At 70.9% G+C, this 112,119-nt stretch carries 101 protein-coding genes, 5 tRNA genes and 3 pseudogenes (2 of these 109 cut by a window edge); 30 read left to right on the top strand and 79 right to left on the bottom strand.

Features of this window, described 5'->3' with window-relative positions; all coding sequences use genetic code 11:
• The 5 genes from ffh to nsdA form a co-directional block, all read right to left on the bottom strand.
• Positions 1–1,535: the 5' portion of a signal recognition particle protein gene (gene ffh / locus ACQP09_RS27185; protein ID WP_404058950.1), read on the bottom strand. Its footprint begins 19 nt before the window's first position; the window shows 1,535 of its 1,554 coding nt (coding positions 1–1,535); it begins with the start codon at positions 1,533–1,535; its stop codon lies off the left edge, out of view.
• Positions 1,536–1,666: 131 nt separating this feature from the next.
• Positions 1,667–4,129, bottom strand: coding sequence for a [protein-PII] uridylyltransferase (locus ACQP09_RS27180; RefSeq protein WP_433404153.1), 2,463 nt, complete (start codon positions 4,127–4,129; stop codon positions 1,667–1,669).
• Between the two features lie 119 nt (positions 4,130–4,248).
• A complete protein-coding gene (locus ACQP09_RS27175) occupies positions 4,249–4,587 on the bottom strand; it encodes a P-II family nitrogen regulator (protein ID WP_003965965.1) in 339 nt (112 codons plus the stop codon).
• Positions 4,584–5,936: an ammonium transporter gene (locus ACQP09_RS27170; RefSeq protein WP_433404149.1), complete on the bottom strand. Its 1,353-nt coding sequence runs from the start codon at positions 5,934–5,936 to the stop codon at positions 4,584–4,586. The genes ACQP09_RS27175 and ACQP09_RS27170 overlap by 4 nt, the downstream gene beginning before the upstream one ends.
• A gap of 402 nt (positions 5,937–6,338) precedes the next feature.
• Positions 6,339–7,814: a transcriptional repressor NsdA gene (gene nsdA, locus ACQP09_RS27165; protein ID WP_433404146.1), complete on the bottom strand. Its 1,476-nt coding sequence runs from the start codon at positions 7,812–7,814 to the stop codon at positions 6,339–6,341.
• A 442-nt stretch (positions 7,815–8,256) separates the two neighbouring features.
• Here nsdA and ACQP09_RS27160 point away from each other — a divergent pair, with 442 nt between their 5' ends.
• Complete coding sequence (locus tag ACQP09_RS27160; protein WP_433404143.1) at positions 8,257–8,904, top strand: bifunctional DNA primase/polymerase; 648 nt, start codon at positions 8,257–8,259, stop codon at positions 8,902–8,904.
• A 115-nt stretch (positions 8,905–9,019) separates the two neighbouring features.
• Here the strand turns inward: ACQP09_RS27160 and ftsY are convergent, their stop codons facing one another.
• Positions 9,020–10,231: a signal recognition particle-docking protein FtsY gene (gene ftsY, locus ACQP09_RS27155; protein ID WP_432151075.1), complete on the bottom strand. Its 1,212-nt coding sequence runs from the start codon at positions 10,229–10,231 to the stop codon at positions 9,020–9,022.
• 185 nt (positions 10,232–10,416) lie between these two features.
• On the opposite strand from ftsY, the gene ACQP09_RS27150 reads away from it, so the two are divergent.
• Positions 10,417–11,397 carry an LLM class flavin-dependent oxidoreductase gene (locus ACQP09_RS27150; protein ID WP_433404140.1) on the top strand — a complete coding sequence of 327 codons (981 nt, stop codon included), beginning with the start codon at positions 10,417–10,419 and terminating at the stop codon, positions 11,395–11,397.
• 38 nt (positions 11,398–11,435) lie between these two features.
• Here ACQP09_RS27150 and ACQP09_RS27145 read toward each other — a convergent pair whose 3' ends face one another.
• From ACQP09_RS27145 to ACQP09_RS27130, 4 genes are all read right to left on the bottom strand, one after another.
• A complete protein-coding gene (locus ACQP09_RS27145; protein WP_433404137.1) occupies positions 11,436–12,854 on the bottom strand; it encodes a sugar porter family MFS transporter in 1,419 nt (472 codons plus the stop codon).
• A 227-nt stretch (positions 12,855–13,081) separates the two neighbouring features.
• A complete protein-coding gene (locus ACQP09_RS27140) occupies positions 13,082–16,783 on the bottom strand; it encodes a chromosome segregation SMC family protein (RefSeq protein WP_433404134.1) in 3,702 nt (1,233 codons plus the stop codon).
• 397 nt (positions 16,784–17,180) lie between these two features.
• A complete protein-coding gene (locus ACQP09_RS27135) occupies positions 17,181–17,393 on the bottom strand; it encodes a hypothetical protein (RefSeq protein WP_003965973.1) in 213 nt (70 codons plus the stop codon).
• A gap of 438 nt (positions 17,394–17,831) precedes the next feature.
• Positions 17,832–18,113 carry an acylphosphatase gene (locus ACQP09_RS27130; protein WP_404058972.1) on the bottom strand — a complete coding sequence of 94 codons (282 nt, stop codon included), beginning with the start codon at positions 18,111–18,113 and terminating at the stop codon, positions 17,832–17,834.
• Positions 18,114–18,294: 181 nt separating this feature from the next.
• Here ACQP09_RS27130 and ACQP09_RS27125 point away from each other — a divergent pair, with 181 nt between their 5' ends.
• Both ACQP09_RS27125 and ACQP09_RS27120 read left to right on the top strand, forming a co-directional pair.
• A complete protein-coding gene (locus ACQP09_RS27125; RefSeq protein ID WP_433404129.1) occupies positions 18,295–19,281 on the top strand; it encodes a CAP domain-containing protein in 987 nt (328 codons plus the stop codon).
• Positions 19,282–19,365: 84 nt separating this feature from the next.
• Positions 19,366–19,752 (top strand): winged helix-turn-helix transcriptional regulator, encoded by a 387-nt coding sequence (locus ACQP09_RS27120; protein ID WP_018509646.1) that lies wholly within the window; start codon positions 19,366–19,368, stop codon positions 19,750–19,752.
• Here the strand turns inward: ACQP09_RS27120 and mutM are convergent.
• From mutM to ACQP09_RS27075, 9 genes are all read right to left on the bottom strand, one after another.
• Positions 19,725–20,585, bottom strand: coding sequence for a bifunctional DNA-formamidopyrimidine glycosylase/DNA-(apurinic or apyrimidinic site) lyase (mutM, locus tag ACQP09_RS27115; protein WP_433406777.1), 861 nt, complete (start codon positions 20,583–20,585; stop codon positions 19,725–19,727). The two genes, ACQP09_RS27120 and mutM, sit on opposite strands and share 28 nt — an antisense overlap.
• A 115-nt stretch (positions 20,586–20,700) precedes the next feature.
• Positions 20,701–21,528, bottom strand: a complete 828-nt coding sequence (gene rnc / locus ACQP09_RS27110) for a ribonuclease III (RefSeq protein ID WP_433404127.1) — start codon at positions 21,526–21,528, stop codon at positions 20,701–20,703.
• 19 nt (positions 21,529–21,547) lie between these two features.
• Positions 21,548–21,721 carry a 50S ribosomal protein L32 gene (gene rpmF / locus ACQP09_RS27105; protein ID WP_003965982.1) on the bottom strand — a complete coding sequence of 58 codons (174 nt, stop codon included), beginning with the start codon at positions 21,719–21,721 and terminating at the stop codon, positions 21,548–21,550.
• Positions 21,722–21,723: 2 nt separating this feature from the next.
• The gene (locus tag ACQP09_RS27100) at positions 21,724–22,332 is read right to left on the bottom strand and encodes a YceD family protein (protein WP_433406776.1); all 609 of its coding nucleotides are present in this window, start codon (positions 22,330–22,332) and stop codon (positions 21,724–21,726) included.
• 248 nt (positions 22,333–22,580) lie between these two features.
• A complete protein-coding gene (locus ACQP09_RS27095; RefSeq protein ID WP_433404125.1) occupies positions 22,581–23,705 on the bottom strand; it encodes a cell division initiation protein in 1,125 nt (374 codons plus the stop codon).
• 116 nt (positions 23,706–23,821) lie between these two features.
• Positions 23,822–24,301, bottom strand: a complete 480-nt coding sequence (coaD, locus tag ACQP09_RS27090; protein ID WP_433406775.1) for a pantetheine-phosphate adenylyltransferase — start codon at positions 24,299–24,301, stop codon at positions 23,822–23,824.
• 26 nt (positions 24,302–24,327) lie between these two features.
• Positions 24,328–24,912, bottom strand: coding sequence for a 16S rRNA (guanine(966)-N(2))-methyltransferase RsmD (rsmD, locus tag ACQP09_RS27085; RefSeq protein ID WP_433404122.1), 585 nt, complete (start codon positions 24,910–24,912; stop codon positions 24,328–24,330).
• Positions 24,913–25,101: 189 nt separating this feature from the next.
• Positions 25,102–27,312 (bottom strand): ATP-dependent DNA helicase RecG, encoded by a 2,211-nt coding sequence (recG, locus tag ACQP09_RS27080; RefSeq protein ID WP_433404120.1) that lies wholly within the window; start codon positions 27,310–27,312, stop codon positions 25,102–25,104.
• Between the two features lie 49 nt (positions 27,313–27,361).
• Positions 27,362–29,059 (bottom strand): DAK2 domain-containing protein, encoded by a 1,698-nt coding sequence (locus tag ACQP09_RS27075; protein ID WP_433404117.1) that lies wholly within the window; start codon positions 29,057–29,059, stop codon positions 27,362–27,364.
• A gap of 255 nt (positions 29,060–29,314) precedes the next feature.
• Between ACQP09_RS27075 and rpmB the strand changes: the two genes are divergently transcribed.
• The gene (gene rpmB / locus ACQP09_RS27070; RefSeq protein ID WP_003965989.1) at positions 29,315–29,500 is read left to right on the top strand and encodes a 50S ribosomal protein L28; all 186 of its coding nucleotides are present in this window, start codon (positions 29,315–29,317) and stop codon (positions 29,498–29,500) included.
• A gap of 88 nt (positions 29,501–29,588) precedes the next feature.
• Here rpmB and thiD read toward each other — a convergent pair whose 3' ends face one another.
• Both thiD and ACQP09_RS27060 read right to left on the bottom strand, forming a co-directional pair.
• A complete protein-coding gene (thiD, locus tag ACQP09_RS27065) occupies positions 29,589–30,398 on the bottom strand; it encodes a bifunctional hydroxymethylpyrimidine kinase/phosphomethylpyrimidine kinase (RefSeq protein WP_433404113.1) in 810 nt (269 codons plus the stop codon).
• A 58-nt stretch (positions 30,399–30,456) separates the two neighbouring features.
• Complete coding sequence (locus ACQP09_RS27060; RefSeq protein WP_093694863.1) at positions 30,457–31,428, bottom strand: thiamine-phosphate kinase; 972 nt, start codon at positions 31,426–31,428, stop codon at positions 30,457–30,459.
• A 228-nt stretch (positions 31,429–31,656) separates the two neighbouring features.
• Between ACQP09_RS27060 and ACQP09_RS27055 the strand changes: the two genes are divergently transcribed.
• On the top strand, positions 31,657–31,890 hold the full coding sequence (locus ACQP09_RS27055; RefSeq protein ID WP_018488685.1) for an Lrp/AsnC ligand binding domain-containing protein: 234 nt from the start codon (positions 31,657–31,659) through the stop codon (positions 31,888–31,890).
• A 186-nt stretch (positions 31,891–32,076) separates the two neighbouring features.
• Here ACQP09_RS27055 and ACQP09_RS27050 read toward each other — a convergent pair whose 3' ends face one another.
• From ACQP09_RS27050 to ACQP09_RS27040, 3 genes are read right to left on the bottom strand one after another with little or no spacing between them, the layout of a single operon-like run.
• Complete coding sequence (locus ACQP09_RS27050) at positions 32,077–33,252, bottom strand: D-alanine--D-alanine ligase family protein (RefSeq protein ID WP_433404109.1); 1,176 nt, start codon at positions 33,250–33,252, stop codon at positions 32,077–32,079.
• 34 nt (positions 33,253–33,286) lie between these two features.
• Positions 33,287–34,297: an NAD(P)H-dependent glycerol-3-phosphate dehydrogenase gene (locus tag ACQP09_RS27045; protein ID WP_433404106.1), complete on the bottom strand. Its 1,011-nt coding sequence runs from the start codon at positions 34,295–34,297 to the stop codon at positions 33,287–33,289.
• Positions 34,294–35,046, bottom strand: coding sequence for a lysophospholipid acyltransferase family protein (locus tag ACQP09_RS27040; RefSeq protein WP_433404103.1), 753 nt, complete (start codon positions 35,044–35,046; stop codon positions 34,294–34,296). The genes ACQP09_RS27045 and ACQP09_RS27040 overlap by 4 nt, the downstream gene beginning before the upstream one ends.
• A gap of 162 nt (positions 35,047–35,208) precedes the next feature.
• Here ACQP09_RS27040 and cofC point away from each other — a divergent pair, with 162 nt between their 5' ends.
• Positions 35,209–35,892: a 2-phospho-L-lactate guanylyltransferase gene (gene cofC / locus ACQP09_RS27035; protein WP_433404100.1), complete on the top strand. Its 684-nt coding sequence runs from the start codon at positions 35,209–35,211 to the stop codon at positions 35,890–35,892.
• 10 nt (positions 35,893–35,902) lie between these two features.
• Positions 35,903–36,106 (top strand): hypothetical protein, encoded by a 204-nt coding sequence (locus ACQP09_RS27030; RefSeq protein WP_018509660.1) that lies wholly within the window; start codon positions 35,903–35,905, stop codon positions 36,104–36,106.
• Positions 36,107–36,227: 121 nt separating this feature from the next.
• Here ACQP09_RS27030 and ACQP09_RS27025 read toward each other — a convergent pair whose 3' ends face one another.
• From ACQP09_RS27025 to leuC, 4 genes are all read right to left on the bottom strand, one after another.
• The gene (locus ACQP09_RS27025; RefSeq protein WP_432151092.1) at positions 36,228–36,872 is read right to left on the bottom strand and encodes an HU family DNA-binding protein; all 645 of its coding nucleotides are present in this window, start codon (positions 36,870–36,872) and stop codon (positions 36,228–36,230) included.
• 142 nt (positions 36,873–37,014) lie between these two features.
• Positions 37,015–37,242, bottom strand: coding sequence for a hypothetical protein (locus ACQP09_RS27020; RefSeq protein WP_026237629.1), 228 nt, complete (start codon positions 37,240–37,242; stop codon positions 37,015–37,017).
• Between the two features lie 104 nt (positions 37,243–37,346).
• Entirely contained in the window at positions 37,347–37,940 is a 594-nt protein-coding gene (gene leuD, locus ACQP09_RS27015) for a 3-isopropylmalate dehydratase small subunit (protein WP_433404097.1), read from the bottom strand.
• Positions 37,941–37,942: 2 nt separating this feature from the next.
• A complete protein-coding gene (gene leuC / locus ACQP09_RS27010) occupies positions 37,943–39,370 on the bottom strand; it encodes a 3-isopropylmalate dehydratase large subunit (RefSeq protein WP_433404095.1) in 1,428 nt (475 codons plus the stop codon).
• Between the two features lie 174 nt (positions 39,371–39,544).
• Here leuC and ndgR point away from each other — a divergent pair, with 174 nt between their 5' ends.
• On the top strand, positions 39,545–40,261 hold the full coding sequence (ndgR, locus tag ACQP09_RS27005) for an IclR family transcriptional regulator NdgR (RefSeq protein WP_003966003.1): 717 nt from the start codon (positions 39,545–39,547) through the stop codon (positions 40,259–40,261).
• Positions 40,262–40,441: 180 nt separating this feature from the next.
• Here the strand turns inward: ndgR and ACQP09_RS27000 are convergent.
• From ACQP09_RS27000 to ACQP09_RS26960, 9 genes are all read right to left on the bottom strand, one after another.
• A tRNA-Glu gene (locus tag ACQP09_RS27000) sits at positions 40,442–40,514 on the bottom strand.
• Between the two features lie 20 nt (positions 40,515–40,534).
• Positions 40,535–40,606: transfer RNA gene (locus ACQP09_RS26995), tRNA-Gln, on the bottom strand.
• A gap of 12 nt (positions 40,607–40,618) precedes the next feature.
• Positions 40,619–40,691 (bottom strand) — tRNA-Glu (locus tag ACQP09_RS26990).
• A 60-nt stretch (positions 40,692–40,751) separates the two neighbouring features.
• Positions 40,752–40,824 (bottom strand) — tRNA-Glu (locus ACQP09_RS26985).
• A 39-nt stretch (positions 40,825–40,863) separates the two neighbouring features.
• Positions 40,864–40,935, bottom strand: a tRNA-Gln gene (locus ACQP09_RS26980).
• An 88-nt stretch (positions 40,936–41,023) separates the two neighbouring features.
• Complete coding sequence (locus ACQP09_RS26975) at positions 41,024–41,743, bottom strand: HAD family hydrolase (RefSeq protein ID WP_433404093.1); 720 nt, start codon at positions 41,741–41,743, stop codon at positions 41,024–41,026.
• Between the two features lie 75 nt (positions 41,744–41,818).
• Positions 41,819–43,333 (bottom strand): glutamate--tRNA ligase, encoded by a 1,515-nt coding sequence (gltX, locus tag ACQP09_RS26970; RefSeq protein ID WP_433404091.1) that lies wholly within the window; start codon positions 43,331–43,333, stop codon positions 41,819–41,821.
• The gene (locus tag ACQP09_RS26965) at positions 43,326–44,111 is read right to left on the bottom strand and encodes a fumarylacetoacetate hydrolase family protein (protein ID WP_404059027.1); all 786 of its coding nucleotides are present in this window, start codon (positions 44,109–44,111) and stop codon (positions 43,326–43,328) included. The genes gltX and ACQP09_RS26965 overlap by 8 nt, the downstream gene beginning before the upstream one ends.
• A 96-nt stretch (positions 44,112–44,207) precedes the next feature.
• Positions 44,208–44,387, bottom strand: a complete 180-nt coding sequence (locus tag ACQP09_RS26960; RefSeq protein ID WP_433404088.1) for a hypothetical protein — start codon at positions 44,385–44,387, stop codon at positions 44,208–44,210.
• Between the two features lie 579 nt (positions 44,388–44,966).
• On the opposite strand from ACQP09_RS26960, the gene ACQP09_RS26955 reads away from it, so the two are divergent.
• From ACQP09_RS26955 to ACQP09_RS26920, 8 genes are all read left to right on the top strand, one after another.
• On the top strand, positions 44,967–48,680 hold the full coding sequence (locus ACQP09_RS26955) for a nitrate- and nitrite sensing domain-containing protein (protein WP_433404085.1): 3,714 nt from the start codon (positions 44,967–44,969) through the stop codon (positions 48,678–48,680).
• Positions 48,681–48,689: 9 nt separating this feature from the next.
• Complete coding sequence (locus tag ACQP09_RS26950) at positions 48,690–49,103, top strand: roadblock/LC7 domain-containing protein (RefSeq protein WP_006127850.1); 414 nt, start codon at positions 48,690–48,692, stop codon at positions 49,101–49,103.
• Between the two features lie 135 nt (positions 49,104–49,238).
• On the top strand, positions 49,239–49,646 hold the full coding sequence (locus ACQP09_RS26945; protein WP_015611637.1) for a DUF742 domain-containing protein: 408 nt from the start codon (positions 49,239–49,241) through the stop codon (positions 49,644–49,646).
• Entirely contained in the window at positions 49,627–50,208 is a 582-nt protein-coding gene (locus ACQP09_RS26940; protein ID WP_015611636.1) for a GTP-binding protein, read from the top strand. The genes ACQP09_RS26945 and ACQP09_RS26940 overlap by 20 nt, the downstream gene beginning before the upstream one ends.
• A 363-nt stretch (positions 50,209–50,571) precedes the next feature.
• Positions 50,572–53,856 carry a nitrate- and nitrite sensing domain-containing protein gene (locus ACQP09_RS26935; RefSeq protein WP_433404081.1) on the top strand — a complete coding sequence of 1,095 codons (3,285 nt, stop codon included), beginning with the start codon at positions 50,572–50,574 and terminating at the stop codon, positions 53,854–53,856.
• Between the two features lie 10 nt (positions 53,857–53,866).
• Positions 53,867–54,280, top strand: coding sequence for a roadblock/LC7 domain-containing protein (locus ACQP09_RS26930; RefSeq protein ID WP_030125847.1), 414 nt, complete (start codon positions 53,867–53,869; stop codon positions 54,278–54,280).
• Between the two features lie 90 nt (positions 54,281–54,370).
• On the top strand, positions 54,371–54,985 hold the full coding sequence (locus ACQP09_RS26925; RefSeq protein WP_433404078.1) for a DUF742 domain-containing protein: 615 nt from the start codon (positions 54,371–54,373) through the stop codon (positions 54,983–54,985).
• A complete protein-coding gene (locus ACQP09_RS26920; protein WP_014048542.1) occupies positions 54,966–55,547 on the top strand; it encodes a GTP-binding protein in 582 nt (193 codons plus the stop codon). The genes ACQP09_RS26925 and ACQP09_RS26920 overlap by 20 nt, the downstream gene beginning before the upstream one ends.
• A gap of 68 nt (positions 55,548–55,615) precedes the next feature.
• Here ACQP09_RS26920 and ACQP09_RS26915 read toward each other — a convergent pair whose 3' ends face one another.
• From ACQP09_RS26915 to ACQP09_RS26905, 3 genes are all read right to left on the bottom strand, one after another.
• The gene (locus ACQP09_RS26915) at positions 55,616–55,819 is read right to left on the bottom strand and encodes an acyl-CoA carboxylase subunit epsilon (protein WP_093692620.1); all 204 of its coding nucleotides are present in this window, start codon (positions 55,817–55,819) and stop codon (positions 55,616–55,618) included.
• A 71-nt stretch (positions 55,820–55,890) separates the two neighbouring features.
• Positions 55,891–57,477 (bottom strand): acyl-CoA carboxylase subunit beta, encoded by a 1,587-nt coding sequence (locus ACQP09_RS26910; RefSeq protein ID WP_026241027.1) that lies wholly within the window; start codon positions 57,475–57,477, stop codon positions 55,891–55,893.
• A 264-nt stretch (positions 57,478–57,741) separates the two neighbouring features.
• Complete coding sequence (locus ACQP09_RS26905) at positions 57,742–61,686, bottom strand: endo-alpha-N-acetylgalactosaminidase family protein (RefSeq protein ID WP_433404075.1); 3,945 nt, start codon at positions 61,684–61,686, stop codon at positions 57,742–57,744.
• 416 nt (positions 61,687–62,102) lie between these two features.
• Between ACQP09_RS26905 and ACQP09_RS26900 the strand changes: the two genes are divergently transcribed.
• Positions 62,103–63,314 (top strand): glycoside hydrolase family 64 protein, encoded by a 1,212-nt coding sequence (locus tag ACQP09_RS26900; RefSeq protein WP_433406773.1) that lies wholly within the window; start codon positions 62,103–62,105, stop codon positions 63,312–63,314.
• 462 nt (positions 63,315–63,776) lie between these two features.
• Here ACQP09_RS26900 and ACQP09_RS26895 read toward each other — a convergent pair.
• Positions 63,777–64,445: pseudogene (locus ACQP09_RS26895) on the bottom strand (eCIS core domain-containing protein); the annotation flags it as partial.
• Between the two features lie 198 nt (positions 64,446–64,643).
• Between ACQP09_RS26895 and ACQP09_RS26890 the strand changes: the two are divergent.
• A complete protein-coding gene (locus tag ACQP09_RS26890) occupies positions 64,644–65,303 on the top strand; it encodes a peptidoglycan-binding domain-containing protein (protein ID WP_433404073.1) in 660 nt (219 codons plus the stop codon).
• A gap of 53 nt (positions 65,304–65,356) precedes the next feature.
• Here the strand turns inward: ACQP09_RS26890 and ACQP09_RS26885 are convergent, their stop codons facing one another.
• Positions 65,357–65,881, bottom strand: a complete 525-nt coding sequence (locus ACQP09_RS26885; protein ID WP_433404070.1) for a hypothetical protein — start codon at positions 65,879–65,881, stop codon at positions 65,357–65,359.
• A gap of 247 nt (positions 65,882–66,128) precedes the next feature.
• Here ACQP09_RS26885 and ACQP09_RS26880 point away from each other — a divergent pair, with 247 nt between their 5' ends.
• Together ACQP09_RS26880 and ACQP09_RS26875 are read left to right on the top strand one after the other, a co-directional pair.
• Complete coding sequence (locus ACQP09_RS26880; protein ID WP_404059056.1) at positions 66,129–66,755, top strand: YceI family protein; 627 nt, start codon at positions 66,129–66,131, stop codon at positions 66,753–66,755.
• A 124-nt stretch (positions 66,756–66,879) separates the two neighbouring features.
• Positions 66,880–67,383 carry a hypothetical protein gene (locus tag ACQP09_RS26875; protein WP_433404067.1) on the top strand — a complete coding sequence of 168 codons (504 nt, stop codon included), beginning with the start codon at positions 66,880–66,882 and terminating at the stop codon, positions 67,381–67,383.
• A gap of 113 nt (positions 67,384–67,496) precedes the next feature.
• Here the strand turns inward: ACQP09_RS26875 and ACQP09_RS26870 are convergent, their stop codons facing one another.
• From ACQP09_RS26870 to ACQP09_RS26855, 4 genes are all read right to left on the bottom strand, one after another.
• Positions 67,497–68,519, bottom strand: a complete 1,023-nt coding sequence (locus ACQP09_RS26870; RefSeq protein ID WP_433404065.1) for an iron-siderophore ABC transporter substrate-binding protein — start codon at positions 68,517–68,519, stop codon at positions 67,497–67,499.
• Between the two features lie 79 nt (positions 68,520–68,598).
• Complete coding sequence (locus tag ACQP09_RS26865; protein WP_433404062.1) at positions 68,599–69,453, bottom strand: ABC transporter ATP-binding protein; 855 nt, start codon at positions 69,451–69,453, stop codon at positions 68,599–68,601.
• Between the two features lies 1 nt (position 69,454).
• Entirely contained in the window at positions 69,455–70,525 is a 1,071-nt protein-coding gene (locus ACQP09_RS26860; protein ID WP_433404059.1) for a FecCD family ABC transporter permease, read from the bottom strand.
• Positions 70,522–71,592, bottom strand: a complete 1,071-nt coding sequence (locus tag ACQP09_RS26855) for a FecCD family ABC transporter permease (protein ID WP_433404057.1) — start codon at positions 71,590–71,592, stop codon at positions 70,522–70,524. The genes ACQP09_RS26860 and ACQP09_RS26855 overlap by 4 nt, the downstream gene beginning before the upstream one ends.
• Before the next feature lie 215 nt (positions 71,593–71,807).
• Here ACQP09_RS26855 and ACQP09_RS26850 point away from each other — a divergent pair, with 215 nt between their 5' ends.
• Positions 71,808–72,410, top strand: coding sequence for an MSMEG_1061 family FMN-dependent PPOX-type flavoprotein (locus ACQP09_RS26850; protein WP_433404055.1), 603 nt, complete (start codon positions 71,808–71,810; stop codon positions 72,408–72,410).
• Between the two features lie 5 nt (positions 72,411–72,415).
• On the top strand, positions 72,416–72,646 hold the full coding sequence (locus ACQP09_RS26845) for a hypothetical protein (protein ID WP_433404053.1): 231 nt from the start codon (positions 72,416–72,418) through the stop codon (positions 72,644–72,646).
• Positions 72,647–72,745: 99 nt separating this feature from the next.
• On the opposite strand, the gene ACQP09_RS26840 is transcribed toward ACQP09_RS26845, so the two are convergent.
• The 3 genes from ACQP09_RS26840 to ACQP09_RS26830 all read right to left on the bottom strand — a co-directional run bounded on the left by ACQP09_RS26840 (position 72,746) and on the right by ACQP09_RS26830 (position 75,265).
• The gene (locus tag ACQP09_RS26840) at positions 72,746–74,269 is read right to left on the bottom strand and encodes a catalase (RefSeq protein WP_433404051.1); all 1,524 of its coding nucleotides are present in this window, start codon (positions 74,267–74,269) and stop codon (positions 72,746–72,748) included.
• A gap of 144 nt (positions 74,270–74,413) precedes the next feature.
• Positions 74,414–74,680: a GlsB/YeaQ/YmgE family stress response membrane protein gene (locus ACQP09_RS26835; protein WP_432150455.1), complete on the bottom strand. Its 267-nt coding sequence runs from the start codon at positions 74,678–74,680 to the stop codon at positions 74,414–74,416.
• 177 nt (positions 74,681–74,857) lie between these two features.
• The gene (locus tag ACQP09_RS26830) at positions 74,858–75,265 is read right to left on the bottom strand and encodes a RidA family protein (RefSeq protein WP_355881694.1); all 408 of its coding nucleotides are present in this window, start codon (positions 75,263–75,265) and stop codon (positions 74,858–74,860) included.
• 109 nt (positions 75,266–75,374) lie between these two features.
• On the opposite strand from ACQP09_RS26830, the gene ACQP09_RS26825 reads away from it, so the two are divergent.
• Together ACQP09_RS26825 and ACQP09_RS26820 are read left to right on the top strand one after the other, a co-directional pair.
• On the top strand, positions 75,375–75,755 hold the full coding sequence (locus tag ACQP09_RS26825) for a winged helix-turn-helix transcriptional regulator (protein WP_433404049.1): 381 nt from the start codon (positions 75,375–75,377) through the stop codon (positions 75,753–75,755).
• A 142-nt stretch (positions 75,756–75,897) separates the two neighbouring features.
• Positions 75,898–76,371 carry a hypothetical protein gene (locus tag ACQP09_RS26820; RefSeq protein ID WP_433404047.1) on the top strand — a complete coding sequence of 158 codons (474 nt, stop codon included), beginning with the start codon at positions 75,898–75,900 and terminating at the stop codon, positions 76,369–76,371.
• Between the two features lie 15 nt (positions 76,372–76,386).
• Here ACQP09_RS26820 and ACQP09_RS26815 read toward each other — a convergent pair whose 3' ends face one another.
• The gene (locus ACQP09_RS26815) at positions 76,387–76,881 is read right to left on the bottom strand and encodes an RICIN domain-containing protein (RefSeq protein WP_433404044.1); all 495 of its coding nucleotides are present in this window, start codon (positions 76,879–76,881) and stop codon (positions 76,387–76,389) included.
• 199 nt (positions 76,882–77,080) lie between these two features.
• Positions 77,081–77,179, bottom strand: a pseudogene (locus tag ACQP09_RS26810) (LD-carboxypeptidase); the annotation flags it as partial.
• Positions 77,180–77,320: 141 nt separating this feature from the next.
• Here ACQP09_RS26810 and ACQP09_RS26805 point away from each other — a divergent pair.
• Complete coding sequence (locus ACQP09_RS26805) at positions 77,321–77,926, top strand: hypothetical protein (protein WP_433404041.1); 606 nt, start codon at positions 77,321–77,323, stop codon at positions 77,924–77,926.
• Positions 77,927–77,967: 41 nt separating this feature from the next.
• Here ACQP09_RS26805 and ACQP09_RS26800 read toward each other — a convergent pair whose 3' ends face one another.
• A complete protein-coding gene (locus tag ACQP09_RS26800) occupies positions 77,968–78,930 on the bottom strand; it encodes an NAD(P)/FAD-dependent oxidoreductase (RefSeq protein WP_433406772.1) in 963 nt (320 codons plus the stop codon).
• A gap of 86 nt (positions 78,931–79,016) precedes the next feature.
• On the bottom strand, positions 79,017–79,427 hold the full coding sequence (locus ACQP09_RS26795; protein ID WP_433404039.1) for an ATP-binding protein: 411 nt from the start codon (positions 79,425–79,427) through the stop codon (positions 79,017–79,019).
• 115 nt (positions 79,428–79,542) lie between these two features.
• On the opposite strand from ACQP09_RS26795, the gene ACQP09_RS26790 reads away from it, so the two are divergent.
• Entirely contained in the window at positions 79,543–80,382 is an 840-nt protein-coding gene (locus ACQP09_RS26790) for a helix-turn-helix domain-containing protein (RefSeq protein ID WP_433404036.1), read from the top strand.
• Positions 80,379–80,648: a DUF397 domain-containing protein gene (locus ACQP09_RS26785; protein ID WP_433404034.1), complete on the top strand. Its 270-nt coding sequence runs from the start codon at positions 80,379–80,381 to the stop codon at positions 80,646–80,648. The genes ACQP09_RS26790 and ACQP09_RS26785 overlap by 4 nt, the downstream gene beginning before the upstream one ends.
• 85 nt (positions 80,649–80,733) lie before the next feature.
• Here ACQP09_RS26785 and ACQP09_RS26780 read toward each other — a convergent pair whose 3' ends face one another.
• The 3 genes from ACQP09_RS26780 to ACQP09_RS26770 form a co-directional block, all read right to left on the bottom strand.
• On the bottom strand, positions 80,734–80,976 hold the full coding sequence (locus tag ACQP09_RS26780; RefSeq protein ID WP_433404031.1) for a hypothetical protein: 243 nt from the start codon (positions 80,974–80,976) through the stop codon (positions 80,734–80,736).
• 176 nt (positions 80,977–81,152) lie between these two features.
• Complete coding sequence (locus ACQP09_RS26775) at positions 81,153–82,037, bottom strand: AraC family transcriptional regulator (protein ID WP_433404029.1); 885 nt, start codon at positions 82,035–82,037, stop codon at positions 81,153–81,155.
• 171 nt (positions 82,038–82,208) lie between these two features.
• Positions 82,209–82,442: a hypothetical protein gene (locus ACQP09_RS26770; protein WP_030574839.1), complete on the bottom strand. Its 234-nt coding sequence runs from the start codon at positions 82,440–82,442 to the stop codon at positions 82,209–82,211.
• A gap of 134 nt (positions 82,443–82,576) precedes the next feature.
• Between ACQP09_RS26770 and ACQP09_RS26765 the strand changes: the two genes are divergently transcribed.
• A complete protein-coding gene (locus ACQP09_RS26765) occupies positions 82,577–83,584 on the top strand; it encodes a YdcF family protein (protein WP_433404026.1) in 1,008 nt (335 codons plus the stop codon).
• 22 nt (positions 83,585–83,606) lie between these two features.
• Here ACQP09_RS26765 and ACQP09_RS26760 read toward each other — a convergent pair whose 3' ends face one another.
• The 20 genes and pseudogenes from ACQP09_RS26760 to ACQP09_RS26665 all read right to left on the bottom strand — a co-directional run bounded on the left by ACQP09_RS26760 (position 83,607) and on the right by ACQP09_RS26665 (position 108,413).
• Positions 83,607–84,983 (bottom strand): hypothetical protein, encoded by a 1,377-nt coding sequence (locus tag ACQP09_RS26760; RefSeq protein WP_433404024.1) that lies wholly within the window; start codon positions 84,981–84,983, stop codon positions 83,607–83,609.
• A 68-nt stretch (positions 84,984–85,051) separates the two neighbouring features.
• Positions 85,052–88,150 (bottom strand): glycoside hydrolase family 3 N-terminal domain-containing protein, encoded by a 3,099-nt coding sequence (locus ACQP09_RS26755; RefSeq protein ID WP_433404022.1) that lies wholly within the window; start codon positions 88,148–88,150, stop codon positions 85,052–85,054.
• A gap of 86 nt (positions 88,151–88,236) precedes the next feature.
• Positions 88,237–89,649 (bottom strand): GH1 family beta-glucosidase, encoded by a 1,413-nt coding sequence (locus ACQP09_RS26750; protein ID WP_433404019.1) that lies wholly within the window; start codon positions 89,647–89,649, stop codon positions 88,237–88,239.
• A gap of 66 nt (positions 89,650–89,715) precedes the next feature.
• Positions 89,716–90,711 (bottom strand): ABC transporter ATP-binding protein, encoded by a 996-nt coding sequence (locus tag ACQP09_RS26745; protein ID WP_433404016.1) that lies wholly within the window; start codon positions 90,709–90,711, stop codon positions 89,716–89,718.
• Positions 90,708–91,715, bottom strand: a complete 1,008-nt coding sequence (locus ACQP09_RS26740) for an ABC transporter permease (RefSeq protein ID WP_433404014.1) — start codon at positions 91,713–91,715, stop codon at positions 90,708–90,710. The genes ACQP09_RS26745 and ACQP09_RS26740 overlap by 4 nt, the downstream gene beginning before the upstream one ends.
• Positions 91,716–91,721: 6 nt before the next feature.
• On the bottom strand, positions 91,722–92,702 hold the full coding sequence (locus tag ACQP09_RS26735; RefSeq protein ID WP_398723713.1) for an ABC transporter permease: 981 nt from the start codon (positions 92,700–92,702) through the stop codon (positions 91,722–91,724).
• Positions 92,699–93,802: an ABC transporter ATP-binding protein gene (locus ACQP09_RS26730; protein WP_433404011.1), complete on the bottom strand. Its 1,104-nt coding sequence runs from the start codon at positions 93,800–93,802 to the stop codon at positions 92,699–92,701. Before ACQP09_RS26730 ends, ACQP09_RS26735 begins: the two co-directional genes overlap by 4 nt.
• Before the next feature lie 19 nt (positions 93,803–93,821).
• Positions 93,822–95,501, bottom strand: coding sequence for an ABC transporter substrate-binding protein (locus ACQP09_RS26725; RefSeq protein ID WP_433404009.1), 1,680 nt, complete (start codon positions 95,499–95,501; stop codon positions 93,822–93,824).
• An 88-nt stretch (positions 95,502–95,589) separates the two neighbouring features.
• Positions 95,590–96,564 carry a LacI family DNA-binding transcriptional regulator gene (locus ACQP09_RS26720; protein ID WP_433404007.1) on the bottom strand — a complete coding sequence of 325 codons (975 nt, stop codon included), beginning with the start codon at positions 96,562–96,564 and terminating at the stop codon, positions 95,590–95,592.
• Between the two features lie 315 nt (positions 96,565–96,879).
• Complete coding sequence (gene cimA, locus ACQP09_RS26715) at positions 96,880–98,487, bottom strand: citramalate synthase (RefSeq protein WP_433404005.1); 1,608 nt, start codon at positions 98,485–98,487, stop codon at positions 96,880–96,882.
• Between the two features lie 307 nt (positions 98,488–98,794).
• A complete protein-coding gene (locus ACQP09_RS26710; RefSeq protein WP_433404003.1) occupies positions 98,795–99,409 on the bottom strand; it encodes a TetR/AcrR family transcriptional regulator in 615 nt (204 codons plus the stop codon).
• Between the two features lie 48 nt (positions 99,410–99,457).
• Positions 99,458–100,492 carry an agmatine deiminase family protein gene (locus tag ACQP09_RS26705; RefSeq protein WP_433404001.1) on the bottom strand — a complete coding sequence of 345 codons (1,035 nt, stop codon included), beginning with the start codon at positions 100,490–100,492 and terminating at the stop codon, positions 99,458–99,460.
• Between the two features lie 164 nt (positions 100,493–100,656).
• Positions 100,657–101,760, bottom strand: a complete 1,104-nt coding sequence (locus tag ACQP09_RS26700; protein ID WP_433403998.1) for a branched-chain amino acid aminotransferase — start codon at positions 101,758–101,760, stop codon at positions 100,657–100,659.
• Positions 101,761–102,017: 257 nt separating this feature from the next.
• Positions 102,018–103,061, bottom strand: coding sequence for a 3-isopropylmalate dehydrogenase (locus tag ACQP09_RS26695; RefSeq protein ID WP_432150429.1), 1,044 nt, complete (start codon positions 103,059–103,061; stop codon positions 102,018–102,020).
• A gap of 123 nt (positions 103,062–103,184) precedes the next feature.
• Complete coding sequence (locus ACQP09_RS26690) at positions 103,185–103,313, bottom strand: hypothetical protein (RefSeq protein WP_015611586.1); 129 nt, start codon at positions 103,311–103,313, stop codon at positions 103,185–103,187.
• 209 nt (positions 103,314–103,522) lie between these two features.
• Positions 103,523–103,767, bottom strand: a pseudogene (locus ACQP09_RS26685) (LysR family transcriptional regulator); the annotation flags it as partial.
• Between the two features lie 60 nt (positions 103,768–103,827).
• The gene (locus tag ACQP09_RS26680; protein ID WP_433403994.1) at positions 103,828–104,379 is read right to left on the bottom strand and encodes a GNAT family N-acetyltransferase; all 552 of its coding nucleotides are present in this window, start codon (positions 104,377–104,379) and stop codon (positions 103,828–103,830) included.
• A gap of 110 nt (positions 104,380–104,489) precedes the next feature.
• Positions 104,490–105,563, bottom strand: a complete 1,074-nt coding sequence (locus ACQP09_RS26675; protein ID WP_433403992.1) for a S1 family peptidase — start codon at positions 105,561–105,563, stop codon at positions 104,490–104,492.
• Between the two features lie 237 nt (positions 105,564–105,800).
• Positions 105,801–107,432: an L-glutamate gamma-semialdehyde dehydrogenase gene (pruA, locus tag ACQP09_RS26670; protein WP_433403991.1), complete on the bottom strand. Its 1,632-nt coding sequence runs from the start codon at positions 107,430–107,432 to the stop codon at positions 105,801–105,803.
• A gap of 54 nt (positions 107,433–107,486) precedes the next feature.
• Positions 107,487–108,413, bottom strand: a complete 927-nt coding sequence (locus ACQP09_RS26665; RefSeq protein WP_433406771.1) for a proline dehydrogenase family protein — start codon at positions 108,411–108,413, stop codon at positions 107,487–107,489.
• 211 nt (positions 108,414–108,624) lie between these two features.
• Here ACQP09_RS26665 and ACQP09_RS26660 point away from each other — a divergent pair, with 211 nt between their 5' ends.
• A complete protein-coding gene (locus ACQP09_RS26660; RefSeq protein ID WP_433403988.1) occupies positions 108,625–109,791 on the top strand; it encodes a PucR family transcriptional regulator in 1,167 nt (388 codons plus the stop codon).
• Between the two features lie 201 nt (positions 109,792–109,992).
• Here ACQP09_RS26660 and ACQP09_RS26655 read toward each other — a convergent pair whose 3' ends face one another.
• The 3 genes in view from ACQP09_RS26655 to ACQP09_RS26645 are tightly spaced (at most 59 nt apart) and all read right to left on the bottom strand, a layout consistent with a single transcriptional unit that may run on beyond the window.
• Positions 109,993–110,547 carry a hypothetical protein gene (locus tag ACQP09_RS26655; RefSeq protein WP_433403985.1) on the bottom strand — a complete coding sequence of 185 codons (555 nt, stop codon included), beginning with the start codon at positions 110,545–110,547 and terminating at the stop codon, positions 109,993–109,995.
• Positions 110,544–111,242, bottom strand: coding sequence for a hypothetical protein (locus ACQP09_RS26650; RefSeq protein WP_433403982.1), 699 nt, complete (start codon positions 111,240–111,242; stop codon positions 110,544–110,546). Before ACQP09_RS26650 ends, ACQP09_RS26655 begins: the two co-directional genes overlap by 4 nt.
• A 59-nt stretch (positions 111,243–111,301) precedes the next feature.
• Positions 111,302–112,119, bottom strand: partial view of a Tox-REase-5 domain-containing protein gene (locus ACQP09_RS26645; RefSeq protein ID WP_433403980.1) — the 3' end only. Its footprint extends 1,747 nt past the window's final position; the window shows 818 of its 2,565 coding nt (coding positions 1,748–2,565); its start codon lies off the right edge, out of view — the gene reads right to left on this strand; its stop codon occupies positions 111,302–111,304.

The raw sequence follows: 112,119 nt of genomic DNA, 5'->3' as shown, positions 1-112,119 counted from the left end.
AACTCGTCCGGCAGCTCGAAGTTCTTGTCCTCCTGCGCCGGGAGCCCGAGCGCACCGCCCTGGGCGGCGGCCTGCTCGCGGCGCTCCGCGGCGGCGGCCTCCTCGGCCTTGCGCTTCATCGGGTTGCCGCTCTTGCGCTTGCCCTTGGCCTGCTTGACCTGCTTCTTCTGCCGGCCGGGGCCGCCGCCCATGCCGGGCATCCCCGGCATCCCGGGCATGCCGCCGCCCTGGGCCATCTTCGACATCATCTTGCGGGCCTCGAAGAAGCGCTCCACCAGGCTCTTGACGGCGGAGACCTCGACGCCCGAACCCTTGGCGATACGGGCCCGGCGCGAGCCGTTGATGATCGTCGGTTCGGCGCGCTCCTTGGGCGTCATCGACTTGATGATCGCGGCGGTGCGGTCGATGTCGCGCTCGTCGATGTTGTTGATCTGGTCCTTGATCTGCCCCATGCCGGGCAGCATCCCGAGCAGCTTGGAGATGGAGCCCATCTTGCGGACCTGCTCCATCTGGGCCAGGAAGTCGTCGAGGGTGAAGTCCTTCCCACCCTTGCTCGACTGGAGCTTCGAGGCCATTTTGGCGGCCTCTTCCTGGCTGAACGTCTTCTCCGCCTGCTCGATCAGGGTGAGCAGGTCACCCATGTCGAGGATGCGGGAGGCCATCCGGTCCGGGTGGAACGCGTCGAAGTCCTCCAGCTTCTCGCCGTTCGACGCGAACATGATCTGCTTGCCCGTGACATGGGCGATCGACAGGGCGGCGCCACCGCGGGCGTCACCGTCGAGCTTGGAGAGGACCACGCCGTCGAAGCCGACGCCGTCACGGAAGGCCTCGGCGGTGTTGACCGCGTCCTGACCGATCATCGCGTCGACGACGAAGAGGATCTCGTCGGGGCTGACGGCGTCGCGGATGTCCGCGGCCTGGCTCATCAGCTCCTGGTCGATACCGAGGCGGCCGGCGGTGTCGACGATGACGATGTCGTGGACCTTGGCCTTGGCGAACTCGATGGAGTCCTTGGCGACCTGGACCGGGTCGCCGACGCCGTTGCCCGGCTCGGGGGCGTACACCGCGACGCCGGCGCGCTCGGCGACGACGCTCAGCTGGTTCACGGCGTTGGGGCGCTGGAGGTCACAGGCGACGAGCAGCGGCGAGTGGCCCTGGCCCTTGAGCCAGAGGCCGAGCTTTCCGGCCAGCGTCGTCTTACCGGCACCCTGGAGACCGGCGAGCATGATCACGGTGGGCGCGGTCTTGGCGAACCGCAGCCGCCGGGTCTCGCCGCCGAGGATGGCGACGAGCTCCTCGTTGACGATCTTGACGACCTGCTGGGCGGGGTTCAGCGCCTGGGAGACCTCGGCGCCGCGCGCCCGCTCCTTCACGTTGGCGATGAAGGCCCGGACCACGGGCAGGGCGACGTCGGCTTCCAGCAGGGCGATACGGATCTCGCGTGCCGTGGCGTCGATGTCCGCCTCGGACAAGCGGCCCTTGCCCCTGAGGTTCTTGAAAGTCGCGCTAAGGCGGTCGGAGAGAGTATCGAACACGGCGCTCGTCGGTCCTCAGGGTCGGGGGCGGGGCAGGTCAATCGCCCTCCAGGGTATCCGGCCCCCGGAGAACACCAAGCCCTCGCCCGGATCCGGTGCCGGGCGAGGGCTGGACAAAAGCGTCCTACGCGTCAGCCGAGGGCCTTCTCGACCTCCCGGGCGACCTCGGCGGCCCGGATCTCCGGCAGCGGTTCGCCGTCGGTGCCGGTGACGTAGAAGGCGTCCACGGCGTTGGCGCCGAGGGTGGAGACATGGGCGCTCCGCACCCGTACGGCACTGCCTTCCAGGGCGTTGCCGATCCGGTGCAGCAGCCCCGGGGCGTCCTGGGCGCGGACCTCGATGACGGTGGCGCGGCGGGAGCCGGCCGCCGCGACGGTGACGCGCGGCGGCGGGGCCTTCACGCCTCGCCTGCGCGGGTAGGCGGCCTCCCGCTCCGCGAGCCGGGCCCGGATGTCCAGGGAGCCGTCCAGGGCGCGTACGAGGTCGGCGCGGAGCCGGGCGGCCTGCGGGAGGGACCCGTACTCGGCCGCCACCCGCCAGTTGAGCAGCAGCAGGTCCGCCCGCTCCCCCACCTCGTTGGGCAGCTCCACCGCGCGCAGGTCGGCGGCGCGCACGGTGAGGCGGTGCAGGGCGAGGACCCCGGCGGCGGCGGGCAGCACGCCGGGCCCGTCGGGCAGGACGATGAGCAGCTCGACGCCGACCGGCTCCACCTCGCCGTCCCCGGCGGGCTCCTCGGGCTGGGTGTGCAGGGTGAGGACGGGTTCGCCGGTGCGCAGGGCCTCGATCGCGAGGCGTTCGTGCTCGGCGCTGGGCGCGGCCTCCTCCGGCTCCTCGGGCGCCTCCCCGGCGAGGACGGCGGCGACGCGCTTGACCAGGTCCGCGACGAGCGAGGCGCGCCAGGCGGACCAGGCGGCGGGCCCGGTGGCGAGCGCGTCGGCCTCGGTGAGGGCGTGCAGCAGCTCCAGCGTGGAGGCGGTGGAGACGGCCTCGGCGACCGACCGCACGGTGGCGGGGTCGTCCAGGTCGCGCCGGGTGGCGGTCTCGACGAGCAGCAGGTGGTGGCGTACGAGGGTGGCGATGACGCCCACGTCGTGCTTGTCGAAGCCGATCCGGGTGGCCATGTCCCGGGCGATGACCTCGCCGGCCACCGAGTGGTCGCCGGGCCAGCCCTTGCCGATGTCGTGGAGGAGGGCGGCGACCAGGAGGAGGTCGGGGCGGTGGACGCGGCGGGTGAGGTTGGCGGCGCGGACGGCGGTCTCCACCAGGTGCCGGTCGACGGTCCAGGTGTGGACGGGGTTGCGCTGGGGCCGGCAGTGGACGCGTTCCCAGTCGGGCAGCAGCCGGGTGATGATCCCTTCCGCTTCGAGCGCCTCCCAGACACCGACGGTGGCCTCCCCCGCGCCGAGCAGGGTGACCAGCTCCTCGCGGGCCTCCGGCGGCCACGGGACCGGCAGCGGCCGGACGGTGGTGGCGAGATGGCGTACGAGGTGGCGGGAGAGCGGCAGTCCGGCCTCGGCGGCGGCCGCGGCGGCGCGCAGCGTGAGGACGGGGTCGCGGTCGGGGCGGGCGGCGCGGGCCAGGACCACTTCACCATCGGCCTCCACCACGCCGTCGGCGAGCGGTGCGCGCTCGGGGGCGGGTTTGGTCCCTCCGAGAGAGCCGCTGAGCATGGCACGGAGCCGGGGCCGGACCGAGCGGGCGCGGAGCACCCGGTTGACCTCGCGCCAGGTGACGTCGGTGGCGTACGAGACCGTCCGCGCGGCCTCGTACACCTGGCGCAGCAGTGCGTCGGCGTCGAGCAGGCCGAGCGCCTCGGCGACCTGGTCCTGTTCCTGGAGGGCGAGGCGGTCGGTGGCGCGGCCGGTGGTGAGGTGGAGGGCGTCGCGGGCGTCCAGGAGGGTGCGGCGGGCCTGGTCGAGCCCTTCGCGCGGGGCGTCCGCGACCCAGGAGGCGGCGACGGCGCGCAGGGCGGTGGCGTCGCGGAGGCCGCCGCGGGCCTCCTTGAGGTCGGGTTCCAGGAGGAACTGGAGCTCGCCCGTCCGCTCGGCCCGTTCCTGGCAGAGCTCATGGAGGGCGGGGAGGCGTTTGGGCGCCTGGTTGCGCCAGTCGGCGAGGATCGCGGTGCGCAGGGACGCGACCAGTCCGAGGTCTCCGGCGACCGGGCGGGCGTCCAGCAGGCCGAGCTGGACCTTGAGGTCCTCGCCGGCCGTCTTCCGGGCCTCGCCGGGCGTGCGTACGGAGTGGTCGAGGGCCAGGCCCAGGTCCCAGACCGGGTACCAGATGCCGTCCGCGAGGGCGGAGACGGCCGCCGGGTCGGCGTTGCCGTCGTGCAGGAGGAGCAGGTCGAGGTCGCTGCGCGGGGAGAGTTCGCCGCGGCCGTAGCCGCCGACGGCGACGAGGGCGGCGCCGCGGACGCCGGCGCGGTCGGCCGCCGCCGTGAACAGGCCGGTGAGCCAGTCGTCGGTGAGGCGGGCGAGGGCCGCACGGCGCGGCGGCCCGGACCGCGCCTCCTGCTGGAGGAGGCGCAGCCGGGCCGCCGCGTAGCCGCCGGGTCCCGAGTCTTCGCTTTCGGTGATCGCTTCGGTGCTCGTCACCCAGGTGCCTTCCGTTCGGTGGGGCCTCGGTCAGGGGCGCCCGTCCGGTGTGCGGGCCGTCCGCCGGGGGTGTCGGGCCGGGAGCCGGAGGGAGGTCCGGCGCCCGGCGGGAGCCTCCGTCAGAGGGCGTCCGGGCCGCGCTCGCCGGTCCGTACGCGGACGGCGGTCTCGACCGGGACGCTCCAGACCTTCCCGTCACCGATCTTGCCGGTACGGGCGGCCTTGACGACGACCTCGATGAGCTGTTCGGCGTCCTCGTCCTCGACGAGGACCTCGATGCGGATCTTGGGCACCAGGTCGACGGTGTACTCGGCGCCCCGGTAGACCTCGGTGTGGCCGCGCTGACGCCCGTAACCGCTGGCTTCGGTGACGGTCAGCCCCTGGACGCCGAAGGCCTGGAGGGCCTCCTTGATCTCGTCCAGCCGGTGGGGCTTCACGACCGCGGTGATGAGCTTCATGCGTCCACCTTCTTTGCCTTCGGTGCTGCCGTCGGGTCCGTCGCGGGGGCGGTGGTGCGGGAGACCGTGCCGCCGCCGGCGCCGCTGAAGTCGTATGCGGTCTCGGCGTGCTCGACCTGGTCGATGCCGGAGATCTCGTCGTCCTCGGAGACCCGCATCCCGATGGTCTTGTGGAGCACCAGCGCGATGAGGCCGGAGACGACCAGAGAGTACGCGAGGACCGCGACGACGCCGACGACCTGCTTGCCGAGCTGTTCGACACCGCCACCGTAGAAGAGGCCCTTGGCGTCGGACTGGACGCCGCCGGTGGCGAAGAAGCCGACCAGGATGGAGCCGATGATGCCGCCGACGAGGTGGACGCCGACGACGTCCAGGGAGTCGTCGTAGCCGAACTTGTACTTCAGGCCGACCGCCATGGCGCAGAGCACACCGGCGATGGCGCCGACCGCGATGGCGCCGAGCGGGGAGACGGAACCACCCGCGGGGGTGATGGCGACCAGGCCGGAGACCGCGCCGGAGGCGGCGCCGAGGGTGGTGAAGGAGCCGTGGCGCAGCTTCTCGTAGACGAGCCAGCCGAGGACGGCGGCGGCGGTGGCGACCTGGGTGTTGAGGAACATGACCGCGCCGACGCCGTCGTCGTTGCCGAGCCAGGATCCGGCGTTGAAGCCGAACCAGCCGAACCACAGGAGGGTCGCGCCGAGCATGACGAGCGGCAGGCTGTGCGGCCGCATCGGGTCCTTCTTGAAGCCGATGCGCTTGCCGATGACGAGGATCACTCCGAGGGCCGCGGCACCGGCGTTGATGTGGACCGCCGTACCGCCGGCGAAGTCGATGACGCCCATCTCGAAGAGCCAGCCGCCCGCGCCCCAGACCCAGTGGGCGACGGGGAAGTAGACGATGGTGACCCACAGGACGATGAACAGGGCCCACGCGGAGAACTTCACGCGGTCGGCCAGCGCACCGCTGATCAGGGCCGGGGTGAGGACGGCGAACATCAGCTGGAAGGCGGCGAAGACGTACACCGGGATGGTGTAGCCGTCCCAGAGTTCGGTGACACCGATGTTGCTGAAGCCGACGTAGTCGGAGCTCCAGCCGATGACCGAGCCGACGTCGGAGCCGAAGGCGAGGCTGAATCCGTAGAGCACCCAGAGGATCGTGACGATCCCGAGGCTGATGAAGCTCATCATCAGCATGTTGAGGGTGCTCTTGACGCGGACCATGCCTCCGTAGAAGAAGGCCAGGCCGGGGGTCATGAGCATCACCAGGGCCGAGCAGATGAGCATGAACCCGGTGTTGGCGGCAGACAGCTCAGGGGCGTCTGCGGCAAGCGTCGTGATGCCTGGGGGCATCGGCGTCTCCTCGTCGTCGGAGCGGCCGCGGCGTGCGGGGGAAAGCTGCGGGACCACTGGGAAGGTGCGGGCCGGTCAGGGGGTGTCCGGCGGATCATGGCCGGAGACCGCCTGTGCGCCATGAGATTGGCGGAGCGCCGTTTCCGGGGATGCCGCACGATGTTTCGCGAGCGTGACGAAGAGGTGGTGCGTGTTACGTCGGAATGAATCCCGGGTGGCGGGTCCGGTGCGCTGCCTACCATGCAGCCCACGCCGCATACGGTCCGGTTGAAACGCCGCCGGGCGGCCCGGAGCGACCCGGATACGCGAACCGGCCACGGCGCCTCTCCGGGAGACCAGGCGATGGGGGAGCCGAGTCGGGCTGTACGGAGGAGGTGCCGCGGCCGGGGCCGTGGTGCCGGGTCAGACCGTTTCGGCGGACTCCGGCAGCTGTTCGCTGAGCAGATCGGTGAGCCGGGCGACATCGGCGACATCGCCGAAGTCCCTGGCAGCGGTGTCGACGGTCTTGCGCAGCCGGGTGTTGACCCGTTCGGAGCGGACCTTCTTGGCGATCTTCAGGGCCTGTCCGGCGAGGACGGTGGACTGCTCGGGCTCGCGCTGGAGCAGGTGGACGGTGGCCATGCCGATGAGGTTGAGCGCGTAGGAGCGCTGGTGCTCGTCGTCCTCGCCGAACAGCTCGACGGCCTTCTCCATGACGGGCTCGGCGAGCGAGGCGTAGGTGGGGCTGCGGCCGGCGACATAGGCCAGGTCACGGTAGGAGTGGGCGTTCTCCCCGTTGAGCTCGGCCTCGGAGAAGAAGCGGATCCAGTCGGGCTCGGGCTCGCCGTCCAGTCCGGCGTCCTGGAAGGTGTCCTCGGCCATCCGGACGGCCCGCTTGCACTTGCTGGGCTGGCCCATGTTGGCGTACGCGCGGGCCTCCATCGCATACAGCATGGCCTGCGTACGGGGAGTGGCGCAGTCGCGGCTGCCGTACTGCGCGAGGTGGATCAGCTCCAGGGCGTCGTCGGGGCGGCCCAGGTGGATCATCTGGCGGCTCATGCTGGAGAGGATGTAGCTGCCGAGCGGCTTGTCCCCGGCCTCCTTGGCGGCGTGCAGCGCGAGCACGAAGTACTTCTGGGCGGTGGGCTGGAGGCCTACGTCGTAACTCATCCAGCCCGCCAGCTCGGCCAGTTCGGCGGCGCAGCGGAAGAGGCGCTTGGAGGTCGGGCCGGGCTGCGGTTCCTGCAACAGGTCGGTGACCTCGTGGAGTTGCCCGACGACGGCCTTGCGGCGCAGCCCGCCGCCGCACTGGGCGTCCCACTGCCGGAACATCGCGGTGGTGGACTCCAGCAGGTCCAGCTCGGGGCCGGAGAGCCGGGAGGGCTTGCGGGCGGCGGCCTCCGACTCCGGTTCGCCCGGCCCTCTGGCGGGGACGGGCACCAGCCAGCGCTGCATCGGCTCGATCAGGGAGGGCCCGGCGGCCAGCGCGAGCGAGCTGCCGAGGAAGCCCCGCCGGGCGAGCATCAGGTCGCTGCGGGAGAACTCGCTGAGCAGGGCGACGGTCTGCGGGCCGGCCCAGGGCAGGTCGACCCCGGCCACCGAGGGTGACTGGTGCGCGGTGCGCAGCCCTAGGTCCTCGACGGCGACCACCGCGCCGAACCGCTCGGAGAACAGTTCGGAGAGGATGCGCGGGATCGGCTCGCGCGGCTGCTCGCCGTCGAGCCAGCGCCGCACCCGGGAGGTGTCGGTGCTGATGTGGGAGGCGCCCATCTGGCGCGCCCGCCGGTTCACCTGGCGCGCCAGCTCGCCCTTCGACCAGCCACTGCGCACGAACCACGACCCCAGCTGGCCGTTGGGACGCTTGCCCGCATCCGTATCGCCTGCGCCGCTGCCACTCACCGGAACGCCCCCATCACGCTGAATCCTCCCCGTCGCATCCTCATCGCGCGAACCACTCCCAGAATGCCAAGCATCGGTGCTGTCCGTACGGGAGTTGCCCACGGCCGCACGGGAAACCGGGTTGCCCGAGGCATACCCGTGACCGCACATTCTCCCAGAGCCCGTGTACCGACGGTAATCCTACGATCACCCCTCTCGCGAGGGGGATTGCGGAAACGCCACCATTCGCCACCCCTTCGAATGAACCCGACTGCCTTGTGGCGCGCTTGACTTGGGGCACCACGACCGATGGCGGGCGTACGGAAGCGCTCAGGGGCGCACGCACAGGGCCGCACCACCTCGCGCACTACGGCGCACGCCACTCGATCGAGTTGCAGCGACGGAGGGTTACCCGAGCGTTCCGGGTCGTAACCACCGATGAGTCGGACCCGTTGGAGGGGGCATGGGCTTCACGATCGGCGGCATCCGCGAGAAACGTTCCGGCGTACGGCGGCGAGGCCGCGGCACCGAGGCCACCGCGGTGGCCGAGTACACCGGGCTCTGGGGCTGGGCCGTGGCGCCCGGCACCCGGGCCCGCGACGGCGCGTGCTCCTGCGGGCAGCGGGCCTGTCCCGCTCCCGGCGCGCATCCGCTGGGCTTCGCCCGGGAGGTCCCGGCGGGCACCGGCCTCGACGCGGCGGCGGACGCCTGGGCCGAGACGCCGGGCGCCTCGATGCTGCTGCCGGCGGGCCGGACCTTCGACGTCCTGGAGGTCGCGGAGCAGGCCGGGCGGCGGGCGCTGGTGCGGCTGGAGCGGATGGGGCTGCCGCTGGGGCCGGTGGCGGTGACGCCGACCGGCCGGGCGCAGTTCTTCGTCGCGCCCGGGGCCGCCGCCGAGCTGCCGGGCCTGCGCTACCGGATGGGCTGGGACGACGCGGACCTGGACCTGCGGGCGCTCGGGCCGGGCGCGCACATCACCGCACCGCCGTCCGACCTCGGCGGCCTCGGCCCGGTCCGTTGGCTGCGGCCACCGGTGCTGGACACCGCCGCCGCTCCCCCGCAGGCGCGGCTGCTGCTGGGCACGCTGGCGTACAGCTGCCATCGCTCCTAGGGGGTGTCCGGCGGATCAGGGCCGGGGCACACCCTAGGGAGCACGAAAAACGACGGACGGGCGGCGGGCCCTCTTGAAGGAGCCGCCGCCCGTCCGCCGTACGGAGTGGTGCGCGTCAGTCTCCGATCAGCGCGTCCACGAAGGCGCCCGGCTCGAACGGAGCCAGGTCGTCCGCTCCCTCGCCGAGCCCGATCAGCTTCACCGGTACGCCCAGCTCGCGCTGGACCGCGATGACGATGCCGCCCTTGGCGGTGCCGTCGAGCTTGGTGAGGACGATGCCGGAGATGTCCACGACCTCGGCGAAGACCCGTGCCTGGACGAGGCCGTTCTGTCCGGTGGTGGCGTCCAGGACGAGGAGGATCTCGTCCAGCGGACCGTGCTTCTCCACGACCCGCTTGACCTTGCCCAGCTCGTCCATGAGCCCGGTCTTGGTGTGCAGCCGGCCGGCGGTGTCGATGAGGACCACGTCGGCGCCCTCGGCGATGCCCTCCTTGACCGCGTCGTACGCGATCGAGGCCGGGTCGCCGCCCTCGGGCCCGCGGACCGTACGGGCTCCGACGCGCTCGCCCCAGGTCTGGAGCTGGTCGGCGGCGGCGGCGCGGAAGGTGTCGGCCGCGCCGAGGACCACGCTGCGGCCGTCGGCGACGAGCACCCGGGCCAGCTTGCCGGTGGTGGTGGTCTTGCCGGTGCCGTTGACGCCGACGACCATGACGACGCCGGGGGTCTCGGCGCCGCCCTCGGTCTTGACCTCGCGGTCGAAGTCCGGGCCGAGCAGGGTGATCAGCTCTTCGCGCAGCAGGGCGCGGAGTTCTTCGGGCGTGCGGGTGCCGAGCACGCGGACGCGCTCGCGGAGCCGCTCGACCAGTTCCTGGGTGGGGGCGACGCCGACGTCGGCGGTGAGGAGGGTGTCCTCGATCTCCTCCCAGGTGTCCTCGTCCAGGTTGTCCCGGGACAGCAGCGTGAGCAGCCCCTTGCCGAGCGAGTTCTGCGAGCGGGCGAGCCGGGCCCGGAGCCGGACGAGCCGGCCCTCGGTGGGCTCGGGGATCTCCAGCGCGGGCGGCGCCGGAGCCTCGACGACCGGGGCCTCCTCGACCGGCGCGGTGGCGTCCGGGAGGCCGACTTCGTCGATGGTGCGCCGCGCTTCGTCGCGCGGCGTCTCGGCCTCCTCGCCGACCTTCGGCTCGGCGGGAGGAGTGATGGTCGGCGTGGACGGCGGCGGGGGCGGCAGCTTCCGCTTCTTGCGGCTGCCGACCACGAGCCCGCCGACCAGGCCGACGGCGGCCAGGGCGATGACTACAGCGAGGATGACGATTTCGACGAGTTCCATAACCCGTCCAGTATCGGCCACGGCCGCCGTACGGGCACGGCCCCGCACGCCACCCGGCGATCCACCGGATCCGGATGCACCTTTTGGCGGTAATGCCCGACCCCCGCCTCTACCTTTCTGACGGCACGTCAGTTACGGTGCACCCCGCCCCGCCCTTGAGGCATCCGGCGAAAGGGAGACCCGTCATGGCCTTCACCGTGGTCCGGTTCAATCTCGTCGACCCCGAAGCCACCCCCGTGACCCTCTCGGCCCGCTACCGCGCCGCCCTGGAGATGGCGGCGTACGCGGACGGGCACGGCGTCGACACGGTGCAGACCGAGGAGCACCACGGGGTGGCGAACTCCTGGCTGCCCTCGCCGTTCACCTTCGCCGGCGCGGTCTTCGGCGCCACGCGGCGGATCGCGGTGACGGTGTCGGCGATCATCGGCCCGCTGCACGATCCGCTGCGGCTGGCGGAGGACATCGCGGTGCTGGACCTGCTGAGCGCGGGGCGGCTGGTGACGGTCGCGGGGATCGGCTACCGGCCCGAGGAGTACGAGCGGGCGGGCGTGGAGTGGGGGCGGCGCGGAAAGCTCCAGGACGAGCTGCTGGAGACGCTGCTGGCGGCGTGGACCGGCGAGCCGTTCCCGTACCGGGGCCGTACGGTACGCGTCACGCCGCGTCCGTACACGCGGCCGCACCCCATGCTCCTGGTCGGCGGCAGCTCACGGGCGGCGGCGCGGCGGGCGGCACGGCTGGGGCTGCCGCTCTTCCCGAGCGCGCATCTGCCAGAGCTGGAGGCGTATTACCACCAGCAGCGGGAGGCGTACGGGACGGAGGGGTTCTGCATGATGCCCGCGGCCCGGACGCCGCTCCTCCAGGTCTCCGAGGACCCGGAGCGGACGTGGGCGCTGTACGGGGAGCACCTGCTGCACGAGGCGCGGACGTACGCCTCCTGGCAGTCCAAGGACATCCGCTCGGCGGTACGCTCGGCGGCCACGACGGTGGCCGAGCTGCGCGAGGAGGGCGTCTACCGGATCGTCACGCCGCAGGAGCTCACGGCGCTGGACGCGGACTCGCTGGTGCTGCATCCGCTCTGCGGCGGGATGCCCGTGGAGGAGGGGTGGCGGAGCCTGCGGCTGTTCTGCGAGGCGCTGGAAACGCCGGCTGCCCCGGCTGGGCCATGACGGCCATGAACCAGGGCAGCGCGTGAACATAAAAGGGACTAGCCCATCTCCTCCAGCGTCTTGCCCTTCGTCTCCTTCACGAACTTGAGCACGAAGGGGATGGAGAGCACCGCGAAGCAGGTGTAGATGATGTACGTCCCCGAGAGGTTCCAGTCGGAGAGGCTCGGGAAGCTGGCGGTGATCGCCCAGTTGGCGATCCACTGCGCGAAGACGGCGACGCCGAGCGCGGCGGCGCGCAGGCGGTTCGGGAACATCTCGCCCAGGAAGACCCAGACGACGACACCCCACGACAGCGCGAAGAAGAGCACGAACGTGTGGGCGGCGATCAGCGCCACCGCGCCCTGGGTCTCGGGCAGCTTGCCGTCGACCAGGTCGGCGGAGAAGGCCCACGCCTCGACGGCGAGCGCGACGGCCATACCGACCGAGCCGACGAGCGCGAGCGGCCGGCGGCCCACCCGGTCGACCAGCACCATCGCGATGACCGTGCCGATGATGTTGATGATCGAGGTGGTGAACGAGTAGAAGAACGAGTCGGTCGGGTCGATGCCGACGGACTGCCACAGCGTCGCCGAGTAGTAGAACGCCACGTTGATGCCGACGAGCTGCTGGAACATCGACAGGCCGATGCCGACCCAGACGATGGGCAGGAAGAAGAAGCGGTTGCCGAGCAGGTCCTTGAAGGAGGACTTGTGCTCGCGGTGCATGGCCGTCTCGATCTCGGTCACGCGGGCATCCAGGTCGATCTTGTCGCCCTCGACCTCTTCGAGGATCTTGCGGGCCTCGGCCTTCCTGCCGACCGAGATGAGGAAGCGCGGGGACTCGGGGATGGCGAAGGAGAGGAGCCCGTACAGGATGGCCGGGACGACCATCACACCTAGCATCCACTGCCAGGCCTCCAGGCCGAGGATCTCGCCGCGCTGGTCACCGTCGGCGATCTGGAGGACGGCGTAGTTGACCAGCTGCGATACGGCGATGCCGATGACGATCGCGGCCTGCTGGAAGGAGCCGAGCCGGCCGCGGTAGGCCGGCGGGGAGACCTCGGCGATGTAGGCCGGGCCGATCACGGAGGCCATGCCGATGGCGAAGCCGCCGATGATGCGCCACATCGCCAGGTCCCAGAGGGCGAACGGCAGCGCGGAGCCGATGGCGCTGGCGGTGAAGAGCACCGAGGCGATCTGCATGCAGCGGATGCGGCCGATCCGGTCCGCGATCCGGCCGGCGGTGGCGGCGCCGATCGCACAGCCGATCAGCGCGATGGCGATGACCTGGGCAAGGGTGCCGGAGCCGATGTCGTACCGGTCGCGGATCGCCTCGACGGCCCCGTTGATGACGGAACTGTCGTAGCCGAAGAGGAAGCCGCCCATCGCCGCGGCCGCCGTGATGAAGATGACATGGCCGAGGTGGTCCGGATGGGCCTCTCGGGCTCCGGACGCCGGTCCGTTCGCTGCGCTGGTCACATGAACTCCTGATGTCTGGCCGCAAGTCAGACGTGGGGGGGTGAGCCTTCCCAGTGGGGCACAACATTCGGCCCGCCACCACTTGAAGGTGAAATCAACTTCGCAGAGGTTATGCGTTCAAGAAACGAAGCCACACAGCGGGTCCCAGCGCATGTACCCAGGTGTGCGCGAAAGGTGCGTCGAACCGCTGACGATTCGGTAAAGAGTCGGCCGATCCGCCGACCGGGTCAGCGCAGCCGCTGGCTGATCACCTTCGACACACCGTCCCCCTGCATGGAGACGCCGTACAGCGCGTCGGCGACCTCCATCGTCCGCTTCTGGTGGGTGATGACGATCAGCTGGGAGCTCTCCTGGAGCTCCTCCATGATCCGGATCAGCCGCTGCAGGTTGGTGTCGTCGAGCGCGGCCTCGACCTCGTCCATCACATAGAAGGGACTGGGACGGGCCTTGAAGATGGAGACCAGCAACGCCACGGCCGTCAGGGACCGCTCACCGCCCGAGAGCAGCGAGAGCCGCTTCACCTTCTTACCCGGCGGACGGGCCTCCACGTCCACTCCGGTGACGAGCATGTTCTCCGGGTCGGTCAGGATCAGCCGTCCCTCGCCGCCCGGGAAGAGCCGCGCGAAGACGCCTTCGAACTCGCGGGCGGTGTCCCGGTACGCCTCGGTGAACACCTGCTCCACCCGCTCGTCGACCTCCTTGATCACCTGGAGCAGATCGGCCCGGGTCTTCTTCAGGTCTTCGAGCTGCTCGGAGAGGAACTTGTGCCGTTCCTCCAGCGCCGAGAACTCCTCCAGGGCGAGCGGATTCACCTTCCCGAGTTGCTGGTACGCCCGTTCGGCCGACCGCAGCCGCTTCTCCTGTTCGGTGCGGACGAAGGCCTTCGGCCGGTTACGGGGGTGCTCCGGGTCCTCCGGCAGCTCCTCTCCGTCGGCGGGCGGCGACGGCGGCACGAGTTGGTCCGGGCCGTACTCGGAGACGAGCCCGGCCGGCTCCACGCCCAGCTCCTCCAACGCCTTCGTCTCCAGCTGCTCGATGCGCAGCCGCTTCTCGGCGCCGAGCACCTCGCCGCGGTGGACGGAGTCGGTGAGCTTGTCCAGCTCGCCCTTGAGGTCGCGGCCCCGGCCCCGCTCTGCGGCCAGTTCGCGCTCCCGCTCGCCCTTGGCGGCCTCGGCCGAGGTGCGTTCCTGGTCGGCCCGTACGAGGGAGACCTCGACGTGCGCCAGCAGCTGACGGGCGCCCGAGGCGACGGCGGAGGACACGGCCGCCTCATGGCGCAGCCGGGCCCGGCGCTGCTCGGCGCGGGCGCGGGCCTCACGTTCGGTGCGGGCGGCCCGGTCGAGCCCGTCGGCGCGTCCGGCCAGCGACTTGACGCGCTCCTCGTGCGTACGGGCCTGGAGCCGGGCCTCCATCTCGGTCTGGCGCGCGTTGGCACCGTCGGCGGCGAGCCGGTCCCGTACGGAGGTGTCGGGCTCCTCCTCCACCGGCGCCTCCTGGGCCACCAACAGCCGCTCAGCCAGCTCCTCCGCCTCCTCCACCGCCCGCTCCAGCGCCTCCTGGGCACGGGCGGCGGAGGCGGTCATCCGCTCGGCCTCGCCCGCCGCGCTCCGGGCCGTCCCGGCGAGCCGGCCGAGCTGCTGCGCGACGCCCGACTTCTCCCGCTCGGCCGCCCGCCGCCGCTCCCCCAGCTCCTCGACGAGCGCGGCCCCTTCCGTGCGCCGCTCCCCCGCCAGCCGCTGCGCCTCCGCCAGCTCCTCGCACCGCACGGCCAGCTCTGCCAGTTCGGCGGCGGCCTCGTCCACGGAGGCCTGCACCTCCAGGAGGCTGGGCGCCCCGGCGGACCCGCCGTGCGCGAAGTGCGCGGAGAGCACGTCCCCTTCACCGGTCACGGCGGTGAGCCCGGGGTGCACGGCGACGAGCGCCTCGGCGTCCTCCAGCGTGGCGACGACGACGGTGTCCCGTACGAGGCGGCGGACGGCGGCCATCAGGGGGGCGGGGCCGGTGACCAGGTCGGCTACGGCGGTGGTGGTGAGGGTTTCGGTACGGCCGTGGGGCAGCGCGAGCACATCGGGGCCGCCGGGCGCGGACCCCGTACCGCCGGGTGCGCCCCCCTGTGCGGGCAGCGGGCCGGGGGCCGCCCCCGGAGCCTCGTCCTGGACGAACTCGCCGCCCTGCCCCGGTACGTGACCGGACCCGGCGCCCTCCGCCGACCCGCCGCCCAGCAGCATCGCCGCGCGCCCCGCGTCCCGGTCGCGGAGCAGGCGGATCGCCTCGGCGGCCGTGGCCGGGTCCGTCACCGCCACCGCGTCCGCCGCCGCGCCGAGTGCGGCGGCGACCGGGACCTCGTAGCCGGGCCGGACGGTGAGCAGTTCGGCGGCGGGTCCCAGCAGGCCCGCCAGCCGGTCCCGGGCGCCGAGCAGCGCTCCCGTACCGTCCTTGCGGCGCAGCCCCAGGGCCAGCGCCTCGTGCCTCGCCGCGACCGCCGCCCGCCTGCGCTCGGCGGCCGTCGCCTCCTCGCGGGCGGTGCTGTGGGCGGCCTGGGCCTCGGCCAGCGCCTGCTTGGCCTCCTCGTGGCGGACGGTCAGCTCCTCGTCGTCCGCGTCCAGGCCCTCGACCTCGGCCTTGAGCTGCTCGTACTCCTCCTGGGCGGTCACCGCGCGCTCCTGGGCCTCGTCGCGCGATGCGGCCAGCCGGTCGATCTCGGCCTGCGCCGAACCGGCCCGGCTGCGGGCGGCGTTGACCTGGCCGTTCAGCCGGGCCAGCCCTTCACGGCGGTCCGCGATGGCGCGGGCGGCGTCCTTGAGCCGGCGTTCCTCGGCGGCCAGCTCGCGCTCCAGGTCGGCGCGGTGGGCGACGGTGTCCTCCAGCGCGTGTTCGGCCGCCTCCAGGGACGCCGTCAACTCCGCCTCCTGCTCGCGGACGCGGGCGGCCTCTCGCTCCAGGTCCTCGGGGTCGCGGCCCCGGCGCTCCTCCGAAGGCGCCTCGGTGGCGCTCCGGACGCGGGCGTCGGCCAGCGAGACCGTGCCGCGTACGCGTTCGGCCAGCTGCGACAGCTCGTACCAGGTCTGCTGGGCGCGCTGGAGCCGCGGTGCCAGGCGCCGCACCTCGCCCTCCAGCTCGGCCTCCCGGGCCAGCGCGGCCTTCAGCTCGGCCTCCGCCGCGTCCTTCCGCTTCTTCAGTTCGGCCTCGTCGGCGATCTCGTCGCGCAGCGCGTCCCGCAGGGTCACCAGGTCGTGCGCGAGGAGCCGGAGGCGGGCGTCGCGCAGGTCGGCCTGGATGACGGCGGCCCGGCGGGCGACGGCGGCCTGTCGGCCGAGCGGCTTGAGCTGGCGGCGCAGCTCGTCGGTGAGGTCCTGGACGCGGGCCAGGTTGGCGCCCATCGCGTCCAGCTTGCGGAGCGCCTTCTCCTTCCGCTTGCGGTGCTTGAGGACACCGGCGGCCTCCTCGATGAAGGCCCGGCGGCCCATCGGGTCGGCGTGCAGGACGGAGTCCAACTGGCCCTGGCCCACGATGACGTGCATCTCGCGGCCGATACCGGAATCGGAGAGGAGTTCCTGGATGTCCAGCAGCCGGCAGGTGTCACCATTGATCTGGTATTCACTGCCGCCATTACGGAACATGATCCGCGTGATCGTCACTTCGGCGTACTCGATGGGCAGTGCGCCATCGGAATTGTCGATGGTCAGCGAGACTTCGGCGCGGCCGAGCGGAGGCCGCCCGGTCGTCCCGGCGAAGATCACGTCTTCCATCTTGCCGCCGCGCAGGGATTTGGCTCCCTGTTCTCCCATGACCCAGGAGAGGGCGTCGACCACATTGGATTTCCCCGACCCATTGGGGCCGACGACACAGGTGATCCCCGGCTCGAACCGCAGGGTGGTGGCGGACGCGAACGATTTGAAACCACGCAGGGTCAGGGCCTTGAGGTGCACGCCGCCGGACTCTACCTTTCCCTCTCGGTTTCGGTGATGAAGGTGCAGGGCACATCAGACGGTAAGCGAGGGGGGTACGGCGGGGGCCGGGGGGTCCGGGCAAAGAAAAAAGGGACGCCGAGGCGTCCCTGTAGATCTTGGTGCGTGGATCCTGGTGCAGATCTTGGTGCGTAGATCCTGGTGCGTGATCCGGTTGAACGATCCGTGCGGTCCCGCACGCGTATCGCCACGGCAACCGAGCGGATGCGTTACCGGTGTCCGGACACAGGCGTCCCTGTCGGTCAGGGACCCGGTCGTCCGGGGACGGCGATCCGTGACGCAGGACGGATCAGATATGAAGAGATGTTCCGAGGCTGATGAGCACTGCTCAGCCCGACCGGCCCGATGGGGCCACCGGTCAGGTCAGCGCAGGCTCGCCCTGGGGTACGTCGATGTCGATGCTGTCGAGCAACGACTCCTGGTGCTGAGCGGCGGCGTTGAGCGCGTCGTTCTCGTCCTGGATCCGGTTGAGCTCGGATTCCAGGTCCTGGACGCGCTGCTGAAGCCGTCGCATCTCGGCGAGGAGTCGCGGGTCGGAACCGCCGACGTAACCGAGAAGCGCCTTTGCCATGATGGATGGTCCTCCACAATGAGTGACCGACCGATGCGGTGTGGGTCGTCAGGGGATCGCACCCGCGGTGCTCGGCAGGGCTCTGTCACCACTGCGGTTCTGCTGCATACCAGCTCTACCGAACAGCTAAGGTGCGCGGGGTTTTCAGCGTCTCACCAAAAAGTTTGACGGTCAACACGATCACACCCTGGGGAGCCAGGCGTCCCGGGGGCGCGCGGCCGGACGATCATGCGGCGCGACTCTCCTGCGGGACCCCGACGGGGGTGAGGATCTTCGTCAATGCCGCAGCCTTGCACGACATTCCGCATCTGGCAACCATCGGTCGCCGCGCGGTCCTTTCGCAGGTCATTTCGGGTGCGAGGGTCCCACGGGCCGGCCCGTGACCGTTCGCTCCGGTGCGTTCACCGAGCGGATCGGGGACGCCCGCGCGAGCCCCTGTCAGCGGATGGCGAATCCGTCGTAACCGCCGCGCGGGGTGTCCCAGATCTCAGTGACTCCGTCCACGCGTCCGGGTGTGTCGGCGGAGCGCAGCCAATCCAGCAGACGGTGGCAATTGTCACGTGATCCTTCGGCGACCACCTGTACCCGGCCATCGTCGAGATTGAGTGCAAAGCCCACGAGTCCGCCGATCTCCAAAGCATTTGCCCTGGTGAACCAGCGGAAGCCTACTTGCTGTACTCGGCCGCGTACCCAGATGACCAGCCGTGCCTCTTCGTTCATGCCCGAACGCTAACCGGCCAATTGCTCCAAGAGCACGGCGGCCCCTTTGAGCCATGGCGTACAGTCCCGTCGCAATAGCCTCACTCGTTCGGGTGAGTACGGGGACCAAGATCGACCGGTGAACCGACCGGTGATCGGGTGACGTCGATGCGACGTCCGGAGCATCAGGAAGGCACAGCGCATGGGACGCCACCGACGATCCGCCGCAGGCCCCGCCGCTGAAGAGCCCGCGGCCGGAGCGGCTTCGCGGCACCGGGGCACGCGCCGGAAGAAGAAGTCCGCGGTGCCCGTGCGCACCGGACTCCTCGGCGCCTCGGCCGCGATGGCGGTCGGCGCGGTCGCCGTCGCCTCGGGCCTGCTCCCCGGCGGCGACACCTACACCTCGGGCGGCTCCACCGCCGCCGACCAGGTGCGCACCGGCGGCGCACCCGACCTGCTGACGCAGCAGGGCGGCTCCAGCGCCCCGGCCGACCGTTCCTCCTCCCCCGCCAGCCGGGGCAGCGAGCGTCCCGAGGCCCCGTCGAAGGCGCCCTCGAAGTCGCCGTCCACGACCCCGGCCAAGACGCCGTCGAAGTCGCCCTCCGCCAGCGCCTCGAAGACCCCGTCGAAGTCGGCCGCGCCCTCCTCCGTAACGCCTTCCAAGAAGCCGGCCGCCACGCCGTCCAAGGAGTCGAAGGCGCCCACCACGGCCCCGGAGAAGAGCACCGCCCCGGCGAGCAAGGCCCCGGACCCGCCGAAGAAGACCGTGGCCCCGCCGCCGCCCAGCAAGAAGCCCGCCCCCTCGCCCTCCGACACCTCCGCCCGCGCCGAGGTGCTGGCCCTGGTGAACCAGGAGCGCGCGAAGGTCGGCTGCTCCCCGCTGACCACCAGCACCGCACTCACCTCGCTCGCGCAGAACTTCAGCGAGGACATGGCGGCCCGCGGCTTCTTCGACCACACCGACCCGGACGGCGACACCCCCTGGGACCGGGCCGCGCAGGCCGGTGTGCAGGGGCTCGCCGCGGAGAACATCGCCCGCGGCCAGGCCGACGCCCAGGCCGTGATGGACGGCTGGATGAACAGCGAAGGCCACCGGGCGAACATTCTCAACTGCGACTACAAGACGATCGGCATCGGCATCCACGAGGGCTCCGGCGGCCCGTGGTGGGTCCAGAACTTCGGCTTCTGACCCGCAGGCGCGGGTACCCGACCACCGCTTACGCCCGCACAGCGCTCCCTCAAGGTGAGCGCTGTGCGGGCGTAAGCTGTTGATATGGCCAGCGATACGGACGATCTCGCCTTCGACGTCTTCTCCCGGCAGTGCCCCTCACGCTCCACGCTGGAGCACGCCACCGGCCGCTGGGGCAGTCTGACGCTGGGCGCGCTGTACGAGGAGAGCCTCCGGTTCAACGAGCTGCGCCGCCGGGTCGACGGGGTCAGCGAGAAGATGCTCTCCCAGACGCTGCACGCCCTGGAGCGCGACGGCCTCGTCCTGCGGGAGGCGCAGCCGGTCAATCCGCCAAGGGTGGATTACGAGCTGACCCCGCTCGGCCGCGAGGTCGCGGGCAGGCTCCTCGGGCTGATCCACCTCGTCGAGGGGCGGATGGACGACGTGCTCGCCGCCCGGACGCGTTACGACGAGGCGCGCGGCGGGCGCTGACAGCGCGGGCAGAAGTAGCTGGACCGGTTCATCCAGGCGCGGCGGCGCATCGGCGTCCCGCAGCGGCGGCACGGCTCGCCCTCCCTGCTGTACGCGTCGAGCGACCGGTCGAAGTAGCCGGACTCGCCGTTCACGTTGACGTACAGGCTGTCGAAGCTGGTGCCGCCCTGGGCGAGGGCCGCGTTCATGACGTCCCGGGCGTGGCCGAGCAGCTCGGCGGACTTGGGGCGGGTGAGGGTGGCGGTCGGCCGGTCGTAGTGGAGCTTGGACCGCCAGAGCGCCTCGTCCGCGTAGATGTTGCCGACGCCGCTGATCAGCGACTGGTCCAGGAGCGCGCGCTTGACCGTCGTACGGCGCAGGCGCAGGGCCGTGTGGAACGCGGCGTCGTCGAAGAGCGGGTCGAGCGGGTCCCGGGCGATGTGCGCGATGGTGTCGGGCAGGCCGTCGGCGGTGAGGTCGTGGAGCGAGAGCCCGCCGAACGTGCGCTGGTCGACGAAGCGCAGCTCGGTGCCGAGCGCGTCGTCGAACCGCAGCCGGATCCGCAGGTGCTTCTCGTCGGGCGCGTCCGTGGGCTGCACCAGCAGCTGGCCGCTCATGCCGAGGTGGCCCAGCAGTGAGGAGGCGGCCTCGTCGATCGGCACCCAGAGGTACTTGCCGCGCCGCATCGCCGTACCGAACCGGACCCCGCGCAGCCGGGCTGCGAAGTCCACGCCGCCCGCGAGGTGCCGGCGGACCGAGCGCGGGTGCAGGACCTCGACCTCGGTGACGGTCCGGCCGCTGACCCAGCGCTCCAGGCCCCGGCGTACGACTTCGACCTCGGGCAGCTCGGGCACGTGGACCACTCCAGACACGACGACGGTAGTACGGGGGCGCCTCTTACCGGAAGCCGCTCCCCGGGACAGGACGAACCCCCCGGTGCACGGGCACCGAGGGGTTCGGGGTTCTGCTTCAGGCCGGAGCGGCGTCCGTGTTCGGCGACGGGTCGGCAGGGGTGTCGGCGGCCCCTCCGTCGGCCGCGGCGGACTTCTCCGCGGCCTGCCGTGCCTCAGCGGCGGCGCTGATCTCACGCCAGGCGGACTCGGCCGCCTGCTGCTCCGCTTCCTTCTTGCTACGGCCGGTGCCGGTGCCGTACGAGACACCACCGACGCGAGCAGCAGCAGTGAAGGTCTTCTCGTGGTCCGGGCCGGTCTCCGTGACGAGGTACTCGGGCACGCCGAGGCTCTCGCTCGCGGTGAGCTCCTGGAGGCTGGTCTTCCAGTCCAGGCCGGCGCCGAGGTTCGAGGACCTGTCGATCAGCGGGTCGAAGAGCCGGTGGACCAGCTCCGAGGCCGCGCTGAGGCCCTGGTCGAGATAGACCGCGCCGATCACTGCTTCCAGTGTGTCGGCGAGGATGGAAGCCTTGTCCCGGCCACCCGTGCCCTCTTCACCGCGGCCGAGCCGGATGGAGGAGCCGAGTTCGAGGCCGCGGCCCACTTCCGCAAGCGCCCGCGAGTTGACCACCGCGGCCCGCAACTTGGCCAGCTGGCCTTCGGGCAGGTCGGGGTGGGTGCGGTACAGCGTGTCCGTGACCACCAGGCCGAGCACCGAATCCCCGAGGAATTCGAGCCGCTCGTTGGTGGGCAGACCGCCGTTCTCGTACGCGTACGAACGGTGGGTCAGCGCACGCACCAGAAGGGCGGACTCGAGGTGATACCCGAGCCGCCCTTCCAGAAGCGTGTGGGACGAGGCTGTGTTGACGTTGTCTGCCTGCTTCTTGGCGCTGGACAACTCAGACATCGGGCCTCTCACCAGCCGCTCAGACCTCGAGGACCTGGCGCTTGTTGTAGGTGCCGCAGCTCGGGCACGCAATGTGCTGGAGCTTCGGCTCCTGGCAACGCTCGCACGAAACCAGGGTGGGGACCGCAGCCTTCCACTGCGACCGGCGGTGGCGCGTGTTGCTGCGCGACATCTTCCGCTTCGGAACAGCCACGGCTACTTCTCCTGCTTCTCGTCGACGCCAGGTTCGGCGCCGCCCATGTTGTCCTTCTCGCCGTCCTGAACGGTCTCGGCGAGTCCTTGCAGTGCCGCCCAACGGATGTCGACGGCGTCGTGGTGGTGGCCCGGGTTCTCGTCCAGCCTGATTCCGCATTCGGAACACAGACCGGCGCAGGTCTCCTTGCACACCGGCTGCATGGGCAGTGCGAGCACTACCGCGTCACGCAGCACTGACTCGAGGTCGAACAAGCCGTCCTCGAGGAAGAACCTGTCCTCGTCGTCCTCGGCGTCGTCGGCCGGGTCCGCAGCGCGGCCCCGGTCATCGGCGTCAGGGTACGAGAACATCTCCTGGAAATCCGCGTCGACCTCGACGGTCAGCGGCTCCAGACACCTTACGCACTCCCCCTCGGCGCTCGCACGGGCGGTCCCTGTGACGAGGACCCCTTCCATGACCGACTCCAGCCGGAGGTCCAGCTCCAGCGGCGCGCCTTCCGGCACACCGATGACGCCGTCGATCCCGAGGACCGGTGAACCGGGTGCGTCCACCGTGCGGGAGAGCCGCTTCATGGCACCAGGACGCCGACCCAGCTCGCGCGTATCGAACACGAGAGGGTTGCGGTGGTCGAGGTTGCCGTTCAGGGCTTCTCCTGCTTTCGGATCATGGGTGTCGTGCTTGCTGCTGAGGGGAGGGGCCACCGTCTACGGTCCGGAGTCAAATCGTCCCGATTCGCAGACGAAACGGGCAGCCGAGATCGCGGACCTATGTGCGACCGAGGATTCAGGATACTGGACGGACCGCTCAGCACCCAATCGGCCCAGGACCTCCCCCGAGCCCCTGGCCCGAGCCCCTGCGGTCAGCGGCCCTCTTCGTAGCGGCGCAGCTGCTCCAGGTCGATCATGCTGGTGTCGAAGAGGCTGGTCTCGTCCAGCGCGCCCTGGTTCTGCTGGGCGGGCACCTGGGGCTGCTGCGGTTGCTGCTGCCAGCCGTAGTCGGGCTGGGCCTGCTGCGGCTGCTGCTGTGCGTACTGGTTCGGGTCGTAGGCGGGCTGCTGGTAGGCCGCGTACGGATCCGGCACCTGCTGGTAGCCGTACGGGTCCTGCGCCTGCTGCTCCTGGTAGCCGTACGACGCCTGCGCGTACTCGGCCTGTCCGTACTCCGGCTGCGCGTAGGCCGGCTCGGTCTGAGCGTGCTGCGGCTGCTCCTGGTAGAGCGGCTGCGCGGGCGTCTGCGGCGGCTCCGGCGTGGCCAGCTCGGCGAGGCCGGCCAAGTAGTCGGCGTCGCTGGTGTGGCCCTGGGCGCCCGCCGCGTCCTGGGCGGCCATGTGGGCCCCGAGGTCGTCGGAGGCGACCCGGCCGTGCAGCTTCTGGCGGCCTCGGCCGACCGCCTCCAGGGTCTTGGCGAGGACGGCCTCGAAGGCGCCGAACTTGGCGTCCACGTACGCGTCGGCCCGCTGCTTCAGCGTCTCGGGGTCGGCGCTGCGCTCGGGGGCCTCGGTGAAGTCGGGGTCCTCGTAGCCCTGCTCGTCCAGGCCCTGGCCCCGGCCGAGGAGCTTCTCGCGGCCGCGGTCGACGGAGCCGATGGTCTTGGTGAGGACGACCTCGAAGTTGGCGAGCTTGCTGTCGACGTAGTCGTCGGCCTCGGCGCGGACCTCCTCGGCCTCGCGGCGGGCCTCGGAGAGGATCCGGTCGGCCTCGCTCTGCGACTGGCGGGCGATCTCGGTCTCGGCGATCAGCGAGGAGCGCTGGGCGTGCGCGGACTGGATGATCCGCTCGGCCTCCTGGCGGGCCTGCTCGGCGAACTGCTCCTGGCCGCCGATCAGCTCCTGGGCGTGGGCGAGCGAGCCGGGCAGGGCCTCGCGCACCTCTTCGAGCATGGCGAGCAGCTCGGCGCGGTTGACCACGCACGAGGCCGACATGGGCATGGCGCGGGCGTTCCCGACCGCTTCGACGATCTCGTCGAGCTTCTTCTGCACGTCCACCGTGTGCTCGCCACTCTCTGCTGCTCTGTTGAAGCTGCTGCTCCGTTGGAGACGGACGGGACGACTGTAAGGCCAGTCGGCCACCGCCCGACACCTGGTGACGGACCGTCAGATTCTCAGCGCTCGCCCAGCCGCTTCGTGAGCGCCTCGTGGACGGTGGGCGGCAGCAGGTGGGAGACATCGCCGCCCCAGGTCGCGACCTCCTTGACCAGCGAGGACGACAGGAAGCTGTACGTCGGGTTGGTCGGCACAAAGAGCGTCTCGACGCCCGAGAGGCCGTTGTTCATCTGGGCCATCTGGAGCTCGTAGTCGAAGTCGCTGACGGCCCGCAGGCCCTTCACGATCGCCGGGATCTCCCGCTGCTTGCAGAAGTCGACCAGCAGGCCGTGGAAGGACTCCACCTCCACGTTGCCGAAGTCGGCGGTGACCTCGCGGATCAGATCGATCCGCTCGTCGACGGTGAACAGCCCCTTCTTGGACTGGTTGATCATCACCGCGACGTGCACCACGTCGTACAGCCTGGAAGCTCGTCCGATGATGTCGAGATGTCCGTTGGTGATGGGGTCGAAAGACCCCGGACAGACGGCGCGGCGCACTGTGATTCCCTCGCTCTCCGGTCCGGTCATCGTGCGTCTTCGCACGTAGCGGCGGCGCGACCGTACCAAAGCGTTCCCTCGCCGTAGCGACGGGCCCGCAGTGGCTCGAATCCGGCGGACCAGCCGAATTCTCCGCCCCGGGTGCTGCGTTCCACCGTGACGAGCGCATCGCCCGTGAGCCACCCCTGAGCACGGAGTGTGAGCAGGATCTCGCGAAGATCGTCGTCGGTGACGGCGTACGGCGGGTCCAGGAAGACGATGTCGTACGGGTCGGAGGGCGCCGGTCCTGTCACGATCTGCTCGGCTTTGCCGGTACGGACCTCGGCACCGGGCAGGCCGAGGGTGCGGACGTTGTCCCGGACCGTGCGCACCGCCTTCTGGTCCGCCTCGACGAGCAGCGCGTGGACGGCGCCGCGCGAGAGCGCTTCGAGGCCCACGGCGCCGGATCCGGCGTACAGATCGGCGACGCGGACGCCTTCGAGCGTGCCGAGCAGCGCCTCCCAGGTGGAGAAGAGGCCCTCCCGCGCACGGTCGGAGGTGGGGCGGGTGCCGGTGCCGGGCGGTACGGCCAGGCGGCGTCCGCCGGCCGATCCGGCGATCACGCGGGTCATGGGTGTCGGGTCCTCGGGGTCGGGGTCGGGGGCGTGTGCGGGGCTCGCGCGTGGGCGCGTGCCGTACGTACGCCGACGGGTACGGGCTGTCCGTACGCCGACGGGTGCAAGCTGTCCGTACGCGGCGGGTACGGGCTGTCCGTCCACGATATGGCGTGCGGCCCGCACCGGCAGGGCGGCCCCGTGCGCTCAGCCCTTGTCCAGGTACTCCTCCCGGTCCTTGTCCAGCAGCGCGGCCAGCACCGTCCGCAGCTCCGGCAGGTGCTCCAGCTCCGGATCGGCGGCGACGATCGCGACGGCCTCCTCGCGGGCGGCGGCGATGACCTCCTCGTCGTCGATGACGGTGAGCATCCGCAGCGAGGAGCGCACCCCGGACTGGGCCTGGCCGAGCACATCGCCCTCGCGGCGCTGCTCCAGGTCGATCCGGGAGAGCTCGAAGCCGTCGAGCGTGGCGGCGACGGCGGAGAGGCGGGCGCGGGCGGGGCTCGCCTCGTGGGCCTCGCTGACCAGCAGGCAGAGCCCGGGGGCCGAGCCGCGGCCGACGCGGCCGCGGAGCTGGTGGAGCTGGGAGACGCCGAACCGGTCGGCGTCCATGATCACCATGGCGGTGGCGTTGGGGACGTTGACGCCGACCTCGATGACGGTGGTGGCGACCAGGACGTCGACGTCACCGGCGGCGAACCGGCGCATGACGTCGTCCTTCTCGTCCGGGTGCATCCGCCCGTGCAGCACCTCGACGCTCAGCCCGGCCAGCGCGCCCTTGCGGAGCTCGTCGGCGATCTCCAGGACGGCGAGCGGCGGCCGCTTCTCGGGGTCCTCCTCGGCGGCCTTCTTCTTGGCCTTGCCCTTCTTCCCCTCCTCCTCCGCGTCGTCGCCGATGCGGGGGCAGACCACGTACGCCTGGTGGCCGTTCTCGACCTCTTCGCGGACGCGTTCCCAGGCGCGGGCGAGGAAGTGGGGCTTGTCCTTGGCGGGGACGACATGGCTGGCGATCGGCGAGCGGCCGGCCGGGAGCTGGTCCAGGACGGACGTCTCCAGGTCCCCGAAGACCGTCATCGCGACCGTACGCGGGATGGGGGTGGCGGTCATGACGAGGAGGTGGGGCGGCTGCTTGCCCTTGGAGCGGAGGGCGTCACGCTGTTCGACGCCGAAGCGGTGCTGCTCGTCGACCACCACGAGCCCGAGGTCGTGGAACTGGACCTTGTCCTCGATCAGCGCGTGGGTGCCGATGACGATCCCGGCCTCGCCGGTGACCAGGTCGAGCAGCGCCTGCCGGCGGGCGGCCATGCCCATGGAGCCGGTGAGCAGGACGACCTTGGTGCCCCGGTCCGAGCCGCCGAGCATGCCGCCCTCGGCCAGCTCGCCCATCATCTCGGTGATCGAGCGGTGGTGCTGCTGGGCCAGGACCTCGGTGGGCGCGAGCATCGCGGCCTGGCCGCCCGCGTCGACCACGGTGAGCATGGCGCGCAGGGCCACCATCGTCTTTCCGCTGCCCACCTCGCCCTGGAGGAGGCGGTGCATCGGATGCTCGGTGGCCAAGTCGTCGAAGATCTCCTTGCTGACCTTCACCTGGCCCTCGGTGAGCGTGAACGGCAGCTTGGCGTCGAACGCGTCCAGCAGGCCGTCGGGGACCGGGCGGCGGGCGACGGCGGGCAGCTGGGTGTCGGCGTACCGGCGGCGGGCCAGGGCGACCTGGAGGACGAACGCCTCGTCCCACTTGAGCCGGGCCTTGGCGTCCTCGATGTCCGCCTTCGTCTGCGGCCGGTGGACCTTCAGCAGGGCCTCGGGCAGCGGCGTGAAGCCGCGCCCCTCGCGCAGGGCGGCGGGCAGCGGGTCCACCGCGTCCTGCGCGCTCGGCAGCACGGCGTCCACGGCCTTGGCGATCCGCCAGGAGTCGAGCTGTTTGCAGGCCGGGTAGATCGGCAACAGCCGTCCGGCGAAGGCGTCCACGGCCTCGGTCGCCTCGTCGGCGTCGGAAGCGTCGAGCAGTTGGTACGTGGGGTGGGCCAGCTGCATCTTCCGGTTGAAGACGGAGACCTTGCCCGCGAACATCGCCTGGCGGCCCGGGAGCAGCTCCTTGTGCGGCTTGTGGACGCCGTGGCCGAAGAAGACCAGCTGGAGGCGGCCGCTGCCGTCGGTGAGGGTGACCTCCAGCCGCTTGCCCCGGCCGTTGTTGAACATCAGGATCCGGGCGTCGGCGACCTGGGCGACGACCGTGACGTGCTCGTCCAGCGGGAGGTCGGCCAGCGCGGTCAGCTTGCCGCGCTCCTCGTACCGCCGCGGGTAGTGGTGCAGCAGATCACCGACCGTGTGCAGGTCGAGGTGTTCGGCCATCACCTTCGCGGTGGCTCCGCCGAGCAGCTTCTTGAGAGGTTCATCGAACGAGGACACGCGATCCATTGCACACCACTGCACTGACAAGCGTGGGCCGGGCACGGCGGTAGGCCCGCTACTCGACGCCGATCAGCAGCGGTGCGCGCTGGTGACCGCCCCGGTAGACCACGGTGTCGACGGCGAGATGGCCCTCGCGTACGTACTCCTCCAGCGCGTCCGCCACCGCGTCCGGGACGTCCTCGCCGAGGACCAGGGTGACCAGTTCGCCGCCGGCCGCCAGCATCCGGTCCAGCACCGTGCGGGCGGTGGCCGGGACGTCGGCGCCGATCACGGCCACGTCGCCGTCGATCAGGCCGAGGATGTCCCCGGCCTGGCAGATGCCCGCCATGGTCCACGACCGGTGTTCGGCGACGGCCAGTTCGGCGTAGCGGGTGGCGCCGGCGGCGGCGGTCATGGCGACCACGTCCTCGTCGAAGCCCCGGTCCGGCTCGTGCACGGCGAGGGCGGCGATGCCCTGGACGGCGGCGCGGGTCGGGACGAGGGCGACCCGGACCCCCTCGGTCCTGGCCTGTTCGGCGGCGGCGGCCGCGGTGTGGCGCAGGGCCGCGTCGTTGGGCAGCAGCACCACCTCGCGGGCGTGGGCGCGGCGGATGGCGTCGACGAGTTCGCCGCTGGCGGGGGGTTCGCCGGGGCGGGCGATGACGGTGGTGGCGCCGGCCTCGGTGCAGAGCCCGGCGAGGCCGTCGCCGGGGACCACGACGACCACCGCGCGCTGGGCCGGTTCGGCCTGGACGCGGACGTCGTGGCCGCTCTCGGTGGCGAAGTGGGTGATCCGGATCCGGTACGGCCGCCCGGCTTCGACGCCCGCCTCCACGGCCGCCCCGGCGTCGTCGACATGGACGTGCACGTGCCAGAGCCCGTCGCCGCCGACCACGACCAGGGAGTCGCCGAGCGCGTCGAGCCGGGTCCGCAACCGGTCCACCTGCTCGTCGCGGGCCTCCAGGAGGTAGATCACCTCGAAGGCGGGCCCGCCGTCCGCGTCCTCGGGACAGTCGAGCGGCCCCTCCCCCACAGACAGGCCGTCCACCGGAACCCCGCCCACCGGCAGCCCCACCACCGACCCGCCGTCCACGGGCGCGGCCGCCTTCCCGGACCCGGTACGAGGCCCTCGTACCGGAGCCTGCCCGGTCACCGCCTCCACCAGCGCCCCCAGGACCGCCACCAGCCCGCGTCCCCCGGCATCCACGACCCCGGCCCGGCCGAGCACGGCGAGCTGCTCCGGGGTCCTCGCCAGGGCGGCGCGCGCCCCCTCGTACGCGGCGCTCACCACCGCGGGCACCTCCCGCTCCTCGCCCTGTGCGGCTTCGGCGGCGGCCGTGGCGACGGTCAGCACCGTGCCCTCCACCGGGTGGGCGACGGCCTGCCGGGCGGCGGCGGCGGCCCGGGTCAGGGCGAGGCGCAGATGGGCCGCGTCACCGCCGTCGGCCAGCACACCGGCCATACCGCGCAGCAGCTGGGCCAGGATCGTGCCGGAGTTGCCGCGCGCGCCGATCAGGGCACCGTGCGCCATGGCACGTACGGCGTCGGCGGTGGCGGGCGCGGTGGTGCCGGTCTCATGGGCGGCGAAGACGGCTTCGACGGCCGCGGCGGCGGACTCGACGGTCAGATAGAGGTTGGTGCCGGTGTCCCCGTCGGCGATGGGATAGACGTTGATCGCGTCGATCTCCGCGCGCTCCCGGCCCAGGGCCTCCAGGGCCAGTGAGCACCAGGTGCGCACCGCGACGGCGTCCAGATCGTCGGGGAGCTGCGGCACCGATGGTCCTCCTTGAAGCGGCCGTGGCAACGGGCTGCACCGCAGGTTAGCCCGCCTGCCGGGGCCCGGGCAGGGACAGGGGGCGGGAGGGCGGTGGGCCAACCCGTGGTAGTTTCGTATCTCCGAAGCAGGCGTTGTATGCTGCTTCGGTTGCCCGATGAGAGTCGGGCCATTCCTCCGGTACCGCCACTTCATTCAATGATTCCGGCGCGCCGGAATTCACTGTAAGTGCATCTGAAGTCTTTGGAGTGACCCGTGGCTGCCAACTGCGACGTTTGCGGCAAGGGGCCGAGCTTCGGCAACAGCATTTCGCACTCGCACCGCCGTACGTCCCGTCGCTGGAACCCCAACATCCAGCGCGTGCGTGCCGTGGTCGGTCGGACGCCGAAGCGGCTCAACGTCTGCACCTCGTGCATCAAGGCCGGCAAGGTCGCGCGCTGACGTCTCCGTCGTAGCGCAGCCTTCCGGTTGCCCAAAAAGCCGGTCCACCTCGGTGGACCGGCTTTTTGCTGTGCTCATCCGGCGGTGATCATTCAGCGGGGCGGGTCCGCCAGCCGTGGTCGACCGGGCCGATGCCGCCGCCGAGCGCGAATCCGGCGCGGATCGCGCCGGTGACGTACGCCTTCGCGCCCTCCACCGCCGTGGGCACGTCCTGGCCGAGCGCGAGTCCGGAGGCGATGGCGGAGGCGAGGGTGCAGCCGGTGCCGTGGGTGTGCCGGTTGTCGTAGCGGGGGGCGCGCAGCCAGTGTTCCGCGCTCCCGTCGGTGAGCAGGTCGACCGCGTCGCCGGGCAGGTGGCCGCCCTTGATCAGCGCCCACCGCGGTCCGAACGCGAGGATCTCCTCGGCGGCCCGGCGCATGTCGTCCTCGTCGGCGACCTGTACGCCGGTGAGCTGCGCCACTTCGTCCAGGTTCGGGGTGGCCACCGTGGCGACGGGCAGGAGCTTCGTCCGTACGGAGTCGAGCGCCTCGGCGGCCAGCAGCGCGTCGCCGTGCTTGGAGACGCCGACCGGGTCCACGACGACCGGGGCGTCGGTCCCGGCGAGGAGTTCGGCGACGGTCTCCACGAGCGCGGCCGAGGCGAGCATCCCGGTCTTCACCGCCTGGACGCCGATGTCGTCGACGACGCTGCGGTACTGGGCGCGTACGGCGTCCACCGGCAGCTCCCACGCGCCTTGGACGCCGAGGGAGTTCTGCGCGGTGACGGCGGTGAGCACGCTCATGCCGTGGACGCCGAGGGCGAGCATGGTCTTCAGGTCGGCCTGGATCCCCGCACCGCCGCCGGAGTCGGATCCGGCGACGGTGAGGACGCGGGGCGGTACAGCGGTACGTATGGGCATACGCAGCAATCTAGTACGCGCACGCGTGAGCTATAGGTTCACGGATGAGGCCTGCGCTCTAGTACGTGTCCTCGATCGCGCCGAAGTGGTCCCAGCCGCCCTTGCTGGTCCAGGGCGCCCCGTCCACGGTGACCTGGGGCAGCGCGGAGGGGTTGAGGACCTCGCCGATCACCTTCCAGCGGGCGGGGAGCTTCGCGTCGGGCGGGAAGGTCGCCACGATCGCGTGGTCCTCTCCCCCGGTCAGCACCCACTGGAGCGGGTCGACGCCGACGGCCTGGCCGATGTCGGACATCTGCGAGGGGATGTCGATGAGGCCGGAGCGCAGGTCGATGCGTACCTTGCTGGCCTCGGCGATGTGCCCGAGGTCCGCGACGAGGCCGTCGCTGACGTCGGTCATCGCGGTGGCGCCGAGTCCGGCGGCGGCGGGGCCCGCGTGGTACGGCGGTTCCGGGCGGCGGTGGGCCTCGACGAAGGCGCGGGGCGAGCGGAAGCCCCGGGAGAGCACGGCGTATCCGGCGGCGGACCAGCCGAGCCAGCCGGTGACGGCGACGACATCGCCGGGGCGGGCGCCGGCGCGGGTGACCGGTTCGTGGTTGCGCAGGTCGCCGAGGGCGGTGATGGCGACGGTGATGGTGTCGCCGCCGACCACATCGCCGCCGACCACGGCCGCGCCCGCCACCTGGCACTCGTCCCGCAGCCCGTCCATCAGCTCGGCGGCCCAGGTGACCGGGAGGTCGGCGGGGACGACGAGGCCGAGGAGCAGCGCGGTGGGCACGGCGCCCATGGCCGCGATGTCGGCGAGGTTCTGCGCCGCCGCCTTGCGGCCGACGTCGTACGCCGTCGACCAGTCGCGGCGGAAGTGCCGCCCTTCCAGCAGGATGTCCGTACTGGCCACGACCCTGCGGTCGGGAGCGGCCACGACCGCGGCGTCGTCGCCGGGCCCCAGCCGTACCGCCGGAGTGGTGGTGAGCCGGGACGTGAGCTCTCTGATGAGCCCGAACTCCCCCAACTCGCCCACGGTTCCCTTCACCGAGTCTCACCTCTCATCTATCGCCCCGGACACCCGTCCGGGCCCCCGGTCGCGAGCCGTCACTGCTGTCGGTACCGTCGGTACCGTCAAGGGATACGTCAACTTCCGCACTCCGCACGCCACGCTGTGGACGTCACACGGCCCGTAGGTCTCCCCGTCACCCTCGGCGACGCGATAACGTGGCGTCCCTTTCCCCCACATGATCCTCGTGGCCGCCCTGGAGGTTCCGTGGTACAGGCGTACATCCTCATTCAGACCGAGGTGGGCAAGGCGTCGATCGTCGCCGAGACCATCTCCAAGATTCCGGGAGTCATCCAGGCAGAGGACGTCACCGGTCCGTACGACGTGATCGTGCGCGCCCAGTCCGACACGGTCGACGCGCTCGGCCGCATGGTGGTCGCCAAGGTGCAGCAGGTGGACGGCATCACGCGCACCCTGACCTGTCCGGTCGTCCACCTCTGACCCCCGTCCGGTACCGCGCGCGGGACGCGCGGCGGACTGTGACCGCGGTTCTCCCGCCCCCGCACCGTGCTCTCCGCGCGCTGACGGGGCGATCGTACTGCGCTGCGGCGCTCCCCCGTCCCCGAAGACGGATGCCCCATGCCCGAAGGCCGGGACGGCCACCGCCGTCCCGGCCTTCCGGGTCTCTCAGCGCAGTCCGGTGGAGCGGGTCAACGCGGCCTGGATCAGCCGGTCGACCAGCTCCGGGTAGCTCACGCCGCTCTCCTGCCACATGCGCGGGTACATGGAGATCGGGGTGAAGCCCGGCAGGGTGTTGATCTCGTTGATGACGAAGGTGCCGTCCTCGGTGAGGAAGAAGTCGGCGCGCACCAGCCCCTCGCAGGAGGTGGCGTCGAAGGCGGCGACGGCGAGCCGCTGGACCTCGGCGGTCTCCTCCTCGGTGAGCGGCGCGGGCACCAGACCGGCGGCGGAGTCGATGTACTTCGCCTCGAAGTCGTAGAACTCGTGCGCGGTGACCGGCGGGATCTCGGCGGGCACGCTGGCGCGCGGGCCGTCCTCGAACTCCAGCACGCCGCACTCGATCTCACGGCCGCGCAGCAGCGACTCCACGAGGAACTTGGGGTCGTGGCGCCGGGCCTCCTCGATCGCCGCGTCGAGGCCTTCGAGACCGTCGACCTTGGTGATGCCCATGGAGGAGCCGCCGCGGGCGGGCTTGATGAAGAGCGGCCAGCCGTGCTCACCGGCGAAGTCCACGATCCGCTTGCGTACGGCGGAGGGGTCGCGGTCCCACTCGCGGGGCCGGACGACCTCGTACGGTCCGACCGGCAGCCCGAAGGAGAGGAAGACGCGCTTCATGTACTCCTTGTCCTGGCCGACGGCTGAGGCGAGGACGCCCGCGCCGACGTAGGGCACACCGGAGAGTTCGAGCAGCCCCTGGAGGGTGCCGTCCTCGCCGTACGGGCCGTGCAGGACGGGGAAGACGACGTCGACCTCGCCGAGCGCCTTGGGCACCGAACCGGGCTCGGTGTAGACGACCTCGCGGCTGCCCGGGTCCACGGAGAGCACGACGCTGCCCTCGGTGGACTCGGTGAGCAGGTCCACGTCGGGGACCTTGCGGTCGGCGATGGCCATGCGTTCGGGATCGTCCGCGGTCAGCGCCCAGCGGCCGTCCGTCGTGATGCCGATCGGCAGGACGTCGTACTTCGTCCGGTCGATGGCCTTCATGACGGCGCCGGCCGTGACGACCGAGATGCCGTGTTCGGAGCTGCGGCCGCCGAACACGACAGCCACACGCGGCTTGCGGCGCTGCTGCTCAGGGCTCTCGGGGCGCTCAGGGCTCTGGGGGAGGTTCTCGCTGCTCATATCGCGATGAGCGTACCTGCTGGTAAGGGAGGAGTCAGCGCCGCTCGGCCTTGGCGCTCCGCGACATCAGCTCCTTGACCGCGACGACCGGCGACTTGCCCTCGTGGACGATGGAGACGACGGTCTCCGTGATGGGCATGTCGACGCCGTGGCGGCGGGCCAGGTCGAGGACCGATTCGCAGGACTTGACGCCCTCGGCGGTCTGCTTGGTGACGGCGATCGTCTCCTGGAGCGTCATACCGCGGCCGAGGTTGGTGCCGAAGGTGTGGTTGCGCGAGAGCGGCGAGGAGCAGGTGGCCACCAGGTCGCCCAAGCCCGCGAGTCCGGAGAACGTCAGCGGGTCGGCGCCCATGGCCACGCCCAGCCGGGTGGTCTCGGCGAGGCCCCGGGTGATGAGGGAGCCCTTGGTGTTGTCGCCGAGGCCCATGCCGTCCGCGATGCCGACGGCGAGGCCGATGACGTTCTTCACGGCGCCGCCGAGCTCGCAGCCGACGACGTCGGTGTTGGTGTACGGCCGGAAGTACGGGGTGTGGCAGGCGGTCTGGAGGCGCTGGGCGACGGACTCGTCGGCGCAGGCGACGACGGCGGCGGCGGGGCGGCGCTCGGCGATCTCCTTGGCGAGGTTGGGTCCGGAGACGACGGCGATGCGATCGGCGGAGACCTTGGTGACGTCGGCGATCACCTCGCTCATCAGCTCGGCAGTGCCCAGCTCGACGCCCTTCATCAGGGAGACCAGGACGGTGTCGGGCTCCAGGTGCGGGGCCCAGGCGGCGAGGTTGGCGCGCAGCGTCTGGGACGGCACGACGAGGAAGGCGAACTCGGCGCCGCGCAGGGCCTCGGCGGGGTCGGTGGTGGCGCGGATCGAGGCGGGGAGCTCGATGCCCGGCAGGTAGTCCGGGTTGGTGTGCGTGGTGTTGACGGTCTCGGCGACCTCGGCGCGGCGTCCCCAGAGGGTGACCTCGCAGCCCGCGTCGGCGAGGATCACGGCGAACGCCGTACCCCATGAGCCGGTTCCGAAGACGGCTGCTTTTACGGGGTGCGTCACGTGGATCCCTTTCCCTGCGCCCTGCGCCGTTGTTCAGCACGGGCTTTGCGGTGATCGTAGAGCTCGGCGGGGGCCTTCTCCCCGCGGACGTCCTCCAGCTGGCGGGTGATCGCGGCCATGATGACCTCGGTCGCCTGGCGCAGGACGTCGGGCGTCGGCTCGACGTCGTAGAAGCGGCTGAGGTCGACGGGCGGGCCCGCCTGGACCGTCAGCGTCTTGCGGGGGAACAGCTGGAGCTTGTTCTCCTTGGCGTACGGCGGCATCGCGAGGTTGGCGCCCCACTGGGCGACCGGGATGACCGGCGCCTTGGTCATCAGCGCGACCCGGGCGGCGCCGGTCTTGCCGGCCATCGGCCACATGTCGGGGTCGCGGGTGAGGGTGCCTTCGGGGTAGAAGGCGACGCACTCGCCGCGCTCGATGGCGTCGACGGCGGCCCGGAAGGCGTCCAGCGCGTTGGTCGTCTCGCGGTAGACGGGGATCTGGCCGGTGCCGCGCAGCATCATCCCGACGAAGGGGGTGCGGAAGAGGCCGGCCTTGGCCAGGAGCCGGGGCACGCGTCCGGTGTTGTACTGGAAGTGCGCGTAGGAGAGCGGGTCCAGATAGGAGTTGTGATTGACGGCGGTGATGAATCCGCCGTCGGCCGGAATGTGGTCCATCCCCCGCCAGTCGCGCTTGAACAGAACCACCAATGGCGGCTTGGCGATAACCGCCGCCAGGCGGTACCAGAAGCCGATTCTGCGGCGGGACACTCGGACACCTTCCTCTAAGGACCTCATCGGAACTCTCGACCTGCTGCCGGCTACTGACGGTCAAGTCTCGCCCCAGGCCCCTCCTCTGTCGAGAACACCGTACGCCTCACCCCCGGGCCCGGACCTCCGGGTTGTCGTACCGGCAGGCGAGAATAAGTCCTCATGGTCACGGAGGGGGAGATCGCCACGAACACCGATCCGGCGGGGTCCTGGTCCCTGGTCGTTCCGCTGAAGCCGCTCACGCGGGCCAAGAGCCGCCTGGGGCGGGCCGCGGGCGAGCTCGCCCGGCCGCGCCTGGCGCTGGCCTTCGCCCAGGACACGGTGGCGGCGGCGCTCTCCTGTGCCCGGGTGCGGGATGTGGTGGTCGTCACGGACGATCCGGCGGCCGGGGCGGCCCTTTCGGCGCTCGGCGCGCGGATCGTGGCGGACCTCCCGGCGGCCGGGCTCAACGCCGCGCTGGCGTACGGGGCGCGTTCGGTGCGGGCCCTCGCGCCCGCCGTCCCGGTGGCGGCTCTCAACGCGGATCTGCCGGCTCTGCGCGCCGGTGAATTGGCTCGGGTGCTCGATTTTGCCTCCGCTTTTCCCAGGGCATTTCTCCGTGATGCGGCGGGAATCGGAACGACATTTCTGTCCTGCGCCGGGGGCACGGAATTGCGCCCCGCTTTCGGCGGCCCCTCCGCCGCCCGGCATCTCGCTTCGGGCGCGGTGGAAATAACGCTGCCCGGCGTCGACTCGGTGCGCCGGGACGTGGATACGGGCGAGGACCTGGCGGTGGCGCTGAGCCTCGGAGTGGGCCCGTACACGGAGAGTCTGACGGCCGCGCTGGCCCTGGCTCAGGACCGATAGGCTGCCGCCCATGCAGGCGACCTCGTACACGTACGACCCCGAGACCCGGACCGGCAGTGTGCTGCTGGACGACGGCACCCCGGTGGAGTTCGACGCCCCGGCCTTCGACGCGGGCGGCCTGCTGCTGCTGCGTCCGGGGCAGCGGGTGCGGATCGAGGGCGAGGGCGAAGGCGCCGCGCTGCGGATCACGCTGGTGACGCTGCAGACGTTCTAGACCGTACGGGGGTCGCGGACCGTACGAGGGGCCGAACGGGCCCCGGACAGCCCGCGGGCCGGGCTCCCCCGGAGGGGAGCCCGGCCCGGCGCGTTTCCTCGAAGCGAGCGGTCGCCCGGTCTCACTTCTTGCGTGCGGTGGCCTTCTTGGCCGTGGTGGTGCGCGCCGTGGTCTTCTTCGCGGGCGCCTTCTTCGCCGTGGCCTTCTTGGCGGGCGCGGTCTTCTTGGCGGTCGCGGTGGCCTTCTTCGCCGTGGCTGCCTTCTTCGCGGCCGGCGTGGCCTTCTTCGCCGTGGCGGTGGCCTTCTTGGCCGTGGTCTTCTTGGCGGGCGCGGCCTTCTTGGCGGTCGCGGTGGCCTTCTTCGCCGTGGCCTTCTTGGCGGCCGACTTCTTGGCGGCGGCGGCCTTGACCGTCGTACGGGCGGCGGAAGAACCGCCCGAGAGGCTGCCCTTGGGGGCCTTCTTCACGGCCACGTCGTTCTTGGGGAGCTTCTTGGAGCCGCTCACCAGGTCCTTGAACCCCTGACCCGCGCGGAAGCGGGGCACCGAGGTCTTCTTGACCCGGACGCGCTCACCCGTCTGCGGGTTGCGGGCGTACCGGGCGGGGCGGTCGACCTTCTCGAACGAGCCGAAGCCGGTGACCGAGACACGGTCCCCGGCGACAACGGCACGGACGATCGCGTCGAGTACCGCGTCGACGGCGTCTGCGGCCTGCTGGCGGCCGCCGACCTTGTCGGCAATCGCTTCTACGAGCTGCGCCTTGTTCACGTCTTCCCCTTCGGAGACATTGCCGGAACGAAAGTGTTCAGGCTTTTTCGCACGTTAGGCAGATATATACCGCAAATCAAACACGAAACGGGCTAATCACCCTAGTGCCGCAACGAAGTCGACCGATGCGCAGTTCCACGTGTCAGTCACCTTCGGGGAATCGGCCCTCATCGAGGTCCTTCATCAACCGGTCCAGACGCCTTGCCGCGTCCGGGAGATCGTGCTTCGCCGCGGCCGTGACGACCAGCAGCTTCCGGGAGAGCGCCATCCGTACGCCCTCCGGGACTTGCAGTGCACGCACCTTCGCGTGCGCTTCCTTCAACTGGTCGGCGACTTGGCCATAGAGCTTGAGTTGGCTGTCGCGTTCCATGCACCGATTGTGCCATCTGGGGCGAGTTGTCGCCCGAGGGGGGCTCAACAAGCGACTGCGCCCCCTGCCTGGAGGCAGGGGGCGCAGTCATGGAAAAGCGCTGCTCAGGCGTCAATTGTACGCGGTTTGTGGGACGGCCTGGCCGCCTCGTAAGCCGCGATGTCCGCTTCGTTCTGAAGGGTGAGGCTGATGTCGTCGAGGCCGTTGAGCAGGCGCCAGCGGGCGTTCTCGTCCAGCTCGAAGTCGGCGGTGATGCCCTCGGCTCGGACCTGGCGGGTCTCCAGGTCGACGGTGATCTCGGCGCTCGGGTCGGCCTCGCTCAGCTCCCACAGCGCGTCGACGACCTTCTGCTCCAGGACCACGGTCAGCAGGCCGTTCTTCAGCGAGTTGCCCCGGAAGATGTCGGCGAAGCGGGCGGAGATGACGGTTTTGAAGCCGTAGTTCTGCAGGGCCCAGACCGCGTGTTCGCGGGAGGAGCCCGTACCGAAGTCGGGACCGGCCACCAGGACCGAGGCGCCCTGGCGCTCGGGGCGGTTGAGGACGAAGTCCGGGTCCTTGCGCCAGGCTTCGAAGAGCCCGTCCTCGAACCCGTCGCGGGTGACCTTCTTCAGCCAGTGGGCGGGGATGATCTGGTCGGTGTCGACGTTGCTGCGGCGCAGCGGGACGGCCCGGCCGGTGTGGGTGGTGAAGGCTTCCATGGCTATGCGACTCCGGCGGGGGTACGGGTGTCGGACAGGTCGGCGGGCGAGGCCAGATGGCCCAGCACGGCGGTGGCGGCGGCGACCTGGGGCGAGACCAGGTGGGTGCGGCCGCCCTTGCCCTGCCGGCCTTCGAAGTTGCGGTTGGAGGTGGAGGCGGAGCGCTCGCCGGGGGCCAGCTGGTCGGGGTTCATACCGAGGCACATCGAGCAACCCGCGTGCCGCCATTCGGCGCCGGCCCCGGTGAAGACCTTGTCCAGGCCCTCGGAGACGGCCTGGAGGGCGACCCGGACGGAGCCCGGGACGACCAGCATCCGTACGCCGTCGGCGACTTTGCGGCCGTCCAGGATGGCGGCGGCGTTGCGCAGGTCCTCGATGCGGCCGTTGGTGCACGAACCTACGAAGACGGTGTCCACGCTGATCTCACGCAGCGGCTGCCCGGCGGTCAACCCCATGTACTCCAGGGCCTTTTCGGCGGCGTGGCGCTCCGAGGCGTCCTCGTACGAAGCCGGGTCGGGGACGTGCGCGGAGAGCGGCGCGCCCTGGCCGGGGTTGGTGCCCCAGGTGACGAACGGGGCCAGCTCGGTGGCGTCGATGACGACCTCGGCGTCGAACACCGCGTCGCCGTCGGAGCGCAGGGTCTTCCAGTACGCGACGGCCGCGTCCCACTCCGCACCCTGGGGAGCGGCGTCGCGGCCCTCCAGATAGGCGAAGGTGGTCTCGTCCGGGGCGATCATGCCCGCGCGGGCACCGGCCTCGATCGACATGTTGCAGATGGTCATCCGGGCCTCCATCGAGAGCTTCTCGATGGCGGAGCCGCGGTATTCCAGGATGTAGCCCTGGCCGCCGCCGGTGCCGATCCGGGTGATGATCGCCAGGATCAGGTCCTTGGCGGTGACGTCCTCGGGCAGTTCGCCGTCGACCGTGATGGCCATGGTCCTCGGGCGGGCCAGCGGCAGCGTCTGGGTGGCCAGGACGTGCTCCACCTGGCTGGTGCCGATGCCGAACGCCAGCGCGCCGAACGCCCCGTGCGTGGAGGTGTGGGAGTCACCGCAGACCACGGTGGTGCCGGGCTGGGTCAGCCCCAGCTGCGGGCCGACCACGTGCACGACGCCCTGCTCGACGTCGCCGAGCGGGTGCAGCCGTACGCCGAACTCCGCGCAGTTCTTGCGCAGGGTCTCCAGCTGGGCGCGGGAGACCGGGTCGGCGATCGGCTTGTCGATGTCGAGGGTCGGGGTGTTGTGGTCCTCGGTGGCGATGGTGAGGTCGAGGCGTCGCACCGGACGTCCGGCCTGGCGCAGACCGTCGAAGGCCTGCGGGCTGGTCACCTCGTGCAGCAGGTGCAGATCGATGAAGAGAAGGTCGGGCTCGCCCTCCGCGCGCCGGACGACATGGTCGTCCCAGACCTTCTCCGCGAGTGTCCTACCCATCGCTTTCCCTCCGGCCGGCGTCTTCGCCGGCCCAACTAGAGATTCGGTGCGCCGCCGTCCGGATCCCCGTGCGGGGCGGTGGCCACGGGCCGTTGTGGGGCCGCCTCTACAGGTTCGCAACTTCCGCTGAAAATTGAACTTGCGTTTCACAGAGTGAGACGGGAGTATCGTCGTATGGACAACTCTAGCGGCGTCGGCGTTCTCGACAAGGCAGCTCTGGTATTGAGCGCCCTGGAGTCCGGTCCGGCCACCCTCGCCGGGCTGGTCGCGGCGACCGGGCTCGCACGGCCCACGGCCCACCGTCTGGCCGTGGCACTGGAACACCACCGGATGGTGGCGAGGGATATGCAGGGCCGGTTCATCCTCGGCCCCCGGCTGTCGGAACTGGCGGCCGCGGCGGGCGAGGACCGCCTGCTGGCGACGGCCGGACCGGTACTCACCCACCTGCGGGACATCACCGGCGAGAGCGCGCAGCTCTACCGCCGGCAGGGCGACATGCGCATCTGCGTGGCGGCGGCGGAACGGCTGTCCGGACTCCGGGACACGGTGCCGGTCGGCTCGACGCTCACCATGAAGGCCGGTTCCTCCGCGCAGATCCTGATGGCCTGGGAGGAGCCGGAGCGCCTGCACCGGGGCCTCCAGGGGGCCCGGTTCACCGCGACGGCGCTCTCCGGCGTACGGCGGCGGGGCTGGGCCCAGTCGATCGGCGAGCGGGAGCCGGGCGTGGCCTCGGTCTCGGCCCCGGTGCGCGGCCCGTCGAACCGGGTGGTCGCCGCCGTCTCGGTCTCCGGCCCCATCGAGCGCCTCACCCGCCACCCGGGCCGGATGCACGCTCAGGCGGTCATCGACTCGGCGGCCCGCCTGAGCGAGGCCCTGCGCCGTACGGGCTGACCCGCCGGCACCGCACCACCTCTCCCCCTGTTCCGGAAGGCCGCCCCAGCGCCGTGGCGGCCCTTTTCTTTTCCCGGCCAACAGCGGTGTGACGTAGGCGACTTGGCCCGGAGCGCTCCGGGCCGGACAAGCGGAAAGGCCCTTCACCGAGGTGAAGGGCCTTTCCGTACCGCTCTGTTGTACCCCCGACCGGATTCGAACCGGCGCTACTGCCGTGAGAGGGCAGCGTGCTAGGCCGCTACACAACGGGGGCGTGGTTACTGCTGACTTGCGCTGGGCTACCAGGACTCGAACCTAGAATGACGGTACCAGAAACCGTAGTGTTGCCAATTACACCATAGCCCATGGTGTGACAAGTACCCCCGACCGGATTCGAACCGGCGCTACTGCCGTGAGAGGGCAGCGTGCTAGGCCGCTACACAACGGGGGCCCTAGCGATCCTGCATCAAGAACGTGGGTGCGACCCAGGTGTTCTCGCGGGAAGGATCTGTACCCCCGACCGGATTCGAACCGGCGCTACTGCCGTGAGAGGGCAGCGTGCTAGGCCGCTACACAACGGGGGCTTGTCCTGCTGGATACTGCTGGTCTTGCTCGGTACTGCGCTGGGCTACCAGGACTCGAACCTAGAATGACGGTACCAGAAACCGTAGTGTTGCCAATTACACCATAGCCCACTGAAATGCAACCCGTGGTGGGGGCTTCACTTCTGTCTGCGCTTCCCGGCCGGATCTTTCGGCCCGCTCGGGCGGCGCAGAAAGAACATTACCCGAAGGTGTCCGGCGCTCCAAAACGGGTATCTCCCGCCAGCAGGCCCGGGAGCTGGTCGAGGCCGGTGATCGTCACGAGGTCCGTCCGCCCACCCCTCCCCCGCCGGTCGAGCCAGATCCCGGTCAGCCCGGCGGCCACGGCCCCGCTCGCGTCGATGTCCGGCTCGTCACCGACGTACGCCACCTCGTGCGGCGCCAGCGCGAGCGCCTCGCAGGCCGCGTGGAAGGCGCCGGGCTCGGGCTTGGAGACGCCCAGCTCCACCGCGCAGACCATCACCTCGAAGCGGTCCCGGATGCCGAGCGCGGTGAGCTTGCGGTGCTGGTGGTCGGTGCTGGAGTTGGAGAGGATCGCGTGCCGGTAGGCCGGTGCCAGCCGGTCCAGGACGGGCAGCACGTCCGGGAAGAGCGCCCAGGCGGCCTCGTAGTGGGACAGGTGGCCGGCGAACCACGCGTCGGCCTCGGCGTCCGTCAGCGGCCGCGAGAGGAACTCCCGCACCCGGTCCCGGCGCTGGCCGAGGAAGTCCGTCTCGCCGGCCGCGACACGCGCCCAGTGCCGGACGGTGATCGCCTTCCAGCCGGCGAGAGCCTCGTCGACCGTCGCGTACGCCTCGGGCAGTCCCACGCCTTCCAGGTGGAGCCGCATGCCGGTGTGGTCGGCGCCCGCGTAGTCGAAGATCGTGTCGTCGATGTCCCAGAGCACGGCTCGGATCGGCATGTACGTCACGTTAGCGGTAAAAGCCGGAGGGCCGCAGCCGGTCGGCTGCGGCCCTCCGCGGGGTGCCTCGCGCGCTTACGCGGCCAGCTTGGCGAGCGCCGCGTCGATGCGGGCCAGGCTCTTCTCGCGGCCCAGGATCTCCAGGGACTCGAAGAGCGGCAGGCCGACCGTACGGCCGGTGACGGCGACGCGGACCGGGGCCTGGGCCTTGCCGAGCTTGAGGCCGTGCGCCTCGCCGGCGGTGAGGACGGCGTTCTTCAGCGACTCCGGGTCGCTCCAGTCGGCCGCCTCCAGGTTGGCGCGGGCCGTGGTCAGGAGCGCGGCCGGCTCGCCCTTCATCGCCTTGGTCCAGGACGCCTCGTCCGCCACCGGCTCGTCCAGGAAGAGGAAGTCGACGTTGTCCGTGATGTCGGAGAGCACCGTGACCCGGGTCTGGGCGTAGGGAGCGATCCGCGTCCACTTCTCCGCGTCGAAGGCCTCCGGGGCCCAGGGCGCGAACGGGGCCTTCAGCCAGGGGCCGCAGGCGTCGGTGAAGTCCTTCACATCGAGCATGCGGATGTGCTCGGCGTTGATGTGCTCGGCCTTCTTGAGGTCGAAGCGGGCCGGGTTGGCGTTGACGTCCCCGATGTCGAACGCGGCGATCAGCTCGTCCACCGAGAAGATGTCGCGGTCCTCGGCGATCGACCAGCCGAGCAGCGAGAGGTAGTTCAGCAGGCCCTCGGGGAGGAAGCCGCGCTCGCGGTAGAGGTTGAGCGAGGCCTGCGGGTCGCGCTTGGAGAGCTTCTTGTTGCCCTCGCCCATGACGTACGGCAGGTGGCCGAAGGCGGGGGTCTCCTTGGCGATGCCCAGCTCGATGAGCGCCCGGTACAGCGCGATCTGGCGCGGGGTGGAGGAGAGCAGGTCCTCGCCGCGCAGGACGTGGGTGATCTCCATCAGCGCGTCGTCGACCGGGTTGACCAGCGTGTAGAGCGGGGCCCCGTTGGCACGGACGATGCCGTAGTCCGGGACGTTCTCCGGCTGGACGGTGATGTCGCCGCGGACCAGGTCGGTGAAGGTGATGGCCTCGTCGGGCATCCGGAAGCGGACGATCGAGGTGCGGCCCTCGGCCTCGTACGCCGCCTTCTGCTCGGCCGTGAGGTCGCGGCAGTGGCCGTCGTAGCCGGAGGGCTTGCCGGCGGCGCGGGCGGCGTCGCGGCGGGTGTCCAGCTCCTCGGTGGTGCAGTAGCAGGCGTACGCGTACCCGGCGGCGAGCAGCTTCTCGGCGACGTCCTTGTACAGGTCCATCCGCTGCGACTGGCGGTACGGCGCGTGCGGGCCGCCGATCTCCGGGCCCTCGTCCCAGTCCAGGCCGAGCCAGCGCATCGAGTCGAGCAGCTGCTGGTAGGACTCCTCGGAGTCGCGCGCGGCGTCGGTGTCCTCGATCCGGAAGACCAGGGTGCCCTGGTGGTGCCGGGCGAAGGCCCAGTTGAACAGCGCCGTCCGGACCAGGCCCACATGCGGGTTGCCGGTCGGGGAGGGACAGAAACGGACGCGATGGGGCCTCCCCTGGTCGAGCGGAGCCGAGAGCTTGGGGAAAGGTGCGTTAGCCACGCTTGATCACCTTGTTGGTGAGAGTGCCGATGCCTTCGATGGTGACGGCGACCTCGTCGCCGACGTGCAGGGGTCCGACCCCTGCGGGGGTGCCCGTGAGGATCACGTCGCCCGGGAGGAGCGTCATGGCCTCCGTGATGTGAACGATCAGGTCCTCGACGGAGCGGACCATGTCGCTCGTACGGCCGAGCTGCCGCTGCTCGCCGTTGACCGTCGCCTGGATGGTGAGGTCGTGCGGGTCCACGTCGGTCTCCACCCAGGGCCCCAGCGGGCAGGAGGTGTCGAAGCCCTTGGCGCGGGCCCACTGCTTCTCGCGTGCCTGCACGTCGCGGGCGGTGACGTCGTTGGCGCAGGTGTAGCCGAGGATGACGTCCTTGACGCGCTCGCGCGGGACCTCGCGGCACATGCGGCCGATGACCACGGCCAGCTCGGCCTCGTGGTGGAGGTCGCTGGAGAAGGAGGGGTACTCGATCGCGTCGCCGGAGCCGATCACCGAGGTGGTGGGCTTGAAGAAGGTGATGGGCGCGTCGGGGACCTCGTGGCCGAGCTCGGCGGCGTGCTCCGCGTAGTTGCGGCCGATGGCCACGACCTTGTTGGGGAGCACGGGAGGCAGCAGCCGGACCTTGTTCAGCGGGACCTTGGTGCCCGAGAGCTCGAAGTCGGCGTACGGGATGCCCTTGATGATGTCGAGGACGAGGTCACCGGATTCCACGGTGCCCTGTCCCTCGACGGCGCCGAAGGCGACATTGCCGTCGATGGAGAACCTGGCGATGCGCACGGGATGCTGTCGCCCCTCACTTGCTGGCTGGCTGAAGACTGACGCTCCAGGCTAACGCCGAGGGAGGGGCACAGCTCGCGTATGCCGGGGCGGTGGCTACCGGGCCGCCGCGACCGGTGCTTCCATGAGGATGGTGCGGCGCGGGTTGGCCGTGACGGTGGGCAGGTCGGCGGCGTGCTCCGGCAGGAACGGCGTCTGCAGCGCCTCGGCGTCCTGGAGGTGCGCCAGCGTGGTGCGCCGGGGGTTGGCAATGTTGCGGATCGTCGTCGTCTTCATCTGCCGTCAGGACCCTGTCGGTGAGGGGCACCGCCTCGGCGGCGCCTGCTTGTCGGATTCGCCATCCCTGTAAAGCGTCAGGCTAAACATCCGATTCCCCGCCGGAACCGCGATGAGGCGACGATCATCATGTGAGTTTGCTCACGAACTAATCGACAATCAGCCCATTCCGGGCAGGTGATCATGGTCCGAGAAACGGACATTACCGCCCTGAATCCATCATTCCGCTCCTGATCATCGCGACTGGGACACCCCCCACCCCTAAGCGACTCCTCCCCGATCGTCCTTTTTACCCACGATCACTCTCCACTGCTTGTTACCCGTTCATCACAACGTGTCACCCAGGTCACAGCCCGGTACATGGCCCTTGTTGGAGATCCTGCACTGTGCTGGAATTCCACGCACCGCCGCGGGTTTGAGGCCGGCGCACCGGGGCGCGACCCAGCGCCGAGGGGCGGCGGGAGGGGGAAGTACGCCGGTCACTCAACGACCACCATGGGGCGCGTCCAGCGCCCCACGACGCCGACACCGTTCTGTCCGTTCGCGGGTGGAACGCCTGGTCCAGAGGTTGCGACGCTAGTGCAGGGACGTTTCAAGAGGGATGGCAGCGCTCCGGCGGAACAGGAGCCGCGCGGCGGGACCGACCGCGGTTCCTCGCCCCAGCACGCCCAGAACCCCGGGCCGGCCGCTGCCGGCGACAACAACGACCGTGCCAAGCCCCCGGGCTCCGCGCCGAGCGGCGGAGCCGAGCCGAGCACGCCTTCCGCTTCCCGCGGCCCGGTCGACACGGGGTCGCGAATAGCGCTCCGTAACTGGCGCATCAGTACGCGACTGGTCTCCCTCCTCGCCCTCCCCGTGGTCGCAGCGACCAGCCTGGGCGGTCTGAGGATCAACGAGTCCATGACCGACATGCAGCAGCTGGAGCACATGCAGCTGCTGACCCAGATGACCAAGCAGGCGACCTCGCTCGCGCAGGCCCTCCAGGTGGAGCGCGACCAGTCCGCCGGTCCGCTCTCCAACGGCTCCAAGGCGACCGACTACAAGGTCTCCCAGCCGCGCGAGAAGACCGACCGGGCGAAGGACGCGTTCCTGGACGCGACCAACGAGATCGGCGACTTCGAGAACGACGACGCGCTGGAGAGCATCCACGCGAGCGTCGCCCAGATCGCCTCGCAGCTCGGCGACATCCGGTCGATCCGCAAGTCGGCGTACGAGGACGGCGCGCCGTCCCTCAACACCATCGACCAGTACAGCCAGCTGATCACCTCGCTGCTCAGCCTGTCCCAGGACATGGCCCAGGCGACCAGCAACCCGGACATGATCAAGCGGACCCGTGCGCTGGCGGCGTTCTCCTCCGCCAAGGAGTACGCCTCGATCCAGCGCGCGATCATCGCGGCCGCGCTGCCCGGTGGGTCGGTCAAGGAACCGCACCTCAACGAGAACGACAAGCAGTTCGGCTCCAACGCGCTCGACAAGGAAACCCGCGCGATCAGCTCGTTCAAGTCGATCTACGGGTCGACCGGCGAGAGCGCGGTGGACCTGATGGCGCCGCTGGACAACGGGAACAACCCCGAGATCAACGCGGCGAACATGTACGCCAAGCACATCCTCGACACCCCGAACGGGATCGACGGGGCGAAGGTGCGCTCGTACATGGACTGGTACGACCAGTCGTCCACCAAGATCGACGCGATGAAGACGATCGAGACCACCCTCCTCAGCGACATGGAGGCCAAGGCGCGCGAGCTGCGCGAGGCCTCCCAGCGTGAGGCGATCATCAACGGTGCGGTCATCCTCATCGTGCTCGGTGTCTCGCTCGTCGGCGCCTTCGTGGTGGCCCGCTCCATGATCCGCTCGCTGCGCCGCCTCCAGGACACCGCCACCCGCGTCGCCCAGGACCGGCTGCCCGAGCTGGTCAAGCAGCTCTCCGAGACCGACCCGCAGGACGTCGACACCTCCGTCGAGTCGGTCGGCGTGCACTCCCGGGACGAGATCGGCCAGGTGGCCGCGGCCTTCGACGACGTGCACCGCGAGGCCGTCCGCCTCGCCGCCGAGCAGGCCCTGCTGCGAGGGAACGTCAACGCGATGTTCACCAACCTCTCGCGCCGCTCCCAGGGCCTCATCCAGCGCCAGCTCTCGCTCATCTCCGAGCTGGAGTCGCGCGAGGCCGACCCGGACCAGCTCTCCTCGCTCTTCAAGCTCGACCACCTCGCGACCCGTATGCGCCGTAACGGTGAGAACCTCCTCGTCCTCGCGGGTGAGGAGCCGGGCCGCCGGTGGACCCGCCCCGTCCCGCTGGTCGACGTGCTCCGTGCCGCCGCCTCCGAGGTGGAGCAGTACGAGCGCATCGAGCTCTCCGCGGTGCCCGCCACCGAGGTCGCCGGCCGGGTCGTCAACGACCTCGTGCACCTCCTCGCCGAGCTACTGGAGAACGCCACCTCGTTCTCCTCGCCGCAGACGAAGGTCCGGGTCACCGGTCACGCGCTGCCCGACGGCCGGGTGCTGGTCGAGATCCACGACACCGGTATCGGCCTCTCCCCCGAGGACCTCGCGGCGATCAACGAGCGGCTCGCGCAGCCGCCGACCGTGGACGTCTCGGTCTCGCGCCGCATGGGTCTGTTCGTGGTCGGCCGGCTGTCGCTGCGTCACGGCATCCGCATCCAGCTGCGCCCCTCCGACTCCGGCGGCACGACCGCGCTGGTCATGCTGCCCGTCGATGTCGCCCACGGCGGCAAGCAGCCCCCGTCCAAGCAGGGTTCCGGCCAGCAGAACGGCTCCGCCCCCGGCGGCCTCCTCGCCGGCAACGGCGCGGCCGGCGGCCAGCGCCCCGGCATCGGCGGCGGACCGGGCGGCCCCGGCGGACCGGGCGCCAAGAGCCTCGGCTCCGCCCCCGGCGGCCAGCGCGGCCAGGTCGGTGCGGGCTCCGGCCCGCGCGCCGCCCTCCCCGCACGGGACAGCGCCCCCGGCCGCCCGCAGAACAACGGCAACCCGAACCAGCCCTTCCCGGGCCAGGAGCCCCAGCGCCAGGGCGGCGGCCTCTCCGGCGCCTTCGGCAACGGCGCCCGGCTCGGCGCCCGCGGCCAGGGCGACGGTCCCGGCCGTACGGACGCGGGTCAGCCGAACCTGTTCGGTCACGGCGCTCCGGCCGCCCCCGGCCAGAACGGCCGCTCGAACGCGTTCGCCCCGCAGAACCAGCAGATCCAGCCCGGACAGCAGCAGGGCCAGCCCGGCCAGCACCAGGGCCAGCAGGGTCCGGGTCAGCAGGGCCGGCACCAGCCGCAGCCCCAGCAGGCCCGGCACGAGCAGAACGGCCCCGGCGGCCAGGGCGGTTTCCAGCAGCCCGGCGGCCCCGGCCGTCAGCTGCCGCCGACCGGCGGTCCCCGGGCCGAGCTGCCCGGCGGCAACCCGCAGCAGCGCCCCCAGGCCGTCAACTGGGGCGCGGACGCCCCGCGCGGCCACGAGGAGCACGACGCGACCGGGCAGTTCGCCCGGCCGACGGGCCCCGGCCAGGACCAGGCGTTCAACGCCCCGCTGAACCAGGACCCGGGCGCGACCTCGCAGTTCGCCCGGCCGGACTTCAACGCACCGGCCCAGAACCAGGGTTACGGCCATCAGGCCCAGGACCCGGCGTCCACCGCGCAGTTCGCGCGGCCCGACTTCAACGCGCCGCTCCAGCAGAACCAGGGCCAGCAGCTGCCCGCGCCGCGTCAGCGCGGCCCGGAGGGCAACGGCTTCGGCGCCCCGCGTCCGTCGGCGTCCCCGGCGGGCGAGGCCCCGTACCGTCCCGCACTCCCGCAGCAGCCGGAGGCCCTGCCGCCGGCCGGAGCCGGGGACGGTCGTACGCCGCTGTACGACACCCTGGAGACCAACTGGTTCCACGGCCCGGGCCAGGGTGGCCAGCAGGCGGCCGAGCCGGCGCCGGCCGCTCCCGAGCCCACCGGCGTACCCGTTCCGCCCATGCCGCAGCGTGGTGCGGCCGAGGCTCCGGTGACCAGCTCGTGGCGCGCCTCGCCCAACGACGAACTCGTACGCCAGGCCGAGCGGGTCAAGAAGCCGGCCGCCGGCGGGGTCACCACTTCCGGGCTGCCCCGCCGTGTTCCCCGCGCCAATTTGGTTCCGGGGACCGCTCAGCAGCAGAATCACCAGTCCGGACCTCAGGTTTCGCGTGCGCCCGATGACGTACGCGGTCGTCTGACCAATCTCCGCCGGGGCATCCAGCAGGGACGGCAGGCCAACAACGGCCCGTCGACCGGCAGTATCCATCTCGGCCCCACTCACCAGCAGGAGCGTTAGTTGAGCCCCATGAGTCAGGCCGCGCAGAATCTGAACTGGCTGATCACCAACTTCGTGGACAACACCCCAGGGGTGTCCCACACGGTGGTGGTCTCCGCGGATGGCCTGCTGCTGGCGATGTCCGAAGGATTCCCGCGCGACCGCGCCGACCAGCTGGCGGCCGTGGCCTCCGGTCTGACGTCGCTGACCGCCGGCGCGTCCCGGATCTTCGAGGGCGGCGCCGTCAGCCAGACCGTTGTGGAGATGGAGCGGGGATTCCTCTTCCTCATGTCCATCTCCGACGGGTCCTCACTCGCCGTTCTCGCCCACCCGGACGCCGATATCGGTCTGGTCGGTTACGAGATGGCCCTCCTGGTCGACCGTGCGGGCACCGTCCTCACGCCCGACCTCCGCGCCGAGCTCCAGGGCAGTCTGCTCCATTAGGCGGCCGTCCTGCGGATTCACGACACGATCCCCCCAGGTAATGCCCACAACCCTCACCCGCCAGGCCGCCTTAGTCCCCTCACCGGCCCCTTGCAGACGGCAAGCCGAGAGCCTGCTGTCACGCCCGGAGGATTCATGACCCCGCCACCCGCCTCACCCGATCCGTACGGCGCACTGCACCACGCGTCGTACGACGAGGGAGGCGACCAGCCGCTGGTTCGTCCTTACGCCATGACCGGTGGCCGGACCCGGCCGCGTTACCAGCTCGCGATAGAGGCACTGGTCAGCACCACAGCGGACCCGGCGCATCTGGGGACGCTGCTCCCCGAGCACCAGCGGATCTGCCACCTGTGCCGCGAGGTCAAGTCGGTGGCAGAGGTCTCCGCGCTGCTGTCGATGCCGCTCGGCGTCGCCCGCATCCTCGTGGCGGACCTGGCGGAAGCCGGCATGGTGGCCATCCACCAGCCGGGCAATGGAGAGGCCGGCGGCGCGCCGGATGTGACACTGCTCGAAAGGGTGCTCAGTGGACTTCGCAAGCTCTAGCGGCGGGACGGCCCGCGCCACTACCTCCGCGAAGATCGTGGTGGCGGGCGGTTTCGGCGTGGGCAAGACCACGTTCGTCGGTGCGGTGTCGGAGATCAACCCGCTGCGCACCGAGGCCGTGATGACGTCCGCGTCCGCGGGCATCGACGACCTGACCCACACCGGGGACAAGACGACGACCACCGTCGCCATGGACTTCGGCCGCATCACGCTCGACCAGGACCTGATCCTGTACCTGTTCGGTACGCCCGGTCAGGACCGCTTCTGGTTCATGTGGGACGACCTGGTCCGCGGCGCCATCGGCGCCGTCGTCCTCGTCGACACCCGCCGCCTCGCCGACTGCTTCCCCGCAGTCGACTACTTCGAGAACAGCGGCCTCCCCTTCGTCATCGCCCTCAACGGCTTCGACGGACACCAGCCCTACACCCCCGACGAGGTGCGTGAGGCGCTCCAGATCGGACCGGACGCCCCCATCATCACGACGGACGCCCGCCACCGCGCGGACGCCAAGAGCGGCCTGATCACCCTGGTCGAGCACGCGCTGATGGCACGCCTGAAGTAGTCCCGACAAGTAGGCGTAAGTCGTTTTTGCCATACGGAAGTTGTTGTAGTCACGCGGGGGCGGCCTGTGTCGTTTGACACGATCCGCCCCCGTGTTCATAACATTTCGACAGAGAATTGACCCCGCGCCACCACCCGACGCATCCACGTGGTGCCACTGCGCTCACATGAGCCCCGCCTTTTGACGGGGCTCGCTCTTTATGCCCGTTTTATCTGAGGCGTGGGCCACTCGGAATGATCGATTCCGAGTGTTTGGAAGGGGGCCGGTCCCCGTGCTGCAATTCGTCGAACTCCCGAGTAGTTACGGCCCTGAACGAATAATCCGGCACAACGTAGGTGCCGACGCCGAGAGGTTGTTGGTCGAGTGAGGCGAAGCAACGAGGGCTCCGCGCCGCAGCCCGAGCGGGGCAACTTCACCCCGCCGTCGCACGCTGCGACGTCGCCCGCACAGGCGCCCGAGCCGGAGCCGGCCGCCGGCAGCACCAGCCGGTTCTCCCCGCGCAACTGGCGGGTGGCCACCCGCCTGAACGCGATCCTCCTGATCCCGGTCATCATCGGCCTGATCATGGGCGGCTTCCAGGTGAAGGGGTCCATCGACACCTGGAGCGAGGCCCAGGAGGCCGAGAAGATCGCGCGCATCGTCCGCGCGGCCTCGGACTACGGCCAGGCCCTGCTCAACGAGCGGGACCTCACCGCCCAGCCGCTGCTCTCCGGCGACCGGGACGCCGACATCGTCGAGGAGACCCGGGCGACCACGGACGAGGCGCGTACGGCCTTCGATGCCGCGGTGAAGGACATGCCCGCCAAGCCGGGCCTGGAGCGCCGTCTCAAGCTCTTCAAGGTCGACGAGCCGGGGCTCCCCGAGCTCCGCAAGGCCGCCTACTCGCAGGCGCTCGACCCGGTGAAGACCGAAGAGGGCTACACCCAGGTCCAGCACTCGCTGATGCAGTTCGCCAACGAGCTCGGCCTCGGCACCGGCAACGTCACCAGCTACGGCCGCACCGTCTACGCGATCGAGCTGTCCAAGGCTGCAGAATCGCTTCAGCGCTCGATCGGCATGCACCTGCTGGTGCGCCCGAGCAAGAAGCCCGCCGTCTACAACGACCAGGTCAAGGCCTTCGGCTCGTACAACTACCTGGAGCAGATCGCGCTCGCCGAGTTCAACGCCGGCGGCACCCAGGCCGACGTGGACCGCCTCAAGCAGGTCATGGCGGGCAAGGCCGAGGAGGGCGCCAAGCAGCTCAAGGCCGCCCGTGAGCAGGCCGACGCCGCCGGCCAGGACTTCGTGGCGCCGCCGAGCATCGACGGCTCGGTCTTCGACGGCATGGTCCAGCAGATCGGCCAGGGCCAGTCCCCCGAGGACCTCGCGAAGAAGGGCATCACGCCCGAGACCTGGATGGCGGCCGCCACCGCCAAGTTCGAGGGGTACGCGACCGTCGAGAAGGAGCTCGTCGACAAGGCGGTGGACGAGGCCGCGAAGATCTCCTCCGAGGCCAAGTCCGACGCCATCGTCAACGGACTCATCGTCGTCATCGCGCTCCTGGCCGCCTTCATCCTGGCCGGACTCATGGCCCGCCAGATGAGCCGGGCGATGCGCCAGCTGCGTACCGCCGCCTTCGGTATCGCCGAGCAGCGGCTGCCCTCCCTCGTCGACCAGCTCTCGCGCACCGACCCGGGCCGGGTCGACACCCGGGTGCAGCCGATCCCGATCACCACGCAGGACGAGATCGGCGAGGTCGCCCGCGCCTTCGACCAGGTGCACCGCGAGGCCGTCCGGCTCGCCGCCGAGCAGGCCATGCTGCGGGGCAACGTCAACGCGATCTTCACCAACCTCTCGCGCCGCAACCAGTCGCTCATCGAGGGCCAGCTGACCCTCATCACCGACCTGGAGAACAACGAGGCCGACCCGGACCAGCTGGAGAGCCTCTTCAAGCTGGACCACCTGGCCACCCGTATGCGGCGCAACGGCGAGAACCTGCTCGTCCTCTCCGGCGAGGAGCCCGGCCGCCGCTGGGACCAGCCGGTGCCGCTGGTCGACGTCCTGCGAGCCGCCTCCTCCGAGGTGGAGTCGTACGAGCGCATCGAGCTGTCCGGTGTCCCCGACGCCGAGATCCACGGCCGGGCCGTCACCGACCTCGTGCACCTGCTGGCCGAGCTGCTGGAGAACGCCACCACGTTCTCCTCGCCGCAGACCAAGGTCCGCGTCACCGCGACCCGGCTGCCCGACGGCCGCGTCATGGTCGAGATCCACGACAAGGGCATCGGCCTCACCGCCGAGGACTTCGCCGACATCAACCACAAGCTGGCCAACCCGCCGACGGTGGACGCCGCCGTCTCGCAGCGCATGGGCCTCTTCGTGGTCGGCCGGCTCGCCGACCGGCACGGCATCCGGGTCCAGCTGCGCCCCTCGGGCGAGCAGGCCGGGACGACGTCGCTGGTCATGCTCCCGGACGCGATCACCCACGGTGGCGGTGGCGAGACCCTGCACGGACAGGACGACTTCACCGTCTCCTCGATCATTCCCGAGCAGCAGAGCGCCTTCGACCCGGCGCCGCAGCACGGCCAGATGCGTACGGCGGCGGAGCTCGGCTTCGACGACTCGCGCTACGAGGTCCCGGCCGACCCGGGCCAGCTGGACCCGGTCAACCGCTCGCTGATGCGCGAGGAGCGCCGGGCGGCGCTGGAGGCCCAGACCGGCACCGGCTCCCCGTTCCCGGACGGCTCGCAGGAGCAGCAGGGGTACGGCCAGGAGCAGTACGCCCAGGAGCCGTACGCCGGACAGGACCAGTACGCCGACGCTCAGGGCTCCGGACAGGACCCGTACGGCAGCAACGGTGCGCAGGGGTACGCCCAGGAGACCTACGGCCAGGACCAGTACGGCCAGGCCTCCGCCCAGCAGGCCCAGCAGGCCCCGTACGCCGACTCCTACGAGCAGCAGCAGGGTTACGGCTCCGAGAACGGCTTCCCGCACCAGCAGGAGCAGCCTCGGAACGGGTACGCGGAAGCGGCATATGCCGGTCCGGAGAACCCTCAGGACGCGTACGCCGCCGACCGGTACGCTGCCCCGACCGACCAGTCCCACCAGGACGACTGGCCTGTTCAGAGCGGTTCTCAGAACACTTTTGAGCCGGTTCGGCAGGCTGAGGCGGAATCTGTTCCGAGCGTTCCCGCACTGTCGCAGGAGCGCGTAGGCTTCGACCGTCCGGGGTCCGCCCCGAACGTCGGCCACGAGCTGACCGAAGCCGGTCTGCCCCGCCGCGGCGGTGCGCAGCACTGGCAGCCGAGCGGCCGCGGCAACGACCAGCCCGCTCCGGCTCCGCAGCGGCAGCCGCAGCAGCAGGAACGGCAGGCCCCGCAGACGGACGGGGACGGCACCGACGACTGGCGCTCGACGAATGACGAGCGCTGGGAGCGGGCCGAGAAGCTCCGTGAGCCGAAGGCGGGCGGAATCACCCCCTCCGGTCTCCCCCGGCGCGTGCCCAAGGCCAACCTGGTCGAGGGCACGGCGGAGCAGACCCAGCAGGGCGGCCCACAGGTCTCCCGCGCACCCGAGGACGTCCGCGGCAGGTTGAGCAAGCTGCGGCGCGGTGTCCAGCGGGGGCGCAACGCGGGGTCGGACACCAGTACCACCTACAACCAGGAGCGTTAGTGTGAGCCCGATGAGCCAGGCGGCGCAGAATCTCAACTGGTTGATCACCAACTTCGTGGACAACACCCCCGGGGTGTCGCACACGGTGGTGGTCTCCGCCGACGGACTCCTGCTGGCCATGTCCGAAGGATTCCCGCGCGACCGCGCCGACCAGCTGGCGGCCGTGGCCTCCGGTCTGACGTCGCTGACCGCGGGCGCCTCGCGGATCTTCGAGGGCGGAGCGGTGAACCAGACCGTTGTGGAGATGGAGCGGGGATTCCTCTTCCTCATGTCCATCTCGGACGGTTCGTCACTCGCCGTTCTCGCCCACCCGGACGCCGATATCGGTCTGGTCGGATACGAAATGGCCCTTCTGGTCGACCGCGCGGGCAGTGTCCTGACCCCGGACCTCCGCGCCGAACTTCAGGGAAGTCTTCTTAACTAGTAGACAGACAGTGCGTTTCTCGCCACCGCGCCATAAGGTGCGGTGGCGCGGCCCCACTGGGATCGGCGACCGGCAGTCGGAGGAGGAAACGTGGCAGCACCCACAGGCGGACACCCATACGAGGGTGAGCAGAGGGTTCCGGGTGAGCACGGTGACAACCGTTTCGGCTACCCCGCCGCATCCGGCGGCCAGGCCCCGGGCAACTCATATCAGCCATATCAGCAGCCGCAGCAGCCGCAGGGCGCCCATGGTGCGCAGGGGTCCGAGTGGCCCCAGCAGCAGCCGGGTTCGCCGTGGCCGCAGCAGCAGCGTGTCCAGCCGGTGCAGCAGCGACGGGCCCCCGAGCCCGCCAAGCCCGCCGCGCACAACCCGCTGGTCCGTCCGTACGCCATGACCGGCGGTCGGACCCGGCCGCGTTACCAGCTCGCCATCGAGGCGCTGGTCAGCACGACGGCCGATCCGTCCCGGCTGCAAGGGCAGTTGCCCGAGCACCAGCGGATCTGCCGGCTCTGCATCGAGATCAAGTCGGTCGCCGAGGTTTCGGCCCTTCTCTCGATCCCCCTCGGCGTTGCCCGGATCCTCGTCGCCGACCTGGCCGAGGCCGGACTCGTCGCCATCCATCAGCCCGGCGGCGACGAGGCCGCCGGCGGCCAGCCAGATGTGACACTGCTCGAAAGGGTGCTCAGTGGACTTCGCAAGCTCTAGCGGCGGAGCGGCCCGCTCCACTACCTCGGCGAAGATCGTGGTGGCAGGGGGCTTCGGCGTGGGTAAGACCACGTTTGTCGGTGCCGTTTCGGAGATCAATCCGCTGCGCACCGAAGCCGTGATGACGTCCGCGTCCGCGGGCATCGACGACCTGACCCACACCGGGGACAAGACCACCACGACGGTGGCCATGGACTTCGGGCGTATCACCCTGGACCAGGACCTGATCCTGTACCTGTTCGGTACGCCGGGCCAGGACCGCTTCTGGTTCATGTGGGACGACCTGGTCCGCGGCGCCATCGGCGCCGTCGTCCTCGTCGACACCCGCCGCCTCGCCGACTGCTTCCCCGCAGTCGACTACTTCGAGAACAGCGGCCTCCCCTTCGTCATCGCCCTCAACGGCTTCGACGGACACCAGCCCTACACCCCCGACGAAGTCCGCGAAGCACTCCAGATCGGACCGGACACCCCGATCCTGACGACGGACGCCCGCCACCGCGCGGACGCCAAGAGCGCGCTCATCACGCTGGTCGAGCACGCCCTGATGGCCCGCCTGCGCTAGGACGTACGCGAAAGGGCCCCGCACTCCTTGAGGAGTGCGGGGCCCTTTCGCGTAAGGCGTTCGGCGGGTCAGCCCTGCCAGCTGTGCGGCGCGCGGAAGCCCGGCGTGCGCTCCAGACGGCGCCAGCCGGCCGTGTCGCGGCCGCGGTGGGCGGGGGCGGACGGCTGGGCGGCGGCGCGGGCCATCAGGACGGCGGTGATGGCCGCCAGCTCCTCGGGGTCGGCGTGACCCTTCTCGACGCGCAGGACGGACTCGGCGGAAGTCAGGCTCATGGTGGGGTGTCTCCGTCTTCTCGGCAGGTGTCGTGGACCGTGCGGCGGATCGCGCCGCTGCGGAGGGGCGACTACTGCGGGGGGTTGCCGTGCTTGCGGGACGGCAGGTCTGCGTGCTTGGTGCGGAGCATGGCGAGCGAGGCGATGAGCACCTCGCGGGTCTCGGCGGGGTCGATGACGTCGTCGACCAGGCCGCGCTCGGCCGCGTAGTAGGGGTGCATCAGCTCGGCCTTGTACTCCTTGACCATGCGGGCGCGCATGGCCTCGGGGTCCTCGGCGTCGGCGATCTGGCGGCGGAAGATGACGTTGGCGGCACCTTCGGCGCCCATCACCGCGATCTCGTTGGTGGGCCAGGCGTAGGTGAGGTCGGCCCCGATGGACTGGCTGTCCATGACGATGTACGCGCCTCCGTAGGCCTTCCGCAGGATCAGCGAGATCCGGGGCACGGTGGCGTTGCAGTAGGCGTACAGCAGCTTGGCGCCGTGCCGGATGATCCCACCGTGCTCCTGGTCGACGCCGGGCAGGAAGCCGGGGACGTCCAGAAGGGTGATGATCGGGATGTTGAAGGCGTCGCACATCTGGACGAAGCGAGCGGCCTTCTCGGACGCCTCGATGTCCAGCACGCCCGCCAGCGCCTGCGGCTGGTTGGCGACGATGCCGACGACCTGGCCGTCCAGGCGGGCCAGCGCGCAGATGATGTTGCGGGCCCAGCGCTCGTGGATCTCCAGGTAGTCGCCGTCGTCGACGAGCTCCTCGATCACCTGGTGCATGTCGTACGGGCGGTTGCCGTCGGCCGGGACCAGGTCCAGCAGGACGTCGCCGCGGCGGTCGGCCGGGTCGTCGCTCTCGACCGTCGGCGGGTTCTCGCGGTTGTTGGAGGGCAGCATCCCGATGAGGTAGCGGACCTCGGCGATGCAGGTCTCCTCGTCGTCGTACGCGAAGTGCGCGACGCCGGAGGTCTCGGCGTGCACATCGGCGCCGCCGAGGCCGTTCTGGGTGATCTCCTCCCCGGTGACCGCCTTGACGACGTCCGGTCCGGTGATGAACATCTGCGAGGTCTCGCGGACCATGAAGACGAAGTCGGTGAGCGCCGGGCTGTAGGCCGCGCCGCCCGCGCACGGGCCGAGCATCACGCTGATCTGCGGGATGACACCGGAGGCGCGCGTGTTGCGCTGGAAGATGCCGCCGTAGCCGGCGAGCGCCGAGACGCCCTCCTGGATACGGGCGCCGGCGCCGTCGTTGAGCGAGACCAGCGGCGCACCGGCCGAGATGGCCATGTCCATGATCTTGTGGATCTTCGTGGCGTGGGCCTCGCCCAGCGCGCCGCCGAAGATCCGGAAGTCGTGCGCGTAGACGAAGACCGTGCGGCCCTCGACCGTGCCCCAGCCGGTGATGACACCGTCGGTGTACGGCTTCTTGGCCTCCAGGCCGAACCCGGTCGCCCGGTGGCGGCGGAGCTGCTCGACCTCCTTGAACGAGCCCGGGTCGAGCAGCAGCTCGATGCGCTCGCGCGCGGTCAGCTTGCCCTTGGCGTGCTGCGCCTGGGTCGCACGCTCGCTGGGGCCGCGCCGGGCCTGCTCACGCAGGGCCAGCAGTTCGGCCACCCGGCCACGCGTGTCGCTCGGCTGCTCACCCTGGGTTTCGTCCACAACGGTCATGCATCGACCCTACGAACCCCGACCCAGAAATCGTGCCGTCGACTCCGTACAGTCTCCTGCCCGGTTTCGTGGTGGGAGTGAACAGAACCATCCCGCCGGGCACGCGATCCACCAGCGAAACGCCGCTCCGCGTTGTGTGAACCCCACAAAGGGCCCGGTGTGCCGTGGGCCACACGCCGCTGAGGGGGCCCGAAGGCCCCCTCAGTATGGCCCAGCACTGTTCAGCTCGGCTCCACCGCGCCGCGACCGCTGTTCGCCGGAGGTTCAAACCCCGCAGTGGAAGCGGGCGTTGCCCCAGTCGGCGTGGTCGTTGCCGTTGCCGTCACCGCCGTCGTCGACGACGAGTTCGACGTACCGCGCGCCGGTGGTGTCGGCGGTGAGCTTCCAGGCCGGATCGGCGGCCCCGAGCACCGGCGACTTCACCTTCTCCGTGCCGTCGGCGGTGACGGAGAACCGGACGCTGCCGCGCGTCGCCTGGACGTCGTCGACCCCGACCTCCGCGGTGAACGAGGTGCACTTCCCGCCCAGGTAGTAGCGGACCGTCGCCGGGGCGTGGGTGCCGAGCCCCTTGGCGTACGCCGCCCCGCCGATGCTCAGCGGACTGCCGTCACCGGTCCCGGTCTCCCCGTTCGACTGATCGCGCTCGACAGGACCCCAGCCGTTCTTGGACGCCGTCCAGTCGAGGTCACTGGCCCAGCTGTCCTCGGTGGGCGGCGGCGGGAGAGTCCGTACGGAGGTCTGCGCGCCGAGCGTACGCGGGGACCCCTGGACTGCGTACGCGGCTTGGGCACCCAGCTGGTACGTGGCGTACGGGGCGTCCACCGGCGGCGTGACCCGCCAGCTGCCGGTGACCTTCGCGCCCGGAGCGACGGAGTCGAAGGCGACGGCCCCGGCGGGCTCGGCCCGCCAGCCCTCCGGCACGGTCAGCGCCAGCTTCACACCGGTGGCGGCGGTCGCCTCGTCGTTGCCGAAGGTCGCCTTCACGGTGTTCGGCCCACCCGGCTCCAGCGTCTCGGCGTCGGCGGCCACACCGAGCGTGCCGCAGACGGCCTCCTGGCCGGCGGGCGCGGGGCCCAGGTCGGTCACGGTGAAGGCGTCGAGCACGAAGTCCGCGCCCTCCGGCGCTCCGGCCGGCTTCCGCAGCCCGGTCCAGGTGTCGCCGCAGCCGGCGGTGAGGGTGTGCGTGAAGCGGCCGGTGGTGAGCTGCTGCCCGATCGGCGTGGAGCGGGTCTCGGTGGATGACGCCTTGCCGTCGGCGACCCGGTCGTAGCCGTCGACCCAGGTGTAGGCGCCGGCGTGGCTGGACTGGTAGTCGAAGGCGATCTCGTACCGGTGGCCGTCCTTCATCGGGACGGTCCAGGGGGCGGTGCGGTAGACGAGCCCGGTGTTCTCCTCGTGGGACTTGAGGGACTCCTTACCGCCGAGCACGTCGTCGACGAGCTTTCCGTTCCAGCCGGACTGGGTGTACGGGGCGTTGAGCTGGGAGATGTGGGTGCGGGGGTCGGTGGAGCCGCCCGCGTCGCCCTTGAGGAAGGGGCCCCAGCCCTGGTCGACCGCCTCGAAGTCCTCGTACACGAGCGTGCCGGGCCGGGTGGCGGGCGCGTTCTCGACGATCCGTACGTCATCGGCGCGGACGGTCGCGGGAGAACCCGCCGCCGCGTCGATGCGCAGGGTGGTGCGGCCGTTCGCCGGGGCGGTGAAGGTGACCTTGGCGCGCTGGAAGCGGGTGCCGTGCCAGTCGGAGGCGGCGACGAAGTCCTCGGCCGTGGAGCGCTCGACGGCGACGGACGTCCCGCCCGCGCTCAGCACCGTACGACGGGACTGGCCGGACTCCACCTCGATGAGGGCGGAGGCGGTGTAGCGGGTGCCGGGCCTGAGGCCGGTGACGGGCTGGGAGAGGGCGGCGGTGGCGGTGCCGGAGAGGGCGGCGCTGTTGCGGCCCTGGTCGTCGGTGTCCCGTACGACGGTCCCGGTCTTCGTCCAGCCCTTCAGCGTACGGTCGTTGAAGCCGGGGTCCTTGAGCGGTGTGCCCTGGCCCCATGCGGGGTCGGCCGCGCGCGGCGCCTGGTCCGGGTGGAGGACGTACGGCTGTCCGGCGGTGGCGGTCAGCGTGATCCTCCCGTCGGCGGAGGGGCGTACGGTGGCGACCTTCTCGCGGCCGTTGTCGGTCAGCTCGTACACCGTGTACGGGCCCTTGCCCGGCACCTGCCAGGTGCTGGTGCCGCCGGTCTCGCTGTAGTGGTAGAGCTTCTTCCCGCCGTCCCACGGCAGCAGGTAGTCGGTCCCGCTGAGCACCTTGCGGCCCTGGTCGTAGAAGGTCCGCTTCCCGTCCTCGACCGTGCCGCGCACACCGCCGGTGAAGGTGATGTCGTTGCCGTTCCAGCGGGTGATCTTCTGCTGCTGGAGGTACTTGGCGGGCAGGTTCTTCTGCCAGATCGCGGCGGTGAAGGCGTTCCAGTCGGTCTCGCCGGTCCAGCCCTCGAACTCCTCCAGGACGCTCTGGCCGAGGACCGGGTGGTTGTTCCAGATGTCCTTCTCGCCGTTGCGGATGAACCGGATGATCTGCGAGTTGAGGCCCTTGTTGGTGGCGCCGCCGTAGTTGAGGTCGTTGGCCCAGTGCGACCAGAGCGAGGCGCGTTCGAACTTGTCGGCCCACTCCGTGCCGACGGTCCAGCCCTGCTTCTGGACGGCCTGGATGGTCTTGTCGGCGATCCAGCCGTGGGAGTAGTAGACGTCGATGTAGAGGAAGTCGAGGTTCTTGTCGGTCTCGTCGCGCAGTTGCTGGAAGCGCTTCGCCAGGTCGCCGCTGTTGAGGTCGCGGCGCTGGTCGATGTAGTAGCTCTGGTTGAGCCAGTTCCAGCCGGGCTTGGCCTTGTTGACGAGCTGCTCGCTGAAGGCCTTGGCCTCCGGGTAGGACTCGGTGGCGTTGACGTGGACGCCGAAGTCGGCGCCCCACTTCTTGCCCTGCTTGAGGAGGGTGTTGAGGTCCTTGAGCCCGCCGGCCCGCTTGTTGTAGTTGCCGCCGTAGTCCGGGTGGGCGGAGTCGTGGCCCTCGGAGCCGTACCCCTTGAGGACGGCGAGCTGGCCGAGGCCGTCGGTGGCCTGCGCGATGCGCTTGACGTCGTCGAGCGTGCGCAGGAAGGGGTGGGTGGCCTGGCTGGCGAAGTTGAACGGGATGTGGGTGATGACCCGGTCGGCGGTCTGCTCGCTGCCGGGCGCGGTGATGCCGATGGAGCGGAAGGCGGTGGCCCCGTCCTGCCAGTCGACGGACCGGTCGCCGTTGGCGTCCGGGGTCACGACGACCTTGGCCCACGGCAGGTTCTCGCCGCTCTCCGGCTTCGGTGCGCCCTCGCCCCGGTAGGTCCACTGGCCGGAGCTGACGCCGACCCGGACGCTGCCGTCGGCCTCGGTCCGGGCCTGGCGCCAGAAGCGGGCGTCGTCGCCGCCGGTGGGGCCCGAGGGCTTGTCGTAGGAGGAGTTGGACTCGACGGCGGCGGCGAGGGAGGAGGTGTTGAGGATCGCGTAGGTGGCGCCGACGGGTGCGGGGTCGGGCTGGGTGGCGGCGGTGACCTTGGCGAAGACGTCGGCGGTACGGGTGGAGTCCGGGTCCAGCGTGGTGAAGGCGGTGGCGGCGCCGGGTTCGGTGGAGCCGACCGAGATGAGGTCGTGGCCGGGGATGTCGATGGTCCCGACCCGGAAGGCGGCGGTGTCGCGGACGGCGGTCACCTGGAAGGTGGTGGTCCGGCCGGAGACGGTGAGCGAGGCGTCGATCTCCACGCCGGGCAGGCCGGGGAAGGTGAGGGTGTAGCGGGCGGAGGAGCCGTTGATCTTCGGCGCGGACTTGAGCTTCACCGGGTGGGCGGTGCCGTTGAGGGTGATCGCGGTGACCGGCCGCGTACTGCCGAGCAGGCTCTTGCCGCCGGCCCGGTCGGTGTACGAGAGGACGCGCGGGAAGTCGCGGGCCACGGCGACGGTGAGGTGGGGGGAGGAGAGGGTGGCGGACGCGGCGCCGGGCGTTGCCGCTGCGGCCTTCGCCGCTCCGGCCGGTGCTACTGCGGAGGACGGATCGGCGGCGGCTGCTGCTGCTGCGGAGGGCGGATCGGCGGCTGCGGCGGGGAGGGCGGCGGTCGCCACGAGCGCCAGGACGGCGGCCGAGGCGACGGCTGAGGCCACGGAGACCGGGCCGGCGGAGGGGAATCTTGGCGACATGGCCCTTGAGTAGTCGCCGTGTCGGGACACCGTCAACGCATGCCGGTCCCGAGGGCCGTCTCCGTCCAACAACCGTGGTCCGTTAGTCCAAGTGGCCTGGGCGCCGCCCACGTCCGGCGTCCCGTTCACCTCTTGTCCGCTGCCGCCTCCGTACGGTTGCCGCCACCTCCGTACGGTTACGGTTCGCACCCGCTCGGTTCCGGCAAGTACCGCTTCCGGGCGTCGAGTTGTGAAGACCCGGAGTTTTTGAGAGCGCTCTCAGCCATAAGTCTTGACGGCCGCTCCACCCCTGGCGAGAGTGGTGCGCACTCCCGCAGACACCCCCACTGTCCGGTCTCTCCCCACCCCACCGACCGACCCCACAACCCGTCTGCGGCCCCCACACACTCGGGAGTTCCCTCGTGATTTCACGCCGAATGTTCCTGACCGGCGCCGCCGCTTCGGCCGCCGCGCTGACGTACCCCGCCTGGGGCACCGCCCTCAGCCCGCGCGCCTCGGCCGCGCCCGCCACCTGCGAAATCGCCCTGGAGAACAAGTCGTTGCCGGGCACGGTGCACGCGTACGTCACCGGCCACGAGCTGGGCACCGACCGCTGGGTGCTGCTCCGGCCGAACGGCGAGGTCTACCGCCCCGACTCCCCCGGCGCCCCGCAGACCCCGCTCCCGGTGGACTGCGCGATCCCGCTCAACGCGGCCGGCGCGGCCCCGGTGGTGCTGACCCTGCCGCAGATGTACGGCGCACGGGTCTACTTCGTCCGCGACGACAAGCTGGACTTCTTCCTCAACCCGGGCCCCTCGCTGGTGGAGCCCGCCTTCGCCACGCCGACGGACCCGAACTACGGGCGGACCTGGGCGTTCGCCGAGTTCACCTTCAACACCGAGCAGCTGTACTCCAACATCAGTTACGTGGACCTGATCACCGCGCTCCCGATCGGCATCACGCTGGAGGGCGACGGCACGCACGTCGTGGCCCCGCACCCCGAGGGCGCGGCGGACCGGATCGCCGAGGACCTCATCGCCCAGGCCGCCGCCGACGGGCAGCCGTGGGACCAGCTGGTCACCCGGGGCGACGACGGCAAGGTGCTGCGGGTGGTCTCGCCGCAGAACATCATGGCGCCGTACTTCGACCGGCCGGCCGAGATGCCGTTCCGGGGCCTGTTCGAGGCGCAGATCGACGAGGTGTGGGAGAAGTACCGCTCGGAGGACCTGCGGATCGACCTCCAGGGCGGGCGGGGCACGCTGGCGGGCCGGGTGAGCGGCGACACCCTGACCTTCGAGGGCGGCCACACCTTCACCAAGCCGGAGACGAAGGACATCTTCACCTGCAACCACGGGCCGTTCACCAACAACCCGGGCGACTCCGACGACAAGAAGGCGATCCTGGCGCGGCTGGCGGCCGGCTTCAACCGGTCGATCATGCTGAGCCACCCGAGCCAGCCGAACGGCACGTCGGTGTCGGACTACTACAGGACGCCGGTGACCAACCACTGGTCCCGTGTGGTGCACGCCAACAGCCCGATCGGCTACGCGTTCCCGTACGACGACGTCCGCCCGGACGGCGAGCCGGATGTCTCGGGCGCGGCGCACGACGGGAACCCGCGCCGCTTCACGGTGAGCGTGGGCTCCTGACCCGTTGAGTGAACGCCTCGCGCCGGGCCCGCGCCACAGGGGGCCCGGCGCGGGACGTCACCTGGTGAGGGTGCCGTCCGGGACGTCCCGGACGGTGACCTTGTTGCGCTGCCGGTCCAGGACGGCGGCCACGACGTCGCCGATGCCGGCCCGGTCGTACGTCTGCTCGGGAACCGCGCCGTCGGTGTACCGCTCGATGGCCTTCGTCAGGTAGGACGGGTTCCAGGAGCCGACGGCGCCGCTGACGTCGACGGCCTCCACCCGGCGCTTGCCGACGACCCGCCTGATGGCCGGCAGGATCTCGTCCGAGTGGAGCTTGCCCTCGACGCGGAAGAGGCTGGCGTGGCCGCCGACCTTGCCGCCGTCCCGGAGGTGGACGGTGATGACGAGACAGCTGGTGACGGACGGGTAGGTGATCGTCCCGCCGGGCCCCACCTCGTCGACCTCGCCTTCGCCGATCGAGGCGGAGGCGGCGGGGGCGCGTTGGAGGGTGGCGGCGGCTGTCGGGGTGCCGGCTCGGGGTGCGCGCTGGACGTCTGCTTGGGGTGCGTGCTGAATGCCGGCTTCAGGTGTGCGCTGGACGGGGGCGCCGGACATCGCGCGGTGCGCGTTGGCCTCGGCCTCGCGCTCGAAGCGGTCGGACGGGTCGCTGATCCGCAGCCCCGCGCCGTTGTCGCTGCCGGAGACCGGCCCCTGGCGCTGCTGGATGACGTGGGTCAGCTCGTGCGCGAGCGTGTGCTTGTCGGCGCCGCCCTCGCCGATGACGACATGGCTGCCGGAGGTGTAGGCGCGGGCGCCCACCTCCGCCGTCGAGGCGCGCGCGGCCGAACCCGTGTGGAGGCGTACGTCCGAGAAGTCGGCGCCGAGCCGGGCCTCCATCTCGGTCCGGGTGGAGGCGTCGAGAGGGCGGCCCGGGGCGCGCAGGACGTCATGGACGGTGGAGCGCTGCACGGTGTGCCCGGCCATGGGGTGGCCGGCGCGGCGGAGCATCTGGACGACCGCCGCGTTGCCGGCGCCGGCCTGGAGGGCGAGGAGCGTCGACGGTGGCGTCACCGTACGGGCCGCGGGCCTGCCCGCCGCCGGGCGCGTGCTCGGGTCTTCTCTGGTCGTCGCATTGCCGTGGGCGTGCATGATGGCCTCCCGTGCAGAGTGCGGTCCGTTCCCTGATACCAGAAGGGCGGAGGGCCGGGCAGGGACCTGAGGGCAGCCTGCGCGGACCGGCCGGGCACATCGGGGTGCCCGTCGCGCGGAGACGCTCTCGACACACCATCAATTCATACTATTCACGGCATCCTTGACATTCCTTCCGGCGTCCCGGAACCGTTCCGTATGCGAAAGAACAGGCTCCCCCGCCGTACGCTCACGGTGCTCGCCGCCGTATTCCTGCTGACGGCCCCCGCCGCCGCCCACGCCTCCGCACCCACACCGCCGCCGACCGCCGAGGGCCTGCGCGCCTTCCAGCAGAGTTACGGCCTCGCCCCGACGGGCCGTCTGGACACCGCGACGGCCCACCTCCTCAAGGCGGCCCCGGACAGCGAGCTGCGCACGGCGTTCGCCGACCCGTCCGACCTGGGCCCGGAACAGCTCGCGCACGCACGTACGGTCATCGGCGTCGGGAAGGGGGCGGACATCCCGGAACAGGGCCAGGTGATCGCCCTGATGACGGCCATGCAGGAGTCGAAGTTCGTCAACTACACGACCCCGGTGGACCACGACTCACTCGGCGTCTTCCAGCAGCGCCCGAGCACGGGCTGGGGCACGCCGGAGCAGATCACCCACGTCCCGACCGCGTCGAAGTCCTTCTACGGGCTGCCGTCGCCGACCAGCAATCCCGGGCTGCTCCAGATCAAGGGCTGGGAGTCGATGGAGCCGGGCAAGGCGTGCCAGGCGGTGCAGCGGTCGGCGCACCCGGACCGGTACGCGCAGTGGGAGGAGTTCGCGCGGGAGCTGCTGGAGCGGGAGGGACCGACGGTGGACCCGGTCGACTGAACCGGTACGCGTGTGGGGCCGCCCTGCCCTCCAGGGCGGCCCCACACGTCGGCTCAGCAGCCTCCGCAGTTGTAGTAGGTCACGTCCCAGTGGTTGCCCTCGTCGGCGTAGATGTTGCCGGAGCCGGACCGGTACTGGCGGGCCCCGTCGCCGCGTACGCCGATGTAGGTGAAGACGCCGGTGACGTAGTTGTTCAGGCAGGTGCTCTTGGCGAAGTCGAGCTTGTAGCCGTTCCAGTGGGAGTACGTGCCGCCGGCGTGCCCGGTCTCCGTACCGCCGGTGATCCTGAGCGCGCAGCCGGTGGCGCTCTTGAGCGTCTGGGCGCCCTGGGCGGTCGGCAGGTTGAGCTGGTCGAAGGACGTGCAGGTGGGGACGTTGCGGTTGGAGCAGTTGCCGGACGACGACCAGGTGATCCCGGAGGAGCTGAACCGGGAGGTCGCCTGCGCGTGGGTCAGCTTGGTGACGGCGTGCGCCTCGGTGGCGCCGCTGCCGAGGGCGCCGACGCCGGGGACGAAGAGCGCGCCGAGGACGAGGGCCAGGGCGGTGAGGGCGGAGCGGAGTCGTGGGCGGTTCACCATGGGGGATTTTCCTCCTGCTCATGACAAAACAGAGGGCGCGCGCACACGGGCCGCGCACGCCGGGCAGGGAGATAGTGCCCGAGTTCTACGCGCGTCCGCCAGAGGGCGGCGCCCGGCGGCGCCCGGCGGCGCCCCTTCGACGAGAGGAAAGGTTGAAACTTGAACAAGATGGAGTTAGAGTCAATCTCGTTGAAGGTTAAACAACACCGACGACGCACCGCTCGCACACGTCCCCCGAGGAGGAGCCATGGCTCTGTTCACCCGCAAGTCGACCGCCGCCACCCCGACCGCCGTCGCCGAGGCCCCCGCGGTGGACCCCGCACTGGCCGCCCTGACCGGCACCTACACCATCGACCCGGCCCACAGCAGCATCGGCTTCACGGTCCGCCACGCGATGGTCACCAACGTGCGCGGCTCCTTCGGCGAGCACGAGGGCACGCTGACCCTGGACGGCACCGACCCGGCCAACTCCTCCGCCGCCATCGACGTGAAGATCGCCAGCGTGGACACCGGCATCGCCGACCGCGACGGCCACCTGGTCAGCGGCGACTTCTTCGACGCCGAGAAGTTCCCGCTCATGACGTTCCGCTCGACGCGCGCCGAGCAGCTGGGCGGCGAGGCGTACCGCGTCACCGGCGACCTGACCATCAAGGACGTCACGCGCCCACTCTCCATCGACCTGGAGTTCAACGGCTCCGCCACCGACGTCTACGGCAACGAGCGCGTCGGCTTCGAGGGCAGCGCGGACATCCTGCGCTCGGACTGGGGCCTGACCTGGAACGCGGCGCTGGAGACCGGCGGGGTCATGGTCAGCGACAAGGTCAAGCTGAACTTCGACATCTCCGCGATCAAGGCGGCCGCGCCGCAGGCGTGACACGCACCTGAGGGCAGCGGTACGGGCGGCTCGGCACCTTCTGGTGACCGGGCCGCCCGTACGGGGTTGCGGCACCCGGTGGATCATGGAGCGGCAATCCGCACATCCCGGGGGGAAGAACACCATGCCCGTCAGCCGAACCTTCCGAGCCGCCCTTCTGGCGGTCTGCGCCCTGAGCCTGCCCGCCGCCGAAGCTCTGTGGTGGTTCAACCGCACCGACGACGCCCCGTACGCCGTCTCCGCCGACGGCCCGCGGGTGACGCTCGCCTACGACGGGGAGCGGCCCGACGAGGACGTGGACACGTTCCTCACCGTCTTCGTCCAGCGGCTGGCCGCCGGGGACGTGAAGGGCGTGGACGCCCTCGCCGACGGCTATCCGGACGGGTCAGGCGCCACACAGGAGTCCTCGGACTTCCTGCGTCCGCTCGCCGCGTCGGCGGCGGCCGGGAAGGTCACGGCGAAGGTGGCCGGGGCCGAGGACGCGCGGCCGTTGTCCCAGCGGCTGACAGCGCCCGGCGGAGGCACCTCGCAGGCCGGTCTGACCCTGGCCGACGGCAAGCACCTCCGCATCCAGCTGGTCCGCGAGCACGGCGTGTGGTGGGGGTACGCGCTGGCTCCCGTCGGCTGATCCGGGGCCGTACGCAGAAAGAGCAGCGCGCCCCGGGCATCCAGGGCGCGCTGCCGTACCTAGGGGGGGTGTCTTGCGGATCGGATCGACAAGACACCCCCTAGGCGAACGGGTTACTTCCCGACCTTCTCCGCGAAGAGCGGGACGACCTTCTCCAGGGCGTACGAGACGGAGAGGATGGAGTCCGTGGCGAACGCCTGGGCGATGTCCTTGTCGTCGAAGATCAGGGCGTTGCCGGCCTTGACCGACGGGACGGCCTTGTACAGCGGGTCGTTGCTGATGTCCGTGGCGGGGATGCCGATCGGGGTCATCACCGTGAGGTCGGCGTCCAGGAGCTCCAGGTTCTCCTTGGAGATGGAGATGGAGAAGCCGCCGTCGGCCTTGGCCTCGACGGCCGGGCTGTTCTTGAAGCCGAGGCGCTCGACGAAGTCGACGCGGCCGGTGCCGCCGACGTACGCGCCGTACCCCTCGGAGGTGCGCGAGCCGAGGACGATCGTGGCGTCCTTGAACTCCGGGTGCGCCTTCGCCGCCGCCTCGAACTTCTTCTCGGTCTCCGCGATCAGCTCCTTGCCCTTCTCGGGCACGCCCATCGCGGCGGCGATCATCGTGGTCTGCTGCTCCCACGAGATCATGTACTGGTCGCCGCCCTTGGGCACGCCGACGGTCGGGGCGATCTTCTTCAGCGTGTCGTACCGCGTCTGGTCGCCGCTGGACTTGGTGTCGACGATGAGGTCCGGCTGGAGCGAGGCGATCTTCTCGAACTCCGGCTCCATCGTGCCGATCAGCTCGGGCGCCTTGTCGTACATGCCCTTCGCCCACGGCCCGACACCCTCGCCGCCGAACGGCAGCCAGTCGCTCGCCCCGACCGGCTGGCCGCCGAGCGCGAGCACGGTCTCGGCGTCGCCCCAGCCGAGCGCGACGATGCGCTGGGGCTGCTTCTCGACGGTGACCTCGCCGAACTTCGTCGCGACCTTGGCCGGGAAGGCGCCTTCGGAGGCGGCGGAGGACGGGGAGGCGGACGTGTCGGAGGAGTCGTCCGACGTACCGCAGGCGGAGACGCCGACGAGCAGGGCGGCGACGGCACCGGCCATCAGGACGGGCGTGCGGCGGGTGCGCCGGGGAGCGGAAGCGTTCATACCCTTTAGGTTAGCCTCACCTAATGACAACGGTGCCAGCGGGTGGGGCCGTACGGTCCGGAACGTCGTCGTCCGTAGATCAGGCCGCCGGGTCCTTCACATGGTGGCGGCCCAGCGGCACCACCATCGGCGTGGCCGACGCCGGGTCCGCGATCACCGAGCAGCGCATCCCGAACACCTCGCTGACCAGCTCCTCCGTCACGATGTCGACCGGCCGGCCCTCCGCCAGGATCCGCCCGTCCTTCATGGCGATCATGTGGTCCGCGTACCGGCAGGCGAGGTTCAGGTCGTGCAGCACGGCCACCATCGTCACCCCGCGCTCCCGGTTGAGGTCGGTGAGCAGGTCCAGCACGTCGAGCTGGTGGCTGGCGTCCAGGTACGTCGTCGGCTCGTCCAGCAGCAGGATGTCCGTCCGCTGCGCCAGCGCCATCGCGATCCACACCCGCTGGCGCTGGCCGCCGGACAGCTCGTCCACCGGCCGGTCGGCCAGCTCCAGTACGTCGGTGGAGAGCAGCGCCTGCGCGACCGCCTCGTCGTCCTCCGCGCCCCAGCGGCGGAACCAGCCCTGGTGCGGGTAGCGGCCGCGGCCGACCAGGTCGGAGACGGTGATGCCCTCGGGAGCGGTGGGGCTCTGCGGCAGGATGCCGAGGACGGCCGCGACCTCCTTGGTCGGCATCTCCTGGATCGACCGGCCGTTCAGGAGCACCGCGCCGGCGGAGGGCGCGAGCAGCCGGGCCATCGCGCGCAGCAGCGTCGACTTGCCGCAGGCGTTGGGGCCGACGATGACCGTGATCTTCCCGGGCGGGACGGTCACGGTCAGACCGGCGACGATCTCCCGGTCGCCGTAGCCGAGCCGGACGTCCCGGGCTTGAAGAGTGTGCTCAGCCACGACCGGGCCACGCCTTTCGTTGTCGTCGTCTCGAAGAACCGGCATCTCAGCCTCCGCTGCCGACGCGGTTGGCGCGGGCCAGGAGCAGGAGCAGGTACGGCGCGCCGATGATGCTGGTGACCACGCCCACCGGCAGCTGTACCGACGGCAGCATGTGCTGGGCGGCGAAGTCGGCGACGAGGACCAGCAGCGCGCCGGTCAGCGCCGCGTGCGGCAGGGCCGCGCCCCGGCCCGGTACCAGCCGGCGGGCGATCGGCGCGGCGACGAAGGCCACGAACCCGACGGGCCCGGCCGCCGCCGTGGCGACCCCCGCCAGTGCCGTGGCGCACCCGAGCAGCGCGAGCCGGCTCGGCTCCACCTTCGTACCGAGTCCGGCGGCGGCGTCGTCCCCGAGCTGGAGGGGGCGCAGGGCGTGCGCGGCGACGGCGGTGAGCGGGACGAGGAGGGCGAGCGCGCCGAGGATCGGCCAGAACTGGTTCCAGGAGCGCCCGTTGAGGCTGCCCGCGAGCCAGCGGAAGGCCTCCTGCGCGTCGGTGACGTCGGAGCGGGCCATGACGTACCAGACCACGCTGGAGAGGCCCATGCCGACGCCGATCCCGACGAGGACGAGCCGCTGCCCGGCGACGCCCTGCCGCCAGGCGAGCAGGTAGATCGCGGCTCCGGCACCGATCGCGCCGATCAGCGCGCAGGCGGAGAGCGCGAGTCCGCTGACCTGGAAGAGCAGCGCGGCGGTGACGGCGACGGCGCTGGCTCCGGCGCTGATGCCGATGAGGTCCGGGCTGGCGAGCGGGTTGCGCAGCACGGTCTGGAAGACGCCGCCGGAGAGGCCGAACGCGGTGCCGACGAGGATGGCGAGGAGGGCGCGGGGCAGCCGGAGCTCCAGGACGACGAACTGCGAGCCGCCGTCGCCACCTCCGAGGAGCGTCTCGACGACCTTCCCGATCGGCATGACCATGTTCCCGACGCTGAGCGAGAGGCCGAAGACGGCGACCACGGCGGCGAGCAGGACGGCCGCGACAATCACGGACCGCCGGCGCCGCCGCCCGCGTACGGCGTTGATCTGCCGTACGGCGTCGGCGAGCCGGTCCGCGCCGGCGTCCTTGGCGACGAGGCTCACAGTTCCACCAGCTTCCTGCGCCGGACGAGCCAGATGAAGGGGATGCAGCCGATCGCGGCGGTGATCACGCCGACCTGCACCTCGCCGGGCGGGGCGATCACGCGGCCGATGATGTCCGCGACGAGCAGCATGATCGGGGCGAGGACCATGCTGTACGGGAGCACCCAGCGGTAGTCCGGCCCGGTGATCAGGCGGGCGGCGTGCGGTACGGCGAGGCCGACGAAGCCGATGGGGCCGGCGACGACGGTGGCGGCGCCGCAGAGCACCACCACGGCACCGGCGGAGATCATCCGCGCCGCTCCGACCCGCTGGCCGAGGCCGCGCGCGAGGTCGTCGCCGAGGGAGAGGGCGTTGAGCTGCGGCCCGAGGGCGAGAGCGAGTACGGCTCCGACGACGATGAACGGCGAGACCTGCCAGAGCACCTCGGAGGAGCGGGCGGTCAGCGCGCCGAGCTGCCAGAACCGGAACTGGTCGTAGCTCCCCCGGTCCTGGAGCAGGATCGCGCTGGTGATCGAGGTGAGGACGGCGGCGGTCGCGGCCCCGGCCAGGGCCAGCTTCACGGGCGTCGCGCCCTCCCGCCCCAGCGAGCCGACCCCGTAGACGAGGAGGGCGGCGAGCAGCGCGCCGAGGAAGCCGAACCAGATGAACTGGGTGGCGACGGTGAAGCCGAACAGCGTGATCGAGCAGACGACGGCGACGGACGCGCCCGCGTTGATGCCGAGGAGCTGGGGGTCGGCGAGGGGGTTGCGGGCGACGCCCTGCATGACCGTCCCGGCGAGGCCGAGCGCCGCACCGGCGAGCAGCCCGGCGACGGTACGCGGGATGCGGACCTCCTGGATGACCAGCTGGCCCTTGACGGTGAGGTCGGGGTCGAAGACGCCGGGCAGCACGTCGCGGAGGGGGACGTCTCCGGAGCCGATGGCGAGGCTCGCCACGACGACGAGGACCAGGACGCCGAGGGAGGCCAGGAGCCCGAGGGCGAGGACGGGCCGGCTGCGCTTGGCCCGCGCCTCCTTCCCGCCGCCGTCCGCCGCTTTCTCCTTGGCGAGGAGGGTCGAGCCGCTCACGGCCTCGCCGCCGGGGCGGCGGCGGCCGGATTACGGTGGTGCACGGTGTCTCACCCTTGCTCTTCGGCGCGTTCTGTCGGCGGGGCGCTCCGGCGCGCGGGCCGTCCGCACCCGGGCACCCCGGAGAAGGCATGACAGGGGGCCCAAAGTAAGGTCACCCTAACAGCGCCGGTCCGACCCCACACCGCCGCACCCCACGAGCCCGGAGCGCTTCCTTGCCGTACGCCGCCGACCCCGCCGCCCCCACCTCCGGCCCGCCCACCTCCGGCCCGCTGGCCGGGGCCGTGCCCCTGGGTTCGGCGGAGGAGCTGCGCGAGATCCTGGGCACCCCGCACCCGATCGTGATCGACAAGGTCCACGACCGGCTCACCGAGGACGACCTGGCCCTGCTGGCCCGCTCCCCGTTCTGCGCGGTCTCCACCTCCGACGCCGCCGGCAACTGCGACGTCACCCCGCGCGGCGACGGCCCCGGCTTCACCCACGTCCTGGACCCCGGCACCCTGGCCCTCCCCGACCGCCCGGGCAACCGCAGGGCGGACAGTTTCCACAACATCCTGTCCAACCCGCACGTGGGCCTGCTCTACCTGATACCCGGCGCGATGGACGTCCTCCGCGTCAACGGCCGCGCCCGCATCCTCACGGACGCCCCGTTCTTCGACGCGATGACGTTGAAGGGCCAGCGCCCGAAGCTGGCCCTGGTGGTCGAGATCGACGAGATCTTCCGCCACTGCTCGAACGCGCTGCGGCGGTCGGGGGTGTGGGCGCCGGAGACGTGGGAGGGGGCGGCGGGTGACGGACCCGCTCCGGCCCTTCGATGATGGACATGAGGCTCTCCGCGGCCGACGGGCCGGCGCGAGTGACGTTCGAGCCGGGCGGGGTTGCCTTCACGCTCGCCGCCGAGGAATTCATCACCCTGCGGCTGGACCCGGTCCTGGCCCCTTCGGTCGAGATCACTGCCTGGTCGAACGGGATCTCGGTCTGGCTGCCCTATCCGGGAGAGTCCGACTACGTCATTCTGGACTCGAACGGTCACGAGGTGGCTCGACTGTGGTGACACGGCAGTCCCCTGGGAGCGACTCCGCAGCAGGCCCCCACCCCCCGGTCGACATCGGGGTGGGGGCCTGCTGTCCTTCGCGTCTGCGGTCCGGCCGTCTCAGGCCTTGTGTTGCATCGACGAGCGCGCCGGGTTGCCCTGCTCCCCCGCCTTCGGGTCCTTCTCGCCGGACTTCGCCCGTACGCCCTGCTCGACGCGCTTGCCGAGGGTGCTGTCCACGTTGGACCAGTACTGGAACGCGCGCTGGAGCACCGGCTCGGTCACGCCGTTCAGCAGGTGGCCGACGATGTTGTCCACCAGCCGGTCCCGCGCCGCGTCGTCCAGGACCTCGCGGACCATCGTGCCCGCCTGGCCCCAGTCGTCGTCCTCGGCGTGGTCGACGTACGCCGCCCGGGTGATGTCACCGTCCGCGTACCAGCTCGGCGGCGTCCCGTAGCGTGCCGTGTCCGCCTCCGGACCGCCCTTGGAGTTCGGGGCGTAGACCGGGTCGGTGGTCTTCCGGTACGCCATCGCCCCGTCCTTGGAGTACGTGTGCACCGGGGCGACGGGCGCGTTGACGGGCAGCTGCTGGTAGTTGCCGCCGATGCGGTAGCGGTGCGAGTCCGCGTACGAGAACAGGCGCGCGAGCAGCATCCGGTCCGGGCTCGGGCCGATGCCGGGGACCAGGTTGTTCGGCTGGAACGCCGCCTGCTCGATCTCCGCGTGGTTGTCCGTGGGGTTGCGGTCCAGCGTCATCCGGCCGACCTCGATCAGCGGGTAGTCGGCGTGCGGCCACACCTTGGTCAGGTCGAACGGGTTGAACCGGTAGTCCTTGGCGTCCTCGTACGGCATGATCTGGACCTTCAGCGTCCAGCTCGGGAACTCCCCGTCGCGGATGTGCTCGAACAGATCACGCGTGTGGTAGTCCGTGTCCGCCGAGGCCATCTGGTCGGCCTCGTCCTGCGTGAACGTCTCGATGCCCTGGTCGGTCTTGAAGTGGTACTTCACCCAGAACCGCTCGCCCTGCGCGTTGATCCACATGTACGTGTGCGAGGTGTAGCCGTTCATGTGGCGCCAGGTACGCGGGATGCCCCGGTCGCCCATCAGCCAGGTGACCTGGTGCGCCGACTCCGGCGAGAGCGTCCAGAAGTCCCACTGCATGTCGTGGTCGCGGAGGTTGTTGTCCGCGCGGCGTTTCTGCGACCGGATGAAGTGCTGGAACTTCATCGGGTCCTTCACGAAGAACACGGGGGTGTTGTTGCCCACCATGTCGTAGTTGCCTTCGCTGGTGTAGAACTTCACCGCGAAGCCGCGCGGGTCCCGCCAGGTGTCCGGGCTGCCGCGCTCCCCGGCGACGGTGGAGAACCGGATGACCAGGTCGGTCGTGGTGCCGGGCTGGAAGAGCGCGGCCTTCGTGTACGCGGAGACGTCCTGGGTCACCTCGAACTTCCCGAAGGCCCCGCTGCCCTTGGCGTGCGGCTGACGCTCGGGGATGCGTTCGCGGTTGAACTGAGCCATCTGCTCGATCAGGTAGGAGTCCTGGAGCAGGATCGGTCCGCCCGGGCCGACGGTGAGCGAATGCTCGTCGCTCTCCACCGGGGCGCCGGAGTCGGAGGTGGTCGGCTTGCGCGAGGTGTCGGTCATGTCGTCGTTTCCTCTTGTTTGTCTTCTGCAGACGTGTCGGCGATGGCTCCTACTACGGCTGCCCTACTGACCCTCTGCCAATGTAGGCAGATACGGATGAATCGACCCGTTGAGGGCGAGGGCGCTCCGGGACGCCGCGCCGTGTCAGCGCGACCGCTGTCCCGAGACCACGCGGTAGAGCAGCAGAACGATCACCGAACCCGCGATGGCGGCGATCCACGTCGACACGCTGAAGAAACCGTCGATCGAGTCCACGCCGAAGATCACCTTGCCCAGCCAGCCGCCGAGCAGACCGCCCACGATGCCGATCACGATCGTGAGGAGGCACCCCCCGGGGTCCTTGCCCGGAGTCAGCGCCTTGGCGATGAGGCCCGCGAACAGGCCGATGAGGATCCAGGCGATGATGCTCACGAAAGTCTCCCTTTACGTTGCCGACGTACCGGCACCCCTGTGGCGCCCGCCCCCTCCGCGTATCCCGGCAGCGAAAGCTCACACATCACCCGCACCACGGCCGCCGCCCGGGGTCCCCTCATTCACCGGGACGCGTTACGCCGGAAGAGGACGGGAAACGGGCGGGCCGGAGGCGTCTCAGTCCAGGACCGCCGTCGCCTCGATCTCCACCAGGTGCTCCGGTACGTCGAGTGCCGCGACGCCCACCAGCGTGCCCGGCGGCACCGGGGTGACGCCCAGCTTCGCCGCCGCCCGGGCCGCGCCTTCCAGAAACTGCGGCATCTTGTCGGGCGTCCAGTCGACGACGTACACCGTCAGCTTCACCACGTCGTCGAAGGTGCCGCCCGCCCCGGCCAGTGCGGTCCCGATGTTGAGGTAGCACCGCTCGACCTGGGCGGCCAGGTCGCCCTCACCGACCGTGGTGCCGTCCGCGTCCCAGGCGACCTGCCCGGCGATGAAGACGAGCTTCGAGCCCGTCGCGACGGCGACCTGCCGGTACACACCGACCTTGGGCAGCCCCTCGGGGTCCAACAGGGTGATGGCCATGTTCCGCGCCTCCTCATGACGACCTGATGGTCTCTTGTGGTTACTCAGGAACCGTAGGAGAGTCAACGCTGACATGGAAGAACGCACTTTCAGGTGACGGAGGAACCTCATGGTGACCAAGCAGTTCAGCGGCTCGACCGACGAGACGGACCTCCGGCGCGCGGACTCGCTGGCGCGGGAGATCTTCTCGGACGTCGCCAACAAGTGGGCGCTCCTGATCATCGAGGCCCTCGGCGACCGCACCCTGCGCTTCAGCGAGGTGCTCAAGGAGGTCGACGGCATCAGCCACAAGATGCTCACGCAGAACCTGCGCATGCTGGAGCGCAACGGCCTGGTCGAGCGGACCGTGTACGCCACCGTGCCGCCGAAGGTCGAGTACACCCTCACCGAGCCGGGCCAGGGCCTGCGGGAGACGGTCCACCGCATGTGCGACTGGACGCAGCAGCACCTCGGCCACATCGAGGAGGCCCGCGGCCGGTTCCCGGGCTGAGCAGGCCGAGCGGGCTGAGCCCGGCTTTCGGGCTGAGACCGGCTTCCGGGGCTGAGCCCGGCGCGGGGGCGCGGCCCGGTTCGAACAGGTGATGGCCGTTCGACGCAACGTACTGGCCCCGCCGTGCGTCTCCAGGAGCGTGATGGATTTCCTGGACCCGTCCGGTGAGGGCGGTCTCGCAGACGACGAAGTGACCGTGCGGCCCGGCCCGTTGTGGCGCCACGCCCTGTGGGTGGTGGGCGTCACGGCGCTCGGTGTGGGCATGGCGTGGGCCGGCTCGCTGTTCCGCCTCGGCCCCGACGACTACGGGCTGCTCGCCGCCGCCCCGGGGTCGCCGTGGACCTACCTGGCCGTCTGGGCCGTCACCGGCCTGGCGGCGACGACCGTGCTGCGGGCCGCGGCGGCCAAGGTGCCGGTCCCCTCGCCGGGCACGGTCGCCGTCATCCTCCTCCTCGTCGGCACCCGCCTCTCCCTGGGCTGGCGCCCGGAGACGCCGGAGCTCGCCGCCATGGTGGCGGGTGCGCTGGTCCTGGCGGGTACCTGGGCGGCGATCGCCCTGCGCGCGGACGCCGTTGCGCGCAAGGCACCGAAGCCGCAGAGCCCCGGTGCCTCCTGATGGCGGATCAGCAGGTCACACCAGGGTCATGCTGATCTGCTCCCCCAGGATGGTCCAGTGCTGCCGGATCCCGGAGGGGTTGCACGACTCGACGTTGACGATCCGGGTTCGCGGATAGTCGCTGGACAGGCACATGCTGGGGTGCGCCGACTGGAAGATCGCCTCCCCGCTGACGGTCCAGCGCTGACGGGTGCTGGAGTTGCACGACTCGACGTTGATGATCCGGGTTCTCGGGTAGTCGCTGGTCAGACACATGCTGGGGTGCGCCGACTGGAAGATCGCCTCCCCGCTGACGGTCCAGCGCTGCCCGGCCCCGGAGCCGCACGACACCACATTGACGATGCGGGTGGTCGGATAGTTGCTGTTCAGACACATGACACCGGCAGCCGGCCCCACTTCGGCGGGGGCAGCGGCGGGAGCAGCGGCGGCTGCCGCCACGGGCGATGACAGGACCAAGGGCGTCAGTGCGAGCAGGGCAGGTACGAGGAGCTTACGGAGCACGCCGGCCATGAGGGGTAACCCTTCGGGTAGGTGAGTTGAGGCGTTGAAAGATTCCCCTCAACTCTCCTGCCCTGCACGGGACTTGCTGGAAATGGATCGTGATGCGGCGCAAAGCCGCCGCCCGCCCCGCCGTCCAGGGCCAGGGCCACGGGGCCCGCCTCGTTCTCCCCGCCTACGAAGCTACGAAGCACGGACGTCGGCCCCGGCCTCAGTCCAGCGTCTGGGTCAGCTCGCTGCGGGTCGCGGTATGCACGACCCGGCCGCGCGCCCCGTTGACGATTCCGCAGGGGATTTCCCGGGCCTTCGGACAGGAACCGGCCATTCCCCGATCCGGAAATCGCCCTTCGGGAACGGCGCGTCCGCCCCCGTGCTTCTGACCTACAGGACGCACTGACGCAGCAGGACGACGACCGGCTCGCGACCAGAATGCTCAGGGGGATCAGAGATCATGGTCAGTCCAGGCCCCGCACGCATCGTCGCCGCAGGCGTGACCGCCACGGCGGCCGTACTCACGCTCATCTACCTGCCGGTCCCCACCGGTACGCCTCCGCCCCGGACGACGTCAGCGGCGAGCGCCGCCGACACCACCGAACTCACGCGGCTCGCCGAGGAGTACCTCCAGCAGCGGGCCGACATGCTGACCACGGCCCGTCCGACCGTGGAAGCGGCGAGCGGGCGCCTGCGGACCACCCCGGCCATGACGCCCCGCGCCCGCGGCGAGCTGGCCGCGCTCGTGAAGAAGAGCCTGCGGTACGAGGGCCTCTCCATCGGGTACACAAAGGCGCGGGTCGACGTCGAAGTCACCGCCGTGAACGTCACCGACGGGACGGCCACGCTGCAACTCACCGACCACACCCGCCTCTACTTCGCGTTCACTGCGCAGGAGGTCGAGGACGGTTCGCCGGAGCGCGAGGAGTCGTCGCTCCCCCGCACCATGACCTTCGCCCGGGGAACCGACGGCGGGTGGCTGCTCGCCTCCGACCGGGTCGACGAGGCTGGCGGGCCCCTCCCGACGACCGAGGTGAACGAAGCGGGGTTCGCCTCCGGCACCTGAGCACCCCGCCGCCCGAGCGCCCGCCCCCGCGACGACGCTGCTCAGCCCCGCCGTCGCGCCTCAACCGCTTTACGGGTGTCCTCGGCGATCAGGTCACCGTTGATCGCGCTCGCCGCCATGAGCCCGGCAGCAGCGGCGCCGATGACCTGTTCGGTGAGGCGGGTGACGTTGCCCGCCGCCCAGACACCGGGGACCTCCGTCGCGCCGACCGGGTCGGTGGGGACGTACGTACCGATCACCTCACCGCCCATCTCCTGCGCGACCGGCACCAGCCCCAGCGATTCGAGCACGGCCGAGCGGGCGGTGAAACGGGCCTGGACGACGAGGGCCTCGCGCGGAACCACCCGGCCGCCCGCCAGGCGTACGCCGGTGAGACGGTCCTCCGCGACCTCCAGCCCCTCCACCTCACCGTCCACCACGGCCACACCCCGCGCGGCGAGCTGCTCGTACTCCTCGTCCGTCGGCTCCGGGCCCGTGTGGCGGAAGAGCGTGACGTCGTCGGTCCACTGCCGCCACATCAGCGCCTGATGTACGGCGAGGGGGCCGACGGACAAGATCCCGACCGGGCGGTCCGCCACCTCGCGCCCGTGGCAGTACGGGCAGTGCAGCACCTCACGCCCCCAGCGCTCCGCCAGCCCCGGTACGGCCGGCAGCTCGTCCACGAGCCCCGTCGTCACCAGGAGCCTGCGCGCCTCGACGCTCCGGCCGTCTTCCAGCACCACGCGGAAGCCGCCTTCCTCCGGCAACCGCTCGGCCGAGGCCACCCGCCCTTCGACGACCTCCCCGCCGTACCCGGCTACCTCGCCCCGCCCGATCGCCAGCAGCTCGCCGGGCGGGGTCGACTCGCGGCCCAGGTAGTTGTGCACATGGGACGCGGGAGCGTTACGCGGCTCCCCCGCGTCGATCACCAGCACGGAGCGCCGGGCCCGCGCCAGGGTCAGCGCCCCGCTGAGCCCTGCCGCCCCGCCTCCCACGATCACCACGTCGTACCGCTGCTGCTTCATGTCGGTCATGCGGACCACCTCCAGTTGGTGGAGATGGTGCGCGCAGGACGGACGTAGCGACAAATACGCTTGCCGAAACAGCAAGGTCACTCGAGGTTGAACTCGCACCACACGATCTTGCCGGGGTTCCGCTCCGCCACCCCCCACTTGTCCGCCAGCGCCGACACGAGCAGCAGTCCGCGGCCACCCTCCTCCATACCCGGCCAGCCGTCCGCAGCCCGGACCTCGCCGTCGCCACTGTCGTGCAGCTCGATCCGGAGCGCCCGCTCCGTCCTCTCCAGGTAGATCAGCACAAGGAAGCCACGCCCCGACGGAACGCCATGACGCAGGGCGTTGGTCGCCAGTTCGGTTACGCAGAGCAGCACGTCGTAGGCGCGCTCACCGCACTCCCACTCGATCAGCGCCTTGCGGGTGAACTTGCGTACGACCGGGATCGAACTGCGGTCACGGCAGTAGAAGGACGTGCGGAAGTAGGGGAGTTGGATTGTCTCGTTCATGCTTCCACGCTCACACACGGTCACTACCCTGGAGCAGGGCAGAACGCCGTACAGATCACTTTGTACGGGTCCTGGCGGGTAGACAGCGACATCAGTGGGGGAGAAAAGCCATCTCATGCGAGCGGGAAAGCAGAGCGGTATCAGGCGAGTTACCTCGTGGCAGCTGATCGGGGCGCAGTTGCGGCTCCTCCGCAAAAGGGCCGGGCTGACCCAGGCGGCCCTGGCCGAGCAGGTAGGGATCGGCGAGGAGACCATCGCCTCCATCGAGCAAGGGCGACGCTCCCTCCAGCTCGACCTGGCCATCAAGCTGGACGAACTGCTGGACACCAAAGGCGTGCTACAGGTCGCGGTGGAGAAGATTCCGAGAGAGGAGCGCTACCAGGCGCTGGTGAAAGACTTCGTCGAGTACGAACGGGATGCGGTGAGCCTGCTCTCGTACGAAACCCAGCTCATTCCGGGACTGCTCCAGACCGAGGCGTACGCGCGGCTCGTCTTCGACTGCAACTACCCTCCGGTTGATGAGGAGTTGATCCAGAAGCGGTTGGCGGAGCGCCTCGGCCGTCAGAAGATCATGGAGCGCAGGCCCGGCCCCGTCCTTCACTTCATCCTGGAGGAAAACATCCTGCACGCACGACTGGGTGCCCCCGAGGTGATGCGGGAGCAGCTCCTCCACCTGCGGCGCTGCATGGATCTGCCGTTCGTGACCATCCAGATCATGCCGTGGAACGCCCCTGGGCATGCCGGGCTCGGGGGGCCGCTCATCCTGCTGGAGACCTCCGACCACGATCAGCTCGCTTATGTCAGCGGTCATCTGCACGCGAGGATGATTGACGAGCCGGCCGACGTCAGCGCCCTCATGCAGAGATACGGAATGCTGCGCTCACAAGCGCTCACCGTTGAGGAAAGCACCCGCCTACTAGACGCACTGCTTGACGCACTCCTTGGAGAGACATGAACCGCGCAGCCCTCCCCGTCTCCGGCCACACCGCCCTCCACTGGTTCAAGTCCAGCTACAGCAGCGACCAGGGCGGCAACTGCATCGAGGTCGCCTACCACTGGCACAAGTCCAGTTACAGCAGCGACCAGGGTGGTGACTGCGTCGAAGTCGCCGCCCACCCCTCCGCCGTCCACATCCGCGACTCCAAGGTGACCGACGGCCCCATCCTCACCGTCGAGCCCGCCGCTTGGGGCGCCTTCGTCCGGAGCGGCACCGCTCTCTGAGCCGTACGCGACCGGCTCCACGCACCCGCCCCGCCTCCGGCCTCTCGGCCGGGAGCGGGGCGGTTCTCATGGGCGCCGGGACGGCCTAGTACCGCACCCACAGCTCGTACACGCCCGGCTTGGCCGCGTACGGGTTGCAGATGAAGAGCGGGCTCCAGATGTGGGCGGCGGCGCCGGCCGCCCCGGCGGCCTGACACTCCGCCTGCGATGCGTAGTGGCCCCGGATCGTGTAGCCCGGGCCCACGGCGGAGGCGGTGGAGGCCGTGCCGAGGACCATCGCGGCCGCCGCGACTGCCGTGACCGCGAGCGTGGTGATACGTGTACGCATGTCGGTAACTCCATTTTCAGTCAACGCACATGACTGTGCATCAGTGAATGGATAGAGCCGAACCGATCAGCGCGCGCCGCCAGGAAGAAGCTAGCGAGCGAGGAGCGCCCGCACAATAGGTCTGGACCATTAAGGCATCGCATATGCCCCCTGGCCGTAAACCGGCGCTTTTTCGCCTACGCGATCGGGCCGCGATCCGTCCGCTCCACCGGGATCCACAGCTCCGCCTCCGCCCTCTCGCCCTCATCGGACAACCGCACGCGCAGGATCTCCGGGCCGGGCCGGGAGGCGTACGGGTTCGAGGGGAACCACTGGGTGAACACGTCCCGCCAGAGGTACTGGAGGGCCTGCGGGAACGGGCCCTCGCTTGCGAAAACCGCCCAGGAACCGGCCGGTACGGCGAGTGAGTCCAGGTCATCGGGGAGGTTCCGCCGGCCCGTCACCACCCCGTGGTAGTAGTCCAGTTCGGTCCCCTCTGCTCGACTAGGGTCGAGCTGGTCGCTCACCCCGACCAGCCCGGCCGGCTCCTGGTCGGAGAGGGCCGCGATGCGGTCCAGCTCCTCCCGCCCGATGCCACGGATGAACTCCGCGATGGCCTGATTCGGCCCCTCGTGGATCAGCGGAACGCGCGCTCGCCTCCCCACCACCCGGAACTCCTCCTTCTCCACCAGCCTGTAGCGCATGGCACTGCTCCCTTCGACGACGAGTCGGAAGGTCAGGCGTTGCTGGGACCGCAGAACCGCACCGCTCCGCCGGGCCTCACCCGGTCCGATGCCGTGCACGGCACGGAACGCCCGGGCGAAGCCCTCCCCCGTGTCGTAGCCGTACCGCACGGCCACGTCCAGCAGCGTCCGGTCCGGGTCGCCGAGCACCTCGGCGCCCGCGAGGGTCATACGGCGCCGCCGGATGTACTCCGCCAGCGGAACGCCCGCCAGTGCGGAGAACATCCGGCGGAAGTGGTACTCCGAGGTCATCGCGATACGCGCCAGCTCTGCGGCCTCGATGCGCTCACCGAGATGCGACTCGATGTGGTCCATGGCCTCGTTCAGTCGGTCCAGCAACCTTGTCCCGCCTTCCTTTCCCGTTCACCGTAGGAAGGGACCAGCCTGCCGGACCCGACCGTCCGTGCCCGGATCGGTCGGGAGGGAGGGGAAGCCGGGCATGCGAAAGGCGGCCCACCGGATCCTCCCGGTGAGCCGCCTGTAACGGTGACGGTGTCTCTGTCTGTCGGCTCAGCTGAAGCGGGCGTCGGAGAGGGTCGTGGTCACCGTGCCCGCGGTGGAGGAGGTCGTCTCGGCCGCGCCGTCGACCACCTTGCCGAGCTCGCTGACGTTGTCCAGCGCGCCCAGGCTGATGGGCGGCTCGGCCGCGTGGGCGGTGTCCCCGCCTCCGGGGTGCGGGGCGATGGCGGCGATGACCGCTCCGGTGGCGAGAGTGACGGCGGCGAGAACGCTTCGCTTCTTCATGCCGGGTTCAACGGCTCAGCCCCTGGAAAGGGCACGCCCTGAATTTCCGGGCTGCCGGACGTGTCCGGTTCCGGCCCCTGCCGGAGGCCCACCTCGCCGTCAACCGCCCGGACCCCGCCCCCTACCCTGTGCCCATGCTCGTCTACGCCCCTGCGGCGCTCCTCTTCCTCGTTTTCTGCGTGAGCGTGCTGCACGACCGCAGGAAGTTCAGCAACGCCGTCGTTCTGGGGCTTACCGTGCTCTGCGCACTCGCGGCCTGGCTGTACGAGCTCATCCGGTCCGAGTCCACCTCGGGCGCGGTCGCGGCCTGGGTGCTGCTGACGCTCGGGGCGGTGGCCGTCCTTCTGCTGACGTACTTCCTGTTCGTCAACGGCGTACGGATGCTTCGCAAGGAAGGCCGCAGTCCGGCCAACCTGCTCTCGCTGGCCGCCGCGCTCGCCATCGTCGAGGTCGTCGGGCTGCTGGTGACCGCCGTGGTGGTGCGGCATCCGGTGCTGACCGGCATCGCGGCCGCCGCCGGTGGGCTGGCGCTCTACTTCTCGTTCCTCTTCCTGTGCTTCGTCTGTTACGCGTTCCTCTACGGGCGGCTGCGCGTGCGCCGTAAGGCCGACTTCGTGGTGGTGCTGGGGTCCGGGCTCGTCGGCGGCTCCACCGTGCCGCCACTGCTCGCCAGCCGGCTGAAGCGCGGGCAGGACGTGCACGCGCGGCTCGCCAGGCGCGGAGGCTCGCCCGTGCTCATCACCTCCGGCGGACAAGGGCCGGACGAGGAGCTGCCCGAGTCCCACGCCATGGCCGATCACCTGGTGGCCGAAGGGTTTCCGGCCCATCTGATCGAACGGGAGGACCGGTCGACGTCGACCGAGGAGAACCTGCGGTTCAGCAAGGCGATCATGGAGCGGGCCAAGCCCGACTACCGGTGCGTCGTCGTCACGAACAACTACCACGCCTTCCGGGCCGCGCTCACCGCCCGCCGGGTGCAGATCCGCGGGCAGGTCGTGGGCTCGCCCACCGCCGCGTACTTCTGGCCCAACGCGACCCTCCGCGAGTTCGCCGCCGTCCTCGTCGTCTACAAGCGGATCAATGCAGTGATGTGCTCGCTGATCGTCCTCGGGGGCGTGCTCGTGTGGTGGGCGGTGCGGTAGCCCGCCCACCGGCCGGAGGCGGTCAGAAGCCGCCTCCGTCGAATCCGCCGCCACCGAACCCGCCGCCGTCGCCGAAGCCGCCTCCCCCGCCGAAGCCCGACGCGTCGAAGTCCGAGCCGGAGAAGTCGCCGCCGCCCCACTCACCGCCGCCGCCGAAGTCACCGCCGCCGTACTCGGAGGCGTACGCCGGTGTCGCGAGCATCGAGCCGAGCATGGTGCCCATGAGGAGGCCCGGGAGCAGGCCTCCGGCGAAGTAGCCGCCGGCCCAGGGGCCGTAGGCCGGGCCCGCCTCCCAGTACGGGCGGCGGTTGCCGTCGCCCACGTCGACCATGCGGCTCATGGGGTCCTCGCCCTGGCTCAGGCGTACCTCGTCCGCCGCGCAGACCGGGACCTCGCGGGGCGCGCCGCCGGAAGGGGTCCAGCGGACATCCGCGACCGCAGGGCCGTGGCGCGGGTCGAAGAAGCACGGTGGGCGGCGGGCCGGTATCGCCTTGCCGGTGCGGCGGGCCTCCAGGACCGCGAGGGAGAAGCGGCCGTCCTCCAGGGACTGGGTGACCCCGCGCACGTCGGAGGGGTGCTCGGCCTTGGACATTTTCGTCTTGGCGGTCTCGTAGAAGTCCAGGGCGCGTTCGTAGTCGCCGCGCATCGTGTCGTCGGCGCCCGGTTCGGCGGGGTGGAAGTCCAGGCGCTCCAGCTTCTCGCCGTACGCGGTGATGTCCTCGTCCACCACGACCCGGAGCTTGTCGAGGGCCGCCCGCTCCTCCTCCGCCTTCCTCCGCTTGTTGCGGCGCGAGATCGCGTACGCACCCGCGCCGCCCGCCGCCACCAGGGCACCGAGCGTGATCAGGCCGGAGACCGGGGCGCCGGACTCGTCGGCCGAACCGGAGCCACCCGACCAGGAGGCGGGGGCGGTGCCCCGGGCCTGTTCGACGGCGCGGTCGACGAAGGCGTTGAGCTGGGCCGGTGCGTCGGTGGCGGTGGCCGGGTTCTTCACCGAGGCGGTGAGGTTGTTCACCGCCCGCTCCGGCATGACCTGTGGGTCCGCGCCCGCGTCGAAGCCGTCGCCGAGGCGTATCGCGTACACGCCGGTGATGCCGGTGTCGCTGCGCAGGGTCTGGAGGAGGCCTTCCTCGGGGAAGGCCTCGGTGTCGGGCAGGACGGCGACGAAGACCGGCTTGTCCGCGTTCTGGATGGTGGTTTCCAGGGCCTTCTCGTCAGCGACGGAGAGCTGATCGCGGGCGGCCGGGTCCACGTAGACCGGATCCTCGCGCAGGGCCTGGGCGGCGTCGGTGATCGTCGCCGCGGGAGCGGCCGACGCAGGGGAGGTCAGGGCGAGTGCAGCCGCTGCGATGATGAGCAGCAGGCCCGCCAAGAGCGTGGGGAAGAGCCTTTTCCTCATACTTAACGCTACTCCAGGCGGGCGACGAACGCCGTCGCCCGCCTGGAGCGGTGGATGGCACCGGATCGCTAGGCGGCCCGGTACGCCGTGCGCAGCTTGGCCACCGCGCCCGTCAGGTCACCCTTCAGCAGCAGGTGGTCCGCCTCCGCGAACGGCTTCGACACCGCCTGCGTGAACTTCCCGTTGATCTTCTGCTGGACCAGCAGCCGGGCCTGGTCCACGATCGCCTTGCCCGCCGGGGTCTTCCCCAGCTTCGCCTTCTCCGCGACCTGCGCGGCGAGAGCCAGGGCGGCCAGGGTCAGCTCGCCGCCGGCCGGCGGCCTGTTCAGGGTCGTGAGGCCCCAGCCGTACGGGAACTGCGGGTCGTACGCCGTGTCCCCGACGTTGATCGGCAGCTGCGCCTCCGACTTCGGCCAGGTCACCGGCAGCTGGCCGGTGAAGGCGCGCTTGCCGTAGAGCACGTCGGCCACGCCGTCGCCCTCGGAGCCCGGCAGCCAGGAGGCCACCAGCGCGTTGATCTTCCCGAGCTGGTCGCCGATGAGCTGCGGGCGGCCCGAGACGATGAGGACCGCGCACTTCATGGCCGCGCAGACCGTGTCGACCGCGGCCTGGTCGGCGGCCGTCAGCTCCAGGTCGTGGCCGTTGCCGACGTCCCCGATGCCTTCGGCGTACGGGGTCTCGCCGACGACCACCACGCCCACGTCGTGACCGTCCGTGGCGGCCGAGGCGTCCTTGGAGTAGGTGACGGACTCGGGGGTCTTCGCCGCCTTCTTCATCCCCTCCAGGATCGTGGTGCCCGGGGTGGTCTTGCCGGAGGAGCCCTGCCAGCTGATCGTCCAGCCGCCGGCCTGGTTGCCGATGTCGTCGGCGTTGGACCCGGCGACGTACACCTTCTGGTTCGGCTTGAGCGGCAGGACGGCGCCCTCGTTCTTCAGCAGCACCTGCGACTTCGCGACCGCCTCCCGCGCCACCGCGCGGTGCTCGGCCGAGCCGACCTTCGACAGGTGCGTGGTGTCCGCGTACGGCTTCTCGAAGAGGCCGAGGCGGAACTTCTGCGTGAGGATGCGGGAGACCGCGTCGTCGATCCGGGCCTGGCTGATCCGGCCCGCCGCGACCTCTTCCTTCAACGTCTTGGTGAACTCCTGGTACGCGGTCGGGACCATGATCATGTCGAGTCCGGCGTTGATGGACGTACGGACGTCGCTCGGGTAGTCGCCGGGGATTTGGTCGATGGCCTGCCAGTCGCTGATGACGAAGCCCTCGAAGCCCATGCGGTCCTTGAGGACGCCGTTGATCATCTCGGCGTGGGCGTGCATCTTCACCGGGCCCTGGTCGTCGCCGATGATGTCGAGCGAGGAGTACGACGGCATGATCGTGCCCACACCCCGCTTGACCGACTCCGCGAACGGCGACAGGTGGACTGCCTCCAGCTCCTGGCGGGTGACCTTGGTGACGCCCTGGTCGATCGTGTACGAGCCGGTGGTGGCGGAGCCGTACTCGGTGCCGCCGTCGCCGACGAAGTGCTTGGCGCTGCCGAGCACCTTGTCGTTGCGGTGCAGGTCCTTGCCGGACGGCGCGCCCTGCATGCCCTGGATGACCGTCTCCATGGCCTCGACCAGCGCCGGGTCCTCACCGAACGCCTCGTAGGAGCGGCCCCAGCGCTCGTCGCGCGTGACGCAGACGCACGGCGCGAAGTCCCACGGCACGCCGGTGGAGCGGACTTCCTTCGCGGTGATCGCGCCGGTCTTCTCGGCGCTCTTCGGGTCGCGGCCCGCGCCGATGCCGATGTTGTGCGGCATGATCGTCGCGCCGACGACGTTGTTGTGACCGTGCACCGCGTCCACGCCGTAGATCAGCGGGATCTGGAAGCGGGTGGCCTGCGCGCGCAGTTGGTAGGCGTCGACCATCTTGGCCCAGGCGGCGGGGGTGTTGGGCGTGGGGACCGAGCCGCCGCCGGAGAGCAGCGAGCCGAGGTCGTACGCGGCGATGTCACCGGGCGTGCGGAGCGCGTTGCGCTCGGCCTGGGTCATCTGGCCGGCCTTCTCGGCCGGGGACATCCGCGCCAGCAGGTCCGCGACCCGCTGCTTCACCGGCAGCTTGGCGTTCTGGTACGGGAGTCCGTGGGCGTCGATGACGACCTGCGGGTGCTCCGCCGGGGCCTTGGCGCCGGTGACGGTCAGCTCCAGGGGGATCGTCTTCGCCTCGGAGGGCTTGGACGCCTTCGCGGTGCGGACGGTCACCTTGTGCGTGGTGCCGGAGGCGGTGCCGGCCGGGAAGGTGTGGGTGCCGGTGACCGGCGTGTAGTCCTTGCCGGCGACCGCCGTGCCGCCCTTGGTGGCGTACGAGACGGTGACCGGCTCCTCGGTCGGGATGGAGCCGGTGGTGGCGACGGAGAGCGTGATGTCCGCGCTGGCGCCGTTCTTCACCGGGTGTACGGCCGCGTTCGTCACCACGCTCGCGGTGAGCGCCGGGTCCGCCTTGCCGTACAGCTCGACGGCGTCCAGGGCGAAGCGGCCGGGGGCGCCGGTCGGCATGGTGAAGGCGTAGCCCCACATCTCGTTCAGGCCGAGGATCTGGTCGATGCCGCCGACGGGCTGGTAGTCGGCCCGGTAGACGAAGTCGGCGAACGGGATCTCGACGAGGTGCCAGCCCTCCCAGTCGTCGGTGAAGGAGGTGGTCCACAGCTCGGAGGCGCCGCCGTTCGCGCCGCCGTCCTTGATCTCGAAGTTGATCCGCTTGCCCGAACCGGGCGGCAGCGGCGCGGTGTTCTGGCCGTACCACCAGAAGCGGACGCCCTTGTGCGCGGTCCAGTTCTGCGGCGGGGTGTCCACGGCGAACTCGTGGCTGAACCCGCCCCAGGCGCTGATGTCGTAGGAGCCTTCGAGGACGTGTCCGCCCTCGGGCGCGTCCGCGCGCTCGGCGAGCTTCAGCTCCGGGTGGTCGGTGGCGTTGCCGCCCCAGGTGAAGATGGCGTCGGCGGGCGGATTGTTGCCGAGCGGCACCTCGCCTTCGAAGCGGTCGATGAGGACGGGGGCCGGGTCCTCGGCGGCGGCCTGGCTGGGCGCGGCTCCGGCGAGGAGGGTGGCCAGGACCGCGGCGGCGGCCAGGGCGGCCGTGGCGGGTCTGCTTCTGCCCTTGCGGGGGCGGAGGTGCGGGATACGAGACATTTGTGAGAGCCCTCTCATTTCGGGGTCGGGTGGGTCACTGGAGAGGGAAAGGGGTCTGTGGGGTTATGGACAGGGCCCGTAGAGGACTACCGCTGCTCGTCCCGGGTGAGCCGGATCGTGTCGCGGTACCACTTGGCGCTGTCCTTGAGCGTGCGGGCCTGGGTGGCGTAGTCGACACGGACGATGCCGAACCGCTTGTCGTAGCCGTAGGCCCACTCGAAGTTGTCCATCAACGACCAGGCGAAGTATCCCCGGACATCGGCTCCTTGGACACGGGCGGCGACGACCGCGTCGATGTGATCCGCGAGATACGCGGTGCGGTCGGCGTCCGGAACCGTGCCGTCGGCGGCCACGGTGTCGTCGAAGGCGGCGCCGTTCTCGGTGATGACGGTCGGCAGCCCGTAGTCGTCCTCCAACCGGACCAGCAGGTCGGTGAGTTCGGTCGGCGTGATCTCCCAGTCCATGGCCGTACGCGGCAGATCCCGCTCCACCACCCGGACGACGGGCAGTCCTTCGGCGTCGGTCGGCGATCCGTCCTCGGTGGTGCCCGAGAACTGCATGCCTCGGTAGAAGTTGACGCCGAGAATGTCGAGAGGTGCGGAGATTGCCGTCAAGTCGCCTTCTTCCAACGGGAGTTCGATGTTCTGAGCGGCCAGGTCCGCGACGATGTCCGCCGGATAGCGGCCGTGGACGAGCGGGTCCAGGTAGAGGCGGGTGCCCATGCCGTCGGCGCGGCGGCACGCCTCCCGGTCCGCCTCGCTCGGCGTCTCCGGCGTGGCGGTGCCGAGGTTGAGGGTGATGCCGAGTTCCAGCGGGTTGCTCCCCGCCGCCTCCCGCATCGCCCGCGCGGCGAGCCCGTGACCCAGGAGCAGGTGGTGGACGGCGTGCATCGAGGCGCCGAAGTCCTGGCGGCCGGGGGCGTGGAGGCCGTACGCGTAACCGAGCATCGCCGAGCACCAGGGCTCGTTGAGCGTGGTCCAGTGCTCGACCCGGTCGCCGAGTGCTTCGTACGCGAGGGAGGCGTACTCGGCGAACCGCAGCGCGGTGTCCCGTACCGGCCAGCCGCCCGCGTCCTCCAACTCCTGCGGCAGGTCCCAGTGGTAGAGCGTGATCCACGGTGTGACGCCCCGCCCGTGCAGCTCGTCGATCAGCCGCTTGTAGAAGTCGAGCCCCTTCGTGTTCGCCGGGCCCCGGCCGCCCGGCTGGATGCGGGGCCAGGCGAGCGAGAAGCGGTACGTGTCGACGCCGAGGCCCGCGATCAGCTCCACGTCCTCGGGCATCCGGTGGTAGTGGTCGCAGGCCGTGTCCCCGTTCTCACCGCCTTCGACGGCGCCGGGCACCCGGCAGAAGGTGTCCCAGATGGAGGGCGTGCGGCCGTCCTCGGCGGCCGCTCCTTCGATCTGGTACGAGGAGGTGGCGACGCCCCAGCGGAAGCCGGCCGGGAGTCCGCGTACCGCGGTGGGACGGAGGAGTCGCTGCGGGGTGGTGGCGAGGTTCATCCGGTCTCCGTACGTAGAGGGAGGAGCCTGGTCGGGTGGGGCGGCCTGGTCGGGTGGGCCGCCTGGTCAGCCGTGCAGATGGCAGGCGACCGTGCGGCGGTCCTCGGCGGGTGCCTGGGCCGGGGCCGCCAGCGGCGGGACCCGTACGGCGCACGGCTCGAACGCCTTGCCGCAGCGCGGGTGGAACGCGCAGCCGGTGGGCATCGCGGACAGGTGCGGCGGTGAGCCGGGGATGCCGGTCAGCTCGCGGCGCGGGCCGTGGAGCGCCGGGAAGGAGTGGAGCAGGCCGTCGCTGTAGGGGTGGCGCGGGTCGCGGTAGATCTCGGCCGCTCCCGCCTCCTCCACGATGCGGCCCCCGTACATGATCGCGATCCGGTCCGAGAATTCGATCAGGAGCGAGATGTCGTGGGTGATGAACACGACGGAGAAGTTGAGCTGTTCCCTCAACTGGACCAGCCGCCGCAGGATCTGGCGCTGCATCACCACGTCGAGCGCGGTCGTCGGCTCGTCCATGATGACGATCTCGGGCTCCAGCGCGAGCGCCATCGCGATCATCACGCGCTGCCGCATGCCGCCGGAGAGCTGGTGCGGGTAGGCGGCGAGCCGGTCGGCGGAGATGCCGACGAGGCTGAGCAACTCCTTCGCCCGGTCCGTCCGTTGGGCCTTCTTCAGGTCGGGACGGTGGGCTTTCAGGACGTCGGTGAGCTGGCTGTGGACGGTGTGCACCGGGTTGAGCGAGTTCATCGCGCCCTGGAAGACGAGGGACAGCTCCTGCCAGCGGAAGGCGCGCAGCTGCTCCGGCGAGAGCGAGAGGATGTCGAGCCGGTCGCCGCCCGGCCGGTGGTAGTGGACCTCTCCGCCGGTGATCACGCCGGGCGGCGCGAGCAGCCGGGTCACCGCGTAGGCGAGGGTCGACTTGCCCGACCCCGACTCGCCTGCCAGGCCCAGGACTTCGCCTCGGTGCAGGGTGAGGTCGATGTCCCGTAGCGCGTGCACGGCCCGTTCGTCGGTGCCGTAGTCGACGTTCAGTCCGCTGATGGTCAGGACCGGCTCGGCGCTCATGGGCGCGGCTCCTTGCTGCTGCTGTGCTGGCGATGGCCGCCGTTCAGCGGCTTCCGGGCGACCGGGGTGAAGCCGACGCGCATCTTCACCTTCCGGGAGGATCCGGTGGCGGTGCGCAGGCGCGGGTTGACGAACTCGTCGATGCCGAAGTTGATGAGCGCGAGCGCGGTGCCGAGCAGGGCGATGCAGAGCCCGGCCGGGACGAACCACCACCAGGCGCCCTGGGCGAGGGCCTGGTTGGACTGGGCCCAGAAGAGGATCGTGCCCCAGTTCCAGTGCGAGATGTCCGCGACGCCGATGAAGGCGAGGGTGATCTCGGTGAGGACGGCGAAGATGACCGTGCCGACGAAGCCGGAGGCGATCACGGCGGTGAGGTTCGGCATGATCTCGAAGACGATGATCCGCCAGGTCGACTCGCCGGTGGCGCGGGCCGCCTCCACGTAGTCGCGGCGGCGCAGCGACAGCGTCTGGGCGCGCAGGATGCGCGAGCCCCAGGCCCAGGAGGTCAGGGCGATGGCGAAGGCGATGAGCAGGTCGCCGGTGTCGGGGACGAAGCTCGCGACGATGATGATCAGCGGGAGTCCGGGCAGCACCAGGAAGATGTTGGCGAGCGCGGAGAGGATCTCGTCGATCGCGCCGCCGAGGAAACCGGCGGTGACCCCGACGAGGACCGAGAGCACGGTGGCGATGACCGCCGCGACGAGACCGACGATCAGGACGCCCCGGGTGCCGACGAGGATCTGCGAGAAGACGTCCTGGCCGGTGTGGGTGGTGCCGAACCAGTGGGCGCCGGAAGGCGGTTGGAGGAGCTGGTCGCTCATCGCGTCGGGGTCGTACGGGGCGATCCACGGGCCGATGACGGCCAGCAGGACGAAGAACGCGAGCATGAGCAGCCCGGTCCGGGTCTTGCCGCCGCGCAGGAACCGGAGCCGGGCCCGGCGGGTGGGCGCCGCGGGTGCGGGCGCGCCGTCCAGGACGGCGACATCGGTGGCGGTGATGGACATGGGGACCTACGCCTCCTTCCGGGTGCGGGGGTCGAGGGCGGCGTAGACGAGGTCGGCGAGCAGGTTCGCGGCCAGGACGGAGAGCGTGATGATCAGGAAGACGCCCTGCATCAGCGGGTAGTCCTTGGCGCCGACCGCCTGGAGCAGCTGGAAGCCGATGCCCGGATAGGTGAAGACCATCTCGACCAGCAGCGTGCCGCCGACGATGAAGCCGAGCGAGAGGGCGAAGCCGGAGATGTTGGGGAGGACGGCGTTGCGGGCCGCGTAGCCGAACATCACGCGCCGCTCGGAGAGGCCCTTGGCCTGCGCCACCATCACGTAGTCCTCGGAGGAGACGGTGACCATCATGTTCCGCATGCCGAGGATCCAGCCGGCCACCGCGCTGAGCACGATCGTCACGCCGGGCAGGAACGCGTGGTAGAGCGCGCTGGAGATGAACGGCCAGTCGAAGGCCGGGACGAGGGCGCTGTCGTAGCCGCCGGAGTTCGGGAAGAGGGACCACTTCTCCGCGAACAGGGCGATGGCGATGAGGCCGAGCCAGAAGTACGGGATGGAGGAGATGAAGGTGGTGACGGGGAGCAGCCCGTCCAGCCAGGAACCGCGCTTCCAGCCGCTGTAGACGCCGATGCCGGTGCCGAGGAGGAAGCTGAGGACCGTCGTGACGCCGACCAGCGCGAGCGTCCACGGCAGCGACTGGACGATCACCTCGCTGACCGGGGTCGGGAAGAAGGTGAAGGAGAGGCCGAGGTCGCCGTCGAGGAGGTGGGCCCAGTAGTCGGTGTACTGCTGCCAGAGCGACTGCTGCTCGTCGAGGCCGAAGAGGGCCTTGAGCGAGTCGATGGCCTTGGTGTCCAGCTGGCCCTGGTAGCGGCTGAGCAGCGCCTGGACGGGGTCGCCGGGCATCAGGCGCGGAATGAGGAAGTTGATGGTGATGGCGGCCCAGGCGGTGACGGCGTAGAACGCCAGCCGTTGGAGGAGGTACTTCACCGGGAGGCCTCCTTGCCGGCCGCGGAGGCACGCGTGCCCGTGCCCTCGTTCTCGTACGACCGTGCGCCGACGCCCTCGTACAGCCAGCACGCCGCCCACTGTCCGTCCGCCAGGTCGAAGCGCGGAGGGAGGTCGGTGCGGCAGCGCTCCATGGCCTTGGGGCAGCGGGGGTGGAAGCGGCAGCCGGCGGGCGGGGCGATGAGGGAGGGTGGTTCGCCGGTGCCGGTCTCCTCCTGTTCCTCCTCGGCGACGATCCGGTCCGGGTCGGGCGCGGAGGCGATGAGGAGCTGGGTGTAGGGGTGGGCGGGGCGCTGGGTGACGGTCTCGCTGTCGCCGCCCTCCACGATCCTCCCCGCGTACATGACGAGGGTGGTGTCCGCGAAGTAGCGGGCGGAGGCGATGTCGTGGGTGATGTAGAGGATCGCCAGGTGGAGGCGCTCCTTGAGGTCGCGCAGCAGGTTGAGGACGCCGAGCCGGATCGACACGTCGAGCATGGAGACCGGCTCGTCGGCGAGGAGGACCCGCGGGTCGGCGCCGAGCGCGCGGGCGATGGCGACGCGCTGGCGCTGGCCGCCGGAGAGCTCGTGCGGGAACTTGTCCAGGTACTGGTGCGGCGGGGTGAGCTGGACCCGGTTCAGCAGGTCGGTCAGCGCCTGCTCCAGCTCCTTGGCCCCGTTCCCGGCCCGGCCGTGGATCTTCAGGGCGCGGGTGAGGTGGTAGCGCACGGTGTGCACCGGGTTCAGCGAGGCGAACGGGTCCTGGAAGATCAGCTGGACCCGGCGTACGTAACGGCGGAAGGACCGGCCGCGACCGGCGACGGTCGGCTCGCCGCCCAGCCGTATCTCGCCCGAGGTGAGCGGATGGAGCTGGGCGAGCAGGCGGGCGACGGTGGACTTGCCCGAGCCGGACTCCCCCACCAGGGCCGTGACGGTGCCGCGCCGGAGCTGGAGCGAGACGTCGTCGACCGCGTGGACGCTGCGGCGCTCGCGGGCGAACAGGTCGCGCGCGGTGCGGCGCAGGGGAAAGTGCTTGGTGACCCCGCGCGCTTCCAGCACCACGTCGGTGCCGGTGCGCACGGTCTCGGACTGATCGGTGGTCATGGCCGGTTCTTCCCCGTACTTACTTGGAGGGCGTGAGGTTCAGCACGATCTCCAGCGCGCTGGGCTGGGTGTGCTGCGGCGGGGCGTAGGGGTTGGCCTCGGTCGGCCAGCCGATCCAGTTCTTGGTGGAGTACTCGGCGCCGATGGGGGCGGCGGCGGTCGGGATCATGGGCGCCTGCTCGACGAAGATCTTCTGGATCGTGTTCAGCGCCGTGGTGCGGGTCTTCTCGTCCTTGGCGTTGGCGTACTCCTTGAGGGCGCCGGTGGCCTCGTCGCTCTTGAAGCGGCCGAAGTTGCCCTGCTGGGAGCTCTTGCCGATGGGCTGGAGGAGCGCGCCGTCCATGACGTTCTGGTACATGTCGTACGGCGTGGCGCCGCTGTTGGTCCAGCGCAGCGTGGCGTCGAAGTTGCCGTTGGCCACGTCCACACCCCAGGCCTCGGCGGTCTGGGTCTTGACCTTGGCCTCGATGCCGAGCTGCTTGATGTTGTCCTTGATGATCGCGAGGCCGGTGATGTAGTCGTTCCAGCCGGCCGGGTCGGTGAAGGTGAGCGTCACCGGCTTGCCGGACGGGTCCTTGAGCACGCCGCCGCTCAGCGTGAAGCCGGCCTCGTCGAGCAGCTTCTTGGCTCCGGCGACATCGGGCTTGGTGTTGGCGCCCTGGTACTCGGGGGCGAGGAAGGGCTCACCGGCCGGGAGCGGGATGCCGGTCGGGTTGGTGATCTCCGGGTAGAGCGTGGCCTGGGCCTGGACGTGGATGGCCTTGCGGTCGACGACCATCGCCATCGCCTTGCGGAGCGCCGGGTTGTCGAAGGGCTTGCGGGCGGTGTTGAACCAGAGGCCGTGGATGCCGAGGCCGGAGGGGAACCAGAGCTTGTGGTTCTTGGGGTCCTTGTCGATGAAGAGCTGCTTGTGGTTCGGCATGAAGACGAAGGACCACTCGACCTTGCCGGTGGCCAGCGCGGTGGTGGCGGCGCTGTTGTCGTTGTACGCGGTGTAGCGCAGCTCCTTGACCTTGGTCTTGCCGTTCCAGTAGGTCGGCGTCGCGGTCAGGGTGGTGGTCTGCGGGGTGAACGTCTTGAGCTTGTACGGGCCGGAGCCGACGGGCGTGCGGTTGGGCCAGGTCTCCGGGTTCTCGACCTTCTCCCAGATGTGCTTGGGCACGATGAAGGTCTGGATGATCTTGTTCTGGTTGACGAACTGGGACTCCTTGAAGGTCAGGACGACCTTGCCGTCCTCGACCGCGACCCCGTCGAAGGGGATGCCGTTCCAGTTGAGCGCCGAGTGCTTCTTCAGCAGGTTGAAGGTGAACTCCACGTCGGCCGCCGTCAGGGGCTTGCCGTCGGCCCACTTCGCCCGCTCGTCCAGGGTGAAGGTGACCTTGGTGAAGTTGCCCTCCCACTCCCAGTCGGTGGCGAGCCACGGGTCCGCCTTGTCGGTGGGCTTGATCATGTTCGTCATGGCCAGCGGCTCGTAGATCATGTACCGGTAGCCGAGCGTGGCGCCCGCCGAGGTGTTGAGGAACGGGTTGCTGTTGTTGGTCTGCGGCCCGTCCGGCTTCCCGAGGGTCAGTACGCCGGTGGCGGAGCCGCCACCGTTCTTGTTGGCGCCCGAGTTGGCGTTGGAGCAACCGGCGGCGAGAGCGATCACGACGGTGGCTGCGGCGACCGCTCTGAGCGTGGTGCGACGGCGTGACGACATGGCGACTCCAGGGAAGGGCTGCCGGGTCGGGGCGATCCGGCGGAGGGTGGAAGGGGTGGGGCGGGGCGCGGCCGGGCGGCCGGGTCCGTCACGGCGCCGAGTGGCGCACGACCAGTTCGGTGGGCAGCACGGCCGGGCCGTCCGGTACGGGCGTGCCGCCGAGGTGGGAGAGCAGCATCCGGGCGGCCGCCTCGCCCATGCGGCGGGTGGGCTGGCGCACGGTGGTGAGGGGCGGTTCGGTATGTTCGGCCATCGGGATGTCGTCGAAGCCGACGACCGCGACATCGTCGGGGACCCGGCGCCCGGCGACCCGCAGGGCGCGCAGCACACCGGCCGCGCTGATGTCGTTGTGCGCGAAGACGGAGTCGAACGTGGCGCCTTCGGCGAGGAGCCGCTCGATGGCGAGCCGGCCGCCGACCTCGGTGAAGTCGCCTTCGACGACGAGGCATTCGGGCAGGACCGAGCGGAATCCGCCGAGCCTCTCCCGTACGCAGCCGAAGTGCTGGGGTCCGGTGAGGACGACGGGCCGGGAGCGTCCGGCGGCAAGCAGGTGGCGGGCCGCCGACGCTCCTCCCTCGTAGTTGGTGGTCACGACGGAGGGGAATTCGGGGTGGTGGCCGCGGTCGTCGATGAGGACGATCGGCAGGCCGTCGCGGTGCAGTTCGGTGAGGTGGCCGAGCGTGTTCTCCGGCTCCACGACGACGAGCCCGTCGAAGGCGCGCGCCGACACCTGGCTGGTGAAGCGCTGGACGGACTCGGCGCCCCGGTTGCAGGTGAACAGCAGCAGCCCGTAGTCGGCGGCCTCGACGGTGTCGACGACCCCTTGGAGCAGTTCGCCCATCCACGGCCAGGTCAGCGAGGGCACGAGCATCCCGACCGTACGGCTGGAACCGCGGGCCAGGCCCACGGCTCCGGAGCTGGGCACATAGCCGAGCTGTGCGATCACTTCACGAACGCGGGCGGCGGTGGAACCGTCGACCTCGCCCTTGGTGTTGATGACCCGCGACACGGTCGTCTTGCTGACGCCGGCCTCACGGGCGACATCGGCGATGGTGACGCGCATCTGAGCCTCCGTTGGACCAGGCAGGGGCAGGACGAGGGCGGAGCAGGGCAGGGCGGGGTAAGGCGGTGGTGGGGCAGGGGCGGGGCGGCATACCGTCGGACGCGTCCGGTACCGGTTCCGGAACCGGTACCGGCGTTGCGGCAGGAGTTAACCCCGCCGACACAGGGCCGTCAATACTTCACACCGAGATTGGTCCGGACCCATGTACTGAACAGGCAGGCGGCGTTGTGCGTTCACCTCTTGAACGCACAGGAGCCGCCGTCCGGAGGTTCGGGACGGCGGCTCTCGCGGCCTCGGAGGCGGGACCGGGCGGCGCTACTCGGTGGGCTCCACGCCCGCGCGGAGCAGGCCGTAGGTGTACGCGTCCTCCAGCGCCTGCCAGGACGCGGCGATGACGTTCTCGGCGACCCCCACGGTCGCCCAGTCGGCGTCGCCGTCGCCCGTGGTGATCAGGACCCGGGTGGTGGACTCGGTGCCGGTGCGGCCTTCCAGGATGCGGACCTTGTAGTCGACCAGCTCCAGCTTGGCGAGCTGCGGGTAGATCCGCTCCAGCGCGACGCGCAGGGCCCGGTCCAGGGCGTTGACCGGGCCGTTGCCCTCAGCGGTCGCGACGAGGCGCTCGCCCTTGGCCCAGAGCTTCACGGTGGCCTCGTTGGCGTGGACGCCGTCGGGGCGGTCCTCGACGATCGCCCGCCAGGACTCCGTACGGAAGTAGCGCCGGGCCCTGCCCTCCACCTCGCCGCGGAGCAGGAGTTCGAAGGAGGCGTCGGCGGCCTCGTAGGTGTAGCCCTGGAGTTCGCGCTCCTTGACCCGTTCCACGACCCGGCCGACCAGCGCGCGGTCGTCACCGAGGTCGACGCCGAGCTCCTTGCCCTTCAGCTCGATGGAGGCGCGGCCGGCCATGTCGGAGACCAGCATCCGCATGGTGTTGCCGACCAGCTCCGGGTCGATGTGCTGGTAGAGGTCCGGGTCGACCTTGATCGCGGAGGCGTGCAGCCCGGCCTTGTGCGCGAAGGCCGAGACACCGACGTACGGCTGGTGCGTGGACGGCGTCAGGTTGACGACCTCGGCGATGGCGTGCGAGATCCGGGTCATCTCGGCCAGCGCGCCTTCGGGCAGCACCTTCATGCCGTACTTCAGCTCCAGCGCGGCGACGACCGGGAAGAGGTTGGCGTTGCCGACCCGCTCGCCGTAGCCGTTGGCCGTGCACTGGACGTGGGTGGCACCGGCGTCCACGGCGGCGAGCGTGTTGGCGACGGCGCAGCCGGTGTCGTCCTGGGCGTGGATGCCGAGCCGGGCGCCGGTGTCGGCGATGACGGTGGAGACGACGGCCTGGACCTGGGCGGGGAGCATGCCGCCGTTGGTGTCGCAGAGGATGACGACCTCGGCGCCCGCCTCGTACGCGGTCCGGACCACGGACTTGGCGTACGCGGCGTTGGCCCGGTAGCCGTCGAAGAAGTGCTCGCAGTCCACGAAGACCCTGCGGCCCTGTTCGCGCAGGTGGGAGACGGTGTCGCGGACCATCTCCAGGTTCTCGTCCAGGGTGGTGCGCAGGGCCAGCTCGACATGGCGGTCGTGGGACTTGGCGACCAGCGTGATCACCGGGGCGCCGGAGTTCAACAGCGCCTGCACCTGCGGGTCGTCGGCCGCGCTGCCACCGGCCCTGCGGGTCGCGCCGAACGCCACGAGCTGCGCGTTCTCGAACGTGATCTCCTGCTGGGCGCGGGCGAAGAACTCCGTGTCGCGCGGGTTGGCCCCGGGCCAGCCGCCCTCGATGTACCCCACGCCGAAGGTGTCCAGATGACGGGCGATGGTCAGCTTGTCGGCGACCGTCAGGTTGATGCCCTCACGCTGAGCACCGTCGCGCAGTGTGGTGTCGAAGACATGGAAACTGTCGTCGGTGGCGTTGGCCTTGGTGGTCATGCTGATCTGGCTCCTGTCGGATGAGTGGACCGGACGATCTGGTTCCACTTGCCCCCATCATCCCGCGCGCGCCGTCCCGGCCCGGGTGCGGACCGGAAAACAAAAAACCCCTCGCGGGTGCGAGAGGTCTGCGCGCGGGTCTGGGGCACGGTGGCCGCGCCGTACGGGGTGGTACGGGACGGTCACTGCGGACCGGCGCGCCTGCTGCCAATAATCATGACGAACGAGGACACGGCAGAAGTCTCGCACAGTGACGCGTCCGTGACGGTGGTGTCTCAGGATGCGGTCGTGACGCTGGTCGCATCGCTCAGTCACCGGCTCTTTCCAGCGCCTCGTCCAGGAACTCCGCCGCCTGGACGAGCACCTGTTCGCGGCCCGTCCCCGGGATGCCCACCGTCACATGGACGCTGAACCCGTCCAGCAGCGCCCGCAGCCGGGTCGCGAACCGGTCCGCGTCCACCGCCCGGAACTCCCCGCGCGAGACCCCTTCGGCGACCAGCGCCACCAGGTCCCGGTGCCAGGCCCCTTCGATGGCGGCCTGCCGGGCCCGCGCGTCGTCGTCCGCGTTCTGCGAGCGGCCCCAGACCTCCAGCCAGAGCGTCCAGTGCGGGTCGCGGTGGCCGGCGGGCAGGTAGAGGCCGATGTACGCGTCCAGCCGCTCCCGGGCGGTCCCGGGCTCGGCGAGCAGGGCGCGGCGCTCGGCCCCGAGGCGGTTCTCGCTCCACTCCAGGGTCCGCAGCAGCAGCTCGTCCTTGGTGCGGAAGTAGTAGAGCAGGTGCCCGCTGCTCATCCCCACCTCGCGCCCGAGCCCCGCCATGGTCAGCCCGTCGAGCCCGCGCGCGGCGATGGTGGCCATGGCGGCGGCGAGGACGGCCTCACGGGACGGGGCGGCGTGGTGGGTGCGGCGGGGGGCAGGGGTCATGGCGTGGCTCGGGCCTTCGGAGGGTGTTCAGATCTTCGGCTGCTGGGGTCAGATCTTCGGCTGCTGCTGGGTGATGCAGTGGATGCCTCCACCGCCGGCAAAGATCGTACGGGCGTCGACGAGGGTCACCGTACGGTCCGGGAACAGGCCCCGGAAGATCGCCGCGGCCTCCTCGTCACGCGGGTCGTCGAAGGCGCAGAGGACCACGCCGTCGTTGCAGAGGTAGTGGTTGATGTAGGAGTAGTCGACCCACTCGCCGTCCTCGTCGCGGAGCACGGTGGGCGCGGGGACCTCGATGACCTCCAGCGGGCGGCCCTTGGCGTCGGTGGCGGCGCGCAGGACGGCCAGCAGCTCCCGGGTCACCTCGTGGTCGGGGTGGGCCGGGTCCGGCTGGACGTGGGCGACGACGGTACCCGGGCGGACGAACGCGGCGACGATGTCGACATGGCCGAGCGTGCCGTACGTCCCGTAGTCGCCGGTCAGCCCGCGCGGCAGCCAGATCGCCTTCTCGGTGCCGAGGCGGGCGTGGATCTCCGCCTCCACCTGCTCGCGGGTCCAACTGGGGTTGCGCTCCTCGCCGAGCTGGACGGTCTCGGTGAGGAGGACCGTTCCTTCGCCGTCGACGTGGATCGCGCCGCCCTCGTTGACGAGCGGGGAGCTGTGGGCCGGGGTGCCGGTCAGCTCGGCGACGGCGCGGGCGATGTGCTGGTCGCTCTCCCAGCGGGCCCAGCCCTGCGCGCCCCAGCCGTTGAACGTCCAGTCGACGGCGGCGAGCGCTCGGCCGTCGGTGACGAAGGTGGGCCCGATGTCCCGCATCCAGGCGTCGTCGAGCGGCCGGACGACCAGCTCCACCTCCGGCCCGAGGAGCGCGGCGGCCCCTTCCTCCTGTCCCGGCCCGACGACCACCGTGACCGGCTCGAACCGGCGTACGGCCCGGGCGACGGCGGCCCAGGCGCGGCGGGCCTCGTCCAGCTCGGCGTCGGAGGCGAAGGTGGGGTTGGGCCCGGGCCAGGCCATCCAGGTGCGCTCGTGCGGGGCCCACTCGGCGGGCATACGGAAGGAGGGGGTGGGGGTGGCGGGCATGGGGGCTCCTGGGGCGGGGTCTTTAGAGTGCCACTCTAACCAGGTGAGTATGGCGTACGAAAGGTCCTGGAGGCTCTGCTTCGAGCAGCGCTCTACCTGTCGGGTACGGAAAAAGCCGCGCCGGCGAGGAGCCGGTGCGGCCTGATCCCGAGTGGAGGGAAGCCCTAGCCGAGCGGGTGCATCCAGCCGTGGGTGTCCTCGGCGATGCCGCGCTGGATGTCGAGGAGGCGGTCGCGCAGCTTCATGGTGACCTCGCCGGGGGTGCCGTCGCCCTGGTTCCACTCGCCGCTCGCGGTCTTCACGATGCCGACCGGGGTGATGACGGCGGCGGTGCCGCAGGCGAAGACCTCGGTGAGGGTGCCCTTCGCGGTGTCGTCGCGCCACTGGTCGATGGAGACGCGGCCCTCCTCGGAGCCGTAACCGAGGTCGGTGGCGACCTTGAGGAGGGAGTCGCGGGTGACGCCGGCGAGGAGGGAGCCGGTGAGGGAGGGCGTGATGATCTTCTTGGAGCCGTCCTCCTGCTCGTACACGAAGTAGAGGTTCATCCCGCCGAGCTCCTCGACCCACTTGTGCTCGACGGCGTCGAGGTAGGCGACCTGGGCGCAGCCGTGTGCGGCGGCCTCGGCCTGGGCGAGGAGGGAGGCGGCGTAGTTGCCGCCGGTCTTGGCGTCGCCGACGCCGCCGGGGACGGCGCGGACGCGGTTCTCCGAGAGCCAGATGGAGACGGGCTTCACGCCGCCCGGGAAGTAGGCGCCGGCCGGGGACGCGATGACCAGGAAGAGGTACTCGTTGGCCGGCTTCACACCGAGGCCGACCTCCGTGGCGATCATGAACGGGCGCAGGTACAGCGACTCCTCGCCGCCGTGCGCCGGGACCCACGCCTTGTCCTGCTGGACCAGCGCGTCGCACGCTTCGATGAACGTCTCGACCGGCAGCTCCGGCATGGCCAGGCGCGCGGCCGAGCGCTGGAAGCGGCGGGCGTTGGCGTCGGGCCGGAACGAGGCGACCGAGCCGTCGGGCTGGCGGTAGGCCTTGAGGCCCTCGAAGATCTCCTGCGCGTAGTGCAGGGTCATGTTGGCCGGGTCCAGCGACAGCGGGCCGTACGGGACCAGCTCGGCGTCGTGCCAGCCGCGGCCCTCGGTCCAGCGGATCGTCACCATGTGATCGGTGAAGTGCCGGCCGAATCCGGGGCTGGCCAGGATCGCCTCGCGCTCCGCGTCGGACAGCGGGTTCGAGGAGGGCTTGAGCTCGATCGTGGGCGTCGTCATGAGTGCGTGTCCTTCACCGGTCTTGTGTGTGATGGACCGCGCCCACGCCCGTCCTCCTCCCGACGCTCTCCGGTCAGGTCCTAGGACGTCCGAGCTTCACCACGAGCCACGGCCCCGCGTTCGATTATCGCTCGCGGGGGGCCAGGCACGAAATGGTGGGAATGCGGTCCAGGGCTCGATGGTGGCACCCGGGGGCCGCACAGGTGAAGCCGCCGGGCGCTGATGCGACCCGGCGGCTTCGAAGTGGAGTCGTCGGGTCAGCTCGCTACGCGTACCGCGAGCGCGTCACCGATCTCGTCGGTCGTACGCGTGGCAGCGCCGTCGCGCTCCGCCAGATCGGCGGAGACGGCGTCCTCGATGCGCGCGGCCTCGGCCTCGTAGCCGAGGTGGCGCAGCAGGAGGGCGACGGAGAGGACCGTGGCGGTCGGGTCGGCCTTGCCCTGCCCCGCGATGTCGGGGGCGGAGCCGTGGACCGGCTCGAACATCGACGGGAACGCGCCCGTCGGGTTGATGTTGCCGGAGGCGGCCAGGCCGATTCCGCCGGTGACGGCGGCGGCCAGGTCGGTGAGGATGTCGCCGAAGAGGTTGTCGGTGACGATGACGTCGAAGCGCTCCGGCTGGGTGACGAAGAAGATCGTCGCGGCGTCGACGTGCAGGTAGTCGGTGGAGACCTGCGGGTACTCGGCGGCGACCTGGTCGAAGGTGTTCTTCCACAGGTGGCCGGCGTAGACGAGGACGTTGTTCTTGTGGACCAGCGTCAGCTTCTTGCGCGGCCGCGCGGCTGCTCGCTCGAAGGCGTCCCGGACCACGCGCTCGACGCCGTACGCCGTGTTGACGCTGACCTCGGTGGCGACCTCGGCGGGGGTGCCGGTGCGCAGCGAGCCGCCGTTGCCCGTGTACGGGCCCTCGGTGCCTTCGCGGACGACGACGAAGTCGATGTCGGGGCGGCCGGCGAGCGGGGTCGCGGTGTTCGGGAAGAGCTTGGAGGGGCGCAGGTTGATGAAGTGATCGAAGGCGAAACGCAGCTTCAGCAGCAGCCCGCGCTCCAGGACGCCCGACGGCACGGACGGGTCACCGATCGCGCCGAGGAGGATGGCGTCGTGGTTCCTGAGCGCCTCCAGCTCCGCGTCCGGGAGGGTGTCGCCGGTGCGGTGCCAGCGCTGGGCGCCAAGGTCGTACTCCTTGGTCTCCAGCTTCACATCCTGCGGGAGGACAGCGTTGAGGACTTTGAGGCCCTGGGCCACGACTTCCTGGCCGATTCCGTCACCGGGGATCACTGCGAGATCGATGCTGCGAGACATACGGGAAGCCTAACGGTGCGTCCCACCCCATGACATCCGACGTCCACCATACGGACGCGACGTATACGCGTTCGGGGTGTTCGGGCGCTCCGGGTGGGGGTGAGCGGTCTGCCGGCGCGCGGCTCAGTGGCCGGTCGAGCCGCCGTTGTCGCGGCGGTCGAGGGCGCGCTGCAGCGCGGCGGCGGCGTTCTTGCGCTCGGCCTCGGCCTGGCGGGAGGAGTGGCGGACGCGGCGGGTGGTGGTGTTGGCCATGATGGATCGACTCCTTGAGATCGCATGGATGCCGGGGGCGGGCCGCACAGCGTGGTGCGGCGCCGAGGCCGGGCCGGGATCGGATTTCGAGGTGCCGGAAGGAGCGGGGAGCGTACGCCGCAGGGGGTGACCTGCTTCGGGGCGTGCGCCCGCAACCGCCACAGTCGCTCGATCGAGCGATTCGTTCGGCTCCTACAAAGCTAGGACAGTCAGGCCGCTCTGTCTCTACAGTTAGTCGGACTTCCTACTATCTGAGACGGCCGCTCCCCGCGCGCGGCCCGCAGCTCCCGGATCAGCGCCCGTACGACGAGGGATCGTGCCTGCTCAGGGGTGGTGAGTAGCCGATCGAGCGGGTCGGGCGGTCGGGTCCGAGAGCGGTGATCTCGATTCCGTCGGGTGCTCCGTACAGGGACAGACCGGGCATGATCGCCCTACCGAGACCACGGGACACCACGACGACCTGGCAGCGGAGCTGAAGGACTTCCTGGCACGGAGGCGAGTTGGCCCGCTCCGCCTACAGCAGGTCGCCGTCGCGCCAGTCGAAGACGAGCGGGTGCGCGACCGCGGGCAGCGCGTGGCCGGCGGCCGGGCGTACGTAGGTGGAGCCCTCCTCCTCCGGCAGCGCCACCCTCCCGTCCGGGCCGAGAGCGGCCAGGCCGCCGGGCCACACCTGCCAGCCGCGCGCCGCGTAGAGCGCCGCGCCCGCGTCGGAGGCGGACAGCGCGCCGAACTCGTACGCCCCGTCGACGACCCGCTCCAGCGCACCCATCACCCGGTGGCCGAGCCCCTGGCGGCGGCGGCCGGGACGGACGGCGACGGCTTCGACGTAGCCGGCGCGCAGCGAGCGGCCGTCGTGGAGCACCCGGCGCTGGACGATCGAGCCGTGGGCCACGAGGAGTCCGCCGGTGTCGCGGACCAGCGCGTGGACGCCGCCGAGCGCGTGCTCCCAGTCGTCGTCGCCGAAGTCGCCGTCGAAGGCAGTGTCCAGCAGGGTGCGGATCTCGTCCCGTACGGCCGCGGTCAGCTCATAGGTGTGGGCGGCGCGCACCGCGGGGAGCTCGGTCATGATCCCAGTTTCCCAGGCACCCGCTCCCACCAGGCACGCAGGGCCGATGCGGGGTACGGAACCGGTCGCGGCGGCTCCGTACCCCCAGGGTTCTCGCCAGGCGACCGGCTCTAGTACACCGAGACGCCGTACGCCTGGAGCGCCTCCACCACCGGCTGGTGGATGGCCGAGCCGCTCGTGCCGGAGCAGCCGGAGCTGCCGGAGTGGATGCCGAGGGCGACGGTGCCGGCGAAGTGGGCGCCGCCGCTGTCGCCTCCGGCGGAGCAGGCGGTGGTGCGGACCATGCCGTAGACGGGCCCGTCACCGTAGTTGACGGTGACGTTGACGGCGGTGACCGTGCCGGAGGTCACCTTGGTGGTGGAGCCGCTCTTGCGGATCGCCTGGCCGACGACGGCGTTGGCGGCGGAGGTGATGTCCTGGGTGGAGCCGTTGTAGAGGTCGACGGTTCCGGCGGGCGAGGCGCCGTTGGTGTAGCGGACGATGCCGTAGTCGTTGGTCGGGAAGCTGGTGCCTTCCCGGACGCCGATGACCGAACCGCCGGAGGTGGCCGACCAGTTGGCGGAGATGTTGGTGCAGTGTCCGGCGGTCACGAAGTAACGGGCGCCGCCCTTGGTGACGTTGAACGCGGCCGAGCAGCGGCTGCCGCCGCCGTAGATGGCTCCGCCGCCCAGCACCTCGCGGTCGAAGACGCCGGGGACGCGGCTGATGCTCACGGCGCCGCCGAGCCGCTTCGCGACGGCTTCGAGGCGGGCCATGTCCCGTGCGGAGACGGAGGAGTCGGCCTCCACGGCAACCTGGTTGGTGCGCGGGTCGACGCCCCAGGAGGTGCCGGTGATCTTCGCCTCGGCCTCCAGGGTCTTCATGGCGGCGTCGAGCTGGGCGGCGCTGCGGGCCACCCGGCGTACGGTGGCTCCGGCGGCGCGGGCCTGCTCCTCGGCCCGGTCCGTAGTGACGGTGACGACGAGGGCACCGGTCTTGCGGTCGAGGTAGGTTCCGGCGGTGCCGGCGCCGAGCGTGCGTTCGACGGAGGCGTCGAGTGCGTACGCGGAGGCGGAGGGGATCGCCGAGGGGGCAGCGGCGGCGGTGTGGACGTCGGCGGCGGTGGCGGGAGTCGCGCCGAGGCCGAGGGCACCGGCGACGAGCAGGAGGGAAAGGCTCAGGCGGGCGCGGGAGTTGCGTCTCATGGGGGAGCTCCTTCTCGGGTGACGTGTGGGGACGTACCGAGAAGGAATTTGACATGTTCATTACCTTCACCACAAGACCGCGTGCCGCCGGAGCGGCGTGGGCGGGTGCTGGAGCCCCGGACATGGAAACCGCCCCCCGGCCGGTTGGGGGACCGGTCGGGGGGCGGTGCTCAGGGGTGGGCCTCACGAGGGCCCTGAAGCCCGGGGCGCCGTGCTGCGGCGTCCCGGGGAGGGGCGTCAGCCCTGGTGGGGGTAGGTGTACTCGGTCGGCGCGACCAGGGTCTCCTTGATGGCCCGGGTCAGGGTCCAGCGCTGGAGGTTCTGCGGCGCGCCCGCCTTGTCGTTGGTGCCGGAGGCGCGGCCGCCGCCGAAGGGCTGCTGGCCGACGACGGCGCCGGTCGACTTGTCGTTGATGTAGAAGTTGCCCGCCGCGTAGCGGAGCTTCTCCATCGTGTGCGCGGCGGCCGCGCGGTCGCCCGCGATGACCGAGCCGGTGAGCGCGTAGTCGGAGACCGACTCCATCTGGTCCAGCATGGCGTCGTACTCCGCGTCCTCGTAGACGTGGATCGCGAGGATCGGGCCGAAGTACTCGGTGGTGAAGACCTCGTTCTCGGGGTCCGAGCAGACGATGACGGTCGGGCGGACGAAGTAGCCGACCGAGTCGTCGTACGTACCGCCGGCGACGATCTCGCACGCCGGGTCGGACTTGGCGCGGTCGATCGCGGCCTTGTTCTTGGCGAACGAGCGCTCGTCGATGACGGCCCCGATGAAGTTGCTCAGGTCGGTGACGTCACCCATCGCGATCGAGTCGACCTCGGCCGCGAACTCCTCCTTGAAGCCGGAGTTCCAGATGGAGGCGGGGACGTACGCACGGGAGGACGCGGAGCACTTCTGGCCCTGGTACTCGAAGGAGCCGCGGGTCAGCGCGGTCTTCAGCACGGCGCGGTCGGCGCTGGGGTGCGCGACGACGAAGTCCTTGCCGCCGGTCTCACCGACGAGCCGCGGGTAGGTGCGGTAGGTGGCGATGTTGTTGCCGACCGTCTTCCACAGGTGCTGGAAGGTGGGGGTCGAGCCGGTGAAGTGGATGCCGGCCAGGTCGCGGTGGTTCAGCGCCACCTCGGAGACGGCCTTGCCGTCGCCGGTGACCAGGTTGATGACGCCCTTGGGCAGCCCGGCCTCCTCCAGGAGCTGCATCAGCAGCACGGCGGCGTGGGTCTGGGTCGGCGACGGCTTCCACACCACGACGTTGCCCATGAGCGCGGGCGCGGTGGGGAGGTTGCCCGCGATGGCCGTGAAGTTGAACGGCGTGATCGCGTAGACGAAGCCCTCCAGCGGGCGGTGGTCCATGCGGTTCCACACACCCGGCGAGTTGGCCGGGGGCTGCTCGGCGAGGATCTGGCGCGCGTAGTGCACGTTGAAGCGCCAGAAGTCGACGAGCTCGCAGGGGGTGTCGATCTCGGCCTGCTGGGCGGTCTTGGACTGGCCGAGCATGGTGGAGGCGGCCAGCGTCTCGCGCCAGGGGCCCGACAGCAGCTCGGCGGCGCGCAGGATGATCGCGGCGCGGTCGTCGAAGGACATCGCACGCCAGGCCGGAGCGGCGGCCAGGGCCGCGTCGACGGCGTCCCGGGCGTCCTGCTCGGTGGCGCCCGCGAAGGTGCCGATGACGGCCTGGTGGTTGTGCGGCTGTACGACGTTCACCCGCTCGCCGCCGCCCATCCGCTTCTCGCCGCCGATGGTCATCGGCAGGTCGATCGGGTTGTCGGCGAGCTCCTTGAGCTTCACCTCCAGACGGGCGCGCTCCGGGGAGCCCGGGGCGTAGGAGTGAACCGGCTCGTTGACCGGCGCGGGGACCTGGGTGACGGCGTCCATGAGTGCCTTGTCTCCTTGGTGTCGGCGGGGATGTGGGTCGGCCCGGTGGCCGGCTCAGCCCTTGGTGAGGATCGAGCGGCCGAAAAACAGCAGGTTGGCCGGCTTCTCCGCGAGGCGGCGCATGAAATATCCGTACCAGTCGGTGCCGTACGCCGTGTAGACGCGCATCCGGTGGCCCTCGGCCGCGAGCCGGATGTGCTCGTCGCTGCGGATCCCGTACAGCATCTGGAACTCGTACTCATCCAGTTTGCGCCCGGTCTGCCGGCCGAGCTCCTGCGCGATGGCGATGAGACGGGGGTCGTGCGACCCGATCATCGGGTAGCCCTCGCCCTCCATGAGGATCCGGGTGATGCGGACGTACGCCTTGTCGATCTCGGCCTTGTCCTGGTACGCGACGGAGGCGGGCTCCTTATAGGCGCCCTTCACGATGCGGACGCGGCTGCCGGCGGCGGCCAGGCGGCGGGCGTCGTCCTCGGTGCGGAAGAGGTAGGACTGGATGACGCAGCCGGTCTGCGGGAAGTCCTTCCGCAGCTCCTCGTGGATGGCGAACATCGAGTCGAGCGTGGTGTGGTCCTCGGCGTCCAGGGTGACCGTGGTGCCGATGGCGGCGGCCGCCTCGACGACCGGGCGGACGTTGGCGAGGGCCAGCTCGTGGCCGTTCTCCAGCACCTGGCCGAACATCGACAGCTTGACGGACATCTCGGCGCGCGGGCCCAGGTCCAGGGCCTTCAGCCGCTCGACGAGCTCCAGATAGGCGTCCCGGGCGGCCTCGGCCTGCGCGGGGGTGGTGATGTCCTCGCCGACGACGTCGAGCGTGACCTCCAGGCCCTTGTCCGCCGCGTCCTCGACGATCGGCACGACCTGGTCGACGGTCTCGCCGGCGATGAAGCGGTCGACGACCTGCTTGGTGCCGGGCGCGGCCGAGATGAACCGGCGCATCTTGTCGCTGCGGGACGCGGCGAGAATCACGGGACCCAGCACGGGGACCTCCACGAATATACGGACGAAGGACCGTAACGACATGTACATGAACGTATGCGAACGGACATGAACAGACCGGTACGGCACGGATAACCACCGTGAAATCTAGGTACCCCGCCGATCCTGTGCCATCGACACCTGTCACGCATCCGTGGCCGCCATCTCAGACATCTGTATGAAGAAAGACGCGGAGGGGTGCGAGAATGGCGGTGTGACAGGCGATTACCAGGAACTGGTCGACGAGATCTCCGCCCTCCTCGGCGCCCCCGCCACCCTGGAGAACCGCGATTTCGGCCTGGTCGCCTTCGGGGCCCACGACAGCGACGACGACACCGCGATGGACCCGGTCCGCACCCGCTCGATCCTCACCCGCCGCTCCACCCCGGCCGTCCGCGCCTGGTTCGAGGGGTTCGGCATCACCCGGGCGACCGGCCCGGTCCGCATCCCGGCCGCACCGGAGGCCGGGGTCTTCCGGGACCGCCTCTGTCTTCCGGTACGCCATCGGGGCGTCGTCCTCGGCTACGTCTGGCTCCTCGACACCGACCCCGGCCCGACCGAGGAGCAGCTGACCGCCGCGATGGAGGTCACGGCCCGCATCGGAGCGCTGCTCTCCGACGAGGCGCGGGCGGGCGCGGACCTCTCGCGGGAGTTCGGCGCGGTGCTGACGGCCGGGCCCGGACGGCAGCACGACACGGCGGTGGCGGCGCTGCGGGAGGCGCTGGGCCAGGACGCGGAGGGGCTGCACACGGTGGTGTGCGTGACGCCGTGGGAAGCGGAGGACACGCCGTCGGTACGGGGGGTGGCGTCGGCGGCGGCGCTGGCGACGATCACCGGAGCGGGAGGCGGCGGTGGTGGCGGATCCGGGTCCGTGTCGCTGGCGGCGCTCATCCGGCTGCGGTCGGCGGACCGGCTGGACCCGGCGACGGGCGCCGCGGAGCGCCTGCGTACGGGGGCGGGCCCGGGAGCCACGGGAGGGATCGCGGCGCCCCGGCGGGGCCTGGACGCGCTGCCGGCCTCCTGGCGCGAGGCCACGGCGGCGGCCCGCGCGGCCCGCGCCGAGACCCGCTTCGGCCCGGTCGCCCGCTGGTCGTCGATCGGCCCGTACCGCCTGCTCACCGCCCTCCCCGGCACCGGCACGGACCCGGCCGACCCGGCGGTCGCCTCGCTGCTGACCCCGCTGCACAAGGAGCTGGCGCACACGGCTGAGGTGTTCCTGGACTGCGCGGGCCAGGCGAGCCGGACAGCGGCCGAGCTGGGCATCCACCGCCAGACGCTCTACTACCGCCTCTCCCGGATCGAGCAGATCACCGGTCTCGACCTGAACGACGGCGAGGACCGGCTGCTGCTGCACATGGCGGTGAAGCGGTCACGGCTGTAGAGCGGCGCCGGGACTAGCCCCGGCGCCGCCCGAGCAGGCGGTGGAGCTTGACGAAGGCGAGGGCTCCGAGGAAGCCCACGATGTTCAGGACCACGAAGGCCGCGATGACCGCCCAGAACGTCTCCATGACTACCCCCGTCGTCAGTGGCAAGGCGGCCGTGGCTGCTGAGGACCGGTCGGCCGCCCGCGTTCACGCCCTCCTCAAAGACCTTCGGGTCCGCCGTCCGGTTCCGTCAAGGGCCGGTCGCTGACCAGAGCGGCCAGCACCAGCGGTGCGTCCCCGTCGCTGTGGCCGACCGTCACGGCGAACCAGCGGTCGCCGGAGCCTCCCGGGCCTGCCGCGCCGATCGGCCCCCAGACCGCCAGGTCCCCGTACAGATCCTCGGCGAACAGCGCCTGGAACAGCGGCTCCACGGGCGCGCCGCCGCCGGACTGCCGGCGCAGCAACGGCACATGCAGCCGGACGGTGGTGTGCGGACCCCAACGGTGGTCCAACTCCTGTGCCAGGCCGGCCAGATGAGCCTCGGCAGCGTCTTCGGCGTCGTTCCACTCGGGGGCGTACACGCCGGTCAGCGGGTCGCCCTCCCAGAGCGGCACGATACGGAAGCCCGCACCCTCGGTGACGGTCCACTCGCCCGTCGCCGGGTCACCGTGCGCGGTGGTGGGGCCGGTCGGCGGTACGGCGGTGGCGAGGAGCTGTTCGGCCTCGGCCACCGCCCGGGCCGGCACGAAGGGCTCCCCCGCCCGGGAGGTCACAACACCGACCGGTCCATCGGGCGGGGCAGCGGCGCCAGGGCCCCCGCCTCGCGCAGGCGCTCGCACACGCGCACCACCGGCGCGGTGTCACCGGGAGCCGCGATACTCAACAGCAGCCCACCGCCAGGGAGTTCCTGGCCGACCGCTTCCAGCCCGTCCGGTACGAGGGCGGCGCGGGCCGGAGAGAGATAGCCGGCCCGGCCCACCGCCGGATCCCCGACCGAGAATCCGGCCTCGTCCTCCAGCGCGTCCAGCACGTCGTCGTCGCTCACATCACCGAAGTCCGGCTCCCACACCCGGGCGAGGAGCGCGAGGACGTCCTCCTCGGGGACGGGCGCGTCGTCCGGGGCGTAGAGCACCACCGCGATCGACTGGAGCAGGAACTCCGGTGCGCCGCCCGCCACTCCGCTGACCTCCGCCTCCCAGCCGGGCGTGCCCGTGCCGACCAGCCGCAGCCCGGTGCCCGTCAGATCCGACCAGCCGGCCGCGCTCTGGGCGGCGCGCACCGCGTCGAGCAGGGCGTCGCCCTCGGGGGTGAAGGCGGTGGCGGGTCCGTTCGCGTGGACCTGGCTCCAGGCGTCCGCCGCCTGCGGGACCAGCCCGGCGAGCCCCTCCAGGGTCCGCCGCCACCGCTCGGCCAGAACGTCGGCCGGCTCCGGCCTCGGGCCCCAGAAGCCCCGCACCACACGTCGCATGCTGATCCCTCTCCTCCGTCGCCGGACCGCTCGGCCGCCTCGCGTGCAGGCTAACGCGGCTACTCGTCGAAGGCCCCGGGCTTCCTCGTACTGTCGCCCGGTTTCACCGGTGTCGGGACCACCTTGATCGGCAGCCCCTCGTCCCGGAACGCCTTGCGCGCCGCCTTCGCCACCTCCGGGTCCGAGAAGTGCCACTCCACCGGCTTGCCGCCGGCCGCCTCCACCTGCGCGCGGGCCTCGGCGACAAACTTCTCCTTGCCGGAGGCGGTGAGCGTGCCCGGGTCGGTCTTGGAGAGGTAGCTGCCGTAGCCGTTCTTGGCCTCCAGATACGTCTGCCGGGAGGAGTCCCAGCCGTCGTACTCCACGGCCGGCCTGCCCTCGCGCGGATGCGGAACGACGTACTCCTGGCCCCGGTTCGTCCCCGTGATCTGCTCCTGGTAGCGCAGCCAGGACTCGTTCTTCCAGTTGGGCGCGGGATTGCGGTCCCGGCTCGCCCAGTAGCCGTCGCCCGCGTCCGCGTCGCCGAGCGTACGGCTCGTCAGGTCGTCGGCCCAGGACGGCGGGTTGTAGTTGCGCGGGTCGGAGGTGTCGTTGCGCTGCGGCTCCGGGTACTGCTTCTTCTCCAGCTCCGCCTTTCGCGCCCGCTCCGGCTCCTCCAGCCGCTTCTGCTCCAGGTGTGCGGCCCGTTCCGCCGCCCGCGCCTCCGCAGCCGCCTTCTTGGCCGCCTCGTCGCAGCCGCCGTCGGCCGCGACCACCCGGCCCGGCGAGCCGCCCGCCAGCACTCCCGTACCGGAGCCGGGGACACCGCCGGTGGCCCCTCCCCCGTACCGCACCAAGGGCGGTGACCCCGAGGCGATGGCGCAGCCGGTCCGGCGTG

Source organism: Streptomyces sp. CA-146814 (genome assembly GCF_050942385.1).
Taxonomy (GTDB): Bacteria; Actinomycetota; Actinomycetes; order Streptomycetales; family Streptomycetaceae; genus Streptomyces.
This window is presented reverse-complemented; position numbering and strand designations above follow the sequence as displayed.

Excerpts from the sequence above, each read along its gene's own strand:
- ACQP09_RS27125 (WP_433404129.1), top strand. The coding sequence starts at position 18,295 with ATGGGACGCCACCGACGATCCGCCGCAGGCCCCGCCGCTGAAGAGCCC.
- rnc (WP_433404127.1), bottom strand. The coding sequence starts at position 21,528 with ATGTCTGAGTTGTCCAGCGCCAAGAAGCAGGCAGACAACGTCAACACA.
- ACQP09_RS26790 (WP_433404036.1), top strand. The coding sequence starts at position 79,543 with ATGCGAGCGGGAAAGCAGAGCGGTATCAGGCGAGTTACCTCGTGGCAG.
- ACQP09_RS26830 (WP_355881694.1), bottom strand. The coding sequence starts at position 75,265 with ATGGCCATCACCCTGTTGGACCCCGAGGGGCTGCCCAAGGTCGGTGTG.
- ACQP09_RS26680 (WP_433403994.1), bottom strand. The coding sequence starts at position 104,379 with ATGACCGAGCTCCCCGCGGTGCGCGCCGCCCACACCTATGAGCTGACC.
- ACQP09_RS26890 (WP_433404073.1), top strand. The coding sequence starts at position 64,644 with ATGCGAAAGAACAGGCTCCCCCGCCGTACGCTCACGGTGCTCGCCGCC.
- ACQP09_RS26870 (WP_433404065.1), bottom strand. The coding sequence starts at position 68,519 with ATGAACGCTTCCGCTCCCCGGCGCACCCGCCGCACGCCCGTCCTGATG.
- ACQP09_RS26785 (WP_433404034.1), top strand. The coding sequence starts at position 80,379 with ATGAACCGCGCAGCCCTCCCCGTCTCCGGCCACACCGCCCTCCACTGG.
- ACQP09_RS26740 (WP_433404014.1), bottom strand. The coding sequence starts at position 91,715 with ATGTCCATCACCGCCACCGATGTCGCCGTCCTGGACGGCGCGCCCGCA.
- ACQP09_RS26750 (WP_433404019.1), bottom strand. The coding sequence starts at position 89,649 with ATGAACCTCGCCACCACCCCGCAGCGACTCCTCCGTCCCACCGCGGTA.
- ACQP09_RS27170 (WP_433404149.1), bottom strand. The coding sequence starts at position 5,936 with ATGCCCCCAGGCATCACGACGCTTGCCGCAGACGCCCCTGAGCTGTCT.
- ACQP09_RS27120 (WP_018509646.1), top strand. The coding sequence starts at position 19,366 with ATGGCCAGCGATACGGACGATCTCGCCTTCGACGTCTTCTCCCGGCAG.
- cofC (WP_433404100.1), top strand. The coding sequence starts at position 35,209 with ATGGTCACGGAGGGGGAGATCGCCACGAACACCGATCCGGCGGGGTCC.
- ACQP09_RS26900 (WP_433406773.1), top strand. The coding sequence starts at position 62,103 with ATGTTCCTGACCGGCGCCGCCGCTTCGGCCGCCGCGCTGACGTACCCC.
- ACQP09_RS26945 (WP_015611637.1), top strand. The coding sequence starts at position 49,239 with ATGACCCCGCCACCCGCCTCACCCGATCCGTACGGCGCACTGCACCAC.
- ACQP09_RS26950 (WP_006127850.1), top strand. The coding sequence starts at position 48,690 with ATGAGTCAGGCCGCGCAGAATCTGAACTGGCTGATCACCAACTTCGTG.
- leuD (WP_433404097.1), bottom strand. The coding sequence starts at position 37,940 with ATGGAAGCCTTCACCACCCACACCGGCCGGGCCGTCCCGCTGCGCCGC.
- ACQP09_RS26915 (WP_093692620.1), bottom strand. The coding sequence starts at position 55,819 with ATGAGCCTGACTTCCGCCGAGTCCGTCCTGCGCGTCGAGAAGGGTCAC.
- ACQP09_RS26695 (WP_432150429.1), bottom strand. The coding sequence starts at position 103,061 with ATGTCTCGCAGCATCGATCTCGCAGTGATCCCCGGTGACGGAATCGGC.
- ACQP09_RS26725 (WP_433404009.1), bottom strand. The coding sequence starts at position 95,501 with ATGTCGTCACGCCGTCGCACCACGCTCAGAGCGGTCGCCGCAGCCACC.
- ACQP09_RS26710 (WP_433404003.1), bottom strand. The coding sequence starts at position 99,409 with ATGACCCCTGCCCCCCGCCGCACCCACCACGCCGCCCCGTCCCGTGAG.
- ACQP09_RS26700 (WP_433403998.1), bottom strand. The coding sequence starts at position 101,760 with ATGACGACGCCCACGATCGAGCTCAAGCCCTCCTCGAACCCGCTGTCC.
- ACQP09_RS26840 (WP_433404051.1), bottom strand. The coding sequence starts at position 74,269 with ATGACCGACACCTCGCGCAAGCCGACCACCTCCGACTCCGGCGCCCCG.
- ACQP09_RS26730 (WP_433404011.1), bottom strand. The coding sequence starts at position 93,802 with ATGACCACCGATCAGTCCGAGACCGTGCGCACCGGCACCGACGTGGTG.
- ACQP09_RS27135 (WP_003965973.1), bottom strand. The coding sequence starts at position 17,393 with ATGGCAAAGGCGCTTCTCGGTTACGTCGGCGGTTCCGACCCGCGACTC.
- ACQP09_RS26975 (WP_433404093.1), bottom strand. The coding sequence starts at position 41,743 with ATGCCGATCCGAGCCGTGCTCTGGGACATCGACGACACGATCTTCGAC.
- ACQP09_RS26650 (WP_433403982.1), bottom strand. The coding sequence starts at position 111,242 with ATGCGACGTGTGGTGCGGGGCTTCTGGGGCCCGAGGCCGGAGCCGGCC.
- ACQP09_RS26885 (WP_433404070.1), bottom strand. The coding sequence starts at position 65,881 with ATGGTGAACCGCCCACGACTCCGCTCCGCCCTCACCGCCCTGGCCCTC.
- ACQP09_RS27050 (WP_433404109.1), bottom strand. The coding sequence starts at position 33,252 with ATGAGCAGCGAGAACCTCCCCCAGAGCCCTGAGCGCCCCGAGAGCCCT.
- ACQP09_RS26880 (WP_404059056.1), top strand. The coding sequence starts at position 66,129 with ATGGCTCTGTTCACCCGCAAGTCGACCGCCGCCACCCCGACCGCCGTC.
- leuC (WP_433404095.1), bottom strand. The coding sequence starts at position 39,370 with ATGGGTAGGACACTCGCGGAGAAGGTCTGGGACGACCATGTCGTCCGG.
- pruA (WP_433403991.1), bottom strand. The coding sequence starts at position 107,432 with ATGGACGCCGTCACCCAGGTCCCCGCGCCGGTCAACGAGCCGGTTCAC.
- ACQP09_RS26720 (WP_433404007.1), bottom strand. The coding sequence starts at position 96,564 with ATGCGCGTCACCATCGCCGATGTCGCCCGTGAGGCCGGCGTCAGCAAG.
- ACQP09_RS26795 (WP_433404039.1), bottom strand. The coding sequence starts at position 79,427 with ATGAACGAGACAATCCAACTCCCCTACTTCCGCACGTCCTTCTACTGC.
- ACQP09_RS27020 (WP_026237629.1), bottom strand. The coding sequence starts at position 37,242 with ATGGAACGCGACAGCCAACTCAAGCTCTATGGCCAAGTCGCCGACCAG.
- ACQP09_RS26780 (WP_433404031.1), bottom strand. The coding sequence starts at position 80,976 with ATGCGTACACGTATCACCACGCTCGCGGTCACGGCAGTCGCGGCGGCC.
- ACQP09_RS26825 (WP_433404049.1), top strand. The coding sequence starts at position 75,375 with ATGGTGACCAAGCAGTTCAGCGGCTCGACCGACGAGACGGACCTCCGG.
- recG (WP_433404120.1), bottom strand. The coding sequence starts at position 27,312 with ATGGATCGCGTGTCCTCGTTCGATGAACCTCTCAAGAAGCTGCTCGGC.
- ACQP09_RS26875 (WP_433404067.1), top strand. The coding sequence starts at position 66,880 with ATGCCCGTCAGCCGAACCTTCCGAGCCGCCCTTCTGGCGGTCTGCGCC.
- ACQP09_RS26760 (WP_433404024.1), bottom strand. The coding sequence starts at position 84,983 with ATGAGGAAAAGGCTCTTCCCCACGCTCTTGGCGGGCCTGCTGCTCATC.
- ACQP09_RS26820 (WP_433404047.1), top strand. The coding sequence starts at position 75,898 with ATGGATTTCCTGGACCCGTCCGGTGAGGGCGGTCTCGCAGACGACGAA.
- thiD (WP_433404113.1), bottom strand. The coding sequence starts at position 30,398 with ATGCCCATACGTACCGCTGTACCGCCCCGCGTCCTCACCGTCGCCGGA.
- ACQP09_RS26690 (WP_015611586.1), bottom strand. The coding sequence starts at position 103,313 with ATGGCCAACACCACCACCCGCCGCGTCCGCCACTCCTCCCGCCAGGCC.
- ACQP09_RS26765 (WP_433404026.1), top strand. The coding sequence starts at position 82,577 with ATGCTCGTCTACGCCCCTGCGGCGCTCCTCTTCCTCGTTTTCTGCGTG.
- ACQP09_RS26845 (WP_433404053.1), top strand. The coding sequence starts at position 72,416 with ATGAGGCTCTCCGCGGCCGACGGGCCGGCGCGAGTGACGTTCGAGCCG.
- ACQP09_RS26910 (WP_026241027.1), bottom strand. The coding sequence starts at position 57,477 with ATGACCGTTGTGGACGAAACCCAGGGTGAGCAGCCGAGCGACACGCGT.
- ndgR (WP_003966003.1), top strand. The coding sequence starts at position 39,545 with ATGGACAACTCTAGCGGCGTCGGCGTTCTCGACAAGGCAGCTCTGGTA.
- ACQP09_RS26960 (WP_433404088.1), bottom strand. The coding sequence starts at position 44,387 with ATGAAGACGACGACGATCCGCAACATTGCCAACCCCCGGCGCACCACG.
- ACQP09_RS26755 (WP_433404022.1), bottom strand. The coding sequence starts at position 88,150 with ATGTCTCGTATCCCGCACCTCCGCCCCCGCAAGGGCAGAAGCAGACCC.
- ACQP09_RS26675 (WP_433403992.1), bottom strand. The coding sequence starts at position 105,563 with ATGAGACGCAACTCCCGCGCCCGCCTGAGCCTTTCCCTCCTGCTCGTC.
- ACQP09_RS27130 (WP_404058972.1), bottom strand. The coding sequence starts at position 18,113 with ATGAACGAAGAGGCACGGCTGGTCATCTGGGTACGCGGCCGAGTACAG.
- ACQP09_RS27175 (WP_003965965.1), bottom strand. The coding sequence starts at position 4,587 with ATGAAGCTCATCACCGCGGTCGTGAAGCCCCACCGGCTGGACGAGATC.
- ACQP09_RS26865 (WP_433404062.1), bottom strand. The coding sequence starts at position 69,453 with ATGCCGGTTCTTCGAGACGACGACAACGAAAGGCGTGGCCCGGTCGTG.
- ACQP09_RS26705 (WP_433404001.1), bottom strand. The coding sequence starts at position 100,492 with ATGCCCGCCACCCCCACCCCCTCCTTCCGTATGCCCGCCGAGTGGGCC.
- cimA (WP_433404005.1), bottom strand. The coding sequence starts at position 98,487 with ATGACCACCAAGGCCAACGCCACCGACGACAGTTTCCATGTCTTCGAC.
- ACQP09_RS26745 (WP_433404016.1), bottom strand. The coding sequence starts at position 90,711 with ATGAGCGCCGAGCCGGTCCTGACCATCAGCGGACTGAACGTCGACTAC.
- ACQP09_RS26815 (WP_433404044.1), bottom strand. The coding sequence starts at position 76,881 with ATGGCCGGCGTGCTCCGTAAGCTCCTCGTACCTGCCCTGCTCGCACTG.
- ACQP09_RS26770 (WP_030574839.1), bottom strand. The coding sequence starts at position 82,442 with ATGAAGAAGCGAAGCGTTCTCGCCGCCGTCACTCTCGCCACCGGAGCG.
- ACQP09_RS27160 (WP_433404143.1), top strand. The coding sequence starts at position 8,257 with ATGGGCTTCACGATCGGCGGCATCCGCGAGAAACGTTCCGGCGTACGG.
- ACQP09_RS26800 (WP_433406772.1), bottom strand. The coding sequence starts at position 78,930 with ATGAAGCAGCAGCGGTACGACGTGGTGATCGTGGGAGGCGGGGCGGCA.
- ACQP09_RS26930 (WP_030125847.1), top strand. The coding sequence starts at position 53,867 with ATGAGCCAGGCGGCGCAGAATCTCAACTGGTTGATCACCAACTTCGTG.
- ftsY (WP_432151075.1), bottom strand. The coding sequence starts at position 10,231 with ATGGAACTCGTCGAAATCGTCATCCTCGCTGTAGTCATCGCCCTGGCC.
- ACQP09_RS26905 (WP_433404075.1), bottom strand. The coding sequence starts at position 61,686 with ATGTCGCCAAGATTCCCCTCCGCCGGCCCGGTCTCCGTGGCCTCAGCC.
- ACQP09_RS27150 (WP_433404140.1), top strand. The coding sequence starts at position 10,417 with ATGGCCTTCACCGTGGTCCGGTTCAATCTCGTCGACCCCGAAGCCACC.
- ACQP09_RS27030 (WP_018509660.1), top strand. The coding sequence starts at position 35,903 with ATGCAGGCGACCTCGTACACGTACGACCCCGAGACCCGGACCGGCAGT.
- ACQP09_RS26805 (WP_433404041.1), top strand. The coding sequence starts at position 77,321 with ATGGTCAGTCCAGGCCCCGCACGCATCGTCGCCGCAGGCGTGACCGCC.
- rsmD (WP_433404122.1), bottom strand. The coding sequence starts at position 24,912 with ATGACCCGCGTGATCGCCGGATCGGCCGGCGGACGCCGCCTGGCCGTA.